The 104,200-nt window shown below is 68.8% G+C and carries 88 protein-coding genes and 3 pseudogenes; 45 read left to right on the plus strand and 46 right to left on the minus strand.

Features of this window, described 5'->3' with window-relative positions; genetic code table 11:
- Positions 1 to 234: 234 nt before the first annotated feature.
- From NBRGI_RS00930 to NBRGI_RS00945, 4 genes are all read right to left on the minus strand, one after another.
- Positions 235 to 1,230 carry a TAXI family TRAP transporter solute-binding subunit gene (locus NBRGI_RS00930; protein ID WP_029892330.1) on the minus strand — a complete coding sequence of 332 codons (996 nt, stop codon included), beginning with the start codon at positions 1,228 to 1,230 and terminating at the stop codon, positions 235 to 237.
- 109 nt (positions 1,231 to 1,339) lie between these two features.
- The gene (locus NBRGI_RS00935) at positions 1,340 to 2,335 is read right to left on the minus strand and encodes a TAXI family TRAP transporter solute-binding subunit (RefSeq protein WP_029892331.1); all 996 of its coding nucleotides are present in this window, start codon (positions 2,333 to 2,335) and stop codon (positions 1,340 to 1,342) included.
- Entirely contained in the window at positions 2,332 to 4,359 is a 2,028-nt protein-coding gene (locus NBRGI_RS00940; RefSeq protein ID WP_051727406.1) for a TRAP transporter permease, read from the minus strand. The genes NBRGI_RS00935 and NBRGI_RS00940 overlap by 4 nt, the downstream gene beginning before the upstream one ends.
- Positions 4,360 to 4,425: 66 nt before the next feature.
- Entirely contained in the window at positions 4,426 to 5,391 is a 966-nt protein-coding gene (locus NBRGI_RS00945; protein WP_029892333.1) for a helix-turn-helix transcriptional regulator, read from the minus strand.
- Positions 5,392 to 5,453: 62 nt separating this feature from the next.
- Here NBRGI_RS00945 and NBRGI_RS00950 point away from each other — a divergent pair, with 62 nt between their 5' ends.
- The 5 genes and pseudogenes from NBRGI_RS00950 to NBRGI_RS00970 all read left to right on the plus strand — a co-directional run bounded on the left by NBRGI_RS00950 (position 5,454) and on the right by NBRGI_RS00970 (position 11,749).
- Positions 5,454 to 7,739, plus strand: a complete 2,286-nt coding sequence (locus NBRGI_RS00950) for an ATP-binding cassette domain-containing protein (RefSeq protein ID WP_029892334.1) — start codon at positions 5,454 to 5,456, stop codon at positions 7,737 to 7,739.
- A gap of 25 nt (positions 7,740 to 7,764) precedes the next feature.
- Positions 7,765 to 8,652 carry a glycosyl hydrolase family 32 gene (locus tag NBRGI_RS00955; protein ID WP_235210805.1) on the plus strand — a complete coding sequence of 296 codons (888 nt, stop codon included), beginning with the start codon at positions 7,765 to 7,767 and terminating at the stop codon, positions 8,650 to 8,652.
- A gap of 42 nt (positions 8,653 to 8,694) precedes the next feature.
- A complete protein-coding gene (locus NBRGI_RS00960; protein ID WP_029892336.1) occupies positions 8,695 to 10,188 on the plus strand; it encodes an FGGY-family carbohydrate kinase in 1,494 nt (497 codons plus the stop codon).
- A gap of 59 nt (positions 10,189 to 10,247) precedes the next feature.
- Positions 10,248 to 10,613, plus strand: a pseudogene (gene trxA / locus NBRGI_RS00965) (thioredoxin); the annotation flags it as partial.
- A gap of 164 nt (positions 10,614 to 10,777) precedes the next feature.
- Positions 10,778 to 11,749 carry a glycoside hydrolase family 172 protein gene (locus NBRGI_RS00970; protein ID WP_235210806.1) on the plus strand — a complete coding sequence of 324 codons (972 nt, stop codon included), beginning with the start codon at positions 10,778 to 10,780 and terminating at the stop codon, positions 11,747 to 11,749.
- Here the strand turns inward: NBRGI_RS00970 and NBRGI_RS00975 are convergent.
- Positions 11,725 to 12,228, minus strand: coding sequence for a hypothetical protein (locus NBRGI_RS00975; RefSeq protein WP_029892339.1), 504 nt, complete (start codon positions 12,226 to 12,228; stop codon positions 11,725 to 11,727). The genes NBRGI_RS00970 and NBRGI_RS00975 overlap by 25 nt on opposite strands.
- A gap of 124 nt (positions 12,229 to 12,352) precedes the next feature.
- Between NBRGI_RS00975 and xylB the strand changes: the two are divergent.
- From xylB to NBRGI_RS00995, 4 genes and pseudogenes are all read left to right on the plus strand, one after another.
- A pseudogene (xylB, locus tag NBRGI_RS43255) lies at positions 12,353 to 13,757 on the plus strand (xylulokinase).
- Between the two features lie 102 nt (positions 13,758 to 13,859).
- Positions 13,860 to 15,584: an N-acyl-D-amino-acid deacylase family protein gene (locus tag NBRGI_RS00985; protein ID WP_029892340.1), complete on the plus strand. Its 1,725-nt coding sequence runs from the start codon at positions 13,860 to 13,862 to the stop codon at positions 15,582 to 15,584.
- A 144-nt stretch (positions 15,585 to 15,728) separates the two neighbouring features.
- Positions 15,729 to 16,379 (plus strand): maleylpyruvate isomerase family mycothiol-dependent enzyme, encoded by a 651-nt coding sequence (locus NBRGI_RS00990; RefSeq protein WP_029892341.1) that lies wholly within the window; start codon positions 15,729 to 15,731, stop codon positions 16,377 to 16,379.
- Positions 16,380 to 16,403: 24 nt separating this feature from the next.
- A complete protein-coding gene (locus NBRGI_RS00995) occupies positions 16,404 to 16,925 on the plus strand; it encodes a DinB family protein (protein ID WP_029892342.1) in 522 nt (173 codons plus the stop codon).
- Between the two features lie 7 nt (positions 16,926 to 16,932).
- Here the strand turns inward: NBRGI_RS00995 and NBRGI_RS01000 are convergent, their stop codons facing one another.
- Together NBRGI_RS01000 and NBRGI_RS01005 are read right to left on the minus strand one after the other, a co-directional pair.
- Positions 16,933 to 19,188, minus strand: a complete 2,256-nt coding sequence (locus NBRGI_RS01000; RefSeq protein ID WP_051727392.1) for an ATP-binding protein — start codon at positions 19,186 to 19,188, stop codon at positions 16,933 to 16,935.
- Positions 19,189 to 19,308: 120 nt separating this feature from the next.
- Positions 19,309 to 20,634: pseudogene (locus tag NBRGI_RS01005) on the minus strand (2-isopropylmalate synthase); the annotation flags it as partial.
- A gap of 240 nt (positions 20,635 to 20,874) precedes the next feature.
- Here NBRGI_RS01005 and NBRGI_RS01010 point away from each other — a divergent pair.
- The 4 genes from NBRGI_RS01010 (at position 20,875) to NBRGI_RS01025 (ending at position 24,195) form a co-directional block, all read left to right on the plus strand.
- Complete coding sequence (locus NBRGI_RS01010; protein ID WP_029892345.1) at positions 20,875 to 21,546, plus strand: FadR/GntR family transcriptional regulator; 672 nt, start codon at positions 20,875 to 20,877, stop codon at positions 21,544 to 21,546.
- Entirely contained in the window at positions 21,543 to 22,349 is an 807-nt protein-coding gene (locus tag NBRGI_RS01015) for an ABC transporter ATP-binding protein (protein WP_029892346.1), read from the plus strand. Before NBRGI_RS01010 ends, NBRGI_RS01015 begins: the two co-directional genes overlap by 4 nt.
- Before the next feature lie 186 nt (positions 22,350 to 22,535).
- Positions 22,536 to 22,886 carry a YciI family protein gene (locus NBRGI_RS01020; protein ID WP_029892347.1) on the plus strand — a complete coding sequence of 117 codons (351 nt, stop codon included), beginning with the start codon at positions 22,536 to 22,538 and terminating at the stop codon, positions 22,884 to 22,886.
- Positions 22,887 to 22,899: 13 nt separating this feature from the next.
- Positions 22,900 to 24,195 (plus strand): RNA polymerase sigma factor, encoded by a 1,296-nt coding sequence (locus tag NBRGI_RS01025; RefSeq protein ID WP_051727393.1) that lies wholly within the window; start codon positions 22,900 to 22,902, stop codon positions 24,193 to 24,195.
- Here the strand turns inward: NBRGI_RS01025 and NBRGI_RS01030 are convergent.
- The 4 genes from NBRGI_RS01030 to NBRGI_RS01045 form a co-directional block, all read right to left on the minus strand.
- Positions 24,189 to 24,452, minus strand: a complete 264-nt coding sequence (locus tag NBRGI_RS01030) for a hypothetical protein (RefSeq protein ID WP_148310641.1) — start codon at positions 24,450 to 24,452, stop codon at positions 24,189 to 24,191. The two genes, NBRGI_RS01025 and NBRGI_RS01030, sit on opposite strands and share 7 nt — an antisense overlap.
- A 26-nt stretch (positions 24,453 to 24,478) precedes the next feature.
- A complete protein-coding gene (locus NBRGI_RS01035; RefSeq protein WP_029892350.1) occupies positions 24,479 to 25,243 on the minus strand; it encodes an alpha/beta fold hydrolase in 765 nt (254 codons plus the stop codon).
- A gap of 66 nt (positions 25,244 to 25,309) precedes the next feature.
- Entirely contained in the window at positions 25,310 to 25,828 is a 519-nt protein-coding gene (locus NBRGI_RS01040; RefSeq protein ID WP_029892351.1) for a hypothetical protein, read from the minus strand.
- Entirely contained in the window at positions 25,825 to 26,193 is a 369-nt protein-coding gene (locus NBRGI_RS01045) for a hypothetical protein (RefSeq protein ID WP_029892352.1), read from the minus strand. The genes NBRGI_RS01040 and NBRGI_RS01045 overlap by 4 nt, the downstream gene beginning before the upstream one ends.
- A 21-nt stretch (positions 26,194 to 26,214) precedes the next feature.
- Here NBRGI_RS01045 and NBRGI_RS01050 point away from each other — a divergent pair, with 21 nt between their 5' ends.
- The gene (locus tag NBRGI_RS01050) at positions 26,215 to 26,823 is read left to right on the plus strand and encodes a TetR/AcrR family transcriptional regulator (protein ID WP_029892353.1); all 609 of its coding nucleotides are present in this window, start codon (positions 26,215 to 26,217) and stop codon (positions 26,821 to 26,823) included.
- A 15-nt stretch (positions 26,824 to 26,838) separates the two neighbouring features.
- Here NBRGI_RS01050 and NBRGI_RS01055 read toward each other — a convergent pair whose 3' ends face one another.
- Positions 26,839 to 27,495 (minus strand): HAD family hydrolase, encoded by a 657-nt coding sequence (locus NBRGI_RS01055; RefSeq protein ID WP_029892354.1) that lies wholly within the window; start codon positions 27,493 to 27,495, stop codon positions 26,839 to 26,841.
- 152 nt (positions 27,496 to 27,647) lie between these two features.
- Between NBRGI_RS01055 and NBRGI_RS01060 the strand changes: the two genes are divergently transcribed.
- Positions 27,648 to 28,322, plus strand: a complete 675-nt coding sequence (locus NBRGI_RS01060) for a PaaI family thioesterase (protein ID WP_029892355.1) — start codon at positions 27,648 to 27,650, stop codon at positions 28,320 to 28,322.
- Between the two features lie 46 nt (positions 28,323 to 28,368).
- Here NBRGI_RS01060 and NBRGI_RS01065 read toward each other — a convergent pair whose 3' ends face one another.
- Genes NBRGI_RS01065 through NBRGI_RS01075 form a run of 3 tightly spaced genes read right to left on the minus strand, consistent with a single transcriptional unit; the run spans position 28,369 to position 31,518 of the window.
- On the minus strand, positions 28,369 to 29,532 hold the full coding sequence (locus tag NBRGI_RS01065) for a sulfotransferase family protein (RefSeq protein WP_029892356.1): 1,164 nt from the start codon (positions 29,530 to 29,532) through the stop codon (positions 28,369 to 28,371).
- Between the two features lie 46 nt (positions 29,533 to 29,578).
- Positions 29,579 to 30,355, minus strand: a complete 777-nt coding sequence (locus NBRGI_RS01070) for an SDR family oxidoreductase (RefSeq protein ID WP_029892357.1) — start codon at positions 30,353 to 30,355, stop codon at positions 29,579 to 29,581.
- Positions 30,355 to 31,518: a hypothetical protein gene (locus NBRGI_RS01075; protein ID WP_029892358.1), complete on the minus strand. Its 1,164-nt coding sequence runs from the start codon at positions 31,516 to 31,518 to the stop codon at positions 30,355 to 30,357. Before NBRGI_RS01075 ends, NBRGI_RS01070 begins: the two co-directional genes overlap by 1 nt.
- Before the next feature lie 99 nt (positions 31,519 to 31,617).
- On the opposite strand from NBRGI_RS01075, the gene NBRGI_RS01080 reads away from it, so the two are divergent.
- The 6 genes from NBRGI_RS01080 to NBRGI_RS01105 all read left to right on the plus strand — a co-directional run bounded on the left by NBRGI_RS01080 (position 31,618) and on the right by NBRGI_RS01105 (position 39,147).
- A complete protein-coding gene (locus tag NBRGI_RS01080) occupies positions 31,618 to 32,517 on the plus strand; it encodes a helix-turn-helix domain-containing protein (protein WP_029892359.1) in 900 nt (299 codons plus the stop codon).
- 49 nt (positions 32,518 to 32,566) lie between these two features.
- The gene (gene cysD, locus NBRGI_RS01085; protein WP_029892360.1) at positions 32,567 to 33,499 is read left to right on the plus strand and encodes a sulfate adenylyltransferase subunit CysD; all 933 of its coding nucleotides are present in this window, start codon (positions 32,567 to 32,569) and stop codon (positions 33,497 to 33,499) included.
- On the plus strand, positions 33,499 to 35,334 hold the full coding sequence (gene cysC / locus NBRGI_RS01090) for an adenylyl-sulfate kinase (protein ID WP_029892361.1): 1,836 nt from the start codon (positions 33,499 to 33,501) through the stop codon (positions 35,332 to 35,334). The genes cysD and cysC overlap by 1 nt, the downstream gene beginning before the upstream one ends.
- Before the next feature lie 146 nt (positions 35,335 to 35,480).
- Positions 35,481 to 36,602, plus strand: a complete 1,122-nt coding sequence (locus NBRGI_RS01095) for a CaiB/BaiF CoA transferase family protein (protein ID WP_029892362.1) — start codon at positions 35,481 to 35,483, stop codon at positions 36,600 to 36,602.
- A gap of 76 nt (positions 36,603 to 36,678) precedes the next feature.
- Positions 36,679 to 38,475, plus strand: a complete 1,797-nt coding sequence (locus NBRGI_RS01100; RefSeq protein WP_029892363.1) for an acyl-CoA dehydrogenase — start codon at positions 36,679 to 36,681, stop codon at positions 38,473 to 38,475.
- Positions 38,476 to 38,520: 45 nt separating this feature from the next.
- A complete protein-coding gene (locus NBRGI_RS01105) occupies positions 38,521 to 39,147 on the plus strand; it encodes a QsdR family transcriptional regulator (RefSeq protein ID WP_235210808.1) in 627 nt (208 codons plus the stop codon).
- A 211-nt stretch (positions 39,148 to 39,358) separates the two neighbouring features.
- On the opposite strand, the gene NBRGI_RS01110 is transcribed toward NBRGI_RS01105, so the two are convergent.
- Positions 39,359 to 39,958 (minus strand): TetR/AcrR family transcriptional regulator, encoded by a 600-nt coding sequence (locus NBRGI_RS01110; protein ID WP_029892365.1) that lies wholly within the window; start codon positions 39,956 to 39,958, stop codon positions 39,359 to 39,361.
- Positions 39,959 to 40,063: 105 nt separating this feature from the next.
- Between NBRGI_RS01110 and NBRGI_RS01115 the strand changes: the two genes are divergently transcribed.
- On the plus strand, positions 40,064 to 40,756 hold the full coding sequence (locus tag NBRGI_RS01115) for an SDR family NAD(P)-dependent oxidoreductase (protein ID WP_029892366.1): 693 nt from the start codon (positions 40,064 to 40,066) through the stop codon (positions 40,754 to 40,756).
- A gap of 105 nt (positions 40,757 to 40,861) precedes the next feature.
- On the opposite strand, the gene NBRGI_RS01120 is transcribed toward NBRGI_RS01115, so the two are convergent.
- Positions 40,862 to 41,446 carry an NAD-dependent epimerase/dehydratase family protein gene (locus NBRGI_RS01120; RefSeq protein WP_029892367.1) on the minus strand — a complete coding sequence of 195 codons (585 nt, stop codon included), beginning with the start codon at positions 41,444 to 41,446 and terminating at the stop codon, positions 40,862 to 40,864.
- A 757-nt stretch (positions 41,447 to 42,203) separates the two neighbouring features.
- On the opposite strand from NBRGI_RS01120, the gene NBRGI_RS01130 reads away from it, so the two are divergent.
- The 4 genes from NBRGI_RS01130 (at position 42,204) to NBRGI_RS43265 (ending at position 45,546) form a co-directional block, all read left to right on the plus strand.
- Positions 42,204 to 42,665: a hypothetical protein gene (locus NBRGI_RS01130; RefSeq protein WP_014984259.1), complete on the plus strand. Its 462-nt coding sequence runs from the start codon at positions 42,204 to 42,206 to the stop codon at positions 42,663 to 42,665.
- 208 nt (positions 42,666 to 42,873) lie between these two features.
- A complete protein-coding gene (locus tag NBRGI_RS01135) occupies positions 42,874 to 43,608 on the plus strand; it encodes a DUF6882 domain-containing protein (RefSeq protein ID WP_036556948.1) in 735 nt (244 codons plus the stop codon).
- A gap of 223 nt (positions 43,609 to 43,831) precedes the next feature.
- Positions 43,832 to 45,124 carry an aspartate--tRNA(Asn) ligase gene (aspS, locus tag NBRGI_RS01140; RefSeq protein ID WP_029892370.1) on the plus strand — a complete coding sequence of 431 codons (1,293 nt, stop codon included), beginning with the start codon at positions 43,832 to 43,834 and terminating at the stop codon, positions 45,122 to 45,124.
- A 65-nt stretch (positions 45,125 to 45,189) separates the two neighbouring features.
- Entirely contained in the window at positions 45,190 to 45,546 is a 357-nt protein-coding gene (locus tag NBRGI_RS43265; RefSeq protein ID WP_029892371.1) for a hypothetical protein, read from the plus strand.
- Here the strand turns inward: NBRGI_RS43265 and NBRGI_RS01150 are convergent.
- Positions 45,543 to 45,917 carry a hypothetical protein gene (locus NBRGI_RS01150; RefSeq protein ID WP_029892372.1) on the minus strand — a complete coding sequence of 125 codons (375 nt, stop codon included), beginning with the start codon at positions 45,915 to 45,917 and terminating at the stop codon, positions 45,543 to 45,545. The two genes, NBRGI_RS43265 and NBRGI_RS01150, sit on opposite strands and share 4 nt — an antisense overlap.
- Positions 45,918 to 46,264: 347 nt before the next feature.
- Here NBRGI_RS01150 and NBRGI_RS01155 point away from each other — a divergent pair, with 347 nt between their 5' ends.
- Positions 46,265 to 46,759, plus strand: a complete 495-nt coding sequence (locus tag NBRGI_RS01155; protein ID WP_029892373.1) for a phosphoribosyltransferase — start codon at positions 46,265 to 46,267, stop codon at positions 46,757 to 46,759.
- 4 nt (positions 46,760 to 46,763) lie between these two features.
- Here NBRGI_RS01155 and NBRGI_RS01160 read toward each other — a convergent pair whose 3' ends face one another.
- From NBRGI_RS01160 to NBRGI_RS01190, 7 genes are all read right to left on the minus strand, one after another.
- A complete protein-coding gene (locus NBRGI_RS01160; RefSeq protein WP_228833606.1) occupies positions 46,764 to 47,300 on the minus strand; it encodes a MarR family winged helix-turn-helix transcriptional regulator in 537 nt (178 codons plus the stop codon).
- A 35-nt stretch (positions 47,301 to 47,335) separates the two neighbouring features.
- Positions 47,336 to 48,328: a pyridoxal phosphate-dependent aminotransferase gene (locus NBRGI_RS01165; RefSeq protein ID WP_029892375.1), complete on the minus strand. Its 993-nt coding sequence runs from the start codon at positions 48,326 to 48,328 to the stop codon at positions 47,336 to 47,338.
- Positions 48,329 to 48,339: 11 nt separating this feature from the next.
- Positions 48,340 to 49,362: a 3-oxoacyl-ACP synthase III family protein gene (locus tag NBRGI_RS01170; RefSeq protein ID WP_081877865.1), complete on the minus strand. Its 1,023-nt coding sequence runs from the start codon at positions 49,360 to 49,362 to the stop codon at positions 48,340 to 48,342.
- Positions 49,362 to 50,018: a hypothetical protein gene (locus NBRGI_RS01175; RefSeq protein WP_029892377.1), complete on the minus strand. Its 657-nt coding sequence runs from the start codon at positions 50,016 to 50,018 to the stop codon at positions 49,362 to 49,364. Before NBRGI_RS01175 ends, NBRGI_RS01170 begins: the two co-directional genes overlap by 1 nt.
- Positions 50,015 to 51,847: a thiamine pyrophosphate-binding protein gene (locus tag NBRGI_RS01180; RefSeq protein WP_029892378.1), complete on the minus strand. Its 1,833-nt coding sequence runs from the start codon at positions 51,845 to 51,847 to the stop codon at positions 50,015 to 50,017. Before NBRGI_RS01180 ends, NBRGI_RS01175 begins: the two co-directional genes overlap by 4 nt.
- A gap of 198 nt (positions 51,848 to 52,045) precedes the next feature.
- Positions 52,046 to 52,324, minus strand: a complete 279-nt coding sequence (locus tag NBRGI_RS01185; protein WP_029892379.1) for a hypothetical protein — start codon at positions 52,322 to 52,324, stop codon at positions 52,046 to 52,048.
- Between the two features lie 391 nt (positions 52,325 to 52,715).
- The gene (locus tag NBRGI_RS01190; protein ID WP_029892380.1) at positions 52,716 to 53,618 is read right to left on the minus strand and encodes a LysR family transcriptional regulator; all 903 of its coding nucleotides are present in this window, start codon (positions 53,616 to 53,618) and stop codon (positions 52,716 to 52,718) included.
- A gap of 194 nt (positions 53,619 to 53,812) precedes the next feature.
- Here NBRGI_RS01190 and NBRGI_RS01195 point away from each other — a divergent pair, with 194 nt between their 5' ends.
- Complete coding sequence (locus NBRGI_RS01195) at positions 53,813 to 55,312, plus strand: flavin-containing monooxygenase (RefSeq protein WP_051727395.1); 1,500 nt, start codon at positions 53,813 to 53,815, stop codon at positions 55,310 to 55,312.
- Between the two features lie 50 nt (positions 55,313 to 55,362).
- On the opposite strand, the gene NBRGI_RS01200 is transcribed toward NBRGI_RS01195, so the two are convergent.
- The gene (locus tag NBRGI_RS01200; protein WP_029892382.1) at positions 55,363 to 56,382 is read right to left on the minus strand and encodes an NADP-dependent oxidoreductase; all 1,020 of its coding nucleotides are present in this window, start codon (positions 56,380 to 56,382) and stop codon (positions 55,363 to 55,365) included.
- Positions 56,383 to 56,491: 109 nt separating this feature from the next.
- Between NBRGI_RS01200 and NBRGI_RS01205 the strand changes: the two genes are divergently transcribed.
- From NBRGI_RS01205 to NBRGI_RS01240, 8 genes are all read left to right on the plus strand, one after another.
- Positions 56,492 to 57,238, plus strand: a complete 747-nt coding sequence (locus tag NBRGI_RS01205; RefSeq protein WP_014984245.1) for an LGFP repeat-containing protein — start codon at positions 56,492 to 56,494, stop codon at positions 57,236 to 57,238.
- 98 nt (positions 57,239 to 57,336) lie between these two features.
- Positions 57,337 to 58,074, plus strand: a complete 738-nt coding sequence (locus NBRGI_RS01210) for an LGFP repeat-containing protein (protein ID WP_029892384.1) — start codon at positions 57,337 to 57,339, stop codon at positions 58,072 to 58,074.
- A 16-nt stretch (positions 58,075 to 58,090) separates the two neighbouring features.
- Entirely contained in the window at positions 58,091 to 58,984 is an 894-nt protein-coding gene (gene bla, locus NBRGI_RS01215; protein ID WP_200882102.1) for a class A beta-lactamase, read from the plus strand.
- Between the two features lie 33 nt (positions 58,985 to 59,017).
- Positions 59,018 to 59,509 carry a VOC family protein gene (locus NBRGI_RS01220; protein ID WP_029892386.1) on the plus strand — a complete coding sequence of 164 codons (492 nt, stop codon included), beginning with the start codon at positions 59,018 to 59,020 and terminating at the stop codon, positions 59,507 to 59,509.
- 51 nt (positions 59,510 to 59,560) lie between these two features.
- Positions 59,561 to 60,397 carry a MerR family transcriptional regulator gene (locus NBRGI_RS01225; RefSeq protein WP_051727396.1) on the plus strand — a complete coding sequence of 279 codons (837 nt, stop codon included), beginning with the start codon at positions 59,561 to 59,563 and terminating at the stop codon, positions 60,395 to 60,397.
- Positions 60,398 to 60,458: 61 nt separating this feature from the next.
- Positions 60,459 to 60,917, plus strand: coding sequence for an SRPBCC family protein (locus tag NBRGI_RS01230; protein WP_029892388.1), 459 nt, complete (start codon positions 60,459 to 60,461; stop codon positions 60,915 to 60,917).
- A gap of 39 nt (positions 60,918 to 60,956) precedes the next feature.
- The gene (locus NBRGI_RS01235) at positions 60,957 to 61,487 is read left to right on the plus strand and encodes an O-acetyl-ADP-ribose deacetylase (protein WP_029892389.1); all 531 of its coding nucleotides are present in this window, start codon (positions 60,957 to 60,959) and stop codon (positions 61,485 to 61,487) included.
- Positions 61,488 to 61,712: 225 nt separating this feature from the next.
- Complete coding sequence (locus tag NBRGI_RS01240; protein ID WP_029892390.1) at positions 61,713 to 61,922, plus strand: hypothetical protein; 210 nt, start codon at positions 61,713 to 61,715, stop codon at positions 61,920 to 61,922.
- A 380-nt stretch (positions 61,923 to 62,302) separates the two neighbouring features.
- Here the strand turns inward: NBRGI_RS01240 and NBRGI_RS01245 are convergent, their stop codons facing one another.
- Together NBRGI_RS01245 and NBRGI_RS01250 are read right to left on the minus strand one after the other, a co-directional pair.
- Positions 62,303 to 63,022, minus strand: coding sequence for a haloacid dehalogenase type II (locus NBRGI_RS01245; RefSeq protein WP_029892391.1), 720 nt, complete (start codon positions 63,020 to 63,022; stop codon positions 62,303 to 62,305).
- Between the two features lie 97 nt (positions 63,023 to 63,119).
- Positions 63,120 to 63,518 carry an NUDIX hydrolase gene (locus tag NBRGI_RS01250; protein ID WP_029892392.1) on the minus strand — a complete coding sequence of 133 codons (399 nt, stop codon included), beginning with the start codon at positions 63,516 to 63,518 and terminating at the stop codon, positions 63,120 to 63,122.
- A gap of 166 nt (positions 63,519 to 63,684) precedes the next feature.
- Between NBRGI_RS01250 and NBRGI_RS01255 the strand changes: the two genes are divergently transcribed.
- Entirely contained in the window at positions 63,685 to 64,473 is a 789-nt protein-coding gene (locus NBRGI_RS01255; protein ID WP_029892393.1) for a DsbA family protein, read from the plus strand.
- A 165-nt stretch (positions 64,474 to 64,638) separates the two neighbouring features.
- Positions 64,639 to 66,669 (plus strand): TerD family protein, encoded by a 2,031-nt coding sequence (locus NBRGI_RS01260; RefSeq protein ID WP_029892394.1) that lies wholly within the window; start codon positions 64,639 to 64,641, stop codon positions 66,667 to 66,669.
- A gap of 88 nt (positions 66,670 to 66,757) precedes the next feature.
- Here NBRGI_RS01260 and NBRGI_RS01265 read toward each other — a convergent pair whose 3' ends face one another.
- On the minus strand, positions 66,758 to 67,129 hold the full coding sequence (locus tag NBRGI_RS01265; protein ID WP_029892395.1) for a hypothetical protein: 372 nt from the start codon (positions 67,127 to 67,129) through the stop codon (positions 66,758 to 66,760).
- An 11-nt stretch (positions 67,130 to 67,140) separates the two neighbouring features.
- Positions 67,141 to 67,578 carry a roadblock/LC7 domain-containing protein gene (locus tag NBRGI_RS43270; RefSeq protein ID WP_014984232.1) on the minus strand — a complete coding sequence of 146 codons (438 nt, stop codon included), beginning with the start codon at positions 67,576 to 67,578 and terminating at the stop codon, positions 67,141 to 67,143.
- Between the two features lie 75 nt (positions 67,579 to 67,653).
- Between NBRGI_RS43270 and NBRGI_RS47930 the strand changes: the two genes are divergently transcribed.
- The 3 genes from NBRGI_RS47930 (at position 67,654) to NBRGI_RS01285 (ending at position 69,611) form a co-directional block, all read left to right on the plus strand.
- Complete coding sequence (locus NBRGI_RS47930) at positions 67,654 to 67,965, plus strand: hypothetical protein (RefSeq protein ID WP_158439737.1); 312 nt, start codon at positions 67,654 to 67,656, stop codon at positions 67,963 to 67,965.
- 447 nt (positions 67,966 to 68,412) lie between these two features.
- Positions 68,413 to 69,309 carry an aromatic prenyltransferase gene (locus NBRGI_RS01280; protein ID WP_081877869.1) on the plus strand — a complete coding sequence of 299 codons (897 nt, stop codon included), beginning with the start codon at positions 68,413 to 68,415 and terminating at the stop codon, positions 69,307 to 69,309.
- A 101-nt stretch (positions 69,310 to 69,410) separates the two neighbouring features.
- Positions 69,411 to 69,611, plus strand: coding sequence for a hypothetical protein (locus tag NBRGI_RS01285; RefSeq protein ID WP_029892398.1), 201 nt, complete (start codon positions 69,411 to 69,413; stop codon positions 69,609 to 69,611).
- Positions 69,612 to 69,759: 148 nt separating this feature from the next.
- Here the strand turns inward: NBRGI_RS01285 and NBRGI_RS01290 are convergent, their stop codons facing one another.
- Complete coding sequence (locus NBRGI_RS01290; RefSeq protein ID WP_029892399.1) at positions 69,760 to 70,155, minus strand: nuclear transport factor 2 family protein; 396 nt, start codon at positions 70,153 to 70,155, stop codon at positions 69,760 to 69,762.
- A 282-nt stretch (positions 70,156 to 70,437) separates the two neighbouring features.
- Between NBRGI_RS01290 and NBRGI_RS01295 the strand changes: the two genes are divergently transcribed.
- Positions 70,438 to 70,908 carry a hypothetical protein gene (locus NBRGI_RS01295; protein ID WP_148310643.1) on the plus strand — a complete coding sequence of 157 codons (471 nt, stop codon included), beginning with the start codon at positions 70,438 to 70,440 and terminating at the stop codon, positions 70,906 to 70,908.
- Between the two features lie 3 nt (positions 70,909 to 70,911).
- On the opposite strand, the gene NBRGI_RS01300 is transcribed toward NBRGI_RS01295, so the two are convergent.
- Genes NBRGI_RS01300 through NBRGI_RS01355 form a run of 12 tightly spaced genes read right to left on the minus strand, consistent with a single transcriptional unit; the run spans position 70,912 to position 96,552 of the window.
- Positions 70,912 to 71,703, minus strand: coding sequence for an ABC transporter permease (locus tag NBRGI_RS01300; protein WP_051727397.1), 792 nt, complete (start codon positions 71,701 to 71,703; stop codon positions 70,912 to 70,914).
- Positions 71,690 to 72,649, minus strand: coding sequence for an ABC transporter ATP-binding protein (locus NBRGI_RS01305; protein WP_051727398.1), 960 nt, complete (start codon positions 72,647 to 72,649; stop codon positions 71,690 to 71,692). Before NBRGI_RS01305 ends, NBRGI_RS01300 begins: the two co-directional genes overlap by 14 nt.
- Positions 72,612 to 74,159 carry an SDR family NAD(P)-dependent oxidoreductase gene (locus NBRGI_RS49560; RefSeq protein ID WP_029892403.1) on the minus strand — a complete coding sequence of 516 codons (1,548 nt, stop codon included), beginning with the start codon at positions 74,157 to 74,159 and terminating at the stop codon, positions 72,612 to 72,614. Before NBRGI_RS49560 ends, NBRGI_RS01305 begins: the two co-directional genes overlap by 38 nt.
- On the minus strand, positions 74,156 to 74,404 hold the full coding sequence (locus tag NBRGI_RS01315; protein WP_063632255.1) for an acyl carrier protein: 249 nt from the start codon (positions 74,402 to 74,404) through the stop codon (positions 74,156 to 74,158). The genes NBRGI_RS49560 and NBRGI_RS01315 overlap by 4 nt, the downstream gene beginning before the upstream one ends.
- Positions 74,394 to 76,133 (minus strand): HAD-IIIC family phosphatase, encoded by a 1,740-nt coding sequence (locus tag NBRGI_RS01320; RefSeq protein WP_051727399.1) that lies wholly within the window; start codon positions 76,131 to 76,133, stop codon positions 74,394 to 74,396. Before NBRGI_RS01320 ends, NBRGI_RS01315 begins: the two co-directional genes overlap by 11 nt.
- Before the next feature lie 2 nt (positions 76,134 to 76,135).
- Entirely contained in the window at positions 76,136 to 77,092 is a 957-nt protein-coding gene (locus NBRGI_RS01325) for a hypothetical protein (protein ID WP_051727400.1), read from the minus strand.
- Positions 77,089 to 78,855 carry a fatty acyl-AMP ligase gene (locus NBRGI_RS01330; protein WP_051727401.1) on the minus strand — a complete coding sequence of 589 codons (1,767 nt, stop codon included), beginning with the start codon at positions 78,853 to 78,855 and terminating at the stop codon, positions 77,089 to 77,091. The genes NBRGI_RS01325 and NBRGI_RS01330 overlap by 4 nt, the downstream gene beginning before the upstream one ends.
- The gene (locus NBRGI_RS01335) at positions 78,852 to 84,491 is read right to left on the minus strand and encodes a non-ribosomal peptide synthetase (protein WP_051727402.1); all 5,640 of its coding nucleotides are present in this window, start codon (positions 84,489 to 84,491) and stop codon (positions 78,852 to 78,854) included. The genes NBRGI_RS01330 and NBRGI_RS01335 overlap by 4 nt, the downstream gene beginning before the upstream one ends.
- On the minus strand, positions 84,484 to 87,456 hold the full coding sequence (locus NBRGI_RS01340) for a type I polyketide synthase (protein ID WP_029892409.1): 2,973 nt from the start codon (positions 87,454 to 87,456) through the stop codon (positions 84,484 to 84,486). The genes NBRGI_RS01335 and NBRGI_RS01340 overlap by 8 nt, the downstream gene beginning before the upstream one ends.
- Positions 87,453 to 92,486 carry a non-ribosomal peptide synthetase gene (locus tag NBRGI_RS01345; protein WP_029892410.1) on the minus strand — a complete coding sequence of 1,678 codons (5,034 nt, stop codon included), beginning with the start codon at positions 92,484 to 92,486 and terminating at the stop codon, positions 87,453 to 87,455. The genes NBRGI_RS01340 and NBRGI_RS01345 overlap by 4 nt, the downstream gene beginning before the upstream one ends.
- Positions 92,470 to 95,775, minus strand: coding sequence for a type I polyketide synthase (locus tag NBRGI_RS01350; protein ID WP_081877871.1), 3,306 nt, complete (start codon positions 95,773 to 95,775; stop codon positions 92,470 to 92,472). Before NBRGI_RS01350 ends, NBRGI_RS01345 begins: the two co-directional genes overlap by 17 nt.
- Positions 95,776 to 95,790: 15 nt before the next feature.
- On the minus strand, positions 95,791 to 96,552 hold the full coding sequence (locus tag NBRGI_RS01355) for a CPBP family glutamic-type intramembrane protease (protein ID WP_158439739.1): 762 nt from the start codon (positions 96,550 to 96,552) through the stop codon (positions 95,791 to 95,793).
- A gap of 773 nt (positions 96,553 to 97,325) precedes the next feature.
- Between NBRGI_RS01355 and NBRGI_RS01360 the strand changes: the two genes are divergently transcribed.
- Complete coding sequence (locus NBRGI_RS01360; RefSeq protein ID WP_029892413.1) at positions 97,326 to 98,750, plus strand: MDR family MFS transporter; 1,425 nt, start codon at positions 97,326 to 97,328, stop codon at positions 98,748 to 98,750.
- 27 nt (positions 98,751 to 98,777) lie between these two features.
- Here NBRGI_RS01360 and NBRGI_RS01365 read toward each other — a convergent pair whose 3' ends face one another.
- Positions 98,778 to 99,764 carry an endonuclease/exonuclease/phosphatase family protein gene (locus tag NBRGI_RS01365; protein WP_029892414.1) on the minus strand — a complete coding sequence of 329 codons (987 nt, stop codon included), beginning with the start codon at positions 99,762 to 99,764 and terminating at the stop codon, positions 98,778 to 98,780.
- A 141-nt stretch (positions 99,765 to 99,905) separates the two neighbouring features.
- Here NBRGI_RS01365 and NBRGI_RS44865 point away from each other — a divergent pair, with 141 nt between their 5' ends.
- Both NBRGI_RS44865 and NBRGI_RS01375 read left to right on the plus strand, forming a co-directional pair.
- The gene (locus tag NBRGI_RS44865) at positions 99,906 to 100,856 is read left to right on the plus strand and encodes a carbon-nitrogen hydrolase family protein (RefSeq protein WP_029892415.1); all 951 of its coding nucleotides are present in this window, start codon (positions 99,906 to 99,908) and stop codon (positions 100,854 to 100,856) included.
- Between the two features lie 98 nt (positions 100,857 to 100,954).
- Complete coding sequence (locus NBRGI_RS01375; RefSeq protein ID WP_029892416.1) at positions 100,955 to 102,916, plus strand: ABC1 kinase family protein; 1,962 nt, start codon at positions 100,955 to 100,957, stop codon at positions 102,914 to 102,916.
- Positions 102,917 to 102,951: 35 nt separating this feature from the next.
- Here NBRGI_RS01375 and NBRGI_RS01380 read toward each other — a convergent pair whose 3' ends face one another.
- Both NBRGI_RS01380 and NBRGI_RS01385 read right to left on the minus strand, forming a co-directional pair.
- On the minus strand, positions 102,952 to 103,188 hold the full coding sequence (locus NBRGI_RS01380; RefSeq protein WP_051727405.1) for a 2Fe-2S iron-sulfur cluster-binding protein: 237 nt from the start codon (positions 103,186 to 103,188) through the stop codon (positions 102,952 to 102,954).
- Positions 103,185 to 104,200, minus strand: a 1,016-nt coding sequence (locus NBRGI_RS01385) for an oxygenase MpaB family protein (RefSeq protein ID WP_029892418.1), incomplete at its 5' end; no start/stop codon positions are given. The genes NBRGI_RS01385 and NBRGI_RS01380, both read right to left, overlap by 4 nt.

Here is a 104,200-nt window from a genome sequence, read left to right on the forward strand (position 1 = left end):
CCTACCTCGTTTCCCAGGCCCTCCGCTCAGCGTCTCCGCTGGCTTCTCGGCTCCGGGTCGGTGTCCGTGTCGCTCTGACTCGAACTAAGTTACGCGCCGGAGAACGCCACGTCAAATCGCCTGCGCAGCCCGAGAATTCGCAGGTCAAGGGGCCTGGCATCGGCCCCTTTCCCGGACGAATCACACGAATGTGACTCAGGCCACCGCAAAGTTCTCGAAACCGGGCGTCCGGTCCTAGTTCTCCAGCGCGTGCTCGGCACCGCGATGCAGCGGTACCGGGTCCGTCGCGCGGGCGGTGTCCCGGACGATCCCCTTTGCCGCGGAGTTCGCCTGTTCCAGCTGGGGCTTGCGCTCGAAGAGAGTCTTGGTGAGTACGCAGGCCACGTCGGCGTCGAGGTTGTCGCGGACGAGCAGCACATTCGGCACGACGATCGCGGGCACGTCTTCTGCCAGTCCATAGGCCGCCGCGGGGATGGTGCCCAATTCGTACGCGGGACTGAGCACGCGCATGCCGACCATCTGGTCGGAGGTGTCGAGGAAGCGGAACTCACCCCTGTGCGACTTGAACAGCTCGCTGAGGCCGGGGGTCGGCAGACCGCCGACGAAGAACAGCGCGTCCAGCGTGCCGTCCTTCATTCCGGCGACGGCCTTGCCCAGGTCCAGCCGGTTCACCGCGATATCGCTGTCCGGGTTGAGTCCGCCGGCCCGCAGTATGCGCCGCGCCACCACTTCGGTGCCCGAGGTGGGCGAGCCGGTGGACACGCGCTTGCCACGCAGGTCGGCGATCGTGGTGATATCGGCGTCCGCGCGCACGACGACCTCCACGTAGCTGGGGTAGAGCCGCGACAGTGCTTGCACCGGCTGCTTCTTCCCGTCGAAGGTGCCGATGCCGAGCACCGCGTCGGCCGCGGTGTCGGCCTGCGCGAAGGCCACCTGATATTTGCCCGCCACGAGCTGCTGGATGTTCTGCACCGACGCGAGGGTTTCCGCGGCGGTGGCAGTCACCTTCCCGTTGGTCGCCAGGGAGATCTGATCGGCGAGCGCGGTGCCGAGTGCGGAGAAGACGCCCGTCGCGTTGCCGGTGGCGATGCCGAGCTCGGTCGATTGCCGCACCTGACAGGTGACCGGGCCGCCTGCGTCGGTCGGCACTGTCGCGGCGCCGTCGCCGCATCCGGTGAGCAGCCCCGCCGATAGCGAGCCGACCGCGAAAACTACGACCACTCTTCGCATCTCATCCTCTCTCGACGAACGGAGCGGCCCTGCTCCGCCGCAGAACGAGACGATATCAACGCCGCGCGGCACGCAGGCAGCTAACAGCACAGCAAACCGTCAGCGGCGCCTACTTCATGAACGCGTGCTCGGCGCCGCGATGCAGGACGACCGGCGCGGTGTTGGTGGCCGCGTCACGGGAGATGCCCTTCGCCGCGGAGTTGGCCTGCTCCAGTTGGGTTTTGCGATCGAACAGCGTTTTCGCCAGGACACACGCCAGGTCCGCGTCCAGATCGTCCCGGACGAGCAGGACATTCGGCACGACAATGGTTTTCGCGTCGGCGGGCAGCCCATAGGTCGCGGCGGGAATGGTGCCTTCCTCGTAGACCGGGCTCAGGTTGCGCATGGCCGAGAGCTGCGGGGTGATGTCGAGGAAGCGGACCTTGTCCTTGGCGGAGGTGAACAGGTCGGTGATACCGGGGGTCGGCAGTCCGCCGGAGAAGAACATGGCGTCGATGGTGCCGTCCTTCATGCCGTCGACCGTTTTGGTGAGATCCAAACGCTGGGCCGAGATATCGCTGTCCGCGTTCAGACCCGCGGCCTGCAGCACCCGCTGCGCGATCACCTCGGTGCCGGACTTGGGCGAGCCGGTGGAGACCCGTTTGCCGCGCAGGCCGGCGACGGAGTCGATGCCCGCGTCGGCCCGCACCACCACCTGGGTGTAGTTCGGGTAGAGCCGCGAAAGCGCCTGCACCGGTTGCTTTTTGCCGTCGAAGCTGCCGGCGCCGGTCACCGCGTCGGCCGCGGTGTCGGCGAGCGAGAACGCGACCTGATAGGTGCCCGCGACCAACTGCTGGATGTTCTGTACGGACGCACCGGTTTCCGCGGCGGTCGCCTTCACCTTGCCGTCGGTGGCCTGCGAGATCTGGTCGGCGTAGGCGTTGCCGAGCGCGAAGTACACGCCGGTCGCGTTGCCGGTCGCGATGCCCACTCGGGTTTCCTGTTTCACCGCACAGGTGATCGGGGCGCCCGCGTCGTGCTGCGGCGCGTCGCGGCGGCCACCGCAGCCGGCGAGCAGTCCCGCCGACACCACGGTGACGGCGAAAACTATGGCGACTCTTCTCATGACGTTCTCCTTCGAGCGAGCAAAGTGACCCCGATGGCCGCGATCAGCGCGACCAGCCCGGCGATGAACGCGCCGGTTTCCAGATAAAGCAGCAGCAGGCCGCCGACCGCGGCGAGTACCCGGGCGACCGGACCGGCCGGGCCGATCCCGAGGATCCAGCCGCCGGTGGCGACGGCCAGCGCGGCGACACCGAGGCAGGCGACGAGGGTGGCCCAGATGATGCCGAGCACCGGTCCGCGCCCGAGCAGATATTCCCCCGGTTCGGTGAGCACGAACACCACCGGCACCAGGAACGCCGGTAGCGCGTACTTCAGGGCCTGCCACATGGTCGGCACGGTGCGCGCGCCGGTGACCGCGGCCGCGCCGACGGCGGCGAGCGCGGTCGGCGGCGTCACCTCGGACAGCACCGAGTAGTAGAAGACGAACATCGCCGCCGCGGGCGCGGGCACGTCGAGCGCGAGCAGGGCGGGGCCGATGATGACCCAGCCGATGATGAACGACGCGGTGACCGGCACCGCGAGGCCGAGCAGTGCCAGCGCGATCGCCGCGAGCACGACGGTGCAGGCCAGCACCACGGTGTGGTTGTCGGACAACGATTTCGCGAGCCGCACGAGCAGCGCGGCCAGCTGCGAACCGAGGCCGGTTTTGGTGGTCATCGCGGTGATCACGCCCGCCGAGGCGCACACCGCGACCACCGGCAGCGCCGCACGCACGCCGCTGCCGATCGCCTGGAAGACGTAGCGTGGCGAGCGCGCCGATTCTCGGGTGCGCTTGTCGAGGAAGGCGAGCACGAAAGCGAGCGCGGTGGCGTACACGACTGCGCGGGTGGCGCTGACGCCGATCAGCAGCAGCACAACGATCGCGATCAGCGATAAGAAGTGGTATCCGAAGCGCAGCAGCAGCCGCCAGGCGGACACGCCGTCGAACTCCACGGCGGTGGTGCCGAGCCTGCGGGCGTCGATCTCCACGGCGAGCAGGATGCCGAGGTAGTAGAGCACCGTGGGGATGAGCGCCCAGCCGAGCACCGTCACATACGACACCTCGAGGTACTCCGCGACGATGAACGCGGCGACCCCCAGGGTGGGCGGCGACAGAATCGCCCCGACCCCGGCCGCGGCGAGCATGCCGCCCGCCTGTTCCGGCGGATATCCGGCCCGCCGCAGGATCGGCCAGGTCACCGCGCCGATGGTCACCGCGGTGGCGGTGCCCGAGCCCGAGACGGTACCGAGCAGGAAACCCGAGGCGACCGCGGTGCGTCCGGCGGCGCCGCGGGAACGGCGGAACGCCGCCACCGACAGATCCACGAAGAACTGTGCCGCACCGGAGAATTCGAGCACCGCGCCGTACAGCGTGAACAGCACGATATAGGTGGCCGCGACGTCGAGCGGGGTGCCGTAGAACCCGCTGCCGGAGTTGTACAGCGCGTCGACGATCTGCCCGAAGTCCAGCCCCGCGTGCGCGACACTCCAGCCTTGCGGCAGGTAACCGCCGTAGTACCCGTAGGCCAGGAACACCACGCACACCGCGACGAGCACCCAGCCGGTGGTCCGCCGGCACGCCTCGAGCACCAGCACGAGCAGCACCGCACCCATCCCGACGTCGACGGGATCGAGCAGACCTTGCCGGTCGAGGAAGGAGTTGTAGCCACCGCCGCCGGAGCCGATCGTCCATGGCAGCACGGGATACAGCGCCACGAACACCGCGAGCACGGCCAGCGTCCAGTCGGCGATACCGGGACCGCCGTCTCGATCCAGCAAGCGCAGCCCGGATCGATAGGAGAGGAACACCAGCGGCAGGGTCGCCGCCAGGAAGATCACCAGGTAGTACTGGCTGCCCTGCGGCAGCGGCCGGAAAACCTGCCACACCACCAGCAGCGCGACCGCGAACGCGGTCACCGCGACCACCCGCTCGGCCCAACCGGTCAATTCCCGGGCAGGCCGTTCCTCGTCGTCGACTTCCAGCAGGGACGACCGATCCTCCACGGGCGCCTCGGTCTCCACCTCATCGGGGCCCGTCTTCGGCATGGCGGAACGATAGCAACGCACGACCGTCCGCATGTCCGAATTGAAAGCAAGGGAATTGGTCGCTCTTCAGTTATTCCCGGCCGCCCGAGCGAGTTTCGCGCCGAGGTCGCGCAGCAGCTCCCGCATCTCGGGCGGCTCACGCACCTCGAAATCCAGGCCGAGGTGGGCGATCCGCAACGCGGTCCACTCCAGCGAGTCGGCTGCGGTGCGGATCAGGCAGGTACGCGCGTCGATCGGTTCCACCTCGTCGGGCCGGACCCGGAAAGTGTCGGCCAGCTCGGCCGCACCGGCGTGGACGAGCAGGACGACCCTGCGCGCCGGGCGCGAGCGGGCGAGTTGCTCGGTGACGAACGCCGCGGCATCGGCAGCGGGCAACTCCTTTGGCACACAGCGCATTCCGGTACGGAACGGCGCATCGATCCGATCGACGCGGAAGGTGCGCCAATCCGCCCGCTCGATATCCCAGGCGACCAGATACCAGCGCCGGCCGGCGGAGACGAGGCTGTGCGGTTCGGCGAATCGCTTGCTCTGCTGGTCGGCTTTGTCCCGATAGCGGAAACGGATCCGCTCGCCGTCCCGGGCCGCACCGGCCAACGCGACCAGCGTCTCCGGATCCACCCGGGGTCCGGCGGCCGGGCCACCGAGCGACACCGTGGCGGTATCGATCGCATCGACGCGACCACGCAGCCGCGCGGGCAGCACCTGTTGAAGTTTCACCAGGGCGCGCGCGGCCGATTCCTCGATCCCCGCGACCGAGCCCTGTGCGGCGCTGCGCAACCCGAGGGTGATGGCGACCGCTTCGTCGTCATCGAGCAGCAGCGGGGGCAGCGCGGTGCCCGCTTCCAGCCGATAGCCGCCGATCGAGCCGAGGCTCGCGGACACCGGATAGTCCAGGTCACGCAGCCGCTCGATATCGCGGCGCACCGTGCGCACGGTGATGCCGAGCCGCTCGGCCAGTTCGGGGCCGGTCCATTCGCGGCGGGTCTGCAGCAGCGACAGCAGTTGGAGTAGTCGCGCGGCGGCGTCGGTCATAGTTCGAGTATTCCCCGCAATGAGGACCGGAACCGTCCGCATTGCGCCCTACCGTCGTCGGCGTGAGTACAGACCGAGACACCATCCAGATCGTCGGAGCCCGCGAGAACAACCTGCGCAACGTCTCGCTGGCCATTCCGAAAGGCAAGCTCGTGGTCTTCACCGGGGTGTCCGGCTCGGGGAAGTCCTCGATCGTGTTCGGCACCGTCGCGGTCGAGTCGCAACGCCAGCTCAACGAGACCTTCACCTGGTTCATCCGGAATCGCCTGCCGAAATACGAACGGCCCGAGGCCGATCTCATCGACAACCTGGCGCCCGCGGTGGTGATCGATCAGAAGCCGATCGGCGGAAATTCGCGCTCGACCGTCGGCACGATGACCGATATCCAGTCGATCATCCGTGTGCTGTTCTCCCGGCACGGGGTGCCGAGTGCCGGTGAGGCGTCCCGCTATTCGTTCAACGATCCGCTCGGGATGTGCCCGGAGTGCGGGGGGCTGGGCCACGTCGTGCGCGCAGACCTGGACAAGCTGCTCGACACCGGTAAGTCGCTCAACGAGGGCGCGATCACGTTCGGGCCGTTCGCGATCGGCACCTTCCAGTGGCAGCTCTACGCCCAGTCGGGCCTGTTCGATCCCGACAAGCCGCTGCGCGATTACACCGCCGAGGAATGGCAGCTGTTCCTGCGCGGCAACGGCTTCCGGGTGCCGCGGCCGAACAAGACCGGGTCACTGGGCAGCAACGCCTATGAGGGCCTGCTCGAACGCCTCGACCGGCTCTACATCAAACGCGACCTGAGCTCGTTGTCGGAGAAGAACCGGGCTGCGGCGCGCGCGGTCGTCACCGAGGAGATCTGCCCCGACTGCCACGGCGCGCGCTTGAACGCGGCCGCCCTGGCCACCGAGATCAACGGATTGAGCATCGCCGACTACGGCGAACTCGAGGTATCCGACCTGATCAGCGTGCTCGGCGGGATCGACGACCGGGTGGCCGCGCCCATCGCCGAGTCGGCCATCGCCCGGCTGCGCCGGATCGAGGAGGTCGGTCTCGGCTATCTCTCGCTCGGCCGGGAGACTTCGACGCTGTCCGGCGGTGAAGCCCAGCGGCTCAAGGTGGTTCGGCACCTCGGTTCGAGTCTCACCGGCATGACCTACATCTTCGACGAACCGAGCGTCGGCATGCATCCGCGCGACGTCGGCCGGTTGAACAGCCTGCTGATCCAATTGCGCGACAAGGGGAACACCGTGCTGGTGGTCGAGCACTCCCCCGACGTGATCGCGGTCGCCGATCACGTGGTGGACATGGGGCCGGGTGCGGGCGGGCACGGCGGGCAGGTGGTGTTCGAGGGCTCGCTCGAAAAGCTGCGCGCCTCCGGCACTTCGACGGGCCAGCGGCTACGCCGGGTACGACCGGTCAAGGACCGTGCACGCCGGCCCACCGGTTGGCTCACCGTCGCCGAGGTCGACCGTTACAACCTGAAGAACGTCACCGCGCGGTTCCCGACCGGCGTGCTCACCGCGGTCACCGGGGTGGCCGGTTCCGGGAAGAGCACGCTGGTCTCGGGCGCGTTCCTGGCCGCGCATCCGGGCGCGATCGCGGTGAACCAGTCGGCCATTCACGCGTCGCGTCGCTCCAGCCCGGCCACCTACATCGGCATCATGGAGCCGCTGCGGCAGGCGTTCGCCCGTGCGCACAACGTGAAGCCGGGGTTGTTCAGCTTCAACTCCGACGGCGCGTGCGCCGAATGCGGCGGCGCCGGTGTGATCTTCACCGATCTGGCGTACATGGACCCGATCACCACCGTGTGCCAGACCTGTCACGGCAGGCGCTATCGCCCCGACGTGCTCGGCTATACGGTGCGCGGCGTATCGATCGCGGATGTGCTGGAGATGACCGCCGAACAAGCGCTGGACTTCTGGGATGGACACGGCGACAGCAAGATTCGCCCGCCGCTGCGCGCGCTCAACGAAGTCGGGCTCGGCTACCTGACGCTGGGCCGCTCGCTGAGTTCGTTGTCGGGTGGGGAGCGCCAGCGCATCAAACTGGCCGATCACCTGCACCGCAGCGGCGGGATCTATGTGCTCGACGAACCGACCACCGGGCTGCACATGGCCGATGTCGACACGCTGCTCGCCCTGCTGGACCGCTTGGTCGACGCGGGCAACACGGTGATCGTCATCGAGCACGACCTCGATGTCGTCAAACGCGCGGACTGGGTCATCGACTTGGGGCCCGACGGCGGCAAGCACGGCGGCGAGATCGTGTTCACCGGAACGCCCGCGGCGCTGCTCGACGACCCGCGGTCGATCACCGCGGACTACCTGCGCCGCAGTTTGCTGCCCCACGACTGAGCCGATCGCGAGGATGATGGTGGATATGGCGATGCGCGAGGTGGTGAGCGCGGGACCGTTCACGCGAATCTATGATCCCGGCGCCGGGGAGGCCGAGGACTGGTACATCAACGACCACACGATCATCCGGGAGGCGCAGGGGCGTCTGCACCTGTTCGGCATCACGCATCCGGAGCCCGCGGACCCGTTCGACGAGACCGAATTCGCCCACGCGACGGCCCGCGAGTTACTGGGCCCGTGGGAGAAACAGCGCCCCGCCCTCCGTGTCGACCGCGATTACGGCGAAACCCGTTTGTGGGCCCCGTTCGTCGTCGAAGCCCATCGGCGGTACTACATGTTCTATGCCGGCGGCGGCGCCGACCGGACCGCCGCGGCGATCAACCTGGCCACCTCGACCGATCTGTTCCATTGGGTGCGAAGACGTTCGGGCCCGCTGTTCCGCGACGGCTACGACGCCCGGGACCCGATGGTGACCAGGGTGGGCGATCAGTGGGTGATGTACTACTGCGCGACCAGCACCCCCGCCGGCGGGCATCACGTGGTCGCCTACCGCACGAGCAGCGATCTGGTGCACTGGGGACATCGGCACATCGCCTACACCGATCCGACGAAGGGCACCGAGGCCGGAAACACCGAGTCCCCCTTCGTCGTCCAGCAGGACGGCTGGTGGTATCTGTTCATCGGCCCGCGGCCGACCTATGTCGGCACGGACGTCTTCCGCAGTGACAGCCCGTTCCGGTTCCGGATCGGGGACAAGATCGGCCACATCGCCGCGCACGCCGCCGAGGTGCTCTCGGACGCGGACCGCTGGTGGATCACCAGCGCGGGCTGGGGTCAGGGCGGGGTGCACCTCGCGCCGCTGCGGTTCCCGCGTCCGCGCGAGCCGCATACTGCGAAAGTGGTGCCACGGTAGGTTCGGGTGGTCGCTGCGGCTCGCGCACGGGAGGTCTCGGATATGGCTGGTCCCCTGTTTCTCGGCGTCGATATCGGCACCGCCAGTTCGAAGGGTGTGCTGACCCGCGCGGATGGCAGCGTGGTCGCCAGATCCGAACGGGCGCACGGGGTCTCGACGCCGAAACCGGGGTGGGTGGAGCACGACGCGGAAACGGTGTGGTGGGCCGATTTCGCCGCCATCGTCGGCGACCTCGTGGCCGCGTCCGACGGTGCCGGACTCGCCGGACTCGCGGTTTCGGGCATCGGGCCCTGCCTGCTGCCCGCCGACGCGAACGGCACACCGCTGCGACCCGCCATCCTGTACGGCGTCGACACCCGGGCCACCGCCGAGATCGCCCAGCTGGAAACCGAATTCGGCGCGCAGGCGGTGGTGCGCCGGGCCGGCTCGCCACTGACCAGCCAGGCCGTCGGGCCCAAACTGCGCTGGCTGGCCGCACACGAACCGCATATCCACGCCCGCACCGAGCTGCTGCTGATGGCCAGCTCCTTTCTGGTGCACCGCCTCACCGGCCGTTACGTGCTGGACCACCAATCGGCGAGCCAGTGCGTGCCCATGTACGACCTGCGGCGGCGCGAGTGGGCCGCCGACTGGGCCGAGCAGGTGGCACCCGGCCTGCGGCTACCGGAGCTGGCCTGGCCGACCGAAACAGTCGGCCAGGTGACCCCCGCGGCGGCGGCGAGCACCGGTCTGCCCGTGGGACTTCCGGTCACCACCGGCACCATCGATGCCTGGGCCGAGGCCGCCGGCGTGGGTGTGCGCGCACCCGGTGATGCCATGATCATGTACGGCACGACGCTGTTCCTGGTGCAGGTGCTGACCGAGCCGAACCCGCATCCCGGTCTTTGGAGTACCTGCGGAACGTGGCCTGACACATACACTCTCGCGGCGGGTATGGCCACCGCGGGCGCGGTGACGGACTGGCTGCGCGAGCTGGTCGGCGGCGAATTCGCCGACCTCGTCGCGGCGGCCGCCGACGTCCCTCCGGGCAGCAACGGAATGCTGGCACTGCCCTATTTCGCGGGCGAGCGCACACCGCTGTTCGATCCGGATGCCAGGGGTATCGTCGCCGGGCTCACCCTGCGCCACGGACGAGCGGAGCTGTATCGGGCGGTGCTGGAAGGCATCGCGTACGGGGTGCGGCACAATCTCGCGGCGATGACCGAGGCGGGCGGCCGGGCGGGACGGCTGGTCGCGGTCGGCGGCGGTACCAAGGGCGGTCTGTGGACCCAGATCGTCTCCGACGTCACCGGACTGCCCCAGCAACTGCCCGCCGACACGATCGGCGCTTGTCTCGGCGACGCGATGCTCGCGGCCGAGGCCGCCGGGGTGGACACCCGCGACTGGAATCCGATCGTCGGCACGGTAGAGCCGCGGCCCGGGCACACAGCCGACTACGATTCCTACTACCAGCACTACCGTGAGCTCTACGAACGCAATACCGATATCGCGCACTTCCTGGCGAGCGAACAACACCGTACCGGGGCGAGTTCCTGATCTTCGCGCGCTGTGCGAAGATGCACGGTTGCTCTGTCGGACACCTATGCGAGGACCACATGCCCACCCAGACCCTGACCCAGCAGAACTTCGACTCCGTGATCTCCGGCAATCACATCGTGCTGGTGGACTGGTGGGCCGGCTGGTGTGGTCCGTGCCGGCAGTTCGCGCCGATCTTCGAATCGTCCGCGCAACGCCACCCGGACATCGTGCACGCGAAGGTGGACACCGAGGCCGAGCAGGAACTCGCCGCGCGGGCGCAGATCACCAGCATCCCGACGGTGATGGCGTTCCGGGAGGGCCTGCTCGTCTACGCCGAGGCCGGGGTGCCCACGCCCGGCACGCTGGACGAATTGATCGAGCAGGTCAAGTGGCTGGACATGGGCCAGTTCCGCCGCGAGGTGGCCCGGCACCAGCAGGCGCAGCAACCCGAGTATCCGTCGACCGCACCGGTGCCGGCTACCGCGGGCGCTCCCGCCTCCCGAGCGGCCGGGCTGGCGCCGACCGCGAGTCAGTACGGCTGGCCGGGGCTGTGAACCCCCGGCGCCGGTCGGAGCTGTGGCTGCTCGACGATACGCGGACGCGGTCGGTGAGCGCCGAGAATCCCACCGGCGCCCCCGGCGGCGGCGCCCGCGCGACGACCGGTACCGGCGCGCACGCGGCCCGGTTGCTCGGCCCCGGCTGGAAGATCTCGCCGTCGGTCATCCTCGGCGACGGTGAAACCGCCACGCTGGCCGATGTTTCCGGGCCCGGCGTGCTGCGGCACTGCTGGCTCACCACCGACCGTGCGGCGCTGCGCGAACTGACCCTGCGCATGTACTGGGACGACGCGGCCGAGCCCGCGATCGACGTGCCGCTCGGCGACTTCTTCTGCAACGGCTGGGACGAACTGGCACTGGTCGATTCGGAGATGGTGGTGGTCGCCCCGGCGGGCGGCCTGAACAGCTACTGGCCCATGCCGTTTCGCCGGCGGGCGCGGATCACGCTGGAAAACCACTGCGGCCGTTCGGTTCCGGTGTACTACCAGATCACCTACGGCGAACAGGACGTGCCGGTCGAAGCCGGGTATCTGCACGCACGCTGGTCCCGCAGTGCACCGCTGGGCAGTCCCGCGGTGCACACCCTGCTCGATACCGGTCCCGCGCGCGGCCGGTATGTCGGCACGTACTTGGCGATTCGGCCGGGCGCGCCCCGCTGGTGGGGCGAGGGCGAGCTGAAATTCTATCTCGACGGCGACGACGAATATCCGTCGCTGTGCGGCACGGGCACCGAGGACTACTTCGGCGGCGCGTGGAATTTCGATATGGACGGGAAGTACCGCACCTACTCGACCGCGTATCTCGGTCTGCCGCAGGCCTTGCCCGCCGACGAGATCTACCAGGCGCACCAGCGTTTCGGCATGTACCGCTGGCATGTGCACGACCCCATCTGCTTCCACCGCGAACTGCGCGTCACCGTGCAGGGACTCGGCTGGCGCGACAGCGACACCTATCTCCCGCTCGAAGACGCGGAGATCGCGACCACCGCGTGGTGGTATCAGGAAGTGCCGCCGTCCGCCTGATCGTCCGGGCCGTCCACGTCCGCGAGCAGTTCGTCCGCTCGCGCCAGCGCGTCGTCCATGCTCGACCCGATATCGTCGAGCACCGACAGTCCGCCGAGCAGATCGTCGAACTCGCGCAGTACCGACCGGACCTCCTCCACCGCCGGATCGACGCGATACCAGGCGACCGACTCACGCCACCAGGGGTTCTCGTCGATCCAGGCGAACATGACGTCGCGGAGCATGCGGGCGTCGGAGGTGTACATCTGGAAGATCTCGGTCGCGTCGCCGGCGCAGTATTCCAGTTCGTACATGCCGTCGGGGAGCAGTCGCGCCCGGAGGTAGTCGTGCGCACCGCGTTCGAGTTCGATGGACGGGTCCCGCGGACTTCGCGGTTCGTCGAGAATCTTCGTGAGCAACGCGTCGGTCAACTCCGGCACCGGCGTGCCGTCGCCGGTCCGGACATGCACGTCGGCAGGTCGGTCCGGATCGTCAGTCACCGGGCCAGTGTGCCCGATCCCGGGATCGAATTCCCGAAATGCCTCGTGCGAAGGCGTTTCGGGTGCACAGTGGACTGATGTGCGCCGTGGTGATCGAGGGTGACAGCGGGCGGGGACAGCACCGATGACGCTGGTCGCGGGGGTGGACAGCTCCACCCAGTCCTGCAAAGTGGTGGTCTGCGACGCGGCGACCGGCGAACTCCGGTACGAGGCGCACGCGCCGCATCCGGACGGTACCGAGGTCGCGCCGCAGGCCTGGTGGCACGCGTTGGGTACGGCGGGCGCCGGGCTGCTCGAACAGGTGGCGGCGGTGGCGATCGCCGGTCAGCAGCACGGCTTGGTCGCACTCGACGCCGAGGGGCATCCGGTGCGCGACGCACTGCTGTGGAACGACGTCCGCTCCGCGGCCTCGGCAGCCGAACTCGTCACCGAATTGGGTGGGCCCCAGGCGTGGACGGAGGCCGTCGGCAGCGTTCCGGTGGCCGCGTTCACCGTGGCCAAACTGCGCTGGCTGGCCGATCACGAACCAGACCGCGCCGACCGGGTGGCCCGGATCATGCTCCCGCACGACTATCTCACCTGGCGGTTGCGCGGCGGCGGCGACGCCGAACCCACCACCGATCGGGGTGACGCCTCCGGCACCGGCTACTGGTCGGCGGCCACCGGCGGGTATCGGAAAGACCTGCTCGCCCTCGGCTTCCGGGGGCGCACACCGGAACTCCCCCGGGGTCCTCGGCCCGGCCGAAGCCGCCGGGCGGACGCCGTCGGGCGTGCTGGTCGCGGCGGGCACCGGCGACAATGCCGCGGCCGCACTGGGACTCGGCATCGGCGACGGTGACGTGGTCGTTTCGCTCGGCACCAGTGGCACGGTCTTCGCCCGCGCCGAACGGCCCAGCGCCGACGCCACCGGCGCGATCGCCGGATTCGCCGACGCGACAGGCGCTTTCCTACCGCTGGTGTGCACGCTCAACGCGGCGCGGGTGCTGAGTGCCACGGCGGACCTGCTCGGCGTCGACCTGCCCACGCTCGAAGCGCTTGCGGCACAGGCACCTCCGGGTGCGGACGGGCTGGTCCTGCTCCCCTATCTCGCCGGCGAACGCACGCCGAACCGGCCGGAGGCGACCGGCAGTCTGCACGGCCTGCGCGCGGCGACCATGCGTCCCGGCCATATCGCCCGCGCCGCCTTCGAAGGCATGCTCTGCAACATGGCCGAGGCGCTCGACGCGATCCGTGCCGCCGGCGTCTCGCCGCGGCGCGTCCTGCTGATCGGCGGCGCGGCGCGCTCTGCGCTGGTCGCCGCGATCGCGGCGCAGATCTTCGCGACGCCGATCACCGTGCCCGAACCCGCCGAGTACGTCGCGCTGGGCGCGGCGCGACAGGCCGCGTGGGCGCTTGCGGGCACGCCACAACCACCAGACTGGCCCGCTCGGACCGCCGGCACGGTGCTGTCCTCGACCGACGACGCCGCGACCGGCGCGGCGATCCGCGCGCGTTATCGGCAGGCACAGACCGCGCTGTACGGCGGCTGAGCAGGACCGACCCGTCCGCGGGGTGAGCCGCGGCGGCAAACGTGCAACCATGTATCCAATACCCGCAGTAGCAGATACTGGGTGCTGGTCGAAGGAGCTCAGATGACGGCGTGCGACTTGGTCATCCGTGGTGGATCGGTGTTCGACGGCACGGGAGTACCGCCACGCGCCGCCGACGTGGGCATCACCGCGGGCAAGGTCGTGGCGATCAGTGCCGCACCGCTGCCCGACGGCGCGCGGAACGTGGACGCCACCGGCAAGTGGGTCATCCCGGGCATGCTCGACGTGCACACCCACTACGACGCGGAGGTACTCGGCAGCCCCGGCCTCGGCGAGTCGGTGCGGCACGGCGTCACCTCGGTGGTGATCGGCAATTGCTCACTGTCCACGGTCTATTCGACGGCCGAGGACTGCGCCGACATGTTCGCGCGGGTGGAGGCGCTGCCGTGGGACGCCGTGCATTCGGCCGTCAAGGAGCACAAGGACTGGGAAACCCCACTGGCGTATCGGGACTCGCTCGCCGCGCGGCCACTCGGCGCGAATGTCGCGGCGCTGCTGGGGCACTCGGACATCCGCGTCGCCGTGATGGGGCTCGGCCGAGCCACCGACGCGACCGTCACCCCGACCCACGACGAGCTGAATCGCATGCGGCACATGCTCACCGACGCGCTGGACGCGGGTTTCCTCGGCCTGTCCACCATCCGCAGCTCGTTCTCCAAGCTGGAGGGCGCCCGCTTCCCGGCCCGGCAGCTGCCGTCCACCTATGCGAGCTGGCGTGAGTACGCGGCGCTGAACAAGATTCTGCGGCAACGCGATCGGATCCATCAGAGCACGCCGAATCTGACCTCCCGGCTCGAGATCGCCCGCTACTTCGCCGAGAGCGCGGGCCGGTTCCGCAAACCGCTCAAGACCACGTTGATCGCGGGCATGGACGTGAAGGCCGATCGCACCACCGCGCGGGCCGCAGCGACCGCGGCCTGGATCGCGAACACGGTCGGCGGCGCCGCGTTCCGCTGGCAGCACCTGCCGGTGCCGTTCGAGGTCTACGCCGACGGTGTCGATCTGGTCGTCTTCGAGGAGTTCGGCTCGGGCGTCGCGGCGCTCAACATCCGCGATGTGATGAAGCGCGGCGAGCTGCTGGCCGACGAGTCCTACCGGCGACAGTTCCGCAAGGACCTCGCCAAGAAGTACGGCCCTCGGGTCTGGCATCGTGACCTCTACGACGCCCAGATCGTGGCCTGCCCAGAGGCCGGCGTGGTCGGCAAGTCGTTCGGGCAGGTGGCCGACGAGCGCGGTATCCATCCGGCGGACGCACTGCTCGACCTGGCCGTCGCGCACGGCACCGGGCTGCGCTGGCGCACGGTCATCGCCAACGATCGCGAAGAGGTGCTCGACCGGCTGCAACAGTCGCCGGTGATGCAGGTCGGCTTCGCCGATTCCGGTGCGCACCTGCGCAATATGGCGTTCTACAACTTCGGGCTACGCATGCTCGAGCGGGTCCACCAGCGCGGCTTCATGCCGGTCGAGCAGGCCGTACATCGGCTGACCGGTGAGTTGGCCGACTGGTACGGCCTGGACACCGGCCGCCTGCGCGAAGGCGCGCGCGCCGACCTGGCCGTGCTGGACCCGACGGGTTTCGACGGGTCCAGTGCGGCCTACGCGGAAGCTCCGGTTCCAGGAATCACGGGCCTGGATCGCATGGTGAACCGTAACGATCGAGCTGTGGCGGCCACCGTGGTCGGCGGCCATCTCGTCTACGAATACGGCGAGTTCGCGCCTGGGTTCGGCAGCACCATGCGCGCGGGGACCTTCCTCACCGCGCAGTAGCTGGGCCCAGCTACTGCGTCCCTCGCGACACGCCGCGCGACACACGGACGACCACTTGTCCGCAACGTCCCATTAGACCGACCAGTTTCGTGATTGGGTGACGTCTCAGGATGTGGGAAGGACGGTCGCGACGAGGAGACGGCGATGCCGCAGGTGCGCAGGGCGATCATCGACGAGCGGGCCGAGCTCGCCGAGTTGCTCACAGGTTTCGACAACGCGGCATGGGACGCGCCGACGCTGTGCCGAGGCTGGCGGGTGCGCGAGGTGGTCGCCCACATCACCGTGCCGTTCCGCCTGACCGGCACCCGCTTCGCCGTCGAATTCGTCCGTGCGGGGGGCAATTTCGACCGGATCGCCAACCACACCGCGCGCGTCGACGCCGCCGCGATGACCTCGGGCCAGTTGCTGAAATCGCTCTGGGACAACGTCGGACATCCGTGGCGGCCGCCGGGGTGCGGGGCAGTGCACGCGCTGGGCCACGACATCGTGCACGGCCTCGACATCACCGTGGCGCTGGGACTGGATCGCAAGGTGCCGCACGAGCGCCTGCGCCTGGTCTTGGACCTGATCAATCCGCGCTGTGTCGAGTTCTTCGGGACCGACCTGACCGGTGTCGAGTTGCGTGCCGACGACCTGGACTGGAGCTACGGCACCGGTGCGGTCGTCACGGGCAACGCGCAGGATCTGTTGCTCGTGGCGTGCGGACGCACGTTACCGGCCCGGCGGTTGCGCGGCGACCACGCTGCCCGGTTCACCCGTAGCCGTCGGCGGGCGAAAAGGAGGCGCCGACGCTGACCGCGCCGCGCTACAGTCGGCCGGATGAACTGGATCGCGCCCGAAGTGCCCCGAACCGCGGCCCCGCACGTCGCCGACGAGCGATCGATGTTGCAGGGCTGGTTGGACTTTCACCGCCGCACTCTCCTGGCCAAATGCGCGGGCCTCGACGACGAGCAGCTCCGGCGGCGCAGCGCCGAGCCGTCGACGCTGACCCTGCTCGGACTGGTCCGGCATCTGACCGAGGTGGAACGCGGCTGGTTCCGGCTCACCGCGGCCGCCATGGACGTGCCGTACGCCTATGGCAGCGAGGAAGCTCCCGACGGCGATTTCGACCTGCGCGAAGCCGACGCCGCAACGGATTTCGCGACCTTCCTGCGAGAGATCGAACTGTCCGACGCCGCGGTGGCCGACCTGCCCCTGGACCACACCTTCCGGCACCCGCGGCGGCCCGAACTCGAATACAACCTGCGCTGGATCTATCTGCACATGATCGAGGAGTACGCCAGGCACAACGGCCACGCCGACCTGCTGCGCGAACGCATCGACGGAACCACCGGCGCCTGAACGGAATTCACAGCCGTCGCGCGCTGACCCAGGACGCGACCTGCGCCCGTGAAGTGAACCCCAGCTTGGTCAGGATGTGGTCGACGTGGCTCTCCGCGGTACGAATCGAGATGACCAGCTCCGCGGCGATCCGCTTGTTGCTGTAGCCGGCCGCGACCAACCGGGCGACATCGCGTTCCCGACGGGTCAGCGGTGCGGCCGCCGCCGCCTTCGGTTGCGCCGGTGCTTCGGTGCCGAGGGCGAAGCGGACCGCCTCGTCGAAGGTGAGCGCGCCACCGCTGTCGAAAGCGGACCGGAAACTCTTGTCCCCCAGCACATCGCGGACCTGCGACCGGACCCGTTCGCCGATCGTGTCGGTCATCGCGTGCGCGAGATGCTGGGTGCTGCCGCTGCGCACCGTCGCCGCGGCGCCCATCAGCCGCGCGGCGCGGGGGTGGTCCCCCGCCGCCGCCGCGGCCCAGGCCAGGCCGTCGAAGGCCGAGGCCGTCCACACGCACCGGTCGAACAGCCGCAACTGTTCCACCGCGCGGCGCAGTTCCGCGATCGCCTTGTCCGCGTCACCGTTTCGCCAGTGATCGGTGCCGACCGCCCACGAGGCGAGCCCGCCGAGCAGGTGCGAACCGTGCTCGGTGGCCTTGCGCAGGAATCGCTCGGCCAGGCCGCTCGCCCGGTCGTCGGCGAGCACCATCGCGCAGACATAGGCGAACGCGAGACTTTCCATTTCGGTGCCGTGATGGGCGCACGCCCGAGCGCGCACGGCGGCGGCCTCGGCGAGTTCCAGCGCGCCGACCGGGTCGGCGTCGGCGAACGCGAGCACCGAGGCGAGCAACGTGGCCTCGACGAGCACCTCCTCGGCGGCCAGTTCCGTCGCGATCGCCACGCATTCGTCCAGGAAACCGTGCGCCACCGCGGGATCGGCGAACATGGCGGCGATCACCGAGGCGGCGGCCAGCGCGCGGGCCCGGTCGACGGTGTGCGCGAGATCCTTGCCGAGGGCGTCGGTCAGCCACCGATAGCCTTCGCGCAGGAAGCGATAGTGCTCCCAGAACGGCCGCAGCTCCGACGCGATCTGCAGACCGCGGTGCACGCCCTGCGGGTCGGCCAGCGCGAACTGCAGTGCCGCACGCAGATTCGCGTGTTCGCGGGTGACGTCACGGAACCAGCCGACGTCGGCGTCGCCCCAGTATTCGATGCGGCCGCGCTGGGCGATCCGGTAGTAATGGTCGCGGTGGCGCAGCCGGACGCCGTGCTCGTCACCGCGGGCCACCAGGCGAGCCAGCGCGAACTGCCGCAGCGGCTCGAGCATGGTGTAGCGACCCGTGCCGTCGTGGCCCTGATTGCCGAAACTCAGCACCGACTTGTCGACCAGACCGGTGAGCGCGTCGAGCAGGGCGCCCGGCGGCTCGAGCACGCAGACCGCCTCGGCGGCGGTGAGATCGAAACCGCCCGCGAAGACCGCCAATTGCTCCCACAGGTGCTGCTCGTCCGGGGTGCACAGGTCGTAGCTCCAGCGGATCGTCGCCTCCAGGGTCTGCTGCCGCTCGGGAGCGGTGCGTAATCCCGTCGTCAGCAGGCGCATGGTGTCGTCGAGTCGTTCCAGCACCTGCGCCGGAGTGAACGCGCGCAGCCGCAACGCCGCCAACTCCAGCGCCAGCGGAATCCCTTCCAGCCGTGCGCAGATCGCCGCCAGCGTGCCGAGACCGGCTGCGGTGGCCTGGAATTCGGGATTCGCCGCGGAGGCGCGATCGATCAGCAGCCGTAACGCGGCGTTCTCGGCGGTCTCGACGGCGCCGGAATCGTCGTCCAGCTCGGGTACCGGTAGGGGCGCCACCGGCAGGATCTGCTCCCCCTCGACGCCGAGCGGCTCCCGGCTGGTCGCGAGCACCCGCACGTCCGGGGTGCCCGCGAGCAACCGATCGACCAGCGCCGCGCACGCGCCGATGAGGTGCTCGCAATTGTCCAGGATCAGCAGCAGGTGCTTGTCGCCCAGATACTCGATCAGCCCGGCCACCGGCAGGCTGGTGTCGTCGCGCAGGCCGAGCGCCTGGGCGACGCTCGGCGCCACCAGCTCACCGTCGTTGACCGGAGCCGCTTCGACCAGCCACACGCCGTCCGGGAAGGCCCGGCGCACTGCGTCGCCGACCCGCCGGGCCAGTCGGGTCTTGCCGACGCCACCCGGCCCGGTGAGCGTGAGCAGCCGGGTGCCCGACAGCAGTTTCCTGGCAGTGGCGACTTCGCTGCCCCGCCCGACGAAGCTGGTCACTTCGGCCGGGAGGTTACCTGTCACGTGCCGCGCCACGCCGCTTACCTTCGCACGGACGGCCGCGGCCGCCGGGCGCTTTGCCCGAAGATGCGGTTACAGTCACCGCGTCCGCGGGGCGGGGTACACCGCTTCGAACAGCTCGCGCAGTTGCGCCGCGGTGATCTCCGCGCCGGTCGCGTCGGCGTGCGCCTGCACGTGCCGAGCGAAGTCGATCTGCAGGTGCCGCGGCAGGTCGATGCCGTATTCGGTCTGCAACAGATACGCGATACCGCCCTTGCCCGACTGCGAGTTGACCCGGATCACGGCCTCGTAGCTGCGGCCGAGATCGGCCGGATCGATCGGCAGGTACGGCACCTGCCAATCCGCTTCGCGCTCCGGGGTTCCGGCCTGCTCCGCGCGCGCCCGATGCGCCGCCATACCCTTCTTGATCGCGTCCTGATGGGTACCGGAGAACGCGGTGTGCACCAGCTCGCCCACGTAGGGATGGCGTTCGGGCACCCGCATGCGCGTGCAATATTCGACGGTCGCCCGGATTTCGTCGATATCGGAGAAGTCGATCATCGGATCGACGCCCTGCGCATACAGATTCAGCGCCAGCGTGGCGAGATCGACGTTGCCGGTGCGTTCGCCGTTGCCGAAAACGCAGCCCTCCACGCGCTGTGCACCGGCCAGCACCGCGAGTTCGGCGGCGGCGACGCCGGTGCCGCGGTCGTTGTGCGGGTGCACGGACAGGATGACGCTGTCGCGGCGGGCCAGGTGGCGATGCATGTATTCGATCTGGTCCGCGTACACGTTGGGGGTCGCGACCTCCACTGTCGCAGGCAGATTCAGGGTCACCGGCCGCTGCGGGGTGGCGTCCCACAGCGTGGTCATCCGGTCACACAGGTCCAGCACATAGTCGGGTTCGGTCAGGTTGAACACCTCGGGCGAGAACTGGAACCGGACCTGCGGCAGGTCGGCGGCGAATTCCAGGACGTCGCGGCCACCGGCCAGGATCAGCTCACGCAACGCGGCACGGTCCTTGTCCAGCACCGTGTTTCGCCAGACGGGCGCGGTCGCGGTGTACATGTGGATCACCACATCGCGCAGGCCGCGGACGGAGTCGACCGTGCGCTCGATCAGATCCCTTCGGGCGGGGGTGAATACGACGATGGTCACGTCGTCGGGCACCAGGTCGGACTCGGCGAGCAGCCGGACGAAATCGAAATCGGCCCGCGAGGCGGACGGGTAGCCGACCTCGATCTCCTTGTAGCCCATGGCGACCAGCAGTTCGAAGAAGCGGCGCTTGCGCGCCGGATCCATCGGTTCGGCCAGCGCCTGGTTGCCGTCGCGCAGGTCCACCGGCACCCACAGCGGAGCCGCGGTGATCCGCGCCGCGGGCCAAGCACGCTGGGTGTGCGGCACTTCGACGCGATCGAAGACGTCGCGGTAACGGTGGAACGGCATCTGCGAGTGCCGCTGTCGATTCCAGGCGGGGGCGGATTCCGGTACGGCACCCTGCGGGGTGTTGATCATGTCGCGGTCTGCTTTCTGGCCGGACGGCCGTCACGAACAAGGTGACCGGCCACGACAAAGCCCCACGGCAGGGGGCCGGTCGGTCAGGCCCCGCCGTGGCGGCTAAGCAGAAGCATGGTGCGCATGATGGGTAGACTATACACAACTCCTCAGACAAGTAGAGAGGTTGCGATGGTCTCGCAGGTACGCAGGCATCCGCTCGCCGCCCAAGCGGCCGAGCTGCTGCTGACCCGGATCAAAGCGGGCGAATGGCCACTGGGACACCGGCTTCCAGGGGAAACCACCCTGGCCGCGCAGCTCGGCGTCGGCCGTTCGACGCTGCGTGAAGCGATCCGCGAGCTGGCAGGCAAAGGCGTGCTCGACAGCCGCCAGGGTGCGGGGGTGTTCGTGACGGCCCTGGACGCCAAACAGGACTGGGACATCGTGCTGCGCCGGGCCACCATCGCCTCGGTCATCGAAGCGCGCATCGCCATCGAGGCCGAGGCCGCCGCGCTGGCCGCGCACCGCCGGACCCGGGCCGACCTGCGCATTCTGCGCACCACGCTGGCCGCGCGGGAGGCGCACGGGGAGCCGGTCGCCGAGCACGTGGACGCGGACATGGCCTTCCACCGCGCCGTGCTCGTCGCCGCGCACAACGAGGTGCTCGTCCAGCTGTTCGACACCTTCCTCCCTCGGCTGCGCCTCGCGATGATCGACATGCTGAGCATCCGCCCCGTCCCGTCCGAGCCGGCCGACCACGCGGCGCACGAACAGCTGCTAGAGGCGATCGTCGCCCGAAATGCCACGGCGGCAGCGGAATTCAGCCGCACCCATCTGACGAGCCTGAAGGAGGCCTTCCAGTGACCGATGCACCGGTGCTCGAACTGACCGACGTGACCTTCCGCCGCGCGGGCAAGAAGATCATCAACGGCATCTCGATGACCGTGCACGCGGGCGAGCACTGGGCGCTGCTCGGCCCGAACGGGGCGGGCAAGAGCACCCTGCTCGGCTTCTGCGGTGCCGTCACCTTTCCGACGACGGGCACCGTGCGGGTGCTCGGGCAGCAGCTCGGCCGCGTCGAACTCCAGCGGCTGCGCCATTCCATCGGACATGTGAATCCGCGCCATCCACTGCAATATCCGCTGACCATCCGTGACGTGGTGCTCACCGGTCTCACCGCCACCATCGACACCCCGATGCGCTGGACGCCGACCCCGGAGCAGTTGGCTCGCGCCGAGGCGATGATCCACACCGTGGGACTCACCGGCAAGGCAGACGAGATCTGGCCGACGCTGTCCCAAGGGGAACGCGGACGCACCCTGATCGCTCGTGCGCTCATCGCCGAACCCCGGTTGCTGCTGTTCGACGAACCGTCCACCGGCCTGGATCTCGCGGCGCGCGAACAGCTGCTGGAAACCCTCGACACCCTCGGCGACACCCACCCCGACGTCGCCTCGATCCTGGTCACCCACCACCTGGAAGAACTCCCCAGCAGCACCACCCACGCCATGCTCATCGCCGACGGCCACACCGTCGCCGCAGGCCCGGCCACCCAGACCCTCACCACCGAGACCGTCACCGCCGCCTTCGCCCACCCGGTCGAGGTCCGCTACGACGGCCGCTGGACCGCCCGCGCCGCCCACACCCGCCCCGCCTGGCCCAGCTGACTCCGCGATCGAACGCGCGGGTGCAACGCCGGCCGAGATGCGGGGCGAGCATCCCGCCCGGACCAGCTGACTTCGGTGGCTGATTGCGGAAGAATTTTCGCCGGAGATGTCGATTCGGGGGGTGGCCGTTCGATGCAGTGAGGTGAGGGTCGGCCGATCCTGACGACGACGAGCAAAGGACGCGCTATGCGCTACATGATGTTGATCCGCCTCGACCCGAGCACCTCGCCGGAACCGGACGAGGCGTTGATGGAGCAGGTCGGCAAGGTGATCGAGGAGATGACCAAGGCGGGTGTGCTGCTCGACACCAACGGCCTGCATCCGATCGCGGAGGCGACCCGGATCACCCAGTCCAGCAGCAAGCAGACGGTGCTCGACGGACCGTTCACCGAGACGAAGGAGATCGTCGGCGGGTACTGCATCCTGCAGACCAAGTCGAAAGAGGAAGCGGTGGAATGGACCTCGCGGTTCCTCGGCGCGCACGGGCCGGAGTGGGAGATCGAGGTCGAACTCAGGCAGATCGCGGAGCAGGGCTGAGCGAGCACCGCGGATGAGCCCCGACCGGTCGCCGGAGCAGGCCCGCCGCGCCGTGGAAACGGTGTGGCGGATGGAATGGCCCCGGCTGGTCGCGGGGCTCACCCGCGTGGTCGGCGATATCGACGTCGCCGAGGAGTTGGCGCAGGACGCGCTGGTCGCCGCGCTGGAACAGTGGCCGCGCGACGGGGTGCCGCCGAACCCGGGCGGCTGGCTGATGCTCACCGCCAAGCACCGGGCGATCGACCGGATCCGGCGCAACCAGACCTTCGCCCGCAAGCTGACCCTGCTCGGCCACGATCTGCTGACCGCGCCGGAACCGGTCGAGCAAGCCGAGCCCGTCGAGGACGACCTGCTGCGCATGATGTTCACCGCATGCCATCCGGTGTTGCCTGAGCAGGGCCGCGTGGCGTTGACCTTGCGGTTGCTGGGCGGGTTGACCACCGCAGAGATCGCGCGCGCCTTCGTGGTACCCGAATCGACGGTGGCCCAGCGCATCGTCCGGGCCAAGCGCACCATCGCGGCGCGCGCACTGCCGTACGAGGTGCCCGGGGCCGACGAGCTCGCGGACCGGCTCGATTCGGTCCTCGCGGTGGTCTATCTGATCTTCAACGAGGGGTACGCGGCAACCGCGGGCGAGGACTGGGTGCGCGTCGAATTGTGCCAGGACGCATTGCGATTGGCTCGCATACTGGCCGAGCTGCTGCCGAGTGAACCCGAGGCGCACGGGTTGGCCGCACTGCTCGAATTACAAGGCTCCCGGCTACCGGCGCGCACGGGCCCGGCGAAAGACGTTGTGCTGCTGGCCGATCAGGATCGGTCGCGCTGGGACCGGCTGCTGATCCGGCGCGGTTACGCCGCGCTCGGCCGAGCCGGCTCGGTCGCGCGGGAGCGCGGACTGCCGCCGGGCCGCTACGCCTTGCAGGCGGCGATCGCCGCGGTACACGCCATGGCCACCGTGCCGGAGCAGACCGACTGGCGGCGCATCGCCGGACTGTATGCCGTTCTGGCCGAACGATTCCCCTCCCCCATCGTCGAACTGAACCGCGCCGTCGCCGTCGGCAAGGTGCACGGCCCCGCCGCCGGCCTCGATCTGGTCGACGCCCTCGTCGCCGCCGGGGCCCTCGACGCCTACCACCTGCGCAGCGCCGTTCGCGGCGATCTGCTCGCCCAACTGGGCCGCCGAGCCGAAGCCCACGCCGAATTCACCCGCGCCGCCGATCTCACCGCCAACCGCGCCGAACAATCACTCCTGCGCGCCCGCGCCGCCGAATGCGCATCCGGTCTCCGGCTCGACACCGGCGATCAGTAACCGTTGGGCAAGCCTCCGATGATGCGGGGCAGTTCGACGGTGTCGTCGTCGCGGCGAGCCGCGTGCGCCTGCGCCAGTTTCTCCAGGAACGCTTCCGCGGAGCCGAAGCGGGCGGCCACCTGCGCCAACAGCTCCTCCGCCGGTTTCATGAAGTCCATACCGATCAGCATGACGGGTTCGGCGACCACCGTGATCCCCGTTCGCCCACAGTTTGCCCAAATGTCGCGCGAGCGCAAGGCCCTGCGGATTTCTGCCATCGCCGGGCCACATGCATAACACTTGTTCAGGCGCGCCTGATGGGCTGCCAGGTAGGTGTCGCGTCGGTGGCGAGGAAGTTGCGGACGAGGCGGTAGACCTCGGCGGGCTTCTCGACGACGAGCAGATGCGACGTGCCGGGCACGATCGCCAGTTCGGACTCGGGAATCGCCCGGTAGAGGGCGATCGTGTGCTCCAGGCTCATCGCGTCGTCGTCGGCGGCGACGACGAGGGTGCGCGCGGTGATCCCGCCGAGTTCCTCGACCGTCAGCGTGGGCTCGGCGTTGGCCATCTCGAGCAGTTTGCGGGCGACGACCGGGAAATGATCCACCCCGTCCGGCGAGACCTCGCCGTAGCGAGCTGCCAAGCGCTGCATGGGTTCCTCGTGCGCGAAGCCGTCGAGCACGCCGGGCAGCAGGCCGTGGTGGTGGAAGTTGCCGCTGATCGACACAAGTTTGCGGACCAGGTCCGGTCTGCGCAGCGCGACCAGCAGCGCGACGATCGCGCCGTCGCTGTAACCGACCACATGGGCAGGGCCGCCGATCACCGTGTCCAGGAACGCGATGGTGTCCTGGGCCATCAGGTCATACGAGATCGGACCGGCCACATCGGGGGTCCGGCCGTGCCCACGCCGATCGGTCCGGAACACCCGGAACTGTTCGGCGAGAACAGGAACCGCCGCATCGAACGATCGCGAATCCACGAACCCGCCATGCAGCAGCAACACCGGCTCGCCTGCACCGGTTACGTCGTACCAGGCCCGAACCTCGCCGAGTCGAACATCTTTCGCCATGCCGACGATCATCCTCGATGGGCGTGCGGCGACCATCGGGCGGTGCGGGGCGACACAGCGAAGGGCTCAGGTCGGCGAGGTGGTTCGGGCGGTCGGCTCGGCGCGATCTTCCGCTTCGGCGAGGGCTTTCAACGTCAGCAATTGCTTGCGCATCATGGGGAGATCCCCTAATGCGAGCAGGCGGCCTACGGGCCACGGTGCGCCGACCCGCATGCGGACCACCAGGCGGGTGCCCGGACCTTCCGGCCGCACCGCGTAGGTGACACAGACCTTTCCGGCGACCAACGTGAGGTGCTTCGCGTCCTCGAAAGCCACCAGCTCGAACTGCGACATGAACCGCTGCCCGAGGGCCAGGTCCGCCAGCTTCGGATCGCGATGCTTCGGGCTGGGCCGCCCCCAGTTGTCGAGAAGGTCGTAACTGTAGGGCGCCACCCGCAATTGGCAGAGCCAGGCGAACACCAGGCCGTGCGGGGCGTCGATGCTGATGGCCCGATCGGCCTGCACGCCGCCCGGTTGCCGCTTGTCACAAGGCAGTTCATCCGCGCGCTCCGCCGCGGTCGCACCCCAGACCAGTCCTGTGTTCATGCCGCCGCCTCGATCCGGCGGAGCAGCCGGCGCACCACCAGCCGGTGGCCGCCGCTGCCGATCACCAGGGCGCGGTAGATCTTGCCGTGCAGCCCAGGGAAATTCGCCAGTGATCTGGCGCGGACCCGGGTGCGGTTCGTGCCCTGCTCGTCGAGCTCGAAGATCAGGGCGTAGCGGGAGAACCAGTGCTGTCCGCTCAGCGCCAGCTTGCTCGGGGCCTCGGCGGCGTCGAGTACGAAACCGGCGGGGACCGTCGCCGGGTCCGCCGGGTCTTTGCAGACGACCTTCAGCAGCGCATGCCAGACCCGGTCGCGGTTCGCGTCGATCGATCTGGCATGCTCATCAATATAGGACAAACGCTCCATATAGAAGGAACGTACTAGTACATGGCACCACCCCGCAAGCACGACACCGACGTGATCCTCGACGCAGCCCGCGCCCTCGTCCTCGCCGACGGGCCACGCGCCGCCAGCGTGGCCGCGATCGCCGACGCCAGCGGTGCGCCGGTCGGCACGCTGTACCACCGCTTCGGCAACCGCAACGGCGTGCTCACCGAGGCGTGGCTGCGCGCGCTCGCACGCTTCCAAGCCGGCGTGCTCACCGCCGCGGATCATCCTGATCCGGTCGAGGCGGGCGTCGCCATGGTGCGCGCCGCACTCGTCTTCGGCCGCGAATTACCCGATGACGCAAAGCTTCTGCTCAACCTGCGCCCCAGCGATCTGCTGGACGGCGGCCCCGACGACGAATTCCGCGCCCGGCTCGCCGAGATGAACGCGCCATTGCTCGACCACCTGCGGCGCATCGCCACCGGCGCCTTCGGCCGGGCGGGCCACCGCGAGATCGACGCGGTCAGCCGCGCCGTGGTCGATCTTCCCTACGCCGCCCTGCGTCGTCACGCACACAATCCCGCCCTGCCGGACTGGCTGGACACCGACCTTCCTGCGGCCGCTCGGACGTTGCTCACCACACCGTTGCCCGAGCCACACGCGGACTGAGCCCACGGGAATCGGCTACGCCGCCCCACCGACCAGCGCGGGCGTCAACTGCGCGAGGTCATCGATCACGTGCGCGGCCAGGGCGAGCGCGTCGTCGGCCGGTGGGTACTCGGGGCGGGGCGCGGCGATCACCCGCAGACCCGCGGCGTGTGCCGAACGCATGCCGTTGCTCGAATCCTCCACCGCCGCACAGTCGGCCGGGCGCTGCCGAAGCAGACCTGCCACCGCCAGGTAGACATCGGGAGCGGGTTTGCCGCGGTCGACCTCTTCGGTGGACAGGGTGGCGGTGAAGAACTCGATCAGTCCGGTGCGCCCCAGGACCACGTCGATCAGGGACCGCGGCGACGAACTCGCCACGCCGAGCGGGTACTGCTCGCTCATCCGCTGCACGGCATCGATCGCGCCGGGCAGCAGCGGCACCGCACGGTCGTAGTGCGCCACCATCTGGTCGATGACGTCGCGCGCCACGGTCTCCGGCGATTCCCCGACGCCGAGCTCGGCACTGAGGTATTCCGACCATTCCCGGGTGCTCATCCCCATCAGCCGCTGCTGGGTATCGGGCAGCCACTGCCCGCCCTTGTCGGCGACGTAGGCGCGGCGCACCTGCTCCCACACCGGCTCGGAGTCGATCAGCACGCCGTCCATGTCGAAGACAACCGCCGTAATACCCATCTACCCTTAGCCTTTCGCCGCCGGACCGGTCCACCCGCCGGGCGACCGGCCTGTCCCGGCCGGCGCCGTCCACCGCGGACCAGCCTAGGCCACGGCACCCGCCGAGCACCTGCGGCGCGAGCATTCCGACGGCAACCTATAACGTGTTCCTTATGAACGAAGAGCAGGCCGGTGCCTCGCTGCCGAGCAAAGAGCATCATGAGGGCGCGTTCCGGCCGATGACCGAGCTGATCAACGCGCGCGAAGAACAGGGCGCCGATATCGAGCGCGGCGGACCGCACTACGGGGAGTTCGTCGAACAGGTGCGCGGGTTGATGGACCGCGTGCGTCTGGCCTGCCCGTCCGATGAACTCGCGGTGGAGACGATCGGCCTGCTCAAGGAGCTCAACGACAAGCTCGACGCGGCCCGGGTGGACGAGTGGTCCACGCCGAACTGGACCCGCCACGATCTGCCCGCTCGCGGCAACATCACGCTGCCGCCCTACGTCATCGATCACGCGGGCAAAGACGGCGTGGACGCGCGCGTCACGTTCCGGACCTTCCACCTGGGCGGCAACAGTGCCGCACACGGCGGCCACATCGCGCTCAGCTTCGACGACCTGCTCGGCATGGCCGCCGCGGTCCACGCCCGCGCCGTGACCCGTACGGCGTCGCTGACCATCGACTACCGCTCGATCACGCCGCTGAACACCGAACTGCAGGTGCACGCCTGGGCCGAGCGGCAAGAGGGGCGCAAGGTCTATGTCCGCGCCACGCTGCACGACGGTGAGCGCCTGTGCGCCGAGGCGCACGGCCTGTTCATCGTGTTGAAGCCCGGTCAGCCGTAACAACACAGCCGCCACCGTCCCGGAAGACGGTGGCGGCGTGTCTGATTCAGGCCTTCGGGAAATGCTCGCCCCGATAATCGGCGAACCGGGCGTCGACCTGTTCTGCGGTCAAACCGAAATCCTCGAGCGTGTATCGATGCGCGGGACGCGCTGCGCCGGAGGTGCTTTCGGCGTGCAGCGCGGTCATCGCCGCCGTGGCCTGCGTGGTCAGCGGCAGATCGAAATGCCGGTAGATCCCGGCGACGGTGCCGATCGGATCCGCCACGAAGTCGTCGTAGTAGACGTCGCAGAACTGAGCGGCGTTGTGGCGCTGACGATCCGCCAGGAAGCGGTCGGCCCCGCGGGCCCAGAGATCGAGCTGCGCGGCGCCCACCACCGGGCCGCGGAACTTGTCCGACCAACCGGCCGAGGCCTGTTCGTTGAGGCTGCACACCGAGGCGATGATGGTGCGCGGATCGCGGTGCATCTGAATGATCAGCGCGTCCGGGTACACCTCGAAGATGGCGTCGAGGGCGAACAGGTGGCTCGGGTTCTTCAGCACCCAGCGCCGTCCGGCGTCCGGCAGCCCGATCAGTTGCAGGTTGCGGCGATGCCTGCGGTAAGCCGGGGTCCAGTCCTGGTCGCGCAGCCATTCCGAATAGCTGGGCAGATACCCCAGGCACTCGTAGGACACCGACATCGCCGACTGCCGCAGCAGCTGCCAGCACTCCTCCACCTGGTCGGCCGAAATATGGTGCACCCCCATGAATTCCGGGTGTTCGATGTGGTGCTTCTCGAAAGCCGCCTCGATTCGCTGATAGACCGGGTTGCTCGCCCAGGTGTCGCGGGGCGGGCGCGGCTGCGGCATCTCGGTCAGCCACATCTCCAGTCCCTGATGCGCCGGGTCGGCGTTGAGCAGCCGGTGCACGGCCGTCGTCCCCGAGCGCGGCAGGCCGGTCACGAAGACCGGACGCTCGATCGCGAGTTCGGCGTGTTCGGGAAAGCGTTGCCACGCCGCCTCGCTGAGCAGCCGGGCGATCAGCGCACCGCGCAGGAACGCGCGATTCACCTTGTTGCCGAACGGGGTCAGCTCCGCGTCCTTGGCATAGGACTCCAGCAGGACCTCGAGCCCCGCGCGGTAGTCGTCGGCACCGAAATCGTCCAGCCCGACGACCTTGGTCGCCGAGGCGTGCAGATCGTCGATGGTGCCGACGTCGTCCCTACCGATCACTTCATCTCCTCTGTATCGCCGCGAGTCTGTGTTGCCGCGAATCCGGCTAGTGGTGGTACTCGCCGCCGTTGACGTCCAGGCACGCACCGGTGATCGCCCGCGCCATGGCCGAGGCGAAGAACACGACCGCGTCGGCGATCTCGTCGGGCTCGGGCAGCTTGCGCAGGTCGATGGTCTTCGCCGTCTCGGCGTACACCTCATCGGCGGTGATGCCGCGCTGCTCGGCGAGGTAATTGAAGTACCACTTCAGGTTGTCGGCCCAGATATATCCCGGGGCAATGGTGTTCACCCGGATGCCGCGCGGGCCGAGCTCGGTGGCCAGGCTCTGCGCCAGCGCGAGCAGGCTCGCCTTGGCCATCTTGTAGGGGCCGAAGGTCCGCCGCGAATGCCGCAGCACCGCCGAGTTGATCATCACCACCGAGCCCTTCGACTCGGCCAGGGCTGGCACGAACAGCCGCGTCAAGCGCAGTGCCGCGAGCACATTCGTCTCGAAGCCGGCGCGCACCTGGTCCAGGTCGACATCGGCGAGGTCGGCGATCGGCGGAATGGCGAAGGCGTTGTTCACCAGCGTGTCCACCCGGCCGAACGCGCGCTGCGCCGTCTCGACCAGATTGATCGCGGCCGCCTCGTCGTTGATGTCGGTGGGCACCACGACCGCGCGTCTGCCGAGTTCGGTGATCTCCTTGGCCACCTCGGTCAGCCGCGATTCGGTCCGGGACGCGAGCACCACGTCGGCGCCGGCCTTCGCGCTCTGCACCGCGATGGATCGGCCGAGCCCGGGCCCGATACCGGAGACGACGACAACTTTGTCCTGCAACAACATCAGCCGAGCATCCTTTCCGCGACCGCGGCCTGCCGGGCCGCGATTCGTGCGCGCCATTCGTCCGGCGTGACGCGCGCCTGGTCATAGAACGGAAGTCGTTGTCCCAGTTCGGCGACCGGGACCACCTCCACCGTCGGACCGTCCTCCGGTTTCATCTCCCGGGACAGTCTTTGCCACCGGAATTGCAGGTAGCCGCGGTCGTGCCCGGTGCGTTCGATCCAGTTGGCCAGCCCGGGATCCCGCTCGCTGACCACGAGGCGGATCATGCCGTCCGGGTCCACCCGCGCCTGGTCGGCGGTGAGACTGGTCTGGTGGTTGATGTAGTCCAGCGACAGGTACCACATGCTGCCGAGCTGGAAACCCTGGTACGGCGCATCGGATTTCGGCACCGTGATGATCATCGCCTGCTCGTCGCTCAGCTCGTAGTGTCCGGCCGAGGAGAACTGGGTGGTGAGACCGCCCGGCGTGGAACGCGGTTCGGTCATCGTGTTCACCGGCAGGTTCAGATAGAACCATTCGGGGAAGGCGAGGAAGGTCTGCAAGCGCGAGATCAGCATCTTCCCTGCCACGCCGTAGCGTTTGGTCAGCAGGTCTTTCGTCAGCGGAGGCGGAGCGTCGCCGATACCGTCGACCCGGGCGATGCGCACAGTGCCGGGACGCTCGTTGCCCCAGTCGCTGTAGACCTCCCGGATCACCAGCATGGCGGAGTCCGCTGCGAGGTGGACATAGCCGGGACGCGCGGGCCCGGGCCCGAGCCGCAGTTCGTAGGACCCGTCCGGCGCCACCTCGAGCGCCCGGTCGTCGAATGCGGTGAGGCTGTCCGGCACGTCCACCGGGGAATAGTTCCCGTTCAGCACCTGAAAGCTCAGATCCCTTGTGGTGCCGCGCTTTCCGGTGACCACGTATTCGGTGTCCGGGCGCAGGTAGGAGTGGAAGTAGAGCGTGTCCGGGTTGTCCAGACCCATCTTCGTGTACGGCCCGGTGGACTGGACGAAGAACGGGAAGTCCCGCTCGTAGGCCCACGCCATCTGCAGGGCCGCGCGAATGCTGCCCGCCAGGTAGTCGTAGCCCTCGACGAGGTCCTGCTCGGTCCGGATGTGCGCGGCTCCGGTGATGATCTGCTCGGCGGCGGCGATGGCGTCCGCGAACGGCTGTGTCAGCAAAAGGCTCTCCGTTGAATCACACGCTGTGGTGTTCCAAATATGTACCGCTCTGGTACATTTCCTCTCAGCTGAGATTAGAACGTGTTCTAGGAGTGGTCAATGGTCGGCCGTAGATCCGCACCAACGGTGCGCGTCGTGCAGGTGCTGGATTTCTTCGTCGAACAGCGCGGCAAGCGCTTCGGCCTGTCCGAGCTCGCCCGCACGCTCGACCTGGCGAAACCCACCTGCCTCGGCATTCTCACCGAGCTCACCGCGGGTGGCTACCTGGTACGCGATGCCGATGCCCGGACCTACGGCCTGGGCCCCGCGCTCATCGCCGCCGGCCGGGTCGCGCAGGACAGCTTCGCGATATCCGCGCTGGCGCGCACGGAACTGGAACGACTCACCGGCGAATACCGCACGACCTGCACCGCATCGGCCGTGGTCGGCGACCGGATCATGGTGCTGGAGAGCACCGGACCGGGAATGGTCAAGGTCGGCGCCGCCTACCATTTCGCGCCGCCGGTCGGGCTGATGTACGTGCTGTGGGATACCGACGCAGCGTTCGACGCGTGGCTGGCCCAACCGCCGACCGTGCCGCTGCAACAGGACGAGGCCCGATTGCGCCGAGTGGTCGCCGAGTGCCGCGAGCGCGGCTATCTGGTGGAGAGCCTGACCGCCGCGGGTCGCAGGCTGTATTCCTTGCTGGCCGGGTTCGCGGCCCGCGATCTGCCCGATGAACTGCGGGAACTGGTCGGGGAGCTGGTGACCAGCCTGGGCGAACGGGTGTACCTGGGCACCGATCTGCGACCACGCAAGGAGCATCCCGTCAGCCTGCTCGCCGCCCCGACCTACGGCGGCGACGGCAGGCAGAACATGGTGCTCACGATGTACGTGGGGAAGTCCATCACGGGTGCCGAAATCGATAGGCGCGGAACGGCTCTCATCGCCGCGGCGGACGCCGTCACGGCTGCTTCAGGAGGCCGGAAGCCGTCCACCCGACCGGCATCGCGCGGTTGACGTCCGCGCACCCATTGCCAACGACCGAAACGTGTTCTAGTTTTGCGATGTGAGCCAGTACGCGAAGTCGACGGCGAGCACCTACGAGCTGCCTCATCTGGACGCGCTCGAGGCCGAGTCGGCACACATATTCCGAGAAGTAGCGGCGACCTTCGAGCGACCGGTGCTGCTGTTCTCCGGCGGCAAGGACTCGGTGGTGATGCTGCACCTAGCGGCGAAGGCCTTCTGGCCCGCGCCGCTGCCGTTCCCGGTGCTGCACATCGACACCGGGCACAATTTCGACGAGGTGATCGCCTACCGCGACGAGACGGTCACGCGGCTGGGGCTGCGCCTCGTCGTCGGCCGGGTGCAAGACGATATCGACGCGGGCCGGGTCACCGAGGAGACCGGGCCGCGGGCCTCGCGCAACCGATTGCAGACCGCGACACTGTTGCGCTCGATCAAGGAGGGCGGCTTCGACGCCGTCTTCGGCGGCGCGCGCCGCGACGAGGAGAAGGCGCGCGCCAAGGAGCGCGTGTTCAGCTTCCGCGACGAATACGGGCAGTGGGACCCGCGCAGTCAGCGACCCGAGCTGTGGAACCTCTACAACGGCAAACACCGTGCGGGCGAGCATATTCGAGTGTTCCCGTTGTCCAACTGGACCGAGCTCGACATCTGGACCTATATCGCCGCGGAGGGCATCGACCTGCCGCCGCTCTACTACGCGCACCGCAGGCCGGTGGTGCAGCGCGATGGAATGCTGTTGGCGCACACCAGGTTCCTGCAACTGCTGGACGGTGAGCAGCCCTTCGAGACCACGGTGCGGTTCCGCACGGTCGGCGACGCCACCTGCACCGGCTGCGTGGAATCCACCGCGGCCACCCCCGCCGAGGTGGTCACCGAGGTGGCCGCCGCCCGGGTCACCGAGCGCGGCGCCACCCGCGCCGACGACCGGATCTCCGAGGCGGGCATGGAAGATCGCAAACGAGAGGGCTACTTCTGATGACCGCCACCCTGCTGCGCCTCGCCACCGCGGGCAGCGTCGACGACGGCAAGTCCACCCTCATCGGCCGGCTGCTCTTCGACTCCAAGACGATCTTCACCGACCAGCTCGCCGCCGTCGAGCGCACCAGCCGCGACCGCGGCGACGACTACCCGAACCTCGCGCTGCTCACCGACGGGTTGCGGGCGGAACGGGAACAGGGCATCACCATCGACGTGGCGCACCGCTATTTCGCGACGCCCCGGAGGAAATTCATCATCGCCGACACTCCCGGCCACATCCAGTACACCAGGAACATGGTGACCGGCGCGTCCACCGCCGATCTCGCGCTGATCCTCGTCGACGCGCGCAAGGGGGTGGTCGAGCAGACCCGCAGGCACGCCTTCCTGGCCGGTCTGCTCGGTATTCCGCACCTGGTGCTCTGCGTCAACAAGATGGACCTGGTGGACTGGTCGCAGGCCCGGTTCGAGGAGATCCGCACCGAATTCGCCCAGTTCGCCTCGAAATTGGACGTCTCCGACCTGACCTTCGTGCCGATGTCCGCGCTGCACGGCGAGAACATCGTGCACCGCGGCGCGAGCATGCCGTGGTATGAGGGCACGCCCCTGCTGCACCACCTCGAGGAGGTGCACATCGCCTCCGACCGCAACCTCATCGACGCACGTTTTCCGGTGCAGTACGTGACCCGCAGGCATGCCCAGGATTTCCGCGGCTACGCGGGCACGGTCGCGGGCGGTGTGTTCAAGCCCGGCGACGAAGTGGCGGTTCTCCCTTCGGGATTGACGAGCACCGTGGCCGCGATCTGGGGACCGGGCGGCACGCCCGTCGCGGAAGCGTTTCCGCCGCAGGCGGTGACGATCCAGCTCGCCGACGAGATCGATGTCTCGCGCGGTGACATGATCTGCCGCCCGAACAACCGGCCCATCGCCGGGCGCGACCTCGATGCGATGGTGTGCTGGTTCGCTGACGACAGCCGGCTCTCCCCCGGCGCGACCTACACCATCCGGCACACCACCCGTAGCGCCACCGCCGAGGTGCGCAGCCTCGACTACCGGCTCGATGTGAACACACTGCACCGCGACGAGAGCCCGGAATCGCTGTCGCTCAACGAGATAGGCCGAGTCCAGCTCCGCACCCGGCAGCCGCTGCTGTTCGACCCGTACCGGCGCAATCGGTTCACCGGCAGCTTCATCCTGGTCGACGACACCACCAACAACACCGTCGCCGCGGGCATGATCACCGGGCCCACCCTGCCCTCGTCGCGGGTCGTCTGGCATTCGACCGCGGTCGGCCGGGACGAGCGCGCGACGCGTGGCCTGACGGTCTGGCTGACCGGTCTGTCCGGCTCCGGAAAGTCCACCGTCGCAGTGGAACTCGAACGTCGCCTGGTCGCCTCGGGTCGCCCGGCCTTCCTGCTCGACGGCGACAACCTGCGACACGGGCTGAACGCCGATCTCGGCTTCAGCGCCGCCGACCGGGTCGAGAACGTCCGCCGCGTCGGCGAAGTCGCACGGCTGTTCGCCGACGCCGGTGTGGTGGCGGTGGTCTCGCTGATCAGTCCGTACCGGGCCGACCGCGACCGGGTCCGCGCCGCGCACCTCGCGGCGGGCATACCGTTCGTCGAGGTCTTCGTCGATACGCCGCTGCAGGTCTGCGAAGCCCGTGACCCGAAAGGCATGTACGCCAAGGCCCGTGCGGGCGAGATCAGCGGCTTCACCGGTATCGACGATCCGTACGAGGCGCCCACCGACGCCGAACTCGTGCTGCGCCCGGACCACGGTGACCCCGCCGCCATGGCGGCCACCATCCTCGCGCGATTGGCGCGTCTGGACTGAGCGTGAGCGCTGCGGTCACGGTTACTCGAGCGCGACGGTCATTGGCCGCGTGCCGAGTCCGACCTACGGTCGGGGCACCGACCGGACGGACGGGGGTTCGGCCGTGTGGCCGCATGCCCGCATGAAGGACGACAGAGAGCGGAGACATGGGACCACTGCACGGAGTCAAAGTCATCGAGATCGCCAGCCTCGCGCCGGGCCCCTTCGGGGCGATGATCCTGGCCGATCTCGGCGCGCAGGTGCTGCGGGTGGATCGCGGCGGCAAACCCGGCGAGGGCATCGTCTCGCCGGAGGGTCCGCTGGACCGCGGCAAGCACAGCATCACCCTCGATCTCAAGAATCCCGACGATCGGGACACGCTACTCGCGCTCGCCGAACACGCGGACGTACTGATCGAAGGGTTCCGGCCGGGCGTCACCGAGCGCCTCGGCATCGGCCCCGCCGATCTGGCCGCGCGCAACCCGCGCCTGATCTACGGCCGGATGACCGGTTGGGGTCAGGATGGTCCGCTGGCGCGCACCGCGGGCCACGATATCGATTACATCGCCGTCTCCGGAGCGCTCGGACTGGTCGGGCGCGCGGGTGAGGCGCCGGTGCCGCCCGCGAACATGCTCGGCGATTACGCGGGCGGCGGTCTGCTGCTCGCGCTCGGCGTGCTCGGCGCGCTGTACGAACGGGAGCGCTCCGGCCGGGGCCAGGTGATCGATGCCGCCATGGTCGACGGCGCCGCGCTGTTCACCGCGTCCATGCACGGCCTGCACCACCTCGGGCTGTGGAACTTTCCGCGCGGGGAGAACATGCTCGACGGCGGCGCGCCGTTCTACGACACCTACGAATGCGCCGACGGGGAGTACCTCGCGGTCGGCTGCGTCGAAATCCCGTTCTACAACCAGATGCTCGCGATCCTCGGCATCGACGACCCCGAACTGCCGTTCCAGCTGGACAAGAACGGGTGGCCACAGCTCAAAGAGGTGCTCGGCGCCAAATTCAAGGAGCGCACCCGCGACGAGTGGACCGAGCTGTTCAGCGGTTCCGACGCCTGTGTGGCCCCGGTGCTCAGCCCCTGGGAAGCCCACGAGCACCCGCACAACGTGGCGCGCAACGCCTTCATCACGGTGAACGGCGTCCTGCAGCCCGCCCCCGCGCCGCGCTTCGACCGCACGCCTGCCGATGTCCCGGCACCGCTCTCCGCCGACCCGCAGCAGGTGCGAAAGTTGCTGTCCGGCTGGGGTGTTCCCGCCGACGACCTGGATCGTCTCAACACCTGACGCTACGATTTCCGGTAAGCGGAGCGAGCCGCAGCGTAAGATACAGTAGATTGCACATGTCTCGAAAGGATGGGTGATGCGGTCTACGCTGCTTTCCCGGCGCGATCTCGACTTCCTGCTCTACGAGTGGCTACACGTCGAGGAGCTGACCAAGCGCGGGCGGTACGCGGATCATTCGCGGGAGACCTTCGATGCGGTGCTGGACCTGAGCGAGCAGCTGGCGACCAAGTACTTCGCGCCGCACAACAAGCTCAACGACGCGCACGAGCCGACGTTCGACGGCGAGCGTGTCACCCTCATCCCCGAGGTCGGCGTGGCGCTCGACGCCTTCGCCAAGGCCGGATTGCCCGCCGTGGCGATGGATTACGAGCTCGGCGGCGGGCAGCTGCCGGTAACCGTGGCGCAGGCGAGCTACGCGTGGTTCCAGGCGGCCAACCCCGGCACCGCGGGCTATTCGTTCCTCACCGTCGCCAACGCCAATCTGCTGCTCGCCCATGCCGGCCCCGCGCTCGGCGAACGATTCGTGCGGCCCATGCTGGAGGGCCGGTTCTTCGGCACGATGTGCCTGTCCGAACCGCAGGCCGGGTCCTCGCTGGCCGATATCGTGACCCGCGCCGAGCCGCGCGAGGACGGCACCTATCGCCTGTTCGGCACCAAGATGTGGATCTCCGGCGGCGACCACGAGCTCGGCGAGAACATCGTGCACCTGGTGCTCGCGAAGATCCCCGGCGGCCCGGCGGGCACGAAGGGCATCTCGCTGTTCATCGTGCCGCGCTTCCTGGTCGGTGCAGACGGCGCCATCGGCGAACGCAACGATGTCGCACTCGCCGGACTCAACCACAAGATGGGTTTCCGCGGCACCGTCAACACCGTGCTCAATTTCGGCGAGGGCAAGTGGACGCCCGCGGGTGCGCCCGGCGCGATCGGCTACCTGGTCGGCGAGCCGCACCGCGGCCTGAGCTACATGTTCCACATGATGAACGAGGCGCGCATCGGCGTCGGCCTGGTCGCGACGGCGCTCGGCTACACCGGATACCTGGAGTCACTGGACTACGCGCGCACCCGCGCCCAGGGCCGCGCGAAGCTGCCCGCCGACCCCACCGCCGCACAGCGGCCGATCGTCGAGCACGCCGACGTCAAACGAATGCTGTTGGCGCAGAAGGCTTATACCGAAGGCGCGCTGGGTCTCGTGCTCTACTGCGCGCGACTGGTCGACGAACAGCGCACCGCCGACTCCGACGAGGAGCGCCAGGCGCTCACCCTGCTGCTCGACATCCTCACCCCGATCGCGAAGAGCTGGCCGTCGCAGTGGTGCCTGGAGGCGAACAACCTCGCGATCCAGGTGCTGGGCGGTTACGGCTACACCCGCGAATACAACGTCGAGCAGCACTACCGGGACAACCGGCTGAATCCGATCCACGAGGGCACCCACGGCATCCAGGGTTTGGATCTGCTGGGACGCAAGGTCACTCAGCAGGGCGGCGCCAGCCTGCTCGCGCTCGGCGGCCGGGTGCAGGCCACGGTCACGGCGGCCCTCGCCGCCGGCGGCGAGGCGGCCGAGCTTGCCGCGCAACTGGATTCGGCGTGGCAGCGATTGGTCGAGGTGACCGCGGGCCTGTTCGCCTCGGGCGATTTCGAGGCCGCGCTGGCGAACAGCTCGGTCTATCTCGAGGCGTTCGGCCACATCGTGCTGGCCTGGATCTGGCTGGAGCAACTGCTGGCCGCCGGCCCGCACACCGGCGACTTCTACGACGGCAAGCGGCACGCGGCCCGGTTCTTCTACCGCTTCGAACTGCCCAAGACCGGACCGGCACTGGATCTGCTCGCCCGGCTCGACACCACCACGCTGGACATGCGCGACGCCTGGTTCTGAGCACAATCGGTTCGGTACACGAATGGAAGGATGTACCATATTCCGATGACCTCCTCCCGCCAGCGGACCACCCGCCCGCCCGGACGACCGGCGTCTGCGACCAGGGCGGAGGTCATCGATCTCGCCCGCCGTGCGTTCCTGGCCGGGGAGCGGGTCGACATCCAGGCGATCGCCGCGCAACTCGGGCTGAGCCGCGCCTCCATCTACCGCTGGTTCGGTTCCCGCGAGGGTGTGCTCGGCACGGTGCTCGCGGGCGAGTTCGAGGCGCTGCTCACCCGGGCCGACGCACGCAGGCGTTCGGCCGGGGCGCGGCGCATCCTCGATGTGCTGTATCGGGTGAACCGCTGGATGACCGACAACGAGCCGTTCCGGCGGTATTTCGAGAACGAACCGCTGGCCGGGTTGCGCATTCTCACCGCGAGCGACGGACCGGTGCAGCCGCTGGTGGTCGCGACGGTGCGCGAACTGATCGCGCGCGCCGAACGCGAGGACGACTACCGCCCGCCGCTCGAGCCGGATCTGCTCGCCTACGCCCTGGTGCGGCTCGGCGAGGCCTTCCTCTACAACGATAATGTGGCGGGCATCCGCGGCGACGTCGATCGCCTGCACGAGGTGCAGGCGGCGCTGCTCGGCATACCGGAGGCGATCACCACGCCGCGTACCGACCGCTGACGTATCGCCCCGATAGTCCGCCGTATGCGAATCGACCTGATCGAAATCCGGTGCGCGCGTGCCGTCCGTGCTCACCGAGCACATGCCCGACAGGGTGCTCGCGCACGAGTTCCGCCCGCCGGTCCGGGCGGCCGCGGCGACCGCGAATCGCACCGGTCGCGGTCGAATCCGGTTGACCGCCTTCGGATCTACGCGAGCGGGCCGGGCGTGCTCACCTGGCGATCGGTGCGAGCAGGCGGTCGACGAGGGTGTCCACGAGCTCACGCGGAATGCTCGCGCCGGTCATGGCGCGATAGATGAGCGGACCGATGAGTGCGTCGAGTACCGCGTCGGGACCGAGCACGGGCGCGATCTCGCCCGCGTCGGCGGCGCGGGTGAGCAGGTCGCGCTCGGCGGCTCGGCGCGGACCCAGATAACGCGCCTGAACTCGCTCGGCCGTGCCCGGATCGTGCTGGGCCTGGGCGAGGAGTGCGAGCAGCACCTTGCCCGCCGGATCGCGACCGACGAAACGCGCGAAATCGCGCAGGTAGGCCCGAATGCCTTCGGCCGTCGGCTTTTCCACCGGCACCGGAAGATGCTTGGCGCTGTCCTCGAGGAGCGTGTCGAGCAGAATCTCGACCTTGGACGGCCACCAGCGATAGATCGTCTGCTTGGCGACACCCGCCCGGCGCGCGATGGCCTCGACGGTCAGCGCCGCGAAGCCGTGTTCGACGAGCAGATCGTCGGCGGCGTGCAGCACGGCCAGGCGCGCGGCTTCGTCGCGCTGATTGCCGGAGCGCACCCTGCGGATCTGCGATTTCGCGTCGGGCATGCCCGACACCCTATCGGCCGCTCGGATGTGGGGGCTCATTCAGCCTGGTACTGTCTAGACGCAACGTCTAGTCTAGACAAATTGCCTTATTGCCAAGGAGTGCACATGTCCGACACCACCGCGCACGCCCTCGTCATCGGCGCCGCCCGCGGCCTGGGCCTCGTCCTCGCCGCCGAGCTCGTCCGCCGCGGCCGGCAGGTGATCGCCACTACCCGCAGCACCGGCGGCGAACTGGCGGCGCTCGCGCAGGCCTCGCACGGGCGCTTGCGGATCGAAACTTTGGAGATGACCAGTCCGGAACAGCTCGCCGCGCTGCGCGCGCGTCTGGCCGACTGCCCGCTCGATCTACTGTTCGTCAATGCCGCGATCGACCGGGGCGATCTGCCGATCAGCGCGGTCTCCACCGAGATGTTCACCGAGGTGATGATCACCAACGCGCTCAGTCCGCTGCGCGCGGTCGAAGCGCTGCGCGATCTCGTCGTACCCGGTGGCACCGTCGCTGTCATGTCCTCCGAGCAGGGCAGCGTCGCACAGAACACCGAGGACGGCTACGAGCTCTACAAGGCGAGCAAAGCCGCTTTGAACCAGCTGATGCGCAGCTACGCCACCCGCAACGCCGACGACGGCCACACGAAGCTGCTCATCGATCCCGGACATAATCGCACCGAGCTGGGCGGACCCGACGCGCCGCTCAGCCCGACAGAGAGCATCCCGGCCGTGGTGGACGTGCTCGACGCCCAAGCGGGCGCGCCCGGACTGCAATTCCTGGATCGGCACGGGGCGCCCGTCCCCTGGTGATACAGCGCCCCAAGCGCCCACGAGCAGTCGCTACCGTGGAAGCGTGCCCGCGTTCACTCCAATGCACCGTGGGCAGTGCGGTTTTCGCCCCGCAAGCGGATCGGCTCAGGCGTTCTCGGCGATGATCACCACGCCACCGGCCGCTTCGAGCAGCGGAATCGTCTGCGCCGCGGCCTCGTCCACGTGCACCCGCGGATGCGCGGGCAGCTCCGTCTCGTAATAGGTTCCGGGACCGTAGAACTGGCCGTATCGCACGACCACGCCGCCGATGTCGAGCACGGCCGTCTCGTGCTGCCGGACGACCTCGCCCCGGCCGCCCGCCGGCTCCCACGCGATGCTCTGCGCGAGAAAGCGTTTCGCACTCGCGGTCTGCGCGGCGGTGATCAGATTCCGGGTGCCCTCGGTGCGGATGCGGGAATTCGCCGCGCCGGATTCGGGCAGCGACGCGGCATCGTCGGGCAGGTCGGTGAGCTGGTGCAGCACCAGATCGGGACCGAAGTCCCGGACGGCCGCGGTCAGCGCGTCCGCGTCGTACACATCGCAGATCACCGGCTCCGCACCGGCCGCGCGCACCTGCTCGGCCTTGCCCGCCGATCGGGTCATTCCGGCCACCTCGTGCCCGGCCGCGATCAGCAGCGGCACCAATCGTGTTCCGATGACGCCGGTCGCGCCGGCCAGAAAGATCCGCATCGTCCCACCATAGTCAGCCCGTCCCGCACGCCCCGGCACGCGGCGAGGTCACCAGACGAGCGTCACGTCATGCACGCGAACGCTGCCGAAGAACCGCTTGCCGACCTCGGGGCCGTCCCGGTTGTAGCTGTCCATGACGTCCGCCAGCGCGGCGGCGAGTTCGTGCAGCGCCGCAGCGACGGTCTCGACCCCGTCCGCACGCGACCATCCCCACTCGAGCGGGACACCCTCGATGCCGATGACGATCCGGCCGTAGGACGGCGACTCGACCGAATAGGTGATCCCGGCCGGAGCGTCGCGGATCGGGCTGCGGAGTTCGAGTTCCGCCGCCTCCCCGGCACCGTGAAACGCTGCGCGAAATCGATGTCCGCGCGGATCATCTCGACGATGCGAGGAAGATCGGCATGCCGCCCGCCGCGGCCGTGCCTGGCGCCGTAGGACCGCTGCGGGGAACCGGTCCCCGCGCTGGTACCGGACTTGCCCAGGATGCGGTCGAGCATCCGCTGCGCCACGGCACGTTCGCCGGCGCCGGTACCCGGATGATCGATCAGCGCCCGCAACCGGGCGATGCGCAGTACGCCGACGGTTGCCATGAAACACCCTCCGTAACGGGGCCGACCTGTCCCGGGTTCGATCATGCCACCCTGCCGCACCGCATGACCGAATGCCCGCTCCGCGAGGTGGGCGCGGTTGCGGTGCACGACTGGGGAATAGGTGAACGATTACGTTCACCGACCTGTCTGAGTAGCGTAGAAGCATGCGGAAACCGCGATTTCACCGCAGGCGAGTACTGGCGGCGGCCTTCCCGATCGGAGTGGCCGCGGCACTACTCGGAGCCACCGGCTGTGGCTCGGAATCCAGCGGTCGAGCACCGGACCCGTCCACCGCCGCAACAACATCCGCGGCGGTGCGCATCGAACTACACCAGACCGGTGGCATCGCGGGGGTCCACGACATCTACACCGTCGACAGCGCGGTCGCCGACCAGCGGCGCGGCCAATTGTTCGACCTGGTCGGCAGCCAGCAGTTCCGCACGCTCAGCGACAGCTATCTGGGGCCGGACGAATGCCTCGACCAGTTCTACTACGAAGTGGTCGTGACCTACGCCGACAACACGACGAAGAACGTGAACACCGACGACTGTAGCCAGGCACCACAACTGCTGACCGACGTCCGGGCGCTCACCAAGCAGATCGGCGTACAAACCAGCCACCGGTAGTCTCCGCGCGCAAACACATCGTGCACACCGGTCGGTTCTCCGGGGCATCGGGGTATATCCACGCCACACAACGCCGACGACATCGGTTCCGGCGGGCGTAATTTCATAATCATCGGATCACCAGACGCTCATAACGACAGGCGAACCGCTATGGACGCCAATTCTAGGGGGATGCGTCGTGTATGAAAATCGATCAGGATTAGCTGTCGTGACGGCTTATCTCCGCAGTGAATCGCCAACCCTCGAACAGTTGCTCGATGACGCGGCATTAATGTCGTATGAACATCAGGAGCGCAGTATCGAAGTGCTCGGCGCACACCGGTGGCATGTCACATACGAGCCGCCATTATTCGAGTTCTTCGGCGATCATCCGTTGGCCTGTACGCGGTTTCACGTCCTCGGCACGGCCGCACCCGGCCCGCGCAGCTGGCTGTGGAGCTGGGCCAACTACGACTGGTACCCCTCGGAGGTCACCGAACTGGCCCGATCGGTGCGCGATTACGGTCTGCGCCACGGGATCCCGGAACTGCACACCGCCGAGATCCCGTTCGCGAAGCTGCCCGGCGCGCCCACCGAACCGAACCGGGTCACCTGGCTCATCGGTGAACTGTGCAAAGCGATCTCGGGCAGCTGGACGTGGTACAGCTGCGATGTCGGGGGCGGTACCCGGCTCGCGGTGCTGATCGAACACCCCGAGCTGACCCCGCCCGCGCTCGATCTGCTCAGCCTCATGCACGTGCTCAACGGCGTCTTCCGGCTCGAGCTGCCCGACCATCGACGGGCCATCCACAGCTACGCGGTGCAGCGCGGGCTCGCCGCGACCTTCACCGACGACGCGAGCAAACTCCTGCTCGCCGGTCCGGGTCTCGAGGTGGCCATCGCCTTCGACGCCGCCGGGCGCGTCACGGCGATGTCGTCCTCGCGGGCGGACAGCCTGGCCTGAGTCGCTGGGCCGCGCCGGGTAAATGACTGGCGCGGCCCCCGGTGGTCGCTACCATTCGAGATGCGGCGCCGACGAGCGTGACGAACTCCGAGCCGCGTCGGCCGGTCACCGATTCCGAATCGACCAGCAGAGGCGGCGCGCCACGCGCCGCGAAGGTGTGGTGGCACCGCGACATACCCGATCGCCCACACCTCCCGGGGACGACAACCAGGAGGTGATTTCGATGCCACGTACGCTCTGTTCGGCACTGCCCGCAGCCCTGCGACAACCGGATCCGGTGACCATCGAGGGCTGGATCCATCGACGCAGACAACTGGCGAGCGTGACCTTCGTCGTACTGCGCGACCGCTCCGGACTGGCTCAAGCGGTGGTCACCGATCCCGCTGTGCGTCAGCAGGTTTCGGAGCTGCCGGAAGAGACCGTGGTCCGGCTGACCGGAACCGCGAGCCGCAACGCCAAAGCACCGGGCGGGGTCGAACTCGTCGACCCGGCCGTGCACGCGCTGAGCGCACCGGCCGCGGCGTCGCCGCTCGAGCTGTGGCGCCCCGAACTCGGCGTCACCCTGCCGGTCGAACTCGACCACGCCGCGCTCAGCTGGCGCCACCCCACCAGGCGGGCGGTGTGGCAGATCGCCGCCGCGTCGCTCACCGGTTTCCGGCGGCATCTCGACGGTGCGGGCTTCACCGAGGTGACGACCCCTAAGATCGTCGCCCAGTGCGCCGAGTCGGGCGCGAATGTGTTCGCGCTGGACTACTTCGGGGTGCCCGCCTACCTGGCGCAGTCCCCCCAGTTGTACAAGCAGATGCTCACCGGCGTCTTCGAGCGGGTGTACGAGGTCGGTCCGGTCTTTCGCGCCGAACCGCACGACACCGCCCGGCATCTGGCCGAATACGTCTCCCTGGACGTCGAATTCGGGTTCGTGCGCGACCACCGGGACGTACTCGCCGAACTCCGTGCGACACTCGCGGCCATGCTGACGGCCATCGCCGAAAAGGCCTCCGTGGCAGTCGAAACCGCGGGCGTGCGGCTGCCGGTTCTGCCCGAGGAGATCCCGGTCGTGCACTTCCGCGAGGCGCTCGAACTGGTCGGCGCCGCAGCCGACGAGCCCGACCTCGCGCCCGAACACGAGCGCTTCCTCGGCGCATGGGCAAAGCAGCGCTACGACTCGGATTTCCTTGCCGTGGAAGGCTACCCGGCGGCCAAACGCCCCTTCTACACCCATCCGCAGCCGGACGACCCGCGCTGGACCAACTCCTTCGACCTGCTGTTGCGCGGGCTGGAACTGGTCACCGGCGGACAACGCCTGCACAACCATGCCGACTACGTCGCCGCGCTGGCGATGCGCGGTGAAGACCCGGCCGCGTACGACGCCTACCTGGCCGCGATGCGGCACGGCATGCCGCCGCACGGCGGTTTCGCCATCGGGTTGGAACGGTGGGTGTCGCGGCTCACCGAGGCCGACAACATCCGCCGGGCGGCGCTGTTTCCCCGGGATCGCCACCGCCTGCAACCCTGAGGCCCGACCCGAGGCGCGTCCGGCGGGTACGGTGGGCTGATCAACCGACCGCAGGCGGGGGAAACATGAAAAGCGACAGGGTCATTCGCCGGTTCACGCCGGACGCGCAGGAAACACGGGTTTATGGCGAACCCTATGAAACCGCCGACGGGTCGACGATCGTCACTGTCGTCCGGCCCGGCGGCGGTCCCCGCGCGGCCGCGCCGCTCGGTATTTTCGTCGTGCACGACGGCCAGGTGAAATGGGAGCCCGTCGTGGATACCACCCGTCTCGCGCTGCTGGGCGAATTCATCGGACTGGCGGCGGCGGTGATCACGACACTCGCGTTACTGCGCCGCCCGCCGTGGCCCGATCTGTCCGTCGCCGGTCTGCGCGCGATGCGCGGGCTGCACGACTCGTGGCAGGATCGCCGCCGGGACTAGCCGCCCAGCGCGCCTTCGTAGACGTAGCAACCGAATCCGTCGACCTTCGACCGCAACGCCGCCTCGCCGAAGGCCTCCTTGCTCGCGCCTTCGCAGACCGCGATCATCTCCGGCTTCGGCGCCACGCCGCGCTGGTGCAGCTTGAACTTCTGCTTGATCGGCCCGGACTCCGGAGCGCCGTTGTGCGCCTGACAGTTCCCGGTGCCGACCGCCCCCACTTGTTCCGGCTCCTCGATGTCGTCGCACACGTAGGTCCACGGTTCCTCGGCGCCCGCGATCGCGGCCACGGAGGTCAGGCCGGCTACCGCCGCGATGAACAAGACTGCGAGGACCGCGATCCGGACCGGGGACAGGCGCATGACAATCCTCATTTCTCTAGTGCATGGGAGGCAGGAAAGGGGCCGAGGTGCGACCCGATAGCGCGAACCTAGCCGAAGCCACAAACGTTTTGCCCGATTTCAAACGGGTGTCGTCCACGTAGCGGCACGCCCGGAAAAGCCGGACACAATTCCGGCGGAAAAGACATGGCGGGAATACGTCATGCCGTTCGGCGAAGCCCCGAATCGGGTAAAGGGCTTTCTTCTCGGAATCCGCCTGAGCGGCGAGCACCGCCGACGCACCGGTGTGTGGCCGTACCGAACGCGGACCGTGCGGGCGGACACACCGTACGCCCCTCGTATGCTCGGTGCGCAGTCGCGACGAGGGAGATGGAGGATCCATGGCGGATCGGGAAGTGCTGACCTGGGAACTGTTCGGTTCGGCGAGTCGGGAATTGGCGACCACGATCGCGGACGACGGGTTCGAGCCCGATCTGATCCTCTCGATCGCGCGCGGCGGGTTGTTCGTGGCCGGCGCGCTCGGTTACGCGCTGGACGTGAAGAACCTGCACGTGATGAACGTCGAGTTCTACACCGGCATCGACCAGCGACTCGATATGCCGGTGATGCTGCCGCCGGTGCCGCAGGCCGTGGACCTGGCCGGCGCCACCGTGCTGGTCGCCGACGACGTCGCCGACACCGGGGCCACGCTGAAGCTGGTGCGCGACTTCTGCGAACACCACGTCGCCGAGGTGCGGTGCGCGGTGATCTATCAGAAGCCGCGCTCGGAGGTCGACTGCGAATACGTGTGGAAGCACACCGATCGCTGGATCAACTTCCCGTGGTCGACCGAGCCGCCGGTGGTGCAGCGGCAGGTCAAGGTGCTCGACGCCTGAGCGGCTACCGTTCCTTGCGCTCGCCGGTCAGCGCGTCGAGCCGTTCGCCGAGCGCGTTGACCTGGTCCCGCAGGGCAATGAGGGTGTCGAGGGGGTAGCCGACCGAGGCCATCACGGACTCGATCATTTCCCGGGCCTGGCGCTGCAGCGCGATACCCGCCTCGGTCGCGCGCAGTTCGACCGAGCGGCGGTCGTGCGCGCTGCGCACGCTCTCCACGAAACCGTGCGCCTGTAGTCGCTGGATCAGCGGCGACACGGTGCCGTAGTCGAGGCGTAGCTGTTCGCCCAGTTCCTTCATGGTCATCCCGGGCCGCTCCCACAGCGCGAGCAGCGCGAGGTACTGCGGATACGTGATGTGCATCGCGTCGAGGAACGGCCGGTAGGCCGCGGTCATCGCGCGCGAGGTCGAGTACAGGGCGAAACACAGCTGGTTCGTCAGCGAGAGCAGGTCGTGGTCGGGATCCCCGGCGGTTGCGACGGTGCCGTGTGGTGCGGCCGGATCGACACGCACCGCTGCGGTGGGATGCGCTTGTTCGAACATACCCTGCACTGTACGCATGGTGGACAGGGAATTTCTCACCGTGCGGCCGCGATCACCGCCTCGGTTGCCGCGGTGTCGCCCACCGTGATCCGGATGCCGGCGGCGCAGTGTTTCACCTGGATCCCGGCCCCGGCGAAACCTACACGCAGCCGGTCGAGTTCGAGCGAATCGCAACCGGTGAGATAGACGAAGTTCGCGCTACTGGCCGGCACCTGATAGCCCAGTTCGCGCAGCCCCGCCGTGAGCCTGCCGCACTCGCGGGTGATCGTCGCGGTGCGCACCGCCAGTTCCGCCTCCGCGGCGTAGCAGGCGCGCACGCCCGCCTCGGCCAGGGCGGTCATGCCGAAAGGCAACTGCCAGCGCCGGATTCGGGCCATGATCGGCACCGAGCCGAGCGCGTAACCGACCCGCAGCGCGGCCAGACCGTACGCCTTGGAGAAGGTGCGCAGCACGATCAGGTTGGGATGGCGCGCGAGCAACTCGGCGGTGCGCACCCGCTCGCTCGGCCGCACGAAATCGACGTAGGCCTCATCGAAAACCACCACGACCGACCGAGCGGTACGTTCTAGGAACTCCGTCAGTTCCGCGTGGCGGATCGCGGTTCCGGTCGGATTGTGCGGACTGCACAACACGACGACGGCCGTCCGCTCGTCGACGGCTTCGGCCAGCGCGAGCAGATCCTGGTGCCCCGTTGGTGTCAAGGGGACTTCCACCACCCGGCCGCCGACCGTCGTGGTCAGCAGCGGGTAGCCGTCGAAGGTGGGCGTCGCCAGCACCACCTTCGCGCCCGGCGGCACGAACTCCTGCACGATGTGCATGATCACGCCGGTCGCGCCCGCGCCGACCACCACCTGCTCCGGCGGGCAGCCGAGCCGCGCCGCGATCAGCTCGGGCAGCCGGCGCGGCAGGAACTCCGGATACCGGTTCGCCGCGCCGAGCGCCCCGGTCAGCGCCTGCCGCACCGAAGGCAGTGGGCCATACGGGTTTTCATTCAAGGACAGCCGGTGGCCGCGATGGACGGCGTGCATCAGCCGCGGCCTCAGCGTCCGCCCCAGCGCACCGCGGCGGCCGCCGCGAAATCCCCGGCATGTGCGAAACCCGCGAGCAGCACCAGTGATCCGGCGGGGACTCTTCCGGCGCGCACCGCGTGATCGAGGGTCACCGGGATGCCCGCGGCGAACAGGTTGCCGCACTCGTCGAACGTGTCGGGGTGCCGGTCGACCGGAAGTTGCAGTGCGTCACGCCAATTGCGCAAGAAGGCCCGGTTCGGCTGGTTCGTCACCAGCAGGTCCAGCTCGTCGGCCCGCACGCCGATCCGCCCGCATACCGCGTGTGCCACCTCCGGCACGATGCGATTACCCCGGGCGAGGACTTTCGCGATCTTCGACTCGGTGAAGCCGACATGCATCTGGCCCGGGCCCGCCTCCCAGTATTTACGCGGCGGATCCGCGAGCACCGTCATCTGGCCCGCGTACTCCGGCAGGTGCCGGGCTTCCACGTCGAGAATAGGTGACTCGCCGGACTTCACCAGCAGACCGACGCCCGCTCCGTCTCCGGGGATGGCGGCCTGCGGCTTGGACCGCACCTGCTCCTGGGTGAAGATCTGACCGGCCGCGTTCTGCACGGTGACGATCAGCGCCGAACGCGCGGCACTGCTCAGCAAGAGCTGCCTGGCGATCTTCATCGCGTAGACGAACGCCGCACACCCGCCGTTGTGCAGGTCGATCAGCCACTCCGGGGTGAGCCCGAGCCGCGCGGCGACCTCTCCCCCGTTACCGACGATGCCGAGCTCGGGGATCTGCGTGTGCACGATGAGAACGTCGATCTCGCTGAGGAATTCGCTGCCCCGGCGTTCGAGCATCGGGGCGATCGCCTGTTCCGCCATATCGGCCGGCGTCTCGCCGGGCGCGATGTGATGCCGCAACGGCGGGGACTTGAACATCGCGTTCGAGGTGTTGTCCGCGGGATCGGCGTAGCGGGCGAAATAGTCCGCGGTGACCCGGTTCTTCGGCAGGTAGCTGGAAACGTCTGCCAGGCTTACGGTCTCGGTCGTCGTGCCCATCAGTGCATCCATTTCGGCTTGACCGGCTCGCCTTTGGCGTGCCGGTGCTCGCAGATCGCTTTCAGGTTCCGCAGTTCCAGCAGGTGGCCCGCGTAGAAGAGATTCCAGAAATCCCCGACCCAGACCGGGCGGTCCGGCGGCGCGGTGTCCGGGTAGCCGTTCTCGTCGTAGAACGGGTGGTGACAGTTGGTCCACACGACCACCGACCCCGGCTTGTTCAGCACCACCTGCGCGTCGAGCACGCGCATCAGATAGATCATCCAGAGGTGCTCGGATTGGTCCCAGGCACAGTGATAGTCGACAGTGCGGGCCGCGGCGTTGGCGACCGTGCGGGTGTAGATGCGGGTGTGCTCGCCGATCCGATCGTCGGACACCCACAGGTCCGGTTCGGCGGTGCGCTCGAAACCCCGCATGCTGTAGGTCCATTCGCACAGGCTGCGGGTATCGGACAGGTACTCGAACACCTCGTCGGGCGGGGCGTCGACGTACTCGTTGACGGTGCAGAACTGGCCGTAGACCTCATCGTGCGGGTACACCGCGCGGGTCATGTCCAGGACGATCGGCATGCCCTCTTTGACGCTGATGTTCTCGATCCGATAGACGCCTGGCACTTCGACATCCGGGACCTCGAGCGGCGCGGCGGCGGGTTCGGTCATGCGTAGAGCTCCTTCAGGAAGGGGGCGAAGGGTGGGATTTCGTCTGGGTCGCAGCGGATTTCGAGAAAGACCGGCCCGGTCGCGGTGGCGGTCGTGTCCAGTGCCGCCTCGAACTCGGCCCGGGTGTCCGCGGAATAGGCCGGGAGATGCGGGAACATGGCGGCCACCGCCGCGCCGATGCGCGCGGGCCCGAACCTGTTGTAGGTGTAATCGCCGGAGTAGTAGAGCTGTTCGCGGGTGACGCACATGGCGTGCGCGTTGTTGTTGAAGATCACGAACGTGACCGGCGCGTGGTACTCGACCGCGGTGTGCACCTCGTGACCGTGCATGAAGTAGGCGCCGTCCCCGGCGAGGACGAACGTGCGCCGCCGCCGGCCCAGCGCGCTGCCGATGCCCGCGCCGAACGCATAGCCCATACCGCCCATGCCCAACGCGATCACGAAGCGGCCGCCCGGTGGCACCGGCAGGTGATGGACCGCGGCCGCGCCGGTGTTGCCCGCGTCGACCACCACGTCGGTGCCCGGCGACAGGCGTGCGGCGATCGCGTCGACGGCGTCGCGGTAGCGCACGCCTGGGCCCGCGGCATGCGGAACCCGCAGCGGCGCAGCCATGATCGGCTCCCGAGGTACCACGTCGGTCGCCGCCGACGCGGCCAGCTCCGCCAACCGGGTCCGCAGTGGGCCACACAGCCATGCGTCGGTACGCACGAAGGCGCGATCGGTACCTATATGCCAAACCCGCGGGCACGCGGCGAGCGCGGCCTCGAGCCCGGCCCTGGCGAGCATGGGCAGCGGAGTGCCGACCACGACACACAACTCCGCTTCAGCCAGTAGCTCCGCCACCCGCGGATGCCCCATGGCCCCCGCGATCCCCGCAAAGTGCGCATGCCCGTTGGGGAAGGTGTCCTTCGCGTCGGGCGTCACCGCCACCGCCGCCCCCAATACCACTGCGGCAGCGATCAATTCCGCCCGCGCATCGGCCCGGGCAACCTCCGGTCCCGCGATGATCACGGTGCGCCACCCACCCGTACGCACCCGCCGCGCCGCGCCCCTTTGCGCCGCGCCTTCACTGCAATCGCCCTGCGGCTCGGAGTCGAGCGGCGGGCAACCACGAGCGGCGGGCACTGCGCCCCGGGGCAGCCCCGCGCCGGCACGCTGCGCATCGCCTTCACCCCGCTTCGCACCGGTTTCGCGTGGTTCGCCGGCAGCGCGGTCGAGCGGCCCCGGCCCGGGGTCGATCGGCCATGCGTCTTCGACGGGTGCCTGCTGTGCCTGAATGTCTTTCGGGAGCAGCAGGACTGCCGGACCGCCCGCCTGCGCGGCTTCGATCGCTCGGGTGACGACCTCGGTGACGCCCTCGGCTCGGTCCAGGCGCAGGCAGACTCGTGCGACGGTGCCGAACAGGCGTTCGGCGTCGATTCGGCCGTGGCCGCCACCGGTGTCCTGGAAGGCGCCGTGGCCTTCGAGCGGGCGCGGCGGCTGGCCGACCAGCGCCAGCACCGGTATCCGCGAATCGAACGATTCGCCCAGCGCGGCAACGAGATTCAGGGCACCGCCGCCGGACGTCGCGACCACGACCCCTAGCCGGTCGGTGGTGCGGGCATAGCCGTCTGCCATGGTCGCGGCACCGAACTCGTGTTTCGCGACGACGCCGGTGAGCGGCGCGGCGCTGCGGGCCAGCGCGTCGTAGACGTCCTCGATGTTCGCGCCGCCGACCCCGAAAACATGATCGGTGTGCGCGGCGATCAGCTCGATGATGCGGTCGGCGACCGTTTTCCGGCATTCGACGGCGAGGCCGTTCGTCTCCGAGATAGATCGCGTACGATTCATCGCACACAATGTATCTGGGACAGTTGCGTGTCACAATGTGATCCGGGTCATATTCCAAGCGGAATCAGATTGCGGCACAACAGTTTTGATCAAACGTCCAGTTGTTGTGCGGCTGCCCGACGGGCGTTGTGCAGGTGCCAGCTGAGTCCGGCTCAACGAGATCCACTCGCCGAGCCGGTGATCGAAATCGGTACGAGGTCAGCCGATAACAGAGTTCATGATGGTGCCCGCACTCGTTGCCACCGCACCGCCGGCCATCGCACTGGCGATCATCTTGGGCGACTGCAAACCGCCGCCGCTCCACTTCTCCCACGCGAACCGGCCGCCGCCGTAGGTGATGGCGGTGATGCCGGACAGTTGCACGAGCCAGGTGAAGTAGCGGCCCATTTGCATCAACTTGTCCGCCAGCGGCGGCGCCTCCGGAGTCGGATTGCTGACCTCCGCAAGAACGGTATCGTGTAGCGCGGCCAGAATCATGCTCACGTTCGTTGCTCCTTTTCGCAGGCTGAGGTGGGTCCGGACACGAGGAAATCGCGCAGCCGTGCGCGATTCGACCAACCGAAGAAATGCGCCGGCACAGAATTCGCCGACACCACTGGCACGACGGAGCTATCTGCCGCTACGGACTCGTGCCATGTCGCTCCCGCTTTCCGCTCGTCGCCGGAAAAACTCGTGACCTGCGCAATTGAACCTCACCAAGATCACACGTGGTCTGCGACACACCGAAAATTCGACACACCGAAGCAAGACCGTGATCTGACCCGAGGACGACCCACAAACGCGAGCGGAAAAACTCGCCGAACCCGGATGACTGCTACTTCGCGTATTTCAGAACGGGATCTATGTCATCCCGCGCGACACCCGCCGGCTAGGGGCTCGCCGCGGCCAGGAGGGCCTGGGCGGACCGGCGAAACGCGGCTACCAGGTGTGCGCTATCCCCGGCGCGGGTGGCGAGCACCACCTGACATGGCTCGACCCCGTGCAGCGGGATCGAGGTCAGGTCCGGCCGGGTGCCCTCGCCGCGCAACCCGGCGGGCACGATGGCGACCACCTGCCCGGACGCGATCGACTCGAATAGGTCCTCGATGTGGCTGACCAGCGGCCCGTCGGGTGCCGGCGTGCCGTCGGGACGGGGGTCGACACGCCAGAACGAGTCCCACTCGGCAGCGGGCAACCTCGGCACCGGCTCAGTCGCGATGTCGTCGAGGGTGACTGATGCCCGGCCGGCCAGCCGGTGGAACCGGGCGACGAGCAGCACGCGGGGCTCGTGGTGCAGGACGGTGACCCGCAGTCCGTCGGTGGCGAACGGCAGCCGCGTCACGACAGCGTCCACACGGCGGCTGATCAGGGCCGTCCGCACCTCCGCCAATTCCAGGTGCAGTGTGTGCACCTCGGCCTCGGTGTGGTGGTGGCGCAGGTGTCGTACCGCCGGCGTAATGATCAGCCCGCGCGTGTGGCCGACGATGAGTTGATGTGGCACTGCGGCCGCACGGGCGTCCGCCGCAGCCATTGCCGCGAGCGCCAGCAGTTGCTCGGCGTGGGGCAGGAACGCGGCCCCGGCGGGGGTCAGGCGAGTGCCCTGCCGGTCGCGGTCGAGCAGCCGAGCTCCGACGCGCTGCTCGAGGGTCCGGATCTGACGGCTCAGGGTCGGCTGGGTGATGTGCAGCAGTGCCGCAGCACGGGCGAAGTGCTGCTGCTCGGCGACCACCGTGAAGTAACGGACCAGTCGGAGTTCGAACTCGGCCGACGGTACCGCGTTGGCTGTGTCCACAACACCGCAAGATAGCCCACTCGCGGCCGTGATGCCTGGAACGCATCACGGGATGCGAAACAAGCTTTGGACGCGCCCACTCGGCGGCGTGGAGTCTGTGTACAGACGAGCCGGACGTCGCCGACTCGAAGCGGGGTGAGCGGATTCCCGCATGCACGACAACCGCTGTGTCAGAACTGATGTGGAGTGAAACCATGATCGAGTACCACGAAACCGTCGTTGTCGGTGGGGGTTTCGGCGGAATCTGCGCTGCCCACGACCTCCTGGAGCAGGGCCGCGGCGACTTCGTCATCCTCGAGCGTGCCGCCGAACTGGGCGGGGTGTGGCGGGACAACCGCTACCCCAATGCGGCCTGTGACGTCCCGGCACATTTCTACAGCCTCTCGTTCGCGCCGAACCCGACGTGGACGCGCAGCTACGCGCCGTGGTACGAGATCCTCGCCTACATCGACAAAGTGGCCGACGATCTGGGAGTCCGGGACCGTATCCGGTTCAACACCGCTCTGGTGTCGGCGAGTTGGGAGGAGCTCGCCGGTGTGTGGAACCTGCGTACCGCTGCGGGCGCGTCGCTGTCGTGCCGGTTCCTGGTCATGGCAAGTGGTTCACTCAGCACCCCGCGCATTCCTGATCTTCCGGGGCGCGAGACGTTTCGCGGCGAGGTGATCCACACGGCGGAATGGGATGAGCGAGTCCGTCTGGAAGGTCGGCGCGTGGTGGTCGTCGGTGCGAGCGCCAGTGCCGCGCAGGTTCTCCCTTATGCCGTCGACGTGGCCGAGAGCGTGCTGGCGGTGATCCGCACCCCGCCCTACGTGATGCCGAAGGACGAACAGTTCTACGACGCCGAGGCGCAGGCACGGTTCCGGGACGAACCGGAGCGGATAGCAGCGATCCGCGCGGACGCCGAACACAGGTTCAATGTCGAGGCGCAAACACAGGCGGTCATGGACGAGGCCCAGCTCGCCGCGATCGAAGGACAGTGGCGTGACTACATGGAGTCGGAGATCGTCGATCCCGGCCTGCGTAACCTCCTGACACCGTCGTACCGGTTCGGCTGTCGCCGGCCGGTCATCTCCAGCACGTTCTACCCCGCCCTCGCCGACCGTAGAACCACCGTCTGGTCGGCCGGGATCTCGGCTATGACCGCGACCGGCGTGGTGACCGACGACGGGCGCGAATGGGACGCCGACGTGGTCGTGCTCGCGACCGGCTTCACCGCGACCGACATGTACGCCGGGACAGAGTTCCACGGTGAATCCGCGCGGTCGCTGAAGAAGGATGCGTGGCGCGAAGCGCCACATGCGTACAAGGGCACCGTCGTCGCGGGGTTCCCCAACCTCTTCCTCGTGACCGGTCCGCACACCCAGGCGAGTGGGTCCATCATCGCGGTCATCGAGGCGCAGATGAAGATGATCATGCAGTACCTCCAGCTCGTCGACGAGAGCGGCGCCGTCTCCGTCCAGCCGTCGCAGCGGGCTGAGCAGAGCTTCAACAATTGGGTCGACAGCGCAATGGCAGACTCCGTCTGGGAGGCCGGCGCGTGCCACAGCTGGTATCGCCTGGGCATGGCGGGCAAGGTCGTCACGAAATGGCCCGGAAGCCTCGCGAGCTTCCAGAAAATGACCAGCACGGTCGACCTGGAAGATCTCGTGCTGAAGTTCGGCGCGGCCGACGCCCCGGCCCTGGTGGCCTCGTAGTCCGCAGACCCGACCACATGCGCCGCGTCGGCCCGTTTATCCCGTAGGCGCTAGTCGGCGACTTTCACCACGAGCTTGCCGAAGTTGCGCCCTTCGAGCAGCCCGATGAAAGCCTCGGGCGCGTTGTCCAGCCCCTCGACGACATCCTCGAGGTAGCGGAGGCGTCCCTCGGCGATCCAGCCGGAGACATCCCGCAGGAAATCGGGATACAGCTCGCGGACGAACTCGGTCTGGATGAAGCCGCGGACGGTCAAGCTCTTGGTGAGGATGCGGGCGTAGAAAGACGGGAAGCGATCGGGACCGTCCGGCCGGCCGCTCGCGTTGTAGTTCGCGATCATGCCGCAAACCGGCACGCGCGCATAGGTATTCAGCAGCGGGTACACCGCGTCCGCGACGTGACCGCCGACGTTCTCGAAATAGATGTCGATGCCGTCGGGAACCGCCGCCCGCAGTTGCTCGGCGAAGTCGGGGGCGCGGTGATCGAGGGCGACGTCGAAGCCCAGCTCCGCACGCAGAGCCGCGCACTTCTCGGGCCCGCCCGCGATACCGATCGCGCGCACACCCTTGATCTTGGCGAGCTGCCCGACCGTGGCGCCGACCGGCCCGGTCGCCGCGGCGACCACGAGCGTCTCTCCGGGCTGCGGTTGACCGATCTTCAACAGTCCGGAGTAGGCGGTGAAGCCCGGCATGCCGAGCACGCCGAGCGCGGTGGAGATCGGGGCCTTGTCCGGATCGAGCTTGCGCAGGGTCGACGCGGACGCCACATCGGCGCTCTGCCAACCCGAGTAGGCCAGCACCACATCGCCCTTCGCGAACCCGGAGTCGCGCGATTCGAGCACCTCCGCGACCGTGGCGCCGACCATCACCTGGCCGAGCTCGACCGGCTTCGCATAGGACTCCGCGTCGCTCATACGCCCGCGCATATAGGGATCGAGCGACAGGTACAACGTTCGCAGCAGCACCTGCCCGTCCTCGAGCGGTGGCAGTTCCGCGGTTTCGAAACGGAAGTCCGCGGGGGTGGGCGCGCCCACCGGCCGGGATGCAAGCACGATTCGCGTCGACTCGACCATGCGGCCAAGCCTAGTCCTCGGCTAACGACCTCGCCGGTACCGCCGATAGGGCTGGTGTCGGATTGCGCGACACCGTTGTCTCGTACTCACCAGCACCCCGGGAGTTCTTTTGGCACGCCTATCTCGCACCCCTCGCCCACACGGCCGCGTCGCACTGACCGCGGCCACCGCCACCGCGCTCGCGGCACTGCTCACGGCCGGCCCGGCGGGCGCCCGGCCGATCGGGCCGTTCGATGTCGGCGGCGCGATCGAGGTCGAATACGACCAGGCGGGCGGCGGCGCCGTGTTCGGCGATCCGGTCACCCCGGAGTCCGACGCGGGCCGCGGCGGGAAATTCCAGGCCTTCGAACGCAACGCCTCCATCTACTGGCATCCCAGCACCGGCGCGAACGCGGTCGGCGGCGCGATCCGCGACAAATGGGGCAACCTGGGCTGGGAGAACGGCGTCCTCGGCTACCCCGTGACCAGGGAAGAGTCGACCCCGTCGAAGCCGGGGCGCTACAACCACTTCCAGGGCGGGTCCATCTACTGGTCCGTCGGCACGGCCGCCCACCAGATCGGCGGTGCCATCCGGGACAAGTGGGCCGCCTACGGCTGGGAGAACAGCCCGCTCGGCTTCCCGATCACCGACGAGGCGGCCGCCAAGAACAACGGCCGCTACAACCTGTTCAACGACGGCGCCATCTACTGGTCCCCGAAATACGGCGCGCACGTCGTCTGGGGCGCGATCCGCACCACGTGGGAAGCACGGGCGGGCGCGAACGGCGGGTACGGCTACCCCACCAGCGACGAATACGACTACCAGGGCGGAAAGGCCCAGGACTTCGAAGGAGGACGTATCACCTGGCAGCCCTGAGCGCACCGCCGGGTCGGCGGGTTCGACGCGGTCGCGGCGTGTCATCATCCTCGGCGACGCTGTCTCGTCACCGAGGATCGCCTGACCGAGGAGTTTCATTGGCACGCCTGTACCGGATTCTGCCCGGATCACGCTCGACCGCACTCGCCACCGCGGTGCTCGCGGTAGCGCTCACCGCGGGCGTCGCGCACGCCCGGCCGATCGGACCGTTCGAGGTCGGCGGCGCGATCGAGGTCGAATACGACGCGGCCGGCGGTAACGCGGCACTCGGCGACCCGACCACGCCCGAGGCCGACGCCGCGAACGGCGGCAAGTACCAGGACTTCGAGCGCAACGCCGCCATCTACTGGAACGCCGAGGTCGGCGCGCACCAGATCGGGGGTCCGATCCTGGAGAAGTGGCGGGGCCTCGGCGCGGAGTCCGGCGCACTGCGCTACCCGGTGACCCGGGTGGAGCAGACACCGGTGAAAGCGGGCAGCTTCAGCCATTTCCAGGGCGGTTCGATCTACTGGTCGGTGGGCACCGCGGCGCACCAGCTCGGCGGCGTGATCCGAGACAAGTGGAACTCGCTCGGTTCGGAGAACAGCCCGCTCGGCTTCCCGATCACCGACGAGGCGGCCGCCAAGAACAACGGCCGCTACAACCTGTTCAACGACGGCGCCATCTACTGGTCGCAGAAGACCGGCGCCCACGCGGTCTGGGGCGCGATCCGGCTCACCTGGGAATCCCGGGCCGGGGCCAACGGCGCCTACGGCTACCCCACCGGCGACGAATACGACTACGAGGGCGGCAAAGCCCAGGATTTCGAAGGCGGTCGCATCACCTGGCAGCCGTAGCATTCCTCGGATGACCTTGGGTGACAAGCGCTTCGGCCGCCGCACACTGCTCGGCGCGACCGCACTGCTACCACTGGCCGCCTGTTCGACAAGCGCGACAACGGCTTCCGCGCCGACTGCGCAGGCACGGCACGACCGGCTCTTCGAGTTGGAACGAAAGTTCGACGCGCGCTTGGGTGTCTACGCCCTCGACACCGCGAGCGGTGCGACCATCGCGCACCGGGCAGACGAGCGGTTCGCGTTCTGTTCCACCTTCAAAGGACTGGCCGCCGCCGCGGTGTTGCAGCGAAACCCGTTGTCGCACTTGGACACTGTGATTCGGTACACCGAAGAGGACCTGACGAAGAATGCCGCGATCACGCCGCGCCATGTCGCCACCGGCATGACGATCCGCGACCTGTGCGACGCCGCCGTGCGATACAGCGACGGCACGGCGGGCAACCTGCTGCTGCGCGACATCGGCGGGCCCGCGGAACTGACGGCCTACTTGCGCGGGCTCGGCGATCCGGTCACCCGGATGGACCGGATCGAACCCGCGATCACCGAGGCGACGCCCGGCGATCCGCGCGACACCAGCTCACCGCGCGCGCTCGGCACCGACTACCAGCGGATCGTGCTCGGCGACGCGTTGCCCGAGGACAAGCGCGCGTTCCTGCGAGATCTCTTGGAGCGCAACGCGACCGGTGCGGGTGCGGTGCGCGTCCGAGCGGGAGTGCCGCAGGGCTGGAAGGTGGCCGACAAGACCGGCACCGGCGAGTACGGCACGCTCAACGATATCGCCATCGCGTGGCCGCCGGACCGTGCGCCGCTGGTCCTGTCCCTCATGTCCAGCAAGGCGACCGCGGATGCGGAATACGACCAAGCTTTGCTCGCCGAGGCTGCCGCGTACGTGGCGAGCACGTTGGCTTGACCCTTACGTCGCGTGAGGCTCGACGATCAGGGCATGAACGAATACATCAGCCCGGTTCCGGTGCCCGCACTCGACGCGGTCGCACCCGAGGTCTACCGCAGTTACTACGGCATGCCGATGTTCATCACCGTGCCGACCGCCGATTTCGCCGCTTCCAAGGACTTCTGGCTGCGCGGGCTCGGGTTCATCGACATCTTCACGATCCCCGGACAGCTGATCCACCTGCGGCGCTGGGCATTTCAAGATGTGCTGCTGGTCGCCGGGGAGCCGGCCGACGCCGCGCCCGCCATGCGCGTCGACTTCGCTTGCGTACCGAGTCAGATCGACGAGGTCGCGAGCCGCTGCGAAGCACTCGTGCCCGGCTCCACCAGTGGTCCCCGGGAGATGCCGTGGAACGCCCTCGAACTGACGGTGATCACTCCGGAGCGTGCGCATGTCGTGATGACGGCGGCGCGGCCGATCGACCCGCGCAGTCCGCAAGCGGACGCGCTGCGGGCCGTCGGATTCCCGGTGCCGGAGGCGTGACCGGGGCTTCGTCGGCGACCGGAGGTGGTAGCGGTGCGCGATACTGACCTGATGACACGAGGGGCCCGCGACGCACCGACCGGGACGGGCGAGCCGATCGACCCGGACGGCGCCACCGTCGGCCGGACCGCCGCGCTCGTCGGGATCAGTGTGCGCACGCTGCACCACTGGGATGTGATCGGCCTGGTCCAGCCGAGCGGCCGGACCTGGGCCGGCTACCGGCTGTACTCCGCCGAGGACATCGCGCGGATCCATCGTGTGCTCGTCTACCGGGAGATCGGGCTGCCGCTCGCCGATATCGCCCGAGTCCTCGACGACCCCGCCACCGACGCGCGCGATCACCTGCGCAGTCAACGATCCCAGTTGGTCGACCGGATCGCTCGCCTGCAAGAGATGGTCGGCGCGGTCGATCGGATGCTGGAATCCTTCCGATCCGGCATCCGGTTGACACCGCAGCAGCAGGTCGAGATCTTCGGCGACCAGTGGCGCAGCGAATGGGTCGAGCAGGCCGGACAACGCTGGGGCGACAGCCCGCAGTGGGCGCAATACGCCGAACGCGCCGCGCACCGGTCCGCGGACGACTGGCGCGAAATCGCCGCCGAAACCGAGCAGCTGTACGCCGACCTGGCCGCGGCGAAACTCGCCGAGATCGCCCCCGGTTCCGACGCCGCCAACACCCTCGCCGAACGTCACCGCGCCCTACTGTCGCGCTACTTCGACTGTCCCCACGCCCGCCACGTCTGCATCGCCCGCATGTTCGTCGACGAACCCGGCTACGCCGAATACCACGACGCCATGGCCCCCGAACTCACGTTGTGGTTGCGCGACGTGGTGTTCGCGAACGCCCGGGTGCACGGAGTCGAGCCGGAGACGACTACTTGGGATTGAAGTGGGCTGGTGCGGACGTTTTGGGGTGCGGGATGGGTGCGGAGATGTTTCGATCGCAAGCATGACAGAGACCGATGATGTCGCGCAGGTGGTACGGGCGAGCCGGGAGGTCGCCGCGCAGGCGGACACGATCTTCGAGTTGATCGCCGACCCGGCGCAGCAGCCGCGCTGGGACGGGAACGAGAATCTGGCCGAAGCGCCGACCGGTCAGCGGGTGCGTGCGGTCGGGGACGTGTTCACCATGACGCTCACCATAGGGGCCGTGCGGGAGAACCACGTGGTGGAATTCGAGGAGGGACGCCGAATCGCTTGGCGCCCATCCGAAGTCGGGCAGCAGCCGCCGGGACACCTGTGGCGCTGGGAGATCGAACCGCTCGATGACGCACGCACCCGGGTGACGCACACGTACGACTGGTCGCAACTGACCGACGAGAAGCGGTTGGTCCGGGCCCGCGCCACCACTTCGGACAAGCTCCTGGCGTCCGTCGATCGCCTCGCCGAACTCGCCGAGAAGTCCTGAACCGGAACATTTCTCGGCACACCCGCTACCGTCGACCCCATGACCGCTGAATCGCACCGGACCGCCGGCATCGTGCTACTGCGCGGGGACATCACCCGGCAGTCCGTCGATGCGATCGTCAACGCGGCCAACTCTTCCCTGCTCGGCGGCGGCGGGGTCGACGGAGCGATCCACGCGGCGGGCGGCCCCGAGATCCTCGCCGCCTGCCGCGAGTTACGCGCCACCCGATACCAGCAGGGCCTGTCCGTCGGACAAGCCGTCGCCACCACCGCCGGCCGCCTCTGCGCCCGCTGGGTCATCCACACAGTCGGCCCGATCTGGTCACCCACCGCAGACCGCTCCGCCCTCCTCGCCTCCTGCTACCGCGAATCCCTCCGCGTCGCAGACCAACTCGGCGCCCGATCCATCGCCTTCCCCGCCATCTCCACCGGCGCCTTCGGCTGGCCCCTCGACGATGGCGCCCGAATCGCCGTCGACACCGTGCGCAGCACGAAAACCACCGTGCGAGAGGCACATTTCGTGCTGTTCGACGAACGCGGGTACGAAGCGTTCGCCGCCGCCGTGGGGTAGGCGGTTCGCGCGCCGACCCGGCAGGCGGGTTCGCATCAGAGCCCCACCGAGCCCGGTCGGCCTTTCGGTGTTGCCCGCACCAGTTGTCAGCCCAAGCACCAGGCAGCTACTATTCAGCTATCTGCGATCAGTGTTCTCTATTTGAACAGTGGTTCGCTAGAGCATTTCACCTGCGAGCATGGCGTCTCCCGTCCGCAGGTCCGCCCTTGGAAGGAAGGAACACGTATGCGAAAGTTGCTGGTCTCGGGCGTTGCCGGGGCGATCATGGCGTCGACGTTGGTAGCGGCGGCTCCGGCTCAGGCCTCCCCGCCGCCGCCCTCGCTGCTGTGCTCGGCTTTCACCTGGCCCGCGGTGTTTCTGATCGAGATCACCGGCGGGAAGAACGGCCCCGTGAGCCCGCTGTTGACTCCGCTGCAGCCATTGTTCTGCGGCTGACCCCGATACCGCACGGGGCACCCGCCCGAGCCCTCGGTGCAGGGCCACCCGCTGTCAACCGGTGCACAGCGGCGACACCGTCGCGTGCTACGCCCTCGTCGGGCGAGGTACCGCCTTTTCGCTCCGCTGGCTGCGGTGGGTGGTGCGGCCGGATGTACGGACAGTTCGAAGTCGAGCAGCGCGGGCACCTCCAGCGCGGCGAGTGCGGTGCGGGGGTGTCACCGCAGCGCAGTCCGGATGCGGCGGGAACACCTGCGCCGCCGACGAAGGGGAACTGCGTGCACGTCATCGGAGGCGGGCATCAGTGCAGTCAGGCCGGCACGGATTCTTCGTCGCGGCGGACAAGCAGTCGCTGTTCTGAGCTGTTCCGCGAAAAATGCTCAGCAGCCGAGGATTTCGGCGAGCTGAAGGAAGTCGGACGCCGTCAGGTCGCGGACGGTGTCCGCCGGGCGGTCGGCCTGCCGATGCGGGCCCTTCTCCCCCGGACGTTCGACGAACGCGGTGCGCAAGCCCGCCGCTCGCGCGCCGTCGATGTCCCAACCGTGGGTCGCGACCATCAGAACCCGATCGGGGTCGACATCGAGTAACGCCGTCGCGGTGCGATACACCTCCGGTGCCGGCTTGTAGGACCGGGCCAACTCCGCGGACAGGATGCAATCGAACGGCAGCGCAGCGTCTTTCACCAGACGGGTGAGCAACGCCATCCCGCCGTTGGACAGCGCCGCGACGGTATAGCGGGTCCGCAACCGGGCCAGTCCGGCTGCCGCGTCAGGCCAGGCGGGCAGCAGGTGCCAGGCTCGGACCAGCCGGGCGCGAGCGTCGTCATCGAGGACGACGCCGTGCCGCTCCAGCAGACTGTCCAGCGACTCACGGTGCAACGTGTCGAGATAGGCCCACGGCCGCTCGCCCGTCCGAACCCGTTGCATCGCAGGCAGATACATATCCCGCCAGTCGTTGGCGAACGACTCTGCGTCGAGCCGCACCCCGGCCGCCGCGAAGATCTCCGCCGCCTGCCCGCTGACCCCGCTGAACCAATCCACCGTGGTGCCGAAGATGTCGCACAGGATCACCTGCACCGCATCCCGATCGAACCCGGACATTCGGACTCCCTTCGAGTGGGCGGCGCCGCAGCTCGGCATGCACCGCACCTCGCAGCCGAGCGTAGCGCGGAAGCGGCTTCGCGCAGTTCTCACGGACCTACCAGTCGACGACGCCCAGCTCGTGCAACTTGCGGAACACCAGCATCGAGCCGGGTGCGACGTGATCCATCGCCGCGTACTCGCTCACGGTGAAATAACGCAGCTCGGCGATTTCGCTGGTGGGCCGGGGCTCGCCGTCCAGCTCAGCGGTGAAGCACGTCATATGCAGTTGGGTGCCGGCCGCATGACCGTAGGCCTCTGCCTCGAACACACCGAGTTCGTCGCAGGACACGACGCCGACGCCGAGTTCCTCACGCACCTCGCGGTGCAACGCGCCGACGGGCGTTTCCCCGGGATCGATCTTCCCGCCCGCCATGTAGAAGACTTCCTTGCCGATCGATCGCGTCTGCAGCAGACGACGATCCCTGACGTGGGCCAACGCAGCTGTCCGAATCACCGGACCACCCTACTTTTCCGCTCCGGTGACGGGTCAACCGAATATGCACAAGCCGCCGATCATCCGCGCGCCGAGTGCTATTCGCCGGTCGGCGATACGAAACGCGGTCGGCGACACTAATGTGTCGGAGCGAACCTGTTCGATCGGCGAAAGGCATGGGGGAACGATGAACACCAGTCGGAGTGGGTGGCCCAGCCTGCCGCCGAGCGGGGACCGCAATCGCACGGTGCTGGCCTGCATGGTCGCGGGCGCCCTGCTGTTCGCCGTCATTTCCGGGGTCAGCGTCGTGATCGTGGCGCAGGACCTGAGCCGGGACTTCGTCGGCACCGCGGTCGCGGCGCCGCAGGGGCAGCAGCCGGCGACCGGCCAGCAGCCCGCCGCCGAACAGCAGCCGCTCGCCGCGACCCCCGCCAATGTCACCGCCAACGGCGCCATCCAGATCGGGGATCCCGCCGCGAAGAACGTCGTCCAGGTGGTCGCCGACCTGCAATGCCCGGCCTGCCAGGCGTTCGAGCAGGCCAACGCCACCGCACTGGAGGACGCCGCGACCCGCGGTTCCGCGCTGATCGAGTACAACATCATCTCGTTCCTCGACCGCGCCTCCACCACCCAGTACTCCTCGCGCGCGGGCAACGCGGCCTACTGTGTCGCCGAAGCCGACCCGGCGAAGTTCCAGGGTTGGCTGGCCACCATGTTCGAGCAGCAGCCCGCCGAAGGCGGCGCCGGCCTGCCCGACACCGAACTGATCGCGATCGCCCAGGGTGCCGGCTACACCGAATCCGCTGTGGCCCAATGCATCACCGACCGCCGCTACGACACCTACCTGCGCACCAAATCCAAGGAGATCATCGACGGTGGCATCCGCTCCACCCCCACCGTCCTGATCAACAACCACCCCGTAGCCGACCCCAAACAACTCTTCACCCCCAACGGCCTCGCCCCCACCCTCCGCTGAGCACATCCCACATCCAGGCCGCAGCAGACCGGTGGGTATCGAAAGCCCTGCGTAACAAGGCCGCACGCCTGCCCGACTATCACTGCATCGTCGCTCTTCGCGACGCTGACGCAGTGGGGGCCAGTAATGGCTTGCGTGCCGAATTACCACAAGGGGTGACTTTCTGTGACATCTCCGATCCTGGCCAAAGGTCAGAACGTTCGATTGCCGGACGATGTGGTTCAGATCGACGTCGTGATCGGATGGTCCGAGTCGGAGATAGAGGTCGATGCATCGGCGCTGTTGCTGAGGGCTGACGGAAAGGTCGGCGCCGACAGCGATTTCATCTTCTACAACCAGCCGGAGTCACCGGACGGCTCGGTCCGGTTTCTCGGTACGAGCGCGACCGAAGCGGGCGCGCAAGCCCGCATCGCGATCGATCTGTCGACTGTTTCCGCCGCGGTCCACACCGTCGCGCTGGTCGGCAGTGTCGGCAACGGGACCTTTGGGAACCTCGGCAAACTGACCCTTCGAATAGTCGATGCCGCCGGGTATTCCCTGGCGGAGTACGTGACCGCCGATGCGACTTCGGAGTCGGCCTTCGTTTTCGGCGAGGTGTACCGGCGGGGCGGCGAATGGAAGGTGCGTGCTGTCGGGCAGGGCTGGGCCTCCGGACTCGCCGGTCTCGCAACAGATTTCGGTGTCGCCATCGATGAAGACCACGAAGCCGCCGACACGATCGCAGAGATCGCCCCCGCCGAGGACCCGCTGCCCGTCGAAGCCGAGGCCATCGAGGTCGTCAGGGTAGCCGATGCGCCGCCGCAGGACACCGCGCCGGTGACCCGCCCGCAAACCCGCACTCGCGGTGTCCGCACCGCCAAACGAGCGCCACGCAAAGCCAAGCCGACCGAATTCAAACTCGCCGAACTCCACTCCTGGCAGCCGGCTCCGCTCTTCTCGGTCGTCGGCGTCGGTGCGGGTGAAGAGCAAGAGCGACGCGCCACCTCGGCGCTCGTCGCCACTATGCAAGCGGTACGTCCGTTCGCACGCGCCGTCTGCGCCCGAATGGGTGCGCCGGTGGGCACTTTCGAGGGCTACATCGAGGTGCAGTACGAGCGAGGCGATTCGAAGGTCATTCCGGACGCTGTGCTCAAGGTCTCGCGCGGTAGCCGGGTGTGGACGGGGCTGCTCGAGGTCAAGACGGGCAACGGCAAGCTCCGACGCGACCAGCTCGAGAGCTACCTCGACGTGGCGCGCAAGAGGAAGTACGACGTAGTGGTCAGCCTGTCGAACGACATTCCGGCCGGGCCGGGCGAGCTCCCTGTCGAGGTGGACCGTCGCAAACTCACCAAGGTCGCACTGCGACACCTGTCTTGGTCGGAGGTGGCGCATGAGGCGCGAATGCTGCTCTCGCACGGCGGCATCGACAACGACCTGCACGCCTGGATCCTGCGCGAGTTCCTGCGCTATCTGGATCATCCGCGGTCAGGCGCAGCGGAATTCGTCGACATGGGTAGGCATTGGGTCGCGGTCCGCGACGCCGTTGTCGCCGGCACCTTGCGTGCCGGTGATCAGAAGGCTCTGACCGTCGCCGATACCTGGGTCGCGCTGTCGCGTCACCTCGCATTGCGGCTGACCGCCGAGCTCGGGGTGACCGTCACGCATGTGCTGCCTCGCAGGCATCGCGCCGATCCCCGGGCCCGGAGTGCGGCGGTGGCCGAACACCTCGCCGCCGACGGGTGTTTCGAGGCAGTGCTGCGAATCCCCGATACCGCGGGCGATCTCGTCGTTGTCGCGGATGTACGAACGAACAAGATCCGCTGCCGCACCACGCTGGACGCACCGAACGAAGGCACTTCGGGGCGCCGATTGGCTTGGCTGCTGAGGCAATTGAGCAGCGCACCGGGCGACGTCCAAGTCGAAGCAGTCTTCGCTGAACGAGGAAACGAGACCTGCGAACACCTTGCCACCGTGCGGGCTGACCCGAAGGTGCTCACGAACGACCGCGTCGGCTCGATCGTGTCCTTCGCGCTGGAGCAGACGTTTCCGATGGGTAGCCGACGGTCGGGTACCGCCGCGAGTTTCATCGCCAGCGTGACCTCGGCCACCGATGCCTTCTACGGCTCGGTCGTGCAGCCGCTACGAGGGTGGGTGCCCGCTGCACCGAAACAACCCGAACCGTCGGTCGCGGACGTGGTGGCCGCCGCCGAGGACTGATCTCGGGTCGGACCGAACCGGCGCGACGAACGGGCCCGGCCGGGAAACCCGGGCGGCGAGGGGCCGCCGCGCCGGCGCTACCGGTGGGTCAGACCTCGAGGTCTTCCTCTATGCCTTTTAGGCGGTGGCGGGCGAGGGCGAGGTTGGCGCGGGTGCGGTCGAGGGCGAGATAGAGGAACAGGCCCTTGGATTTTCGGCCGCTCATGGGACGGATGATGTGGTACTGGCTGGAAAGGGAGATAAGGATGTCCTCGATGCCTTCGTTGAGGCCGAGCTGTTCGATGGTGCGCATCTTGGCGCGCACCACCTCGGTGTTGCCGGCGGCGGCGACCTGCAGATCGAGGGCTTTGGAACTGCCGAGTGTGCCGAGCGCCATCCCGCTGTTGTAGTCCACGACCGCGGCGCCGAGCGCGCCGTCGATCACCATCATGTCTTTCAGCGACAGATCCAGATTGGACATGTCTGTTCCTCTCATTCGGTGTGTGTTGTCTGGTCTGTGCCGAAGTCGTTCGCCAGCATGTGGTCGGCGATGGCGCGGGCCACCGGCCGTGACTCCAGGTGCAGCCGGCCGACATTCACGTCGGGCCCGGCCAGAACGGTCAGCGAGGTCCACCCCGCCGCGTAGATCACCACGTGTCCTTCGCTGCCGCGCACCACGACCTCGTGGAACCCGCCACCGTGCGCGGTGGTCGTCAGCCGATAGGACAGCGACAGCTGCGCGGCCGCCAGGGCGGCCATGCCGCCGGGCTCGATGTGCGGTGGTAAATCGTGGGCGACGAGCAACCCGTCGCTGGACGCGACCAGCGCGCCGGTCAGCTGCGGGACCCGTTCGCGAAGCAGCTTCAGCTCCCCCAGTACGGTCGTGTTCAATTCCGGTGCGGTCATCGCCACCTTGGTCAACCTTCCCATCAAATCTCCGAGCAATTTCCTTCGCGCGGTCACGGGTCCTCCCAAGCTGCCCCTCGGACTTGCGCCTCAACGCTCATGATCGGCCGCAGCGAATTCCGCGAGAATTCCCCGCAGCCGGTATCGGGCCAGCGCCAGATTTCCGGTGTCACCATCGAACAGGACGTGCACGAAGAGCTGCCCGGCGAAATCTCCGGGCAGCGGGTTCAAGAGGTGATAGGCGTGCGTTCCGCATACGATGATCTCGGTGTCGTCGGAACCGGTCGCGAGCGCCGTGCAGTGCAACACCGAACGCACGATATCGGTTGTGGCAGCGGCATCTTCGTGTTGATCGACCAGGTCGTGCCGACCCGCCGCGGCGATCGCGAGACCGCTCGTACCGTCCACTAGTGTCGTACTGCACGCACCGGGTATATCCATAATGCGCGCAAGGCAGCCGTCGATATCGAGCACGCGCTCCTCGCCTGTTCTGTAAGGGTTGAGGATTCCAGACGCTACACACCGTCTCCGCGTGTTGTACGGCAAACGCGGGGGGAATTCGCAGCAGCGCGGCATTTACCGAGGATACGTCCTAAATATACCTCGCAGTATTTAATACCCAACAGTTTCAATACCTTTCGGTACAGCCTCGGACAGCGAAAAGCTACCTTTCGGTTTCCTCGGCCCAGACGCCGCTCCACCGCCCGCTCAGTCAACGCTTCAACTTTCCTGCCCACTTCGCCGTATCCTGCGCCGAGACCGACTATCGTGTCCCCTCGGACGTCGTGTCGGTCCATCCGTTCCCACAGCCATCGGCGGCTCGGGCAGCCTGTGGCGGTTGCATATTCGAGGTGACTGATGAGTTCTACCGCAGTGGTGACGCTCGACAGCCTGCGCCGGGATCTGCGCGAGTACGCGCGCCTGGCCGAGGTCGGTTACGACCCGGCGGTCGTGGACCCCGTACTGGAGCCGCTCGCCGATCTGTGGACGAATTCCGTTGTCGCCGTGCGCACCACCACGCATCCGGTGCCCGAGCGCGACGTCAATGTGCGTTTGATGCACGCGGGCGAGCCGACCGGACTCGTCACCACCCTGCGTGACGCCGGGCTGATCACCTACACCGGACATCCGATGGAGGAGCTGCTGGCCGCGGTCAGCGCGGCCGTGCCCGCCCGGGCCGGTGTCGATGTCGCCCTGTCCGAAGGTGTCCAGAAGATTTGGCTGATCTTCCCCGAACTGCTGAGCGTGGAACAGATGCTCGCCTTCCCCGGGATACCCGAGGCGGCCCGTGCGCACGCCGAGCACCTGTCCCGCTACGGCGGCCGGATCGGTATCCTCGCAGTCGATTTCGCGGCCCGCACGATGAATCTGTACTCGAACGTCTTCGAACCGGGCAGCCTCGGCTCGGCCGATATCGCCGAGATCCTGGCCGACCTCGACTTCACGGCGGCGACCGAGGAGGAGCTCGCGCTACTCGGGCGCACCTTCAATATCTATCGCACCTTCTCCTGGACTTCCGCACGCATGCAACGCATTTGCTTCCCGCTGCGGGTGCAGGCCGCGAGCTTCCCGACCCACCTGCATCCGGTGCTGGCCCGCTTCGTCGAGGGCGCGCCCTTCGTCGACCCGGACACGCGCGGCTTCGTCTTCTACGCCGCGTACGGCCCCACCGATCGCTACTACAAGGTCCAAGCCGAATACGCTACCGGCCGGCCGGTCACCTTCCCCGGCGGCACCGCGCCCCGCGTCAACTGACGCGCCGCACAACGGCGGCGGCGACGCTGACAACCCTTCAGCCGCAAGGTGTCCGGCGAATGGGGAGAAACGAGTGGGCGTCGCGCCGCGATGGGGAGGGTATGCGTAGCGACGTACTCACCTGCAGGGAGCGGCGGCAGGTCGTGCGACGGCTCGTCGCCCTGTGCCATCAGATGAACGAACTCATCGATGTTGCGGAGGCCGAATCGTCGGAGCTGCTGATCGCCCAGGCGCACACCACCTGCCGACTATTGCAGGATCTGGTCCTGGACATGGTCGCGGCCGAGAGCAAGATCCGCTGAGCGACCGAGCCGCGACGACATCGCCGAGATTGTTTCGGCGTGTCGACAATCCGCGGGGGTGACCGAGCCGAACTCAGATGTGTAGGCATCGATGTTTCGGAACGAGGTCACCATGCGCACACCGGGATTGCCCGGTATCGCGAGTCGCTCAGGCGGCCAGCGCGGCGCGCCAGCACCAGGTATCGGTGTATTGATGCAGCGCGCTGATCTTGCCGTCGGCCACGCGCCACAGATGGGCGAACTCCGCGCGCACGGGTTTGCCGGTCGCGCGTGCCGTACCGCGATAGTGCCCGGTGACGAGCACCGCGCCATCCTCGGTGTCGTACCAGGCCTCGGCGTAGGGCGCGATATCGAAGTCCTGGCCGACGGGCCCCCACACCGTGGCCAGCGCGACCTCCGGACCGTGCGGCGCGAAGTCGGTCACGCTGGGCATCCCCGGCGCCACCTCGGCCGCGAACTGCGGATGCAGGGCGGCCAAGATCGCGGCGCCGCTATTGGCCTGTGTCGCCAGATAGAACTGATTCACCACATCTCTGTTGTTCATACCCACAATATTAGAGTGATCATTCTAAATCGACCAGACGCGGGGGCAGTGATCAAAGGCACAACCGACTTCGCGCCGAGATCGGTTGCGGGCCATAGCCGACACGCATATCCGACCGGACGATTCGCGCGGCGTTTGCGGTGTCACGATGACACCGTGCGGCTATCATTTGGTTAATCGTTCCGTGTACCGGGGGTCGGGTGGTGCCGAGGAGCGGCTCGGCAAGGCAGACAAGGCAGGGGTTGAGTGGCCACGATCGCGCAACTGAGGGCAATTCTGGCAGTGCTGCACATCGACCCCGGCGATATCGATGCCCTCGCCACCGACAACAGCGATCCGGCGGTCGAGCGCGCCAAACTGGCCGCGCTGTTGCAACGGGTGTTCAGCAGCGAACTGCGCAGCGCGGTGACCAACACGCCGGACCAGCAGGAGCTGGCCCGGCGCTGGACCGCGGCGAGCACCCAGCCCGCACTGGACGGCGAGAACGCCACCGAACAGGCCCATTTCGACGCGCACTGGCTGCACAACCGGATCGACGCGCTGGCCCCGCGCCATCTCTCCGATCAGGCCCCGGTGCTGCTCGACGCCGCGGCCCGCGCCGCCGAGGCCGCACAGGTGCTGCTGTCCCTGAGCAGCGGAAACCCGCACGGCGACGGCACCGAATCGCTCTGGCAGACCGCCCTGGACGACCTGGCCTCGGCCTTCCATCTGATCAACGACGAGCACAACGCGATCACCCAGCCGATCGAATAGCGCTCAGCTACGGCCGACCTTGCTGTGGCTGAGCCGGAATCGGAACAGGGCGACCAGTCCGCCGACGACGCCGACGCCGAGCAGGATCAGGCAGGGCACGACGATGTCGGCGAATCCGGCTCCGCGCAGGATGACGTCCTGGTAACCCTTCAGCGCCCAGTACTGCGGCGTGAACGGCGACAAAGCCTGCGCCCAACCGGGCAGCGTGTCGCGCGGCGTGATCGTGCCCGCCAGCCCGCCGATGGCCAGCGAACCGACCTGCGCCATGATCGAGAGCTGGTCGATGGTGCGGCACAGCGAGACGAGCGCGATGCCGAAGCCCCAGGTCGCCACCATGAGCGAGGCGCTGATCGGGAGCAGCAGCCAGACCGAGCCCTTGCTGTGCAGGTCCCACAGTGTGAAGGCGACCAGCCACAGGATGCTCAGGTGCACCACCGAGAACAGCACCGACGGAAGCGATTTGCCGAGGATGATCTCCCCGGCGCGCACGGGCGCGGCACGCAGCCGATCCCAGGTTCCCCACTCGTGCTCGCGGAAGAACGAGGCGCCGAGCAGGGTTGTGATGAAGAACGCGAACATCACGATGGTGCCCGGCCCCGCCTGCTCGATGCCACTGGCGTTGGGGAACCCGCCGAAGAAGCGCAGCTGCGCCTTGTTCGCCGGGGTCAGGAACGCCATCATGCCGATGGGCAGCACCGTGAGCACGATGAGCTGGGCCGGATCCGACCGAATGCGGCGCAGGTCCGCCCAGGACAGCGCGCGCACCCGATCGACGGCGGAGTCATGCAACAGCATCTCGGATCCCTTCGACGGGCTGGTCGTCGCCGGCCGCGGCCGCGCGCATGATCGCCAGGTAGGCGTTCTCCAGGTTGGGGTGCCGGATCTCCGCGGCAAGCAGTTGCTCGGTATCGGTGTCCAGCGTGGTGAACAGCTGCGCGAGCAGTTGGCCGGGCGCGTTCGTCGGAATCTCGAGCCGGCGCGCTTCGACCACGGCGGCGCCCGGCGCGGCGAGGAACCCGCCGAGACTCGCGGGGATCTCGGTGGCGAATTCGAGGCTCACCGCCGCCTGCGCGTGGCGCTCGATCAGGTCGGCGGCACTCCCCTGCGCCAGGATTCGGCCCTGATGCAGCACGACCACCCGGGCCCCGAGCACCTCGAGTTCGGGCAGATAGTGGGTCGCGTACACCACCGCCGCGCCGCGATCTGCGAGGTGGCGCACCTCGTCGAGCAGGTCTTGCCGGGCCGAGACGTCCGCGCCCACGGTCGGCTCGTCCAGCCACAGCACGTCCGGCTCGTGCAGCAGCGCCATCGCGGTGTGCAGCCGACGCTGCTGACCGCCGGAGAGCTGGTGCGCCCGGGTGGGCAGAAACGGCGTGATGCCGAGCCGAGTGGCGACCTCATCGATCCGCGCGGGCAGTTCCTTGCGGCCCACACCCATCAGCTTGCCGAAGAAGGTCAGGTTCTCCCGCGCGGTCAGCGTGGGGTACACGCCGAGTTCCTGCGGCGCGAAACCCAGCTTGCGCCGGGCCAGGCGCGGCTCGGTCGCGAGGTCGATGTCGTCGATCCGGACCGTCCCCGAGTCGGCGGGGGTAAGGCCCGCGACGATGGACGCCGTGGTGGTCTTGCCCGCGCCGTTCGGACCGAGCAGGCCGACGATCTCGCCGGGTCGCACGAGCAGGTCGACTCCGGTGAGCACCTGTTTCCTACCGTACGACTTGTTCAGATCGCAGATCTCCAGCATCTCGCACCTCCTCGTGCAGCAGTGGCCAGGGCGCGCCCCATCCGGCCGCGCCGAGCACCGAAACTTCTCCGGCGACAACGTCTTCGGCGGAGAAGGCGTTGACGATATCGGCGGCGACCGGCGCGATGGGGTTGCTCACCGCGCGCCCGCCCGGGGTGTTCGTCAGGTCGGTCCACAGTCGCGGCGGGCGGACCACCACGACATGCCACGGATGGTGGCGCGCAACGTATTCCGCGAGCCCCTCGACCGCCGCCTTGGCCGCCGCGTAGTGCGGCCACCAGCGGGGCGGGGCCAGCACCGCCTCCGACGAGATCAGCACCACGGTGGCGCCCTTGTCGAGCCGGGGCACGCACACCGACAGCGGCGCGAAGACCAGCCGGGTGCTCGCCGCCATGAACTGCGCGGCGGTCTCGACCGCGTCCGGCGCCAGCGGCAGCGTCGGAATCGCCGGTGCCGCGAGCAGCACCACGCCGTCGAGCGGACCTTCGGGCAGGGCGGCGCCGAGCGCGTAACCGTCGCTGGCGTCGGCGAGCACCGGCCACAGCCGATCTCGATAGGCGTGCGAGGCCGCGGCAAGCACCTCCGGCGCGCGGGTGCAACTCACCAGAACCCGCGCACCCTGACTCGCCAGCCCCAGCGAGACCGCCGCGCCGAGCCCTCGGCTGCCGCCGACCACCAGGATGGTGCGGCCCGCGAGCCGCTCCGAGGGCGGCAGCACGGCGGCCAGCTCCTGCGGGTCCGGTCCGGGCACCGATTCCCGGATCAGGCTTTGCACAGTGACGTCGGCGCTCGCGCCGCAGCGCATGCCGGCACGCAGGGTGACCAGCCCCGAGCGCCGGTCCACCTCGGGGGCGGCGGTATCGAATTCCACTGCGCCGGAACCGGACCCGTGCAGCACGATGGTCGTCGCGACGAGCAACGCGTCCCGGCCGGGCGTGCACATGCCGGTCCAGTAGCTGGCCCAGCCGAGCACGGCCGCGACATGTTCGGGCACGCGGCCGCCGATCACCCGCGAGACCAAAGCGGCGATCAACGGGTAGTCCACCGAATACGTCCCGCCTTCGGCACCCGGCGCCTGCGCGGAATCACCTGCCACGTCGGCTAATTCGAGCACGCGCGGGGTATCTCGGCGCGGTTGGCCCGCGGCGGCGGGTCCGCACCACGGCAGCACCGAACCCAACCGGCACCGGACGCCGACCACCTCGATGCCGCCGAAGCTGACCCGGCCCCGAGCCTCGCTCTCCGACACCGTCCAGTCGACCTCGTAGCGGCGGCCCGGGATCGTCGGCTGCCGGAACGTCGCCCGGATATCGCGCACCGCCATGGGATCGGTGGTCTCGGCGAGCGCGGCCAGCGCCAAGGTGACCACGAGCGCGCCGTGCGCCACCGGCCTGCCGTACGGCGAGCGGTGGCCGAAATCGTTGTCCACGTGCAACGGATTGCGATCACCGGTGGCGGCCGCGTAGGTCGCCACGTCGGTGTCGGTCACACGGAACACACGGGGCGTCATGACACCCGCTCCCGCCGTGCGGTCACCACTGCCGCGGCGAGTTCGGCGAGCGTGGGTTCAGACGTGAGCGTGCTCTCCGGAAGTTCGACCGCGAACGCGCGTTCCACCGCGTACACCAACCGCACCTGGGCCAGCGAATCCCAGGTGTCCATGTCGGCGCGCACCGTATCGGGGCCGTGAGCGGCCGGCTCGCCGACCACTTCGGCGAACAGTTCGAGCAACTGCTCCATCACATCAGTAGCCATGTTGGGTCTGCGCCTCTCGCACGTGCGGGCTGCGCGCGGGCGCGCCACCCGTCAGGTCGAATCCGTATACCGTCCCCTGCGCCGACTCCGCCTCGAGTGCGAAACCGTGCCGGGGGTACAGCTCGCGCACCAGCGCGTTGCGGGCGGTCGGGAGATACCGGCCCACCAATCGCGAACTGCCCTGCGCCAACGCCCATTCGGCGGCCGCGGCCAGCAGATTGTTTTCCGCGTTCCGGCCGATCACCCGGCAGCTGAGCAGCAGGGTGTCGATCTCGACGGCATCGTCGCGGTCCTCGGCGAGCAGCACGCCGACGATGCCGTGATCGGCGAAACGGTCCCGCAGGCGCAGGATCGCGGCGAACCACCGCGGATCCTCGGCCATCTTCCGGACCTGACTCTGGGTGTGCCTGCGGGTGGTCAGGTTGAACTGGTTGGTCTTGGCGATCAGCTGAGCGGCCCGGTCCAGGGTGGTGCTGTTGATCGGCTCGATGGTGGCGATCATGTCCAGGCTCGCCAGGAACTCGTCCAGGTTGTCCGTCACGATCTGTTCGGCGGCGGCCAGCGCCTGGTAGGAGCGCTGCCGCGTGAAGTCCGCACTGGACAGCGCCCCGGGATGCAGCCAGGGCAGCGCGGCCAGCGCGGCGCGGAACTTCGCAGGCGCCGCGGGCAGGCACAGCGCGCGCACCTCGGGGTGCGCGGCGACGACCTGGGCGCATTCGGCCGGGTTGTCGTCGACGAACGCGATGCTGCCGAGGCCGAGCCGGATCTTCTGCGAGATCTCCTGGAGCTGTTCGGATTTCGGCCGCCAGTCGGCGACGATGTGAGTGAAGTCCGCGGCCCGCAGCACCATGCCCGGCGCCTCGTCGATGGCCCGCAACGCGAGCTCGCGATCATTCTTGCTGGCCACCGCGAGCAGCACGCCGCGCTCGGTGAGCGCCCGCAGATAGCGTTGGAAATCCGCGAAGGCCTCGCCCTCGGCGCCGGTGCCGACCCGGATGCCGTCGATGCCGTCGTCGCCGAGGACGCCGCCCCACAGGGTGCCGTCGAGGTCGACCACCACGCACCGCACGGACCGGCCCCGATCGGCCGCGACCGTGTCGGCGATCGCCGCGGCCAGCCACGGCAGGCTGTCCGGCGCATACGGTTGCCGCACCCGATACCAGCTGCGCGAGTCCTCCCACTGCCGCAGACCTACCTGGGCGGCAAGCTGTTCCACGTCGACGAACAGCACTCGGCCCGTCGCCTGTTCGGCGAGGCGCGCATTGATCTCGCGCACCCGGTGCGAGAGCGACTGCGGGGTACGCCAGGCGGCCGCACCGTAGGCGTCGACCGCGGGCGGCGCGAACCCGAGCTGCACCACCCGCACGCCGGAACGCGCCGCGGCGTCCCACAACCCGACCCAGCGGTCCACGGTCTCCTCGACCGAGCCGGTGACATCGTGGTGTGTGCCCGCCAGCACGACGTAATCGCCTTCGCGAAAAGGCGTTTGGGGCGCGAGCAGGACCTGTTCGACCTGACCGAACGGAAACTCGAGCAGCTCCGGGGTCACCCCGGCGCGAGCGCAGGCCAGCGGCAGCAGCTCGGTGAGGAAGTCGGTGGTGTAGGTCGCCAGCACGGCCAAGCGGACGGCGACACCAGGCGGGTTCGGTTCGCGGGCGAGCGTTTTCGCGTGCTGGGTCCACGCGACATACCCGTCGGCGGGTGCGATCCGCACCGCGATATCGGCCATCGCTACGCTCCTTCCGGTCGGCGGTGCGCGAAGGCCAGGTGCTTGCCTTCGTATTCGGACAGGGCGAGCAAGTTTTCGGCGATACGCGCGGTCTGCACGGTGCCGCCCGCGGCGGCCCGCATCCGGGCGTGCATCAGCAGGGGCGGTAGTTTGCGCCACAGGGCCACCGCGCGCTCCCAGTGTGCACGGCCCGCGTCGTCGAGCACTTCGTCGTCGAATTCCGCGGCCCACAGCAGCAGTTCGCGCTGACGCAGGGCCTGCCACAGGTCATCGAGCTGGGTGAAATCGTCAGGGGTCGAGGCGAATTGATAGCGGCTCGCCAAGGCCACCAGCGCGTCCGCACCCACCAGCCGGTCCGCTCGTGGCGCGAGCAGTGCGGCTGGGCCGGTCTGCAGCCAGCGATAGGTCCGGCCCGCCTGGATCTGCGAGGTGCCCGCCATCGCTTGTTCGCGCAGCAGCGCGACCGTGTCGCCCGGGCCGAGACTCACCGACCACTCCCGCAGTTCGGCCGCCGAGAGCACCGGAACCCGTTGCCCGGCTTGCAGTCCGAGCTCGGTGGTCATGGTGAGCGGGTCCTCCACCACCCAGCCGTCGACGGTGGCCACGATGGCGAGCCAGTGCGGCGCGTGCCATTTCTGATAGCCGTGCTGCCACGGCAGGTGGAAGATGTCGGCGAGCAGCACGACCGAACCGTGCGCGGCCACCTGCTCTTCCAGCGCGTGATACGCGGTGGCCCAGTCGTCGTCGCCGTGCACGGCGAACCCCAGCGCGGGCAGCGGCGCGGTGGCGTCGTGTTCGAACAGCAGCAGATCCTGCTCGGCGGGGGTGACCGCCAGCGTCGGGCCGCCCGCGAGCAGCGGCCGCCACCACCGGGTTTCGCCGCGAGCCAGCAGCGCGCTCGCCAGCGCCGCGGTGAAGCAGGTCAGTTTGTCGCCGTGCGTGGACAGTGCCGTCGTCATTTCTCGCCTCGCACCCGCAGCGTGCCGTCGAGGTAGGCGGTGCGCGAGGCCGAGCGCTGGATCTTGCCGCTCGACGTGCGGGGAATCCCGCCGGGGCTCAGCAGCAACACCTCGTGCACGCCGACGTCGTGCACCCGGAAGATGGCTTCGCGCACGGCGTTCAGTAGTTCCTGGGCCGTCGTGGTGTCCTCGGCCGGAATTCGGGCCTCGACCAGCACCACGATCTTCTCCTGCACGCCGACTTCGATGGAGAAGGCCGAGCAGCGCCCCGGCAGCACCAGCGGATGCGCCTGCTCTGCGGCGTCTTCGAGATCCGGCGGGTAGTAGTTGCGGCCGTCGATGATGATCAGGTCCTTGAGCCGGGTGGTCGGATAGACCTCCCCGTCGTGCAGGAATCCGATGTCGCCGGTGCGCAGGTAGTATTTGCCGTCGCGCGGCGAGAGTTCGCCCCGGAAGGTCGCTTCGGTCTCCGCGGGCCGGTTGAAGTAGCCCGAGCAGAGCGACGGCCCGTGCACCCAGATCTCGCCGAGCCGGTTCTCGGGCAGCGGCTCCCTGGTGTCCGGATCCACGATCTGGACCGCCGTGCCGGGTGCCGGGGCGCCACCGCTGACGATGTCGGCACCCTCCGGCGCGACCACCACGGACCCCGCGGCGAGCGCCGCGCGGTCCACCGTGACGGTCTGCACGCCGGACAGGGTGCGCCAGTTGACCGAGACCAGCAGTGTCGCCTCGGCCAGACCGTACCCGGCGATCAGGCTCGACTCGGACAGGCCGTGTCCGGCGAAGGCGGCGTAGAACTTCCGGATCGTGCTGACCCGCACCGGCTCGGCGCCCGAGAGGGCATAGCGCCAGCGGCTCAGGTCGATGCCGTCGAGTTCTTCGGGGCCGACCCGTTCGGCGCACAGTTCATAGCCCACGTTCGGGGAGGCGGCGAAGACCTGTGCGGGATGGTCGCTGATCGCCCGCAACCAGCGTTGCGGCCGGCGCAGGAACGAGGTGGGCGACATCTGAACCACGCCGTGGCCGTTGATGATCGGCATGATGACGCCGACCATCAGGCCCATATCGTGGAACAGCGGCAGCCAGCTGACGAAGCCGACCTCGTCCTCGGGGCCCACTCCGACGTGGTACATCATCTGGTAGGTCTGCCTGGCGTTGGCGAGCAGGCCACGGTGCGGCACCATCACGCCCGCGGGGGTGCGGGTGGAGCCGGAGGTGTACTGCAGCAACGCGATCTGTTCCCGATCGACCAGCACCGGCTCCCAGTCGGTCGCCAGCCGCGCGTCCACCTCGCCGGTGGTCACGATCAGCCGGGTCGTGTCGGTCGGCGAATTGTCCAGCCACGCGGTCACATTGGGTAGCGCGTCGTCGGTGGTGACGAGGCAGGCCGGGTCGGCGTCGACGCACACCGCGTCGATCCGGCCGTTGGAGTTGTGCGCGCTCGGCGGATACAGCGGCACCGCGATGATGCCGGCGTACAGACAGCCGAAGAACGCTTTCACGTATTCCAGGCCCGGCGGCAGCAGCAGTACGGCCCGGTCCCCCGGGTGCGCCACCTGGAGCAGCGTGGCCGCGTACGCCCTTGCCGCACGGTCGATTTCGGCGTACGTGAGCGAGTCGGTAACGCCGACCGCCGAGGTCGAATCGGGGTAGCTCAGGAAACTGTAGGCGAGCCGGTCCGGATGCTGGGCGGCCTGTCTGGTCAGCGCGCGCACCAGCGTGTCGTATTCGATATCGCCCCCGGTGAGCAGTGTCGTGGTCATACTCCGACCTCCTGTGGTGACGGCGCGGCGAGGAAGCCGACCTTGCGGAAGTAATCCAGGTAGCGGGTGAACAGGTCGCGCGCGACCGGCGGGCAGTGCACGCCGAGCTGCTCCAGCGCGGTGACCGCGTCGTCGACCTCGAACTGGATCAGCGGCGTCAGCCCGTCACCGGCGTTCAACAGACTCAGCACGCGGTAGGACGCCGACCCCGGACCCGCCTCGGCCGCGTGCGCGGCGATCGCGGCACGCCACTCGTCGAGGGCCACCAGCCGCACCGGCGTGCCGCTCGCCCGCAGCCAGCCGACGGCGTCGGCGAAGGAACCCGGTGCGGGGTTGCGCACGTGATAGATATGTGTGCCGGGCGGGGTGTCGCGGGCCAGTTCGACCATGGCCGCGCCGGTGAAGTCGGCCGGCGCCAGATCCACCGCGAAGTCCACCTCGGGTGCGCGGCCGACCTCCTGGCTGGCTTTGACGAGCAGCCAGAAGAAGTCGCTGGTCTGGCAGGCGCCGGTGCGGCTGTCGCCACCGATGCGACCGAGCCGGAACACGTTGACCGGCAAGCCGCGCGCACCGGCCGCGCAGACCAGGCGCTCGGCGACCCACTTGCTGCGCAGGTAGCCCAGGGACAGTTGCGACGGGTCCTGCGCGGGCAGCTGTTCGACGACCCGGCCGTCCACCGCGTCGCCGGGGCCGAGCACATACAGCGAGGACACGAAATGCAGTGGCGCACCGCTGTTGCGGGCCAGCGTGAGGAGTTCGTCGGTGCCGCGCACATTGGCCGCCGCCAGCACCTGGTACGGCAGCGCGAAATTCACGTGCGCGCCGTTGTGATAGATCGCGTCGATCGTGCGGCCGAGCAGCAGGAACTGCTTCTCGCTCAGGCCGAGTCGTGGTTCACCCAGATCACCGAGGACCGGCACGACCCGGTCGAACGCGGTGCGCGGCAGCTCGTAGGCGTCGAAGGTCGCCGCGAGCCGGGCCAGGCCCGCCTCCGGGGTGTCCGCGCGGACCAGGCAGTGCACCCGGGATTCGGTGCGCTCCAGCAGTTCCCGGAGCAGGAACGCACCGACGAAGCCGGTCGCACCGGTGAGCAGCACCTCCCCCGTGTCCGGCCGTGCGGTGACCCACGGTCCGGCGGGCCAGGATTCGACGACAGCGGCCACCTCGGCGGCCAGGTCGATCGCCGCCTCCGTCGACGTCTGTCCCGCCAGCAGCGCCACCACACCGGCGACCGTCGGCCGGGCGAACAGCGAGCCGAGCGGAATGTCCTCGCCGAAAGTTTCTTTCAGGCGCAGGATGAGCTGCGCCGCGAGCAGCGAGTGGCCGCCGAGATCGAAGAAGTTGTCTTCCCGGCCGACCCGGGGAATGCCGAGCACCTGCGCGAAGACCCCGGCAACCCGCTGTTCGAGCGGCGTGCGCGGCGGCTCGTAGGCCACCGGGTTGCGGCGCAGCACCGGTGCGGGCAGCGCGCGACGGTCCAGCTTTCCGTTGGTGGTCAACGGGAATTCGTCCAGCACCAGCACCGCCGCCGGCACCATGTGCTGGGGCAACCGGCGCGCCAGGTGGGCCCGCACGTCGACCACGAGATCGTCGCGCGCCTTGACCCGCAGCGGATCCGAGACGATCAGATCATCGGGCCATTCGGCGGCCCGCGCCGGCGCACCGGACAGCGCGACATCCCAGCCGGTCGCCACGACGTCGTAGCGCCCACCGGGGCGACGCAGCGCCTCGATCCGATACGGCACCCGATCGGCGAGCGCGAGATAGTCCTCGGGACTGACGCCGCCGGAATCGGCCAGCAACGCGCGGATCTGGGCGGCGCTCGCCCGGCCCCGCCGTAGCTCCTCGACCACCGCGAGCGGTCCGGCCACCCGGGCGTCGAGCACATCGGTGACGAGCACGGCCGCGGGCCGGTCCTGTTCCAGGACTTCGGCCAGTCGCTGCGGCGTCGTCGTCGCGTCGAGCACCTTGGGCCGCACCGGAAGTCCGCGGGCGCCCGCGTACAGCACGGCGTCGTAGCGGAATCGGGACATCTCGTTGAGCTGCACACCGCGCTTGAGCCGAAAGCGGCTGCCGGTCAGCACCGGGCTCGCGGCGACGAAATCCTCGAAATACTTCGGCGAGATCACCAATTCGGCGTCCCGGTCGAGCGCCGCGCGCACCGCGGGCGCGAGTTCACTCGCACCCGCCGACGGCGCGTTGGTCGCCTCGACTGTCGCGTGGAACGATTCGCTGAGCACCAGATCCCGGACGTCGCCGACGAACAGCACGCCCTCGGGCGCGAGCAGCTCGGCCGCGTCGCGCAGCACCCGGCTGAGGTAGTCGGCGCTCGGGAAGTACTGCACCACCGAGTTGATCAGCACGACATCGTAGGCACCGGTGAGGTCGGCGGGCAGTTCGTCGGCGGCACACAGCTCCAGCCGGACGTGCGCCAGCTCGGGATCGGGGTCGACGATCTTCGCCCGGACGTTCTCGATGGCGGAGGCGGACACGTCGGTGGCGTCGTAGACCTCGCACAGCGGCGCCAGGCGCGACAGCAGCAGGCCGGTGCCACAACCGATCTCGAGAATTCGGCGAGGTGCGAGCGAACGCACGGCCGCGACCGTGGCCTCGACCCACTCCCGCATGTGCTCTTTGGGAATGGCGGCATTGGTGTAGGAGCTGTTCCAGCCGGAGATGTCGAAATCGGCGTCGCCTTCGCGCTCCTGCCGATAGGTGCTGTTGAACACCACCTGCCAATTGGCGACCTGATCCTGTTCGGCTTCGGCCGCGTCCGCCGCCACCTCGCCCGGCGTGAAATAGGCGACCAGCGAGACGTTTCCGCCGGAGTCCTTGCGCGCCACCACGACCGACTCGTCCACGCCGGGGTGCGCGGTGATCGCCGCCTCGATCTCGCCGAGCTCGATCCGGAAGCCGCGCACCTTGACCTGCTGATCGATCCGACCCAGATATTCGAGGTCACCGTCGGCGCGGCGGCGGGCCAGATCGCCGGTGCGATAGACGCGGCGGCCGTCCAGCGCCGGGCTCGCCACGAATCTTTCGGCCGTGAGGTCGTCGCGGTTGAGGTAGCCGCGGGCCACGCCCGGGCCGGACACCAGCATCTCCCCTGCCACGCCGTCGGGCACGGGACGTCCCGCGGGGTCGACGATCAGCACCCCGAGATCCGGCAGCGGCACACCGATCAGGCTGCCCGCCGCCGATTCCACGTCGGCCCTGGTGAGTTCGCGGTAGGTGACGTGCACGGTGGTTTCGGTGATGCCGTACATGTTCACCAGGCGTGCGGCCTGGCCGAACCGGTCGAACCACGGCGTGAGCGTGGCGAGGTCGAGCGCCTCGCCACCGAAGATCACCCAGCGCACCGCGAGTTCGGCGCCGGGCGCGCTCTGCAGCGCACGCAGCAACTGAGTGAACGCGGACGGCGTCTGGTTCAGCACCGTGACCTGCTCGCGCGCAAGCAGTTCCGCGAACTCGGCGGTGGACCGGCTCACCGAGCCGGGCACCACCACCAGGCGGCCGCCGTAGAGCAGCGCGCCCCACATTTCCCAGACCGAGAAGTCGAAAGAGTAGGAGTGGAACATCGTCCACACGTCCCGCGCGCCGAAGTCGTACCAGCGAGCGGTGGTCGAGAACAGGCGCACCACATTGGCGTGCTCGATCACGACGCCCTTCGGCACCCCCGTCGATCCGGAGGTGTAGATGACATAGCACGGGTCGTGCGGTTCGGCCTGCGCCGCCGGCAGATCCGGCACGGATTCCGCGGGCAACTCGTCGATCAGCAGCAGTTCCGGACCCACGCGCTCGGTCGCCGAGATCAGCGAACTGTGGCTGATCACCAGGCGCGCACCGGAATCGGCGATCATGAACTCGATCCGGTCCGCCGGATACATCGGGTCCAGCGGCACGTAGGCGCCGCCGGCGCGCAGCACGGCGAGGATCGCCACCACCACGTCGGCGCCGCGTTCGAGGTGAATGCCGACGAAGGACCCGCGATCGACGCCTCGGGCCCGCAGTCGGCGGGCCAACCCATCTGCGGCGGAGGCGAGTTCGGCATAGGTCAGCGCGCTGTCGCCGAAGGTGAGCGCCACCGCCTCGGGCGTCTGGATCGCCTGGGCCGCGAACAATTCGTGCAGCGTGCGTCGCGCCGTGGCGGCAGGCGCACACGGCAGCGCGGCGGCGAGCGCCCGCTGGCGTTCACCGGATTCGAGGAAGTCCAGTTCCGGGAGCGCGGTATCCGGCGCAGCGACCACCGCGGTCAACAGGGCGACGAAATGCCGGGCGATCGCGGACACGGTCGGCTCGTCGTAGAGGTCGACGTCGTATTCGAACGCGCCGGCCAGTTCGGCACCGACCTGCCGCAGGGTCACCAGCACGTCGAATTTGGTAGTGCCCGAATGCACTTCGACGTACTCGGCGTCGAGGCCGGGGATGGCGAGTTCGGGCAGGCTGGTGTTCTGTAGCACTACGGCGGTGCGGAACAGCGGCGAATGGCTCAGTTCCCGGTCGGGGCGCACGTGTTCGACGACCAGATCGAACGGGGCCTCCTGGTGATCGAACGCGTCGAAGACCACCCGCTGCTCGCGGGCCAGCAGTTCCCGGAAGGTCGGCGCCCCGGACAGGTCGGTGCGCAAGGCGAGCGCGTTGACGAAGAACCCGATGAGCGGCTCGATCTCGGGCCGGGTGCGGCCCGCGATCGGCGTCCCGACGGTGATGTCCTCCGCCCCGGTGTAATACCGCAGCAGCGCCTTGAATCCCGCCATCAGCGCGATGAACAGCGTTGCGGGACGGTCGTTCACCCTGACCTGGTCGGCCAGGTGGCGCAGGCCGGCCAGCACCGGGGCCGGAATCGTGAACAGCACCCGCGCCCCGCGGTTCTCCGGCTCGAGCGCACGAGGCCGATCCGGATGGAACGTCACCAGCGGCGGCTCGTCACCGAGCACACCGCGCCAGTAGTCGAGGTCGGCGCCGAACTTGTCGCGCTGCGCGAGATCCTGCAACCAGACGGCGTAGTCGGGGTACTGCAGCGGCAATTCCGGCAGCTCGGGCGCGTGCCGTCCCGCGGTGAGATCGGCGTAGGCCGACATCAACTCGGTGGCGAACACGCCGAGGGACCAACCGTCGGAGATGATGTGGTGCATCGCCACGGCGAAGATCGCGTCGTCCGCGCCGAGCCGCACCAGCAGCACCTCGACCAGCGGGCCGGACAGGTCGAACACCGTCCGGCTGAACTGCTCGACCTGTGCCATCGCGTCGGCGAGCGGTCGCGTCGGGTCCAGCTGCGCCGGGCTCACCACGGTCATCGGCAGCGGGGCCACCGGCCCGACCACCTGTACCGGAACGCCCTCGCGCACTTCGATACTGGTGCGCAGCGATTCGTGCCTGGCCACCACCAGCGAGAGCGCGCCCTGCAGTGCGGCGATATCCAGGTGGCCGCGCAGGCGCAGCGCCAGCGGCATCGTGTACGTCGCCCGGTCGGGAAACAGCTGCTCCAGGAACCAGATCCGCTGTTGCGCGGCCGAAAGCGGCGCGGCCGCGGTGGGGTCGGGCCGGCGGGGAATGGCCGCGCGCGGCGTGTTGCCCGCGGCCCAGCGCCGTAGCAACGCACGGCGGGAGGCGCCGGTATCGACGAGTTCAGGCATTGTTGCTCCGTTCTTCGGCCGCCCCGGGCTGATTCAGCAGCAGTTCGACCTCGCTGTCGGACAGCTCGTCCAGCCGGCGCATCAGGTGCGCGGCAATGGTTTCGGCCATCCCCGCGACGGTCGGACCCGCGAACAGTTCGCCGAGTGCGAGTTCCAACGGGAAGATGGCGCGCAGCTGGGTGGCGACGTGCACCGCGAGCAGCGAATCGCCGCCCAGCTCGAAGAAATTCGCGTCGACGCCGACCGCGTCCACGCCCAGGGCGGCACACCACACCGCGCGCACGCGCTGCCGCACCGCCGCGACGAACTCGTCCTCTTCGGCACCCGCGGTATCGCTCGCGTCGGTAGCCGCAGGGGTGTGCTCGACCGTGCGGACGCGGGTGGGCGCGGTCTCCGGTGGATCGACCCAATAGCGCTTCAGCGCAAAGGGATACGTGGGCAGACAGACCGTCGCGGGCGTCCGGTCGCCGTAGATCGCCTCGAAGTCGACGTCCACGCCGGACAACCACAGGCGACCGGCCGCCTCGACGATCGCCGACTCCGGCGCACCGGCGCCGAGGCCGACGCCGAGCGTGCCGACCGTGGCCGATCCGCGCCCGGCGGTACGCAGGAACGAGACCAGCGATTTGCCCGGGCCCACCTCGAGCGCGACGGTGGACAGATTGCGGGCGAGCAGCCCGAGGGCCGCCTCCCGGAAGCGGACCGTGCTGGTCATCTGCCGGGCCCAGTACGCCGGGTCCACCGCCTGCTCGGCGGTGATCGGGGCGCCGGTCACGTTCGACCAGAACGGTGTTCGCGGCGTCCGGCGGGGTACGCCGCGCACCAGCTCCGCGAAACCTGCCGCGGCCTCGTCCATCAGCGGCGTGTGGAAGGCGTGCCCGACTGGAAGCAGTGAGCTGGCCGCGCCTTCCGCGGACAGCTCATCCGAGAGCCGGAGCAATGCCGCGGGCGCGCCCGCGACCACACAGCGGGTCGCGGAATTGTCCGCGGCCAGCCACACGTCCTCAGGCAGGCGTGCCGCGACGGCGTCCGCGCCCTGGGAGATCGCGAGCATCCCGCCGGGCGGCGCGGCCGCCATGATCCGCCCGCGCGCGACCATCAGGCGCAGCGCGTCGGGCAGTTCGAAGACGCCGGCCAGGGTGGCGCAGACCAGCTCGCCGAGGCTGTGCCCGAGCAGTTCCGTCGGCGCGACGCCGAACTCGCGCCACATGTCCGCCAGCGCGTATTCCACCGCGAACAACGCGACCTGGGTCTGCTCGGTGCCCTCGGCCTGCCGGATCGCCGCGTCCAGCTCGAACCCGTCCGCGCGCAGCAGGTCCGCGCACTCACGCAGGCGGCTGCCGAACGGACCGACGGTGGCCGCGAGTTCGAGTACCGCCGCGCCGAGTGCGACCCCTTGCCCGGGGAACAACCACGCCACCGCCGGTGCGGGCACCGCCTCGCCCACCGCGGGCTTGCGCAGCGCCGTGGCCGCCTGCGCCGTCGTGCTCGCCACCACCATGCGGCGATGCGGGAACCGGCGCCGGCGATGCGCCAACGTGTGTGCGACAGCAGCCAATTCGACGTCGGTGTCGTCGAGATGGGCGGCCAGTCGGGCGGCGGCACGGTCGGCGTCCTGCGGAGTGCGCGCCGAGATCAGCAGCACGCGGGGGCCGCCCGCCGCCGCGACGGCGGCGGGTTCCGGCGGTTGTTCCACGATGACGTGCGCGTTGGTGCCGCCGATGCCGAACGCGCTCACCCCGGCCCGGCGCACCTCGGCGGACCACTCTTTCAGCTCGGTGTTCACGTAGAACGGGCCGGACGCGAAGTCGATCTCGGGGTTCGGCCTGCGGTAGTGCAGGCTGGCCGGGATGCGGCCGTCGCGCACCGTCAGCACCGCTTTGATGAAACCGGCGACACCACCCGCGGAATTCAAGTGGCCGACATTGGTTTTCACCGAGCCCAGCGCGCAGTACTGCGTGGCCGCCGTGTGCTCACGATAGGCGGCGCTCAGCGCCGCGATCTCGATCGGGTCACCCAGTTTCGTTCCGGTGCCGTGCGCTTCGACGTAGCCGATGGTGTCGGCCCCGATCCCGGCCGCCGACAAAGCCTCTCGGATGACGGCCCGCTGGCCCGCGATGCCAGGCGCCGTGTAGCCGATCTTGTCGGCGCCGTCGTTGTTCACCGCGGAACCGAGGATCACGGCGTGCACCCGGTCGCCGTCGGCCAGCGCGTCGGCGAGCCGTTTGAGCACGACGACGCCTACGCCGGAACCGAATACGGTGCCACCGGCGTCGGCGTCGAACGCCCGGCAGTGCCCGTCCGGGGACAGGATCGAGCCTTCCTCGTAGATGTAACCGGCTTGCTGCGGTACCTGCACGCTCGCACCGCCGGCCAGCGCCACATCGCACTGGAAGTCCAGCAGGGCCTGTGCCGCCTGGTGAATCGCGACCAGCGAGGTGGAACACGCGGTCTGCACCGCGAAACTCGGTCCGGTCAGGTTGAGCTTGTAGGAGACCTTGGTGGCCAGGTAGTCCGAAGCGTTGCCGTGCAGGGCGTGCAGTTGCGAACTAGGGGTCTGGAACAGGCTCGCGTGCCCGGCCAGATTGCGCAGCAGATAGGTGCTCAGGCCCGCGCCCGCGAAAACGCCGACGGCGCCGGGGTTCTCCGTGGCGAGGCGGCCGCTGTCCTCCAACGCTTCCCACGCGCACAGCAGGAACAAGCGCTGTTGCGGGTCGGTCAACTGGACCTCCCGCGGGCTCATGTCGAAGAACTCCGCGTCGAACTTGTCCGCGTCCGGCAGCAACGCGCCCACGTGCACATAACCGGCGGGCGGGTCGGTGGGCATGGTCTCCCGCGCGAGCGGGCGCACCGATTCGCGGCCTTCGCACAGGTTGCGCCAGTACTCGGTGACCGTGTCCGCGCCAGGGAAGCGGCAGGCCATGCCGATCACGGCGATCCGGAAATCGTTGTCGTCGTGCGTCATCGCGGGTCCCCGCTCTCGTCGTCGGACAGGTGCGGCGCGGGCGACCCCGCGCTTTGGCGGTGGGCCCGCCGGCGCGCGGCGGCCGCGCGCCGGTCGAGCCCGCGGTCCCCTTCCTCCGGTGCACTCGCCCGACCGGCCAGAACTTTCGCGAGTCCGTCGACGGTCGGCGCGGCGAACAGGTCGGTCATCGCCAGTTCGACGCCGAGCCGCCGCTCCAGCAGGCCGCGCACCCGGGCCACGGCGAGCGAATGCCCGCCCAGGTCGAAGAAGTTCTGCCCCAGGCCGACCTCTCGATCGAGCACCTGCGCCCACACCTCGGCCACGACGCGCTCCAGCTCTGTGCTCGGGGCGATGTACACCGGCGGCGCGGCCGGGGCGATCTTGGGCAACTTCGCGCGGTCCAACTTGCCCGTGAGGCCACGCGGCAGCCGGTCGAGCACCATGTAGGCCGATGGAATCATGTAGTCGGGCAGCCTGGTTCGCAGGAACGCCGACAACTCCAGGTAGTCGGGCTCGAGCGGGCCCTCCTGGGTGAGATAGGCGACCAACCGCGGCACCTCGGCGTCGGCGTCGAGCACCACCGCCGCTTCGGCGACCGTCGGGTGTGCGCGCAGGAAGGTCTCGGCCTCCCCCGGCTCCACCCGGTGGCCGCGAATCTTGACCTGCCGGTCCTTGCGGCCGACGAAGACGAGCTTGCCGTCGGGCAGGCGCCGGGCCAGATCGCCCGTGCGGTAGTACGGCACGCCGTCGCCGCCGGTGCCGAACACCCGCTCGGTGAGCTCCGGTCGATGCCAATAGCCGAGGGCCACATGGGAACTGCGCAAGGCGATCTCGCCGTACACCTCCGTGGGCCGGCCCGCGGCGTCCACCAGGTCCACCGCCACTCCCTCGACCGGACGGCCGATCGGCACGCCCGCGCGATCGGCGTCCGCGGGAGAAACGATGTGCTGCAATGCCACCGAGCATTCCGACGGGCCGTACAGACTCACCAGCCTGCATGCGTCGGTGAAATGCTTGCCGAAGTCGATGACGTCACCTCGGACCACCTCTTCGCCGCCGAGCGCGACGAGGCGCAACGCCCGCGGTGTCCACGGACGGTCGGCGTCGCTCAGCAGGTAGCGGAAAAGCGTAGGGGTGCAGTGCAGAACGGTGATCCCGGCCCGCTCGATCTCTGCCCGCAAGGCGGCCGGACCGTAGTTGTGCGGATCGATCACGCACAGCTGTGCGCCCGCCACAGCCGCGCCGAACGAATTCAGCACACCGGCATCGAAGGTGTAGCGCGCGGGCGCGGCGACGATATCGTCGGGGCCCAGGCGCAGCCGCCGCGCGTAGGTCACCGCGTGCGCCAACGCGTTGCCGCGGCTCTGCGCCACGCCCTTCGGGCGTCCGGTGGACCCGGACGTGTGCAGGATGTAAGCGAAATCGTCGGCGCTGATATGCGATTTCGCCCATGTCGACAGGTCATTGGTGGGCACCGCGCCGAGCGCGGGGTCCGGATGATCGGCCCGCGCGGCGACCGTGAACACGTGCGCGCCGCCCGCGACGGCCCGCGCGAGTGCGGTCAGCGACGGATCACACACCAGCGCGGACACGTCGGCCTCCTCGAGGATCTCGATCAGCCGGGCCTCGGGGGCCCGCGGATCGAGCGGGACGTAGGCCACGCCCGCGCGCAAGGCCGCCCACACCGCGACGAAACTCTCCGGCGTGTGGTCGTACAGCAGCGCGACCCGGCTGCCGTCCAACCCGGCGCCGATGAGCTGCTTGGCGATCGCAGCGGTGAGCAGGTCCAGTTCGGCGTAACTGGTGACGCGCTGGTCGCCGCGTACCGCCGGTGCGTCGGCGCGCACGTCGATCACCGCGTCCAATCGATCGATCAGCCGCTCGCCCGGCTCGGCCACCGGTACGAGCGCGGTTCCGGGCAGCTCCCAATCCGGCTCGCCCGCAGTCGGTTCCGTGCGCTCCAGCGCGACCGCGCCGACGAGCTGTTCCGGGTCCGCCACGATCCCGGCCAGCGCGGTCGCATAGTGGCGCAGGGCCCGGTCGGCCGTGGGCTGGTCGTAGAGGTCGAGACTGTATTCGAGGCTCAGCTTGACGGTGCCGTCGGTTTCGTCGACGGTGAGATCGAAGTCCATCTTGGCGGTCGCCCGTGGGGCGTCGACCAATTCGACCTCGAGTCCGGCCATGTCGAGCGTGGGCGGCGGCGTGTTCAGGTAGTTGAACATGACCTGGGCCAGCGGGGTCCGGCTCATGTCCCGGTGCGGCACCATCGCCTCGATGACCTTCTCGAACGGCAGGTCCTGGTTCGCGTGCGCCGCGAGCACGGTCCGCCCGACGCGGGCGACCAAGCCGGTGCAGGTTTCCTCCGGGTCGACCTGGGTGCGCAGCGCCAGCGTGTTCAAGAAGCAACCGACCAGTGGCTCGACCGCCGAGCGAGTGCGTCCGGCGATCGGGGAGGCGACGATCAGATCCTGTTGGCGGGTATACCGATTCAGCACCGTGTAGAAGGCCGCGAGCAGCACCGCGAAGGTCGTGACGCCCTGCCGGGCGGCGAGCGCGCGGACCTGCGCCATCACCTGCGGATCGATCGAGTGGCGCGCCACCGCGCCGCGCGAGGTGCGCCGAGCCGGACGCGGACGGTCGCCGGGGATCTCGGTGACCGTCGGGTCCGCCAGCTCGCCACGCCAGAAGTCCAATTGCCCGGCAAGACTCGCCGCGCTGTCACGCTGCCAGCCCGCGTAATCCGCGTACTGCACCGTCAGCGGCGGCAGCGGCGCGGAGTCCAGGTCGGTGCGGGCGCGATAGTGCGCCGAGACCTCTTGGCTCAGTACCGCGATCGACCAGGCGTCGCACACGATGTGGTGCAGCGCCAAGGCGAGCAGATATTCGTCGGGGCCGGATTTGATCAGGTGGTACCGCCAGACCGGGCCTTCCGCGAGATCGAACGGCGCCCGGTACACCTGGGCCGCGAGGTCTGCCGCCGCGCCGGGCCGGGCTTCGGCAGGCAGCTCGCTCAGATCCGTGACCTCCAGCGGCCGTGCGGTATACGGGCGGATCAGCTGGCGCAGCTGTCCGTCCGGGGTGGTCCGGTAGACGCTGCGCAGCACCTCGTGCCGCTGCTCCACCTGTGCCAGTGCGTGTTCCAGTGCGGCGACGTCGAGCACGCCGCGCAGCCACAGCCCGCCGGGCATGATGTAGGTCGCGTTGCCGGGATCGAGGGTCTCCAGGAACCAGAGCCGCTCCTGGGCGTAGGAAACCGCGAGCAGCGCGTCCGCGGCGCGCGGCAGCGCGCACAGCGGCGGCAACGACTCGCCCTGGGCCGCAGCGGCTTCGATCAAACGCGCCGCCGTGACGATGGTCGGGCTCTCGAACAACTCGCGCAGCGAGACGCTCACGCCGAACTCGTCGAGGATCTGCGAGATCACCCGGGTCGCCGCCAGTGAGGTACCGCCGAGCAGGAAGAAATCGTCGTGGCGGCCGATATCGGGCCGCTCCAACGCCGCGGACCACAGTGCGGCCAGCCGGATCTCCCGCTCGCCGATCGGGGCCTCGAACGGGGCGGCTTCGGGTTCGAGCGAATCCTGCTCGCCGTCGATGTCGCTCACCTCGTACGTCCGCACCGGGAGGGCGGCGAGCAAATCCTCCACCTCGGTGGTCGGCGCGGCCGCCGCCGCGGCTGCCGCCACCGTACGGAAGTCCAGCGCCAGCTCGGCGGCGGCCGTCGCGGTCAGCAGCGCAGAGTTGTAGGTGAGCTGCACCACCAGCTCCGAGCCCGTCTCGGCGACGTGCATCACCAGGTCGTACAGCGTCGCGCCGGTATCAATGGTGTGCCAGTCGACGCTCAGGCCCCATTCGCTCAGGTCTGGGCGCTCGAGCACCTGCTGGACGAACAAGGTCTGGAACACCGGGCTGTAGGCCGGATCCCACGGCCCGCCGAGGGCTTCGACGATCCGCTCGAACGGCACGGTCTCGTCGTCGTAGGCCGCCATCGCGGTATCGCGCGTGCGATGCAGCAGGTCCAGAAAGGTCTGGCCGGGCGCGACATCGGCGCGCACCGGCACCGTGTTCACGAAATGCCCGATGGTCTTGGCCAATTCGGCATACGGCCGGGCCGCCATCGGGATGCCGACGCAGAAGTCGAACCGACCGTAGCGGTGCGCCAGGATCAGCTCGTAGCAGGCGAGCAGGAAGACGAACGGCGGCACCCCATTGGCCGCCGCGGCGGCGCGCACCGCCGCGGTCACCTCGCGCGGGAACGAATCCTCCACGCGCGCACCGTTGTTCCCGACGCGCCGGGGCCGCCTGCCGATCGCGACATCCAGCGGCGGCGCCCCACGCAACAGCGCGGCACGGCGCTCGGCGGCGGCCGCCTGCGTGGCCGGAGCACCGTGTTCTGCGCTCCACACCGCATAGTCGGCGTACTGCCGCGGCGGCGCGGACAACACGGTTTCCGCACCGCGGCGCAGCGCGCCGTAGGCCAGCCAGAGCTGATCGAACAGCAGCGCGATCGAAAGTCCGTCCAGGACCAGGTGATGCGCGACGACCGCGAGCAGCCACTGCTGCTCGGCCAGTCGGATCAGCGCCCAGCGCACCGGCGGCCGTGTCGCCGGCTCGAATGGCGCGGTCGCCAGCGTCTCGAGCAACTGATCGACGGCCGCCGCCCGGGACTTCGCGGGCACCAGGCGCAGATCCGGTGTCTGCCAATCGGCACCGTCGGTCTCGACGATCTCGGCCCGCAGTCCGTCGGGCGTCTCGGTGAAGATCGTGCGCAGCGCGTGGTGCTGGCTCGTCACGGCATTCGCCGCCGCGCGCAGGGCCGCCGCGTCCAGCGGCCCGTCGATCCGGATGCCGAGCGGCACATGGTAGATCGCGGGATGACCGGCCAGCTGCTCGTGCAGCCAGATGCCGCGCTGGGCCGGGGTGACCGGGAACGGGCCCGCGCCCTCGCGCAGCGGAACAGTGGTCGTGGCCAGACCCGCCGCGCGGCGTTCCCGCAGGCGCGCGAGGGCCAGGCTGCTAGCTGGTGAGTTCATGAGCGGTCTCCAAAAGGGCATCGGCCTGCTCGACCATGAGTTCCTCCAAGGCCGCGGCCACCTGGGCGACGGTTGGCTCCAGCAACATCCGTCGGAGGGCGAACTCGATCTCGAAGAGCTCGCGCAGCCTGCGCACGAACTGGGTCGCGGCCAGTGAATGACCGCCGATGCGGAAGAAGTTCTCGAACACGCCGACCTGCTCGAGACCGAGCAACTCCGCCCACATCTCGGCGACGACCTGTTCGTATTCGGTACGCGGGGCGACATAGTCCGCGTCGGCGGCGAACAACTCGGTGGTCCGGGTCGCGGGCGTGGACTCGATGCTGGGGACCCCGTCGACCACCCGGTAGGACTTGCGGTCGTACGGGTACAGCGGCAGCCGTGCCGCCGGCCGGTGCACCGGATCCACTCCGGCCCAGCGGATCTCGTGCCCGCGCACGTGCAGCTCGCCGACCGCGGCCAGCAGCACCGAGAGGTCGTCGATGTCGCGCACCAGCGACGGCACCGCTATGCCGGGCCGATCATGGTGGCGGAGCAGGCTCTTCAGCATCCCGTTGAGCGCGGGATGCGGGCCGATCTCGATGAAGGAGCTGACGTTGGCCTCGATCATGGCGCCGACCGCCGCCGCGAACTCGACCGGCCGCACCACCTGATCCGACCAGTACAGGCCGTTCAGCTGCGTGCCGTCGATCCGATCGCCGGTGACCGTCGAGTAGAACGCGATGCTGCCCGAACTCGGCTGGATGCACGGCATGTCGGCGACGAACTCCGGCAGGCAGTCCAGCATCAGCGGCGAGTGGAAGGCGTAGCGGCCCGGCAGCCGCCGGGTCATCACCTGCTCGGCGTCGAGCCGGGCGAGAAAGCCGTCGACGGCGGCGGTGTGCCCGGAGATCAGGGTCCACTTGGGCCCGTTCGTACCGGCCAGATGCACGCGCGGCGGCAGTTCCAGCTCGGCGGCGGGCAGGTTCACCACGGCCATGCACCCGTTGTCCCGCAGGCGCGCGGTCGCTTTCGCGCGGGCCGCGATGATCTGTGCGGCGGTGCGCAGATCCAGCGCACCGCTCACGTGTGCGGCGGCGATCTCGCCGACGCTGTGCCCGACCACCGCGGCGGGGACGATCCCCCACGACCGCCACAGGGCGGCGAGCGCGATCTGGAGTGCGAACAGCACCGGCTGCGCGGTGCCGGTGTCGGCCAGGGCTTCGGCGTCGCCGCCGCGGTCCAGCACCGCGAAGGTCGACCAGCCGAGTTCGATCCGCAGCTCACGATCCACCGCGAGCAGCGCGTCCCGGAACACCGGTTGCTGACGAATCAGCTTGCGGCCCATGCCGACCCACTGATTGCCCTGACCGGTGAAGACGAAGCCCACCTGGCCGGGACCGCTGCGCGGCACCCGGCCCGCCGCCGCGCCCAGTGGCAACGAACCAGCGGCGATCGCGGCGAGCTGATCCGCGAGGTCCGCGTGATCGCGTGCGGGCACCGCGATTCGGAACGGGTGCTGGGCCCGGCGCGCGGTGGCGGTCTGCGCGAGTTCGGCGACCGGCGGCGCCGAACCGTCGCGCAGCAGTGCCAGCCAGCTGTCCACCAGTGCCAGCGTCGACTGCTCGCTGCGCGCGGAAATGCTTACCAGATAAGGCTTTTCGGGGTGGACCGGCGGCGGTGTCCGAACGGTCCCGGCGGGCGCACCGGTGAGCACGGCGTGCGCGTTGGTGCCGCCGAAGCCGAACGAACTCACTCCGGCCAGCGCGCGGCCGCCGTGCGCGGGCCAGTCCCGGCTCGTGGTGGGCACCTCGAACGGCAGGTCCGCGAAAGCGATGTGCTTGCTGGGCGATTCGAAGTTCAGGTTGGCGGGCACCTGACCGTGGTGCAGCGCCAGCGCGGTCTTCACCAGACCGGTGATCCCCGCGGCCGCCTCCAGGTGGCCCACCACCGTCTTGGCCGAACCGACCAGGAATTCGCCGGTGCCGGTGCGCTTCTCGCCGAACACGGCGCCGAGCGCGCGGGCCTCGATGGCGTCGCCCAGGATGGTCCCGGTGCCGTGCGCCTCGACGTACTGCACGTCGCGCGGATCGACCCCGGCCCGCCGGTAGGCCCGGCGCAGTACGTCGACCTGGGACTGGAAGCTCGGCGCGGTGAGGCCGTTGGTGCGGCCGTCCTGGTTGACCGCCGAACCGAGCAGTACCGCGTACACCCGGTCGCCGTCGCGCTCCGCCTGGGCCAGTGGTTTCAGTACCACGGCCGCGCTGCCCTCGCCGCGGACGTAACCGTCGGCGCGGTCGTCGAAGGTTTTGCAGCGTCCGTCGGCGGCCATCATGCCCGCCTCGGCCAGCGCTGCCGTGATATGCGGATCGAGCGTCAGATTCACGCCACCGACCACCGCGACGTCGCAGTCGCCGTCGTGCAGGCTGCGCAACGCCAGATGCAGGGCGACCAGCGAGGACGAGCACGCGGTGTCCACGCTCACGCTGGGCCCGCGCAGGTCGTACTGATAGGACAGGCGGTTGGCGGCGATGCTGGCCGCATTCCCGGTGACGGCGGCGATCGGCAGCCCGGCGTGCGGGTCGTGGCCGACCCCGCGGGCGTATTCACCCGCGGTGATGCCGACGAAGGCACCGGTCGCGGTCCCGGCCAGCCGCTCGATCGGCACGCCCGCGTCCTCGAACGCGTCCGCGACGGTCTCGGCGAGCAGCCGCTGCTGCGGATCCATCACGGCGGCTTCGGCGTCGGAGATGCCGAAGTAGTTCGCGTCGAACGCGTACGGGTCGTCGAGGAAGGAGCCGAACCATGGAGTGCGGTGGTCGTCCGGCGCGTCGGCGTCCGCCGCGGCCTGCGTCCGGTCGTATCGGTTGCGTGGCGCCTTGCCCACCAATTCTTTTCCGTGCCACAGGGTTTCCCATAGCTGCTCGGGTCCGCGCAGCCCCGCGTAGGCGCAGCCGATGCCGATGATCGCCACCGGCTCCTGGCCGGTGTGCGGGCGCGCGGTGGCCACGGGCACCGGCTCGGCGCTGTCCTGCGGCAACGGGACGAGGCCGTCCTGTGCGGCCGCCAATCCTTCGGCCAGCGCGTGCACGGTCGGGTATTCCCAGGGCAGATCGGGCGGGAGCGGCTTGCCCATCCAGGTGGAAATCTTGCCGACGAATACCAAGGCCACCGCGGAGGTGAGACCGAAACTGGAAAACGGCTCACTCAATGCAACATCATCGCTGGCAATATCGAGTAATTCACTGAGTGTTTCGGTGAGAAACATGCTGATTTCGTCGGCCGTCCGACGGGCCATTTCTGCAGACATCTAACGCTATCCCTACTACGTAGAAACAGAAGTACGAGACTCCACGGAGTTGTCAGGATTGTCCGCGTCGGCGGGGACATTCTGTTCGGCGAGGGTTTTCCCCGGAATCTCGGATAATCCCCGAGCGGCCAGGTTCCGGCGCGCCTGCGCCAGCGGGAATGCGAGAACGCGCAGGTCGTGGAATAGCTTCACGGCGATCGTCGGCCAGATCGCGCCGGTCAGTTTGTACATGAGCGCGAGCGCGACGCCGCCGAAAATCACCTGCGCGGAGACGGCGGGCCGGAAACCGTGCCGCAGGCCGTCGATGACGCCGCCCGCGAGGATGACCAGCACCCAGAAGGGCAGGTCCGGCCAGAGCAGCGCGACCGCGTAGAGGGTGAAGCCGCGGTAGACGACCTCCTCGGCGGGCGTGCTGAACGAGTTGGCCAGCCACCAGAAGCGCTCGATCGAGTTCTCCGGGGTGATGAACACGACGTACTCGATCTTGCGGGCGATCCAGTCCCTGCCCGCACGCCCGCCGACCAGCGGAATCAGCACGGGCCCAAACAGATACGAGACGTAGACGGCAATGATGGCGAGGCTGATGATCTGCTCGGGCAACGAGAAGCCACGGAAGATCGCGGTGTCGAAGTGGGTCAGGCCGAGCTCGCGCACCGAGGTGCCGCTGATCGCGAAGGCGACCAGGACGACCGCGAGCGTGGCCCAGGTTCGGAACACACCGCCCTGGTACAGCCGCACGCGAGCGTCGGACCGCTGCCCGAATTCACGGGTGAACACGCGGACCGAGAATATCTCGAAGAATGGCTCAGCGAATACGAGATAGACGAGCAGGACTATGCAGAATATTTCCATCGGGGAGCCCCGTTCACTTCCGGTCGGGTCGGTATTTGTTTCTGAATGGAATGGGGTCGTCCGCGTCCTTGCGTTACAACTATTCCGTGGGAGACTCAGCGCACATCGGTGAAATTCGCTCTACTGCCCGAGCTGAAGCATCACCTACTCCGCTGGTCCCTGAACACATCGGCCAGACAGTACGCCCGTACTGAGATAACTGTCTACAGCTTCCATCTGGAAGATCCTGTGAGGTGGACCACCGCTGATATACGGAGTAAATACCTCCGCATATCAGCGGTGCGGAAAGTCTGATTTGCGCCGTTTTTTCGCCCGATTGGGGCGAATTCGACGAGGCCGGTCAACTCTGCGGCGCGGGCCGTTCAACTGCCCGAAACTTTGCTCACCAACGGGCGCAACATCGCGTATCGGCAATATGATTGCCAATTGTTTGCCACCGCTGGAGCAAGTAACAAAGCCATTTGTGCCCGTCCCCAAATTGCCGCCGCGCAGCGGCCGCGCCACATGCGCGAGTGTTCATGCGACGGCCACCCACCGGGACCGCACCGCGCGCCTGCCCGTCGGCCGCCGTCCACCGCCAGGTCACGAACCGGCACCGTCGTACCGCCGCACGAGCGCGAAAATTCCCATGCGGGAATAGCTCGGCTGGGGATACGTTCGTTGTTGGTGGTTAGGTGAGCGAACGAGAGGGGCCGCGTGTGGCGACCGAGACCGTGCAGTCGTCCGTAGGTCTTCGCTCCGAGCGCGGCGCCATTCTCGGCTCGCTGATGCTCGCGACCGGACTGGTCGCCTTGGATTCGACCATCATCGCCACCGCGGTGCTGACGATCACCAGCAGCCTCGGCGGATTCGCCCAATTCCCCTGGCTGTTCTCCATCTATCTGCTCGCGCAGGCGGTCACCGTCCCGATCTACGGCAAGATCGCCGACACGGTCGGCCGCAAGCCCGTCATTCTCTTCGGCGTCGCCGTGTTCGCGCTCGGGTCGCTGCTGTGCGGCCTCGCGACCAGCATGCTGGGACTGATCATCTTCCGCGCAGTGCAGGGCATCGGCGCGGGCGCGATCCAGCCGATGACGATGACCATCGCGGGCGACCTCTACACCCTCACCGAGCGCGCCAAGGTGCAGGGCTACCTGGCCAGTATCTGGGCGCTGTCGTCGGTGGCGGGACCGCTGCTCGGCGGCATATTCGCCGACTACGTCAGCTGGCGCTGGATCTTCCTGATCAACCTGCCGCTGTCCGCCGTGGCGGGTTGGATGCTGTTGCGCAGTTTCAAGGAGAGCGCGCCGCGACGCAAGCAGCAGGTGGACTATCTCGGCGCGGCACTGCTGACCATCGGTGCGGGCGCATTGATCCTCGGCCTGCTCGAGGGTGGGCAGGCCTGGGCCTGGAGTTCGCCGACCAGCCTGGCCATCTTCGCCGGGGGCGCGCTGCTGCTCGTACTGTTCGGCTTGGTCGAACGGCGGGCCGCGAATCCGGTGCTGCCCCTTTGGGTGTTCACCCGCCGGGTGCTCGTCGCCAGCAGCGTGGTGGGCGTACTCGTCGGCGCGATCCTGCTCGGATTGACCTCCTACGTCCCGACTTTCACGCAAGGCGTGCTCGGCACCGGCGCGCTGGTCGCCGGGCTCACCGTCGGCGCGCTCACGCTCGGCTGGCCGATCGCCGCCGCACTCGCCGGAAAGGTGTACCTGCGCCTCGGATTTCGAGCCACCGCGCTGATCGGCAGCGGATTGGCCACGGTGGGCGCCGCGACCACCCTGCTGATCACCGAGGATTCGACGCTGTGGCAGGTTGCCGCCTCATGTTTCCTGATCGGCGCGGGCATGGGCTTGGTCGCCGCGCCCACGCTCATCGCCGCGCAGGCGAGCGCGGAATGGTCCGAACGCGGCGTCGTCACCTCGGCCAACATGTTCGCCCGCTCGATCGGCAGCGCGGTCGGCGTCGCGGTGTTCGGCGCGATCGTCAACGCCAGGATCGGCGACACCGATCATCCGGAGCCGGCCACGCTGTCTTCCGCGGTGCACCTGGTGTTCGTCACGGTGACGGTGATGGCGGTGGTCATGCTGCTCGCCTCGGCCTGCATGCCCGCGCGCAAATCCGTCGGCAGCGCACCCGCCGAATGATCTCTGCTGCTCGGCACTCGCCATTGCTCAGGTGAATTCGAATGTCGCGACCACCGGCGCGTGGTCGGACTCCGGGTACTTCTTGTCCGTCGCGAAGTCGGCCGACTCGTCGTGCAGCACCTCGTTGTGGATCTCGGTGCCGCGGTAATTGGCGAGCAGGTTGCGGGTGACGAGCAGGTGGTCCAGCATCGCCCCGCGGCCATGATGGAACAGCGTGTAGCGCGCGGGTTCGGGCACCGTGTGCTCGAGCGGCACCAGGACCCGTCCGGCGAGCGCGCCGTTGCCGGTGTCCTCTACGTCGCCGCGAATCGCGACCAGCGGAACCTCGTCGGCGGTCGCGTTGAAGTCGCCGGCGACCACGATGCGGGCCGCCGCGTCCCGGTCCAGGATCTGGTCGATGAGCCTGCGCACCTCGACGGCCTGGCTCATCCGTTTCATGCCGGACAGGAACGAGCCCTCGGCCATCGCCCCGGCGTCGCGCCAGGTGAAGCGATCGGCTTTCTGGCCGGGGATATCGGTCGGCAGTTTCGACTTCAGGTGCACCACGATCACGTGTAGCGGGGCGCCGAGCAGGTCCAGTTCGACGTGCAGCACCGGGCGCTCGATATTGACCGGACGCGGTTGCGCCGCAGGCGGATTCGCAGTCAGGATCTGATACATCGGCGCCGCGACCAGATCGTTGAGCAGCTGCGTGCGCGCGGTGACGGGCAGGGAGGTGACCAGCACGAGATTTCGTTCGTCGAACACCTCACCATTGGCCTTCTCCGTCGACACGACATTCCAGCCGGACAGTCGAGTGTGCTGCAGGAGATCGGCCAGCGCCAGCAACGCGCGCGGCTGTCCGGGGCGCTCCTGACCGTTCACCTCCTGCAGGCACAAGATGTCGGCCCGCAGCCGATCGATCTGCGGTCGCATCACCGCGATACGGTCGGCCAGCGTCGGCTCGAACGGTCCGGGATTCGGCGTCTCGTCGAAATTCTCGAGATTGAACGTCGCAATACGCAGGGTAACCATTTCACACATCCTCATCAGGCCCCGACGATTCGAACGCCTCAATTGTCGCCGGGCGCAGAGGTGCGCACATAGGTAGCCGACTACCCGAATTCGCGCCGTCGAGCGGTTCCGGATCGCCCCGGACTCCGCTAGTTTCGAGTGATGGGGCAGATCACGGTCGCGGCGGTGCAGGCGACGAGCGAGAACGGCGCCGTCGAGCGGAATCTGCGCAATGCGGCGCTGCTGGTGCGCGAGGCCGCGCGGCGCGGTGCGCGGGTGGTGCTGTGCCCGGAGTTCCTGGCGGCAGGCTATATCTACCGCGAAAGCATCTGGGAAAGCGGCGAACCGCAAGGTGGCGCGACCGAATCGTGGCTGGCCGGACTCGCCGCCGAGCACGCCATCTATATCGGCGCAACGTATCTCGAAGCCGACCAGGATCAGTTCTACAACACCTTCGCGCTCTTCGGCCCGGGCGGCGAACTGCTCGGTCGAGTACGTAAGGGCTCGTTGCCAGGCTTCGAAGGGTGGTATTTCACGTCGTCGGCGGAGCCGAAGGTGATCGAGACCGACCTGGGCCGGATCGGCGTCGGCATCTGCAACGACAATCAGACCGCGGAGTTCTTCCGGCACATGGTGGACACCGCACCGGACCTGATCCTGATGCCACATTCCGCACCGACGCCGCGAATTCCGTTGCTGGCCGGACAGTTTCGACGGCAGTTCGGTTCCATCGCCGGTTTCTACGCGAAAGAGCTGGGCATTCCCGTCGTTTTCGCGAACAAGGTGTCCGCCCGGCTCGATTGGACGCCGGTGCCTGTCATTCCGTTCGTGCAGATACCTTTCCGCTGCGAAGGTCGCTCGTCTATCCACCTCGCCGGCGGCCGAGTCGTCGCCGAACAGGGTCCGGTCGAATCGGTGGTCGTCGGCGATGTGAGCTTGGACCCCAGCCGCAAACGCACTCCGGACCTGCGGCCCACCAGCTACTGGGCAAACCGGCCCATCCTGTCCGAAACCCTCAGCGGCCTCACCTTCGAACTGCTCACCGACCAGGCGCACCGCGCGTACGCGGCCAACCCGCGCCGGGCCGCGGCGGCCCGAGCGCTCACCTCCTGAGCACCCCCGCTCCACCCTGAGGCATCAGGGTGATCCCCGATGGTCAGTGGACCGGGGCTCCGGCATGCTCGGCGCATGGCGAATCGCGGGTGGTCGTGATGACGGTGGTATCAGCGGTTTTCGTGCTCGTCAGGTGGGCACTGCTGGTCTGGTTGGTCGCAACCGTCGCCCGGCGGGTGATCGGGACGCCGGTGGGCTGGCCGCGGACCGTGCTGCTGTCCGCGGTGTTTCCAGTGGCGGGGTCGACGGCGGCGACCGCGTTGGCGCACCGGCTCGGACTCGTCGACGACGGCGGTGACATCGCCGCGCCGTGGGGCGCGCTCACCGTGGTAGTGCTGCTGTGGGCATGGATCTTCGTGCTGCTGCTCGCGGTGCTGTACGTCGCGGAGATCATCGTGCCCAGCGGGGCGGTGCCGGGCCCGATCGCGCTGGTGCGGCGCTCGCGGCGGTCGCGGCAGGAGGCGATCCGGTACTGGCAGTTGCTCGGGGTGCTGCTGCGGCACGGGTTGGGCGGGTTCCTGCTGCGCGGTTCACGGGCACACCCGGACCGGACCAGCGCGGCGGCGGCCAACCTGCGTGACGCGCTGAACGATGCCGGTGTCACTTTCGTCAAACTCGGCCAAATGCTGTCCACCCGAAGGGATGTCGTCCCCGCCACGATCGCCGACCAACTGGCGACGCTGCAAACCGACGCGACACCGCTGCCGTGGGACCAGGTGGAGCTGATCATCGCGGCACAACTCGGGCGACCGGCCGCCGAGGTCTTCGCCTCGATCGACCGGGAACCACTGGCCGCCGCGTCGGTCGGACAGGCGCACGCCGCGGTACTCACCGACGGCAGCCGCGTGGTCGTCAAGGTGCAGCGTCCGGGGGCGCGCACCCAGGTCGCACGCGACTTGCAGATCATGGGACGGTTCGCGCGCAAGCTCGAGCGCGACGCGTCCTGGGCCCGGGAGATGGGTGTGACCGATCTGGTCGCCGGCTTCGCCGCCTCGCTGACCGAAGAACTGGACTACACCGTCGAGCTCGACAACATGCGCAATCTCGCTGGGGCGGCCCGGGATTCGGCGATCACGATCCCCGCGGCGTATCCGGAGTTCTCCTCGTCGAGCCTGCTCGTGATGCAGCGGCTCGACGGCGTGCCGGTCGGCTCGGCCCGCGCGGTGCTCGACCGCTTGGACTCCCGCACCCGAGCGAACGCCGCCGCCACGCTGCTGTCGGAAACACTGCGGCAGATCTTGGTCACCGGGGTGTTCCATGCCGATCTGCACCCGGGCAACGTGCTCATCGATGAGAAGGGACAGCTCGGCCTGCTCGATTTCGGCGCGGTCGGCCGGCTCGACGAAACCGAGCGGCTGGCCATCGCCGCGTTCCTCATCGCCATCGACGGAGACGATTCGGTCGGCGCCACCGACGCCATGCTGCGGCTACTCGGCGAGCCCGGCGACTTCGACCGGCGCACCTTCGAACGACGAATGGGTCAGGTCATCGTCCGGTTCCGGGGCGGGTTCGGCGCCAGTGGCAGCAAAGCGCTGTTCACCGAGATGATCGGATTGATCGCCGCGGCCGGGTTCGCCATCCCCGGTCAGGTGGCCGGGGTCTTCCGCACCCTCGCGTCGGTCGAAGGCACGCTGCTGCTGCTCGATCCCGGCTTCGATCTGCTGGTGTCGGCGCGGCGCGCGGGCGAGGACATCCTCGCCCCACTGCTCTCGCCTGACCGTCTCGCCCTTCGCGCCAAGGGGCAGTCTTTGACCGTTCTCCCGGTGCTGCAACGCCTTCCGGGACGTATCGACAAGATCAGCGCGGACCTGGCGGCGGGACGATTCAGCATCGGCGTGCGCGTCTTCGAGCATCCGACCGATCGCGCGTTCCTCGCCGAACTCGCCCAGCGGCTGATCACCGCGCTGTTCGCCGCGGCGTGCGTGGTCGCCGCGGCGGTGCTCCTGGTCGCCGGCAGCGACGCCGAATTGATCGGCGGCGTAGCGGTTTCCGCGGTGCTCGCCGCGGCGCTGGGGTTGATCGGCGCGGTACTGGGGATCAGGACGTTGCTGCGCAGCTGACCGCCGCCCCCGACCTCGTCGGAGTTCAGGAATGCTCAAAGATCCAGAGTTAGCTGGGGGTCCGGTCCCGCCGTGGTGACACAGGGCCGGATGACGCGCGGCGGTGCTGCGACAGCCACGGTCTCGCAGGTGCCGCAGATGCCCGCCCGGCACAGCGACGGGATCTCGATGCCCGCGCGCTCGAGCGCCTCCAGCACGGTGAGCTCGGCTGGAACGGTGAGGGTCCGGCCGGAGTGGCGCAGCCGCACCACCAGCGCGGGCGGCCGAATCATCGGACGGGACAGCGGTTGAGGCCCGCGGCGGCAGCATCGTGCTGGTCGTAGGGCGTGCCGTAGATGCCGACCCGAGCCGCGAGCAGTTCGGCCACCTTGGTGTTGCGCCGCCAGACCGGGTCGGCGGCGGCAGCACGGCGCGTCCGGCGCTGCCGGGCGCCCGGCAGCTTGTCGTCGAGTGCGCGCAGCCGGACGTCCAGCCCGGCCACGATCCCGGTCAGCGCCGCCCACGGCTGGATCGGCACACTGTGTAATGGCGTGTCGCGCAGTAGTTCTCGAACCAAACCCACGCTGCTGAAGTAGGCCAGCATGCCGACGAGCGGCGCCGTCGCCTGCACCTTCAGCCGATCGGCCAGGCTGGTGCCCGCGAGCCGGTACGTCGCCGCGCCCGCCATTGTCGCGGTCCACTCCGGCGCCGTGCCCGCCGTCGCGACCATGTAGTCCGACATCTCCATGCCTTCGACGGCTGAGCGCGGGATGAGTTCATCGGCCACACCGAAGACGTAGGCGATGTAGGCCCAATAGTGCATCACCGCGTCCAGTTGCCGTTCGGTGCAAGGCCGTCCGTGTGCGTGGTCGAAACACATCGGGGACAACCCGAACGTCACGGCGGCGCCCATCATGGTGCTGTTCGAGATGGGATTGCCGTGCGCCGCGAAATGGCCCGCGCCCCAGGCCCGGCGCAGGCCGGCGCGCACCTGGGCGTGCATCAGCCGCACCCGCACGGTGTCCTTGAACACCGGCGACCAGCGTTGCATGCCGCCGCGCACGGTGACGTTGCGAAACCAGGTGGCGGTCTCCAGGTTTCGCCGGTACGGGTCGTTGACGAACCGCCCTGTGGCACCGGTCGCCGAGGCCACCTCGGCGCCGACGAACGTGCCCATGAAGTCCTGCACGCCCATCGCGAGTTTGCCGGAGGTCGGGACGTTGATCCACAGGCGGCGGCCATATTCCCACAGCTCCGGGTCGTACCAGTCCGGCGGGGTGTCCAGGCTCGCGAACAGCGAAACCA

The organism is Nocardia brasiliensis IFM 10847 (assembly GCF_000710915.1).
Taxonomy (GTDB): Bacteria; Actinomycetota; Actinomycetes; order Mycobacteriales; family Mycobacteriaceae; genus Nocardia; species Nocardia brasiliensis_A.

Bases quoted from the DNA above. Each gene is read 5' to 3' on its own strand.
- NBRGI_RS00930 (WP_029892330.1), bottom strand. From the start codon at position 1,230: ATGCGAAGAGTGGTCGTAGTTTTCGCGGTCGGCTCGCTATCGGCGGGG.
- NBRGI_RS00935 (WP_029892331.1), bottom strand. From the start codon at position 2,335: ATGAGAAGAGTCGCCATAGTTTTCGCCGTCACCGTGGTGTCGGCGGGA.
- NBRGI_RS00940 (WP_051727406.1), bottom strand. From the start codon at position 4,359: ATGCCGAAGACGGGCCCCGATGAGGTGGAGACCGAGGCGCCCGTGGAG.
- NBRGI_RS00945 (WP_029892333.1), bottom strand. From the start codon at position 5,391: ATGACCGACGCCGCCGCGCGACTACTCCAACTGCTGTCGCTGCTGCAG.
- NBRGI_RS00955 (WP_235210805.1), top strand. From the start codon at position 7,765: ATGGCGATGCGCGAGGTGGTGAGCGCGGGACCGTTCACGCGAATCTAT.
- NBRGI_RS00960 (WP_029892336.1), top strand. From the start codon at position 8,695: ATGGCTGGTCCCCTGTTTCTCGGCGTCGATATCGGCACCGCCAGTTCG.
- NBRGI_RS00985 (WP_029892340.1), top strand. From the start codon at position 13,860: ATGACGGCGTGCGACTTGGTCATCCGTGGTGGATCGGTGTTCGACGGC.
- NBRGI_RS00990 (WP_029892341.1), top strand. From the start codon at position 15,729: ATGCCGCAGGTGCGCAGGGCGATCATCGACGAGCGGGCCGAGCTCGCC.
- NBRGI_RS00995 (WP_029892342.1), top strand. From the start codon at position 16,404: ATGAACTGGATCGCGCCCGAAGTGCCCCGAACCGCGGCCCCGCACGTC.
- NBRGI_RS01010 (WP_029892345.1), top strand. From the start codon at position 20,875: ATGGTCTCGCAGGTACGCAGGCATCCGCTCGCCGCCCAAGCGGCCGAG.
- NBRGI_RS01020 (WP_029892347.1), top strand. From the start codon at position 22,536: ATGCGCTACATGATGTTGATCCGCCTCGACCCGAGCACCTCGCCGGAA.
- NBRGI_RS01025 (WP_051727393.1), top strand. From the start codon at position 22,900: ATGAGCCCCGACCGGTCGCCGGAGCAGGCCCGCCGCGCCGTGGAAACG.
- NBRGI_RS01030 (WP_148310641.1), bottom strand. From the start codon at position 24,452: ATGGCAGAAATCCGCAGGGCCTTGCGCTCGCGCGACATTTGGGCAAAC.
- NBRGI_RS01035 (WP_029892350.1), bottom strand. From the start codon at position 25,243: ATGGCGAAAGATGTTCGACTCGGCGAGGTTCGGGCCTGGTACGACGTA.
- NBRGI_RS01040 (WP_029892351.1), bottom strand. From the start codon at position 25,828: ATGAACACAGGACTGGTCTGGGGTGCGACCGCGGCGGAGCGCGCGGAT.
- NBRGI_RS01045 (WP_029892352.1), bottom strand. From the start codon at position 26,193: ATGGAGCGTTTGTCCTATATTGATGAGCATGCCAGATCGATCGACGCG.
- NBRGI_RS01050 (WP_029892353.1), top strand. From the start codon at position 26,215: ATGGCACCACCCCGCAAGCACGACACCGACGTGATCCTCGACGCAGCC.
- NBRGI_RS01055 (WP_029892354.1), bottom strand. From the start codon at position 27,495: ATGGGTATTACGGCGGTTGTCTTCGACATGGACGGCGTGCTGATCGAC.
- NBRGI_RS01060 (WP_029892355.1), top strand. From the start codon at position 27,648: ATGAACGAAGAGCAGGCCGGTGCCTCGCTGCCGAGCAAAGAGCATCAT.
- NBRGI_RS01070 (WP_029892357.1), bottom strand. From the start codon at position 30,355: ATGTTGTTGCAGGACAAAGTTGTCGTCGTCTCCGGTATCGGGCCCGGG.
- NBRGI_RS01080 (WP_029892359.1), top strand. From the start codon at position 31,618: ATGGTCGGCCGTAGATCCGCACCAACGGTGCGCGTCGTGCAGGTGCTG.
- cysC (WP_029892361.1), top strand. From the start codon at position 33,499: ATGACCGCCACCCTGCTGCGCCTCGCCACCGCGGGCAGCGTCGACGAC.
- NBRGI_RS01095 (WP_029892362.1), top strand. From the start codon at position 35,481: ATGGGACCACTGCACGGAGTCAAAGTCATCGAGATCGCCAGCCTCGCG.
- NBRGI_RS01100 (WP_029892363.1), top strand. From the start codon at position 36,679: ATGCGGTCTACGCTGCTTTCCCGGCGCGATCTCGACTTCCTGCTCTAC.
- NBRGI_RS01105 (WP_235210808.1), top strand. From the start codon at position 38,521: ATGACCTCCTCCCGCCAGCGGACCACCCGCCCGCCCGGACGACCGGCG.
- NBRGI_RS01110 (WP_029892365.1), bottom strand. From the start codon at position 39,958: ATGCCCGACGCGAAATCGCAGATCCGCAGGGTGCGCTCCGGCAATCAG.
- NBRGI_RS01115 (WP_029892366.1), top strand. From the start codon at position 40,064: ATGTCCGACACCACCGCGCACGCCCTCGTCATCGGCGCCGCCCGCGGC.
- NBRGI_RS01120 (WP_029892367.1), bottom strand. From the start codon at position 41,446: ATGCGGATCTTTCTGGCCGGCGCGACCGGCGTCATCGGAACACGATTG.
- NBRGI_RS01130 (WP_014984259.1), top strand. From the start codon at position 42,204: ATGCGGAAACCGCGATTTCACCGCAGGCGAGTACTGGCGGCGGCCTTC.
- aspS (WP_029892370.1), top strand. From the start codon at position 43,832: ATGCCACGTACGCTCTGTTCGGCACTGCCCGCAGCCCTGCGACAACCG.
- NBRGI_RS43265 (WP_029892371.1), top strand. From the start codon at position 45,190: ATGAAAAGCGACAGGGTCATTCGCCGGTTCACGCCGGACGCGCAGGAA.
- NBRGI_RS01150 (WP_029892372.1), bottom strand. From the start codon at position 45,917: ATGAGGATTGTCATGCGCCTGTCCCCGGTCCGGATCGCGGTCCTCGCA.
- NBRGI_RS01155 (WP_029892373.1), top strand. From the start codon at position 46,265: ATGGCGGATCGGGAAGTGCTGACCTGGGAACTGTTCGGTTCGGCGAGT.
- NBRGI_RS01160 (WP_228833606.1), bottom strand. From the start codon at position 47,300: ATGTTCGAACAAGCGCATCCCACCGCAGCGGTGCGTGTCGATCCGGCC.
- NBRGI_RS01165 (WP_029892375.1), bottom strand. From the start codon at position 48,328: ATGCACGCCGTCCATCGCGGCCACCGGCTGTCCTTGAATGAAAACCCG.
- NBRGI_RS01170 (WP_081877865.1), bottom strand. From the start codon at position 49,362: ATGGGCACGACGACCGAGACCGTAAGCCTGGCAGACGTTTCCAGCTAC.
- NBRGI_RS01175 (WP_029892377.1), bottom strand. From the start codon at position 50,018: ATGACCGAACCCGCCGCCGCGCCGCTCGAGGTCCCGGATGTCGAAGTG.
- NBRGI_RS01180 (WP_029892378.1), bottom strand. From the start codon at position 51,847: ATGAATCGTACGCGATCTATCTCGGAGACGAACGGCCTCGCCGTCGAA.
- NBRGI_RS01185 (WP_029892379.1), bottom strand. From the start codon at position 52,324: ATGATTCTGGCCGCGCTACACGATACCGTTCTTGCGGAGGTCAGCAAT.
- NBRGI_RS01195 (WP_051727395.1), top strand. From the start codon at position 53,813: ATGATCGAGTACCACGAAACCGTCGTTGTCGGTGGGGGTTTCGGCGGA.
- NBRGI_RS01200 (WP_029892382.1), bottom strand. From the start codon at position 56,382: ATGGTCGAGTCGACGCGAATCGTGCTTGCATCCCGGCCGGTGGGCGCG.
- NBRGI_RS01220 (WP_029892386.1), top strand. From the start codon at position 59,018: ATGAACGAATACATCAGCCCGGTTCCGGTGCCCGCACTCGACGCGGTC.
- NBRGI_RS01225 (WP_051727396.1), top strand. From the start codon at position 59,561: ATGACACGAGGGGCCCGCGACGCACCGACCGGGACGGGCGAGCCGATC.
- NBRGI_RS01230 (WP_029892388.1), top strand. From the start codon at position 60,459: ATGACAGAGACCGATGATGTCGCGCAGGTGGTACGGGCGAGCCGGGAG.
- NBRGI_RS01235 (WP_029892389.1), top strand. From the start codon at position 60,957: ATGACCGCTGAATCGCACCGGACCGCCGGCATCGTGCTACTGCGCGGG.
- NBRGI_RS01240 (WP_029892390.1), top strand. From the start codon at position 61,713: ATGCGAAAGTTGCTGGTCTCGGGCGTTGCCGGGGCGATCATGGCGTCG.
- NBRGI_RS01245 (WP_029892391.1), bottom strand. From the start codon at position 63,022: ATGTCCGGGTTCGATCGGGATGCGGTGCAGGTGATCCTGTGCGACATC.
- NBRGI_RS01255 (WP_029892393.1), top strand. From the start codon at position 63,685: ATGAACACCAGTCGGAGTGGGTGGCCCAGCCTGCCGCCGAGCGGGGAC.
- NBRGI_RS01265 (WP_029892395.1), bottom strand. From the start codon at position 67,129: ATGTCCAATCTGGATCTGTCGCTGAAAGACATGATGGTGATCGACGGC.
- NBRGI_RS43270 (WP_014984232.1), bottom strand. From the start codon at position 67,578: ATGGGAAGGTTGACCAAGGTGGCGATGACCGCACCGGAATTGAACACG.
- NBRGI_RS47930 (WP_158439737.1), top strand. From the start codon at position 67,654: ATGATCGGCCGCAGCGAATTCCGCGAGAATTCCCCGCAGCCGGTATCG.
- NBRGI_RS01280 (WP_081877869.1), top strand. From the start codon at position 68,413: ATGAGTTCTACCGCAGTGGTGACGCTCGACAGCCTGCGCCGGGATCTG.
- NBRGI_RS01285 (WP_029892398.1), top strand. From the start codon at position 69,411: ATGCGTAGCGACGTACTCACCTGCAGGGAGCGGCGGCAGGTCGTGCGA.
- NBRGI_RS01290 (WP_029892399.1), bottom strand. From the start codon at position 70,155: ATGAACAACAGAGATGTGGTGAATCAGTTCTATCTGGCGACACAGGCC.
- NBRGI_RS01300 (WP_051727397.1), bottom strand. From the start codon at position 71,703: ATGCTGTTGCATGACTCCGCCGTCGATCGGGTGCGCGCGCTGTCCTGG.
- NBRGI_RS01305 (WP_051727398.1), bottom strand. From the start codon at position 72,649: ATGCTGGAGATCTGCGATCTGAACAAGTCGTACGGTAGGAAACAGGTG.
- NBRGI_RS49560 (WP_029892403.1), bottom strand. From the start codon at position 74,159: ATGACGCCCCGTGTGTTCCGTGTGACCGACACCGACGTGGCGACCTAC.
- NBRGI_RS01315 (WP_063632255.1), bottom strand. From the start codon at position 74,404: ATGGCTACTGATGTGATGGAGCAGTTGCTCGAACTGTTCGCCGAAGTG.
- NBRGI_RS01320 (WP_051727399.1), bottom strand. From the start codon at position 76,133: ATGGCCGATATCGCGGTGCGGATCGCACCCGCCGACGGGTATGTCGCG.
- NBRGI_RS01325 (WP_051727400.1), bottom strand. From the start codon at position 77,092: ATGACGACGGCACTGTCCACGCACGGCGACAAACTGACCTGCTTCACC.
- NBRGI_RS01330 (WP_051727401.1), bottom strand. From the start codon at position 78,855: ATGACCACGACACTGCTCACCGGGGGCGATATCGAATACGACACGCTG.
- NBRGI_RS01335 (WP_051727402.1), bottom strand. From the start codon at position 84,491: ATGCCTGAACTCGTCGATACCGGCGCCTCCCGCCGTGCGTTGCTACGG.
- NBRGI_RS01340 (WP_029892409.1), bottom strand. From the start codon at position 87,456: ATGACGCACGACGACAACGATTTCCGGATCGCCGTGATCGGCATGGCC.
- NBRGI_RS01345 (WP_029892410.1), bottom strand. From the start codon at position 92,486: ATGAACTCACCAGCTAGCAGCCTGGCCCTCGCGCGCCTGCGGGAACGC.
- NBRGI_RS01350 (WP_081877871.1), bottom strand. From the start codon at position 95,775: ATGTCTGCAGAAATGGCCCGTCGGACGGCCGACGAAATCAGCATGTTT.
- NBRGI_RS01365 (WP_029892414.1), bottom strand. From the start codon at position 99,764: ATGGTTACCCTGCGTATTGCGACGTTCAATCTCGAGAATTTCGACGAG.
- NBRGI_RS44865 (WP_029892415.1), top strand. From the start codon at position 99,906: ATGGGGCAGATCACGGTCGCGGCGGTGCAGGCGACGAGCGAGAACGGC.
- NBRGI_RS01375 (WP_029892416.1), top strand. From the start codon at position 100,955: ATGACGGTGGTATCAGCGGTTTTCGTGCTCGTCAGGTGGGCACTGCTG.
- NBRGI_RS01380 (WP_051727405.1), bottom strand. From the start codon at position 103,188: ATGATTCGGCCGCCCGCGCTGGTGGTGCGGCTGCGCCACTCCGGCCGG.